Raw genomic sequence first — 115,343 nt, forward strand, 5'->3', positions numbered from 1 at the left:
CCCCAAGGGTGTGGTCGTCCACGATGACGACGACTGGGCCGAGGACCGGCGGCCCAAGACGCCCTGGGCCGACTCCGTCATCTACGAACTGCACGTCCGCGGCTTCACCAAGCTCCACCCGGGCATCCCCGAGGAGCTGCGTGGCACCTACGCCGGACTCGCGCACCCCGCGGCGATCGGCCATCTGCAGCGCCTCGGGGTGACGGCCGTGGAGCTGCTGCCGGTGCACCAGTTCGCCCACGAGGACCATCTGCTGCGACGCGGGCTGCACAACTACTGGGGCTACAACTCGATCGGCTACTTCGCCCCGCACGCCGGATACTCCGCGAGCGGCACCGCGGGCCAGCAGGTCGGCGAGTTCAAGCGGATGGTCCGCGCGATGCACGACGCCGGGATCGAGGTGATCCTCGACGTGGTCTACAACCACACCGCGGAGGCGGGCGAGCTCGGCCCGATGCTGTCGCTGCGCGGCATCGACAACCGCGGCTACTACCGCCTCCAGTCCGACGCCCGCAGATACGCGGACTACACCGGCTGCGGCAACACCCTGCACGTGGTGCAGCCGAACGTCCTGCGGCTGATCACCGACTCACTGCGCTACTGGGTCACCGAGATGGGCGTCGACGGCTTCCGCTTCGACCTGGCGGCGGCGCTCGCCCGCTCCATGCACGACGTCGACATGCTCTCCCCGTTCCTCGCGGTGATCGCCCAGGACCCGGTGCTGCGCCGGGTGAAGCTGATCGCCGAGCCGTGGGACGTCGGCAACGGCGGCTACCAGGTCGGCGCGTTCCCGCCGCTGTGGACCGAGTGGAACGACCGCTACCGGGACGCCGTCCGGGACTTCTGGCGCGGCGCCCTGCCCGACGTGCGCGACCTCGGCTACCGGCTCACCGGATCCAGCGACCTGTACGCCTGGGGCGGCCGGCGCCCGTACGCCTCGGTCAACTTCGTCACCGCGCACGACGGGTTCACCCTCCGCGACCTGGTCAGCTACGAGCACAAGCACAACGAGGCCAACGGCGAGGGCAACCGCGACGGCACCTGCGACAACCGGTCCTGGAACTGCGGCGCGGAGGGCGAGACCGACGACGCCTCGGTCAACGCGCTGCGCCGCCGCCAGCTGCGCAACCTGCTCACCACCCTGCTCCTGTCGACCGGGGTGCCGATGCTGGTCGCGGGCGACGAGATGGGCCGCACCCAGGGCGGCAGCAACAACGCCTACTGCCAGGACAACGAGGTCAGCTGGCTGGACTGGTCGCTGCTGGAGCAGCCTCAGTGGCGGGAGCTGACCGAGCTGACGGCCCGGGTGCTCGGCCTGCGCCACACTCACCCGGTGCTGCGCCGCCGCGCGTTCTTCTCCGGCCGGGCGCAGGCCCCGGACGGGCTGCGGGACCTGGCGTGGTTCACCCGGCAGGGGGGCGAGATGACGGAGGAGGACTGGTACGCACCGGCCGCGACGGTCGGGCTCTACCTCTCCGGCCGCGACATCCCGGGCCGGGACGCCCGGGGCGAGCAGGTGAGCGACGACAGCTTCCTGGCGGTGCTGCACGCCGGTGACCGCCCGGTGGACTTCCGGCTGCCGGGGCCGCCCTGGGCGCGGGAGTACGAACTGGTCCTGGACACCGCCCGGGAGGACCAGTCCACCGCGCCCGGCACGGTCCACCGGGGCGACACCGGCCTCACGGTGCCCGCGAGATCGGTGCTGCTGCTGCGGGTACGGGAGTGAGCCCGGCGCTCAGCCCAGGATCCCCCGGTCGTACGCGACGGCGACGGCGGCCGCCCGGTCCTTGGCGCCCAGCTTGGCGAAGACATGGCTGAGATGGGTCTTCACCGTGGCCTCGCTGATGAACAGCACGGCGGCGATCTCGCGGTTCGACGTGCCCCGCGCGACGAGTTCGAGCACTTCGCGCTCCCGCGCGGAGAGCGTCTCGCTGCCGGCCGCGACGGGCGTGCGCACCCGTGAGATGAGCCGGGAGGCGATGGCGGGCGACAGGACGGTACGGCCGTCGGCGGCGGCGCGCACCGCGGTGAACAGCTCCTCGCGCGGGGCGTCCTTGAGGAGGTACCCGGTCGCGCCGGCCTCGATCGCGGGCAGGGTGTCGGAGTCGGTGTCGTACGTGGTGAGGACCAGGACCCTGGAGCGGGCGCAGCGCCGGGTCAGTTCGGTGATCGCGGCGACCCCGCCGCCGCCCGGCATCCGCAGGTCCATCAGGACGACGTCCGGGTCGAGCAGGACGGCCGTCTCCACGCCCTCGACGCCGTCGGCCGCCTCACCGAGCACCTCGAACTCCGGCGCCGCCGCGAACATGCCGCGCAGCCCGTCGCGTACGACGGGGTGGTCGTCGACGACGATCAGGGTGATGACGCGCGCGGGTTCCTGGGCCATAGCCGCTTACCGTACTGTGCCGGCGCCCGGCCGGCTCAGTCGTGCCGGACGAGCGGGACCCGGGCGCAGACCGCGGTGCCGAGACCCGGTCCGGTCTCCACCTCGACCGTGCCCGCGATGCGCTCGGCGCGCGCCCGCATGCCGCCGAGCCCGAATCCGCCGGCGCCCCGGTACGGCTCCAGCGCGCCCGGGTCGAAGCCGCAGCCGTCGTCCCGCACGTCGAGGGTGATCTCGTCGCCCATGTAGGACAGGGTGACGCCGGTCCGGGAGGCGGCGGCATGGCGGCCGGCGTTGGCGAGGGCCTCCTCCGCGATCCGCAGCAGGGTGGCGCCGACCTCGTCATGCAGCGGCTCGGCCGTGCCGGTGACGGTGAACTCGGCGCGGACGCCGGTCCGTTCGGACCAGTTGGTGACCGTCTTCTCCAGGGCGGCGGGGAGGTCGTCGTGCTCCAGCGCGGCCGGCACCAGATTGTGCACCGAGCGGCGCGCCTCGCCCAGGCTGTGCCGGGCGAGCGCGGTGGCCCGGACGAGGTGTTCCCCGGCCAGCTCCGGGTCGGTGGCCGCTGCCGAGGTCACCGCCTGGAGCTGGGCGATGATGCCGGTCAGCCCCTGGGCGATGGTGTCGTGGATCTCGGCGGCCAGCCGCCCGCGCTCGTCGGCCACTCCGGCCTCGCGTGCCTGGACCAGGAGCTGGGCGTGCAGCCCGGCGTTCTCCGCCATGGCCTGTTCGAGCCGGGCGTTGGCGGACTCCAGGGCGGCGATGGTGTCGGACTGGGTACGGGACTGCTCCGCCTCCCGGTTGTTGATCTGCGCGAAGACCATGGTGAGGGTGGCGTGCAGGGCGAAGAGGATGACGAAGGCGATCCAGTTCATGAGGCTGACGGGCGGCAGGCCGCTGCCGGACTGCGAGCCCGCCATGATGACGGCGGTGGCCAGCAGCCCGGCCCGCACGCCCCGCCGGGGCAGCAGCCGGCCGGCGTCGAAGTAGCCGGCGATGACGAAGATGGCGAAGAACGGGTTGCACCAGGTCAGCGCGAAGGCGAGGAGAGTGCGGGCGACGAAGTAGCACTGCGGCCTGCGGCCCGCCGGGGTCCGTACCCGTCCCCACCAGAGCTGGAGCACGAGCGCGGCGGGCACGAGGACCCAGGTGGCGTACACGTCGCGGCGGGACATGATCAGGCCGGCGGTCACGGCCGAGACCGCGGTGGCCAGGGCGAGCAGTCCGTACGGCCCGTAGCGGAAGAACCGCTCCCACCACTGCTCGGCCGTCTCCACCCGGATCACGGCCTCCGTCCCCCGCGCGCTCATGGCCGCAGTCTCCCCGAACCCCCGGCCTGATCCAAACGAGAGGCCCCAAGTCTCCTCCGTCGCCGGCTACTCCCACCGGAACGTACGGATCGCCACCCCCGCAACCGCCACGGCCCACAGCACCATCACCCCGAGGTACGCCCAGCTGGGCCAGGCTCCGGAGGCGGCCCGGTCCAGCGCCTGGGAGGCCGCGCCGAACGGCGTGACCTGGACGATGTGGCGCAGGGTGTCCGGCATGGTCTGCACCGGCACCCAGACGCCCGCGGTGAACATCATCGGGAAGAAGACGACCGAGCCGATGGCGGCCGAGATCTTGGTGGTGCGGGAGACCGCGCAGACCAGCGCGCCCAGGGCCAGCACGCAGGCCACGGCCAGCAGCAGCGCGAGCAGGTAGCCGAAGGGCTGTCCGGGCAGCCGCACCCCGAACGCGATCCGGCCGACCACCATCACCAGCACGGCGGAGCCGAGTGCGGCGACGCCGTGCAGGACGATCTGCGCGCCGAGCAGGGCGGCGGGCCGCACCGGGGTGGTCGACATCCGGCGCAGGATGCCGCGCTCGCGGTAGCCGGTCAGTACGGGCGGCATGGCCTGGAGCCCTGCCATGATCATGGCGAGCAGCACCGCCACGGGGACGTACAGGTCGATGACGCGCCGGCCGCCGAGTCCGTCGTCGTGCTCCCGGAAGGACGGGACGAGTCCCAGGACCGTCATCAGTACGGTCGGGAAGACGAGGATCCAGAAGAGGCTGCCGGGTTCGCGCAGGAAGAGCCGGGTCTCGGACCTGAGCACCGCGAGCGGGGCGCCGGCGGGCGCGGTGCGGGGGCCGGGTGCGGGGGCGGTGTGCGAAGTGGCCATCTCAGACTGCCCGTTCCGTGAGGTGGTGGCCCTCGGCCGGGGCGGAGTGCTCGGTGAGGTCGAGGAAGGCGTCGTCCAGGGTGGCTTCGGAGACGCGCAGTTGGTGTGCGGTGATGCGGAGCCGGGCCAGCAGCGAGATCACTGCGTTGACGGTCTCGTCGGTGCCGTTGATGACGAGGCGGCCGTTGCGGCTCTCGCACGAGGCCGCGCCGGGCAGCCGGTCCAGCTCCTCGTCGTCGAGGGGCCGCGAGGGCGTGAACGCGATGACGGTGGAGCTGCCGGCCCTGGCGATCAGTCCGGAGGGGGCGTCGAGGGCGGCGATCCGGCCCCTGTCGATCACGGCGATCCGGTCGCAGAGCCGCTGGGCCTCCTCCATGAAGTGGGTGACGAGCAGGACCGTGACGCCGCTGTCCCGTATCTCCTCGATCAGCTGCCAGGTGTCGCGCCTGGCGCGCGGGTCGAGGCCGGTGGTCAGCTCGTCCAGGACCACGATCCGGGGGCTTCCGACGAGGGCGAGCGCGATGGACAGCCGCTGCTTCTGGCCGCCGGAGAGCTTGCCGAACCGGGTGGTGAGCCTGGTGTGCAGGCCGAGGCGTTCGGCCAGGGACCGCCAGTCGGCGGGGTCCGGATAGAACGCGCTGTACAGCTCCAGCGCCTCGCCCACCGTGATCCTGGGCTGGAGTTCGCTCTCCTGGAGCTGGGCGCCGAGCAGCAGCGTCACCCGCTCGTGGTCGGCGACCGGGTCGAGCCCGGCGACCCGGACCGTGCCGGAGTCGGGGACCCGCAGTCCCTCGACGCATTCGACGGTGGTGGTCTTGCCCGCGCCGTTGGGGCCGAGGATCCCGAAGATCTCCCCCTCGTCGACGGTGAAGCTCACCCCGTCCACCGCGGGGCGTCCGGCGTAGGCCTTGCGCACCCCGTCCACTTCGATGATTGCCATGCCCCCGAGCATCCCGGCCCCGGCCCGCGCGCGGCATCCGCCATCGCGCTCGAACCGGCATCAGCCGATCGGCCGATGCCGGGCTACGACCGTCGTACGCCGTCGGGCGCCCCTCCCCCGGCGCCGGGCCGCCGGACGCGGTGTGCTTTGCGTCAAGCTGCGGCCGGGGCCGAAATTGGGATGAGCGATGTCAGTGGTGAACCGTAGGCTCGCTCGTGATGCCCGAAGAACATGTAGAGCCCAAGGACCGGTCCGCCGCACGCTCCCTGATGCGGCTGTGGCCGTATGTGAGGCCGGTGCGGGCCCGGCTGTCGGCCGCGGTCCTGATCGCGGTCGTCGCCTCGTGCCTCGGGCTGGTGATCCCGCTCGTGCTGAAGTGGATGGTCGACGGTCCGGTCGCCGAGCGGGATCCGGGCGGTGTCTGGCTCGGGGCCCTGTACCTGCTGCTGCTCGGGATCGCGGAGGCGTTCCTGTTCGGTCTCCGGCGCTGGGTGGTGGCGCGTCCGCTGGCCGGTGTCGAGGCGGCCATGCGGGACGGCCTGTACCGGCATCTGCAACGCCTGCCGGTGGCCTTCCACGACCGCTGGCCGTCGGGCCAGTTGCTGTCGCGCGGGACCACGGACCTGATGCTGGTGCGGATGTTCCTGGCCTTCCCGCTGACCTATCTGGTGGTCAACTCCACCACGATCGTGGTCGGTTTCGTGATTCTGCTCGGCCAGGAGTGGACGCTGGGCCTGGTGCTGCTGATCCCCGTCGTGCCGCTGATGATCCTGTGCTCGGTCTTCGAGGCGAAGTACTCACTGGTGGCGCGCAGGGCCCAGGACCAGGTCGGGGACCTGACGACGGTGGTCGAGGAGAGCGTGCTCGGCATCCGTATCGTGAAGGGATTCGGCCGGCACCGCAGCCAGGCCCTCGCGTTCCGCGCCCTCGCGCAGCGGCTGCGGGCCACCGAGCTGGAGAAGGCGCGGCTGCTCGCGGGGATCTGGGCCTTCATCACGACGATCCCCGAACTCGCCATCGGGGCGGCGCTGGTGCTCGGCACGATCGAGGTGGCGGACGGCGGCCTTTCCGCAGGCACGCTGGTCGCCTTCCTCTCCACGGCGCTGGCGCTGCGCTGGCCGGTCGAGTCGATCGGCTTCCTGCTGGCGATCAGCCAGGAGTCGGCGTCGGCCACCGAGCGGTTCTTCGAGGTGATGGACGTGGCCGAGGAGGAGGGGGCCGCGGCGCGCGGGGCGGCGGCCCCGGGCCCGTCCGGTGACGCCGCGCCGGACGTCCTGCCGGTTGCCTCCGGGGCGGGCGGCATGGTCTTCGAGGGTGTCCGGTTCCGCTACCCGGACGCGGCCGAGGACTCCGCTCCCGTACTGGACCGGATCGATCTGCGCATCCGCCCAGGCGAGACGATGGCCCTGGTCGGGGCGACGGGCTGCGGCAAGACCACGCTCACCGCGCTCGTGCCCCGGCTGCACGACGCCACCTCGGGGCGGATCACGCTGGACGGCGAGGACATCACCGCGATGCCGCGCGAGCGGCTGCGGGAGCTGGTGTCCGTGGCGTTCGAGGAGCCGACGCTCTTCTCCGCGACTGTCGCGGAGAACGTCCTGATGGGCGCCGAGGGCGCCGGCCAGGACGAGTTGCGGCGGGCCCTGTCGGTGGCCCAGGCCGATTTCGTCCACGATCTGCCGCACGGCACGGCTACCCAGGTGGGCGAGCAGGGGCTGAGCCTCTCCGGCGGTCAGCGCCAGCGCCTCGCGCTGGCCCGCGCCGTCGTCGGCCGGCCGCGCTTCCTGGTCCTCGACGATCCGCTCTCCGCGCTGGACGTGCACACGGAGACACTGGTCGAGGCGGCGCTGCGCAGCGTGCTGCGGGAGACCACGGCGGTGGTGGTCGCCCACCGGCCGTCCACCGTGATGCTCGCGGACCGGGTGGCGCTGCTGTCGGAGGGCCGGATCAGCGCCGTCGGCACCCACCAGGAACTGCTGCGCGGCAACCCCGAGTACGCCTGGCTGATGTCCGGCGCCGGCCTGCCGGACGGCGAGGACGCGTTTCCCCCGGGCCCCGGCCCCACCGACGAGATCCTGGGCGCCTACGCCCCTGCCGAGGAGGGCAGCAGCCGATGACCAGCACCACGACGGGGCGGCCCGAGAGCGGCGGGGACGGTACGGAGGACCGGCCGGACGCCGGGCCCCCGGGCACGGCCCCCGCTCCCAGGGACTCCTTCGACCGCGACGACCTGCCCACGCCCCGTGGCGCGACGCGCGAGCTGCTCCTGTCGCTGCTGCGCCCGCACCGCGGCCGGGTCGTGGTGGCCGCACTGTTCCTGCTGGTCCAGCAGATCTCGGTGCAGGCGGGTCCGTTGCTCGTCGCGTACGCCATCGACAGCGGGGTGCCCGCGTTCCGGGACGAGGACTACGGTCCGCTGATCGCGGTGGGCCTCGGCTACGCCCTCTGCGCGGCCGGCGGCGGGGCCATGCAGTACGCGTTCATCAGGGCCTCGGCCGGGGTCAACCAGGACGCCCTGCTCGATCTGCGCGGCCGGATCTTCCGCCATGCCCAGGCGCTGAGCGTGGACTTCCACGAGCGGTACACCTCGGGCCGGCTGATCTCCCGCTCCACCACCGATGTGGAGTCGCTGCGCGAGCTGCTCAGCGAGGGGCTGCAGGAGCTGATCGGGGTCGTGCTCTCCTTCGTCTCCATCTCCCTGGTGCTGCTCTGGCTGGATCTCGCGACGGGCGCGGTCGCCGTGCTCTCGTTCGCCCCGCTGTATCTGCTCGTACGGCAGTACCAGCGCCGGGCCGGAGTCATCTTCGCCGCCCGGTCGACGGCGATCGCCGCGGTCATCGTGAAGTTCGCGGAGACGATGAACGGCATCCGCCCCGTCCAGGCGTTCCGCCGGGAGCCGGTCAACGACGCGGTGTTCCGGGAGCTGAACCACGAGCACCGGCGCACCAACGGCGACGCGATGATCGAGAACGCGCGTTACGTCGTCGGGTCCCGGCTGATCGCCAACACCGCGGTAGCCGCGATCGTGCTGTGGGGTGCGTACCGCGTGGCCTCCGGCACCCTGGCCCTGGGCGTGCTGGCCGCGGTGGTGCTGTATCTGCGGCGGCTCTACGACCCGATCGACCGGCTCAGCATGTTCCTGAACTCCTACCAGTCGGCGGCGGCCTCACTGACGAAGATCGCGGGCCTGCTGGCCCAGACCCCGACGGTCCCGGAGGCCCTGGAGCCCCGGGAGCTGCCGCCGCTCAAGGGCGAACTGCCGGGCCGCGAGGTGGTCTTCGACTCGGTGCGCTTCGCCTACCGCACGGGTGGTGAGGTGCTGCCCCGCTTCGATCTGACCGTTCCGGCCGGCCAGACCATCGCCGTGGTCGGTTCGACGGGCGCCGGCAAGTCGACGCTCGCCAAGTTGCTGGCCCGCTTCTACGACCCGACCGACGGCCGGGTGCTGCTGGACGGCACCGACCTGCGGGACCTCGCCGTGCCCGAGCTGCGGCGCGGGGTGGTGATGGTGACGCAGGAGGCGTTCCTGTTCTCGGGGACCGTCGCCGAGAACATCGCGATCGGCAGCCCGGACGCGACCCGCGCGGAGATCGAACGGGCCGCCAGGGCGATCGGCGCCCACGAGTTCATCAGCGGTCTGCCCGACGGCTACGACACCGACGTACGCAAGCGGGGCGGCCGGATCTCGGCGGGCCAGCGCCAGCTGGTCGCCTTCGCCCGCGCCCTGCTGGCGAACCCGGCGGTGCTGATCCTCGACGAGGCGACCAGCTCCCTGGACATCCCGGGCGAGCGGGCGGTGCAGCGGGCGATGGACACCGTGCTGCACGGCCGCACCGCGGTGGTGATCGCCCACCGGCTGTCCACCGTGGAGATCGCGGACCGGGTCCTGGTGATGGAGCACGGCCGCATCGTGGAGGACGGGGCACCCGCCGAACTCATCGGCGGCACGGGCCGGTTCGCGGGGCTGCACCGCGTGTGGCGGGAGAGCCTGGTCTAGGTGTATTGACCCGCAGCGTTGTTGACACGGCTGATCGGGGGCTGGCCTCCGAGGGCGGTGTGGCAGCGGTGGTGGTTGTAGGTGTGGAGGAAGTCTGCCAGGGCGGCTGTTCGCTCGTCGTTGGAGGTGTAGGGCCGCAGGTAGGCCCACTCGTCGGCGAGGGTGCGGTTGAAGCGTTCGACTTTGCCGTTGGTCTGTGGTCGGTAGGGGCGGGTGAGTTTGCCGGTCGCGCCGATGTCGCCCAAGGCCTGTTTCCAGGCCAGCCCCTTGCGGTAGGCCCAGGCGTTGTCCGTCAGCACGCGTTCGATCCGGGTGATGCCCAGGTCGGCGAAGAACGCGGCGGCCCGGGTCAGGAAGGCTGCGCAGGTCGCGACCCTCTCGTCGCCATGGATTTCCGTGTAGGCGAGGCGGGAGTGGTCGTCGACCGCGGAGTGGAGGTAGTCGAAGCCCATGTTGCTGCGGGTGGCGCGGCCGGCCTGGCGGCCCAGGACCTTGTGGCCGCCGCCGTCGGGTATCCGGCCCAGTTTCTTGACGTCGACGTGGACGAGCTCACCGGGACGCTCGCGTTCGTAGCGGCGGATCACCGAGCCGGTTGGCCGGTCCATCCAGGCGAGGCGGTTCAGTCCGTGACGGGTCAGGATCCGGTGGACGGTTGAGGCGGGAAGGCCGAGGACCGGGCCGATCCGTGCGGGTCCGAGTTTGCGGGACCGGCGCAGGTCGCAGACGCGGGCCTCGATCGCGGCCGGAGTGCGGTGCGGTGTCGTCCCTGGCCTGCTGGAGCGGTCGGCCAGGCCCGCCTCGCCCTCGGCCCGCCACCGCCGCACCCACTTATGGGCGGTCGCCCTCGAGATGCCCATCTCGGCAGCGACATGGGCGACGGGACGGCCGGACGTGACTCGTTCGACCAGCAGACGCCTCCCGAAGACCGTCAGCCGGGCATTACGGTGGGACACGAAGACCTCCGTGTGGTGTGTTCCTAGACAGCTCCACCACACCGGAGGTCTTCGCCTTTGATCAAGACCCCCGTGTCAACAACGCTCGTGATCAATACATCTAGGGCGTGTTTTGAAGGTCCCGTCTGCCCGGCGGCGTCTGGCACTCACGTATGCGGGCGATGCGCCGTGCGTGCGCCCGGCCGTCTTGGCGCACGCCCGCTTTTCCGAGGGGCTGCCGCGTGTCACCGGCCTTCTGCGTCCGCGTGCCGAGGCGCTTCCCGGGGCGGCTGCACGCCGAGCGCGTTCTCCGCGCCCTCCGCCGCAGGCTCGCCGGCCCGTCGCAGCAGCACCACGGAGACCAGCGCGGCCACCACCATCGCCGCGGCCGCGCCCGCCGCCGCCGTGTTCAGGCCGTGGGTGAAGGCCTTGAACGCGGCGGAGAGCAGCGCCTCCCGGCCGCGTGCCGGCAGCTCTCCGGCCACGGCCACCGCGCCGCCCAGGGTCTCCCGGGCCGCGTCGGGTGCGCCCGGTGCGGCGTCGGTCATGTCGCGCCCGTAGACGACCGCGCCGAGCGAGCCGAGCAGGGCCATGCCCAGCGCGCCGCCGAGTTCCTGGCCCGATTCGAGCACGGCGGCCGCGGAGCCGGCGCGCTCGGGCGGTGCGGCGCCCAGGGCGAGTTCGTTGGCCAGGGTCATCGCGGCGACCAGGCCGCCCGCGTAGACGGCCGAGCCGGCCAGCGTCACCCGGAGCGGGGAGCCGGTCTCGATCCCGGTGAGCCAGAGGAAGCCCGCCGCCGAGACGAGGAACGCGCCGCCCATGACGTATCCGCGGTCCAGGCGTTTGGCGAGGGCTCCGGCCGCCGGCGCGGCGACGAGGACGCCGGCGGACGGCACCAGGCTCCACATCGCGGCCTCGAACGGGCTCTTGCCGAGGACGGACTGCACGTACTGCGAGAAGAAGGCGGCGAAGCCGATCGTGGCGCCCATCGCCAGCAGGTTGACGAGGACCGAACCCCCGTAGGCGCGGCGGCGCAGGAGTGCCAGGTCGACCATCGGCTCGGCGAGCCGGCCCTGGCGGCGGACGAAGAGGAGGCCGAGCACGAGGCCGGCGGCGATTCCGAGGGCGGGCAGCGGCCGGTAGCCGTGCTTGGCGAGCTCCTTGATGCCGTGGATCACCGGCAGCAGGGCGGCGAGGGAGAGCACGGCGCTCAGGACGTCGAACCGCGCCCTCACCGGGCTCCGGGACTCCGGGAGCAGTACCGGCGCGAGCACCAGAAGGAGCGCCATCGCGGGCAGGTTGATCAGGAAGACCGCGCCCCACCGGAAGTGTTCGAGGAGGATTCCGCTGACGACCGGGCCGAGTGAGATCCCGGTGGCCATCACGGTCGTCCACAGCGCGACCGCCCGGGAGCGCTGGTCGCGGTCGTGGAAGAGGTTGCGGACGAGCGCGAGCGTGGACGGCATCAGGCAGGCGCCGCCCACCCCGAGCAGCGCACGGGCCGCGATGAGGGATTCGGGGGACCGCGCGAGAGCGGCGGCGAGGGACGCGGCGGCGAAGACGACCGTGCCGGCCATCAGCACCTTCCGGCGGCCGATCCGGTCACCGAGCGCGCCCATGGTGATGAGCAGGCCGGCCAGCACGAAGCCGTACATGTCCAGGATCCACAGCTGCTGGGTGGAGCCCGGCTCCAGGTCGGCGCCGATGGCGGGCAGTGCGTAGAAGAGGATGGAGACGTCCATCGAGACGAAGAGCAGCGGCAGCATCAGCACGCCGAGTGCGGTCCATTCACGGCGGCCCGCGAGGGCGGCCGGCGGTGAGGAAGTCATGCCCGGAGCACAGCAGCGGGCCCGCGTACACCACAAACAGCGCCGTAGTGCAGGACCGCCCGCCAGGGCGGGACTTGAACGGTCCGGGCAGGTCAGAACGGTGTACGTCGTCCTGGGTGCACTAGTACAGTCCGCTCCGTGCCGACCGAACCGCCCTACCTCAGGATCGCCGCCGAGCTGCGCCGGCGGATCGTCGCGGGTGAACTCGCCCCGGGCGAGCGGGTGCCCTCCACCCGCGCCGTCGTCCGGGAGTGGGGTGTCGCGATGGCGACGGCCACCAAGGCGCTGTCCGTGCTGCGCGCGGAGGGGCTGGTGCGGGCCGTGCCGGGGGTCGGCACCGTGGTCGCGGAGCGCGGACCCCGGCTCGCGGCCGGGGAGGGTCCGGCGCTGAACCGCGACCGGATCGTGCGCACGGCCGTCGAACTGGCCGATGCCGAGGGCCTGCCGTCGGTGTCGATGCGCCGGGTCGCCACCGTTCTGGCCACGTCCACGATGGCGCTGTACCGCCATGTTCCGGGCAAGGCGGAGCTGGTGCGGCTGATGTCCGAGGCGGCCTTCGGCGAACGCCCGCTCGGTCCCGTACCCCGGCATTGGCGGACCGGGCTGGAACTCGCCGCCCGCTGGCTGCGCGCGGTGTACGGGCGGCATCCGTGGATGGTCCAGGCGATGGCCTCCTTCACCCGGCCCACCGCGTCGCCGCACGCGATGAGTTACACGGAGTGGGTGCTGCGGGCCCTCAGGGGGACCGGGCTGCCTCCGCACGCCATGCTCCACACCCACCTCACCCTCTTCGCCTATGTGCAGGGGCTGGCGCTGGCGGCCGACATGGAGGCGCAGGCGCTCCAGGACACGGGACTGTCCGACGAGGAGTGGATGACGCGGAACGAGCCACAGTTCGAAGCCGTCTCGACAGGTGGTCACTTCCCCGTTCCCCACAATCTTTTCGAACACGACGCCTTCGAGCTCGACCTCGACGTCCTCTTCGAATTCGGGCTCCGCAGGACCCTGGACGGCATCGCGGTGATGATCGGTGAAACGTCCGCTTAACGAACATGACCATTACGGCAACGGACGAATTCCGGCCATCTTGTTGACGCGGTCCTGACAGGAACACCTTTCTCCTGCCACTGTTCACCCCGTTCTGCGCACTGCCTGCTCTGCCCGGACGGCTCACCCGCCGCCGGTACCCCCCTTGCAGAAGGAGTCCGCGTGAGATCCACGCCCAGCCGTCGTGCCACCGCGACCGGCGCTCTGATAGCCGCAGCAGCTCTTCTGGCCACCGGAGTCCAGACCGGTACAGCCACCGCCACACCGGCCGGCGCGAACCGCGCCGCCGCCACCGTCGCCGCGGCATCCGCGGGCGCCGACCACGGCGCGCTGCCCAAGCAGCTCTCTCCGTCCCAGCGCGCGGAGCTGATCCGCGAAGCGAACGCGAGCAAGGCGGCCACCGCCAAGGACCTCGGTCTCGGCTCGCAGGAGAAGCTCGTCGTCCGGGACGTCATCCAGGACAACGACGGCACCACGCACACCCGTTACGAGCGCACCTTCAGCGGCCTCCCGGTCCTCGGCGGCGACCTGATCGTCCAGGAGTCGAAGGCCGGCGCGACCGAGAGCGTCACCAAGGCGTCCAAGGCGACCACCGCCCAGCTGAAGGCCGTGGGCACGACCGCGCAGGTCGCCCCCGCGGCGGCCGAGAAGCAGGCGCTCGGCGCGGCCAAGGCCGACGGCTCGGACAGGACCACGGCCGAGAAGGCGCCCCGCAAGGTCGTCTGGATGGCGAGCGGCACACCGCAGCTCGCCTACGAGACCGTGGTCGGCGGCCTCCAGGACGACGGCACGCCCAACGCGCTGCACGTCGTCACGGACGCGAGCAGCGGCGCGAAGATCTACGAGTGGCAGGCCATCGAGAAGGGCACCGGCAACACCGAGTACAGCGGGCAGGTCACCCTCGGTACCGCCCCCTCGTACACGCTGACCGACACCGGTCGCGGCAGCCACAAGACGTACAACCTGAACCACGGCACCTCCGGCAAGGGCACCCTCTTCTCCGGCCCGGACGACATCTGGGGTGACGGCACCCCCCAGAACGCCGAGACCGCCGCCGCCGACGCGCACTACGGCGCGGCCGAGACGTGGGACTACTACAAGAACGTCCAAGGCCGGACGGGCATCCGGGGCGACGGCGTCGGCGCGTACTCCCGCGTCCACTACGGCAACAACTACGTCAACGCCTTCTGGGACGACAGCTGCTTCTGCATGACGTACGGCGACGGCAGCGGCAACTCCTCCCCGCTGACCGCGCTGGACGTCGCCGCGCACGAGATGACGCACGGCGTCACCTCGAACACCGCCGGTCTGGTCTACAGCGGTGAGTCCGGTGGCCTCAACGAGGCGACCAGCGACATCTTCGCCACCGCCGTGGAGTTCTACTCCAACACCGCCGCCGACCCGGGCGACTACCTCATCGGCGAGAAGATCGACATCAACGGCGACGGCACCCCGCTGCGCTACCAGGACAAGCCGAGCAGGGACGGCGCGTCCAAGGACGCCTGGTACTCCGGCATCGGGAACGTCGACGTGCACTACTCGTCGGGCCCGGCCAACCACTTCTTCTACCTTCTCTCCGAAGGCAGCGGCGCCAAGACGATCAACGGGGTCTCGTACAACTCCCCGACCTCCGACGGTCTGCCGGTCACCGGCATCGGCCGCGACAAGGCCGCGCTGATCTGGTTCAAGGCGCTCACCACCAAGTTCAGCTCCAACACGAACTACGCCTCCGCCCGCACGGGCACGCTCGCCGCGGCCGGTGAGCTGTACGGCACGACCAGCGCCGAGTACAAGTCCGTGGCCGACGCCTGGGCCGGCATCAACGTCGGCGCGCGTCCCGGCGGCGGCACCGACCCCGGTGGCACGGTCTTCGAGAACACCACCGCCACGGCCATCCCGGACGCCGGCTCGGCCGTCACCAGCGCGGTCACCGTCACCGGCCGCACCGGCAACGCCCCCAGCACCCTCAAGGTCGGCGTGGACATCACCCACACCTACCGCGGTGACCTGGTCATCGACCTCGTCGCCCCGGACGGCACCGCCTACCGGCTGAAGAACTCCTCCTCGTCCGACTCGGCGGACAACGTCCAGACCACGTACACGGTCAACGCCTCCTCGGAGGTGGCGAACGGGGTCTGGAAGCTGAAGGTCCAGGACGTCTACTCGGGTGACACGGGGAAGATCAACAGCTTCAAGCTGACCTTCTGAACCCGGCCGCACCGCGGCTGACACAGCGCGGCTGACACACCGGCATCCCGCCCGGGAGGAGTACCCACTCCTCCCGGGCGGCTCCGTGCTCAGCCGGGGTTGTTCGCGTGGGTCAGCGTCTCCCAGGCGACGAACAGGTTGTCGGTCCCGGCGGGCCTGCGCTGTTCGGTGAGCGTCTGGGTGTTGGTCATCGCGATGCCCATCCGGTTGTGCAGCGCGTTGAACCCGACCTCGGTGACCGGCCCGAGGTTGTCCTTGAGCGATCCGCCGCACAACGACGAGGGAACGGCCGCCCCCAGCTGGTACTTGGCGTGCAGCCCCAGCGCGTGACGCAGCCGGTCCGCGATCTCCGGGTAGAGGTCCTGCCCCTGGATGCGGCTGGTCTCGGCGATGTGCGAGATGGCCGAGAGGCCGTAGCCGGTGTGGGTGAGGTCGCGGCAGGTCTCCTGGGAGAGCCCGTCCATGAAGGTCGACTGGCCCTGCCAGTAGTTGATGATCTTGTCGCGCGTGTCGAGACCGCTGCCGGGCGCGGCCTTGGGCAGCGCCCCGTCCGAGGTCAGATAGATGTAGGCGGGAACACGGCCGCGGAACTTGGCCACCGCCTTGTCGTACGAGGTGCGGTCCTCCAGGAAGACCGAGATGCCGATGGCGGCCTCGGTCATGCTCAGTTCCCAGTTCCCGTTGCTGTTCGAGCCGTTGATGACCTTGGGCAGGTAGACGTTGCGCAGCATGGTGGCGAACCGGCCGGAGTTCGGCCAGCTGCTGTACGTGTACTTGATGATCTCGGCGGCACGCGGCCAGGAGGAGCCGGCCCAGCCGGTCTGCAGCGGGGCGTTGCTGTTGGTGTGGTCCTTGATCACGGCCGACCAGGCGTCCATGAGCTCGACGGCCTTGGCGGCGTAGCGGCTGTCCTGAGTGATGTACCAGGCCAGCGAGAGGGTGTACGCGGCTATCGCGTCCTCGCGCTCGTCGGTGCAGCCGTAGTTGGGGTTGGAGTACGAGCCGCACTCCACGACGGCCCTGGGCTTGGCCGTGCGGGTGAGCGAGGCGTACTTGCTCGCCATCATCTGGTCGTACGCGCCCTTCCAGGGCTGCGCGCCCGCCCGCACCTTCTCGCGTACGAAGTCCAGCTGCGGGCGGCTGACGAGTACGCCGGGGTGGGTGAAGGCGGCGGGGGCCGCGACCGCCGCCGGGGCCGGGTCGGGGGCGGCCCGGCCGGCCGGGGCGGGGGCCATGGAGAAGCCGGTGAGCAGTGCCGAGAGAGCGGTGGCGAGGCCGAGGCCGCGCCCGATGGTTCCGGTGCGCATGTGGGGGTGCCTTCCGGTGCGGGGGAGGTCCGGCAACTCGGCCCGAGAGCAACGGAGTTCATACACATGAACCCTGAGCCGAGTTGTGAACCCTGCGATGAGTGAGGAACTTAAAGGCATCGCATGAACACGTCAAGCACATGTGTTCAGAAGACGAAGGGCCCGGCACCGTGGATCGGTACCGGGCCCTTCGCGTGGGGCGGGAGAACGCGACGTCAGCGCATCAGCAGACCCGCGCCCTCACCCGTGGCCCCCGTCGGCTGCGCGACCAGGCCGAGTTCGGCCCCGTCGGCCAGCAGCCGGTGGGCGGGCAGCACCCGGACCGTGTAGCCGTAGGGGCCCGTGCGGTCGAGCGCGAGCGGGCCGTCGTACAGCCAGCGCCCCTCCAGGTCCTGGCCCCCGGCCGGCTTCAGCGGGAAGATCTGGGCGTCCGTGATGGCGTCCGCCGCGTCCACCCGGCCGGCCACCGCCTGCACCTCCACGTCGTCCGGCTCCAGCGCCCCGAGCGTGATCCGAACCCGCAGCGCCAGCGTCGAACCGAGCTCCGCCGAGCCGCCCGCCCCGGTGGGCGTCACCGCCTCGACATGGTCGACCGCCACCCGGGGCCAGGCCGCCCGGACCCGGGACTTCCAGTCGGCCAGCTCCCGGGCGGTGGTGGCGTCGAGGGCGCGCTGGGCGAGCGCGGCGGGGGCGTACAGCCGCTCCACGTACTCACGCACCATGCGCCCCGCGAGGACCTTGGGGCCCAGGGTGCCCAGGGTGCGGCGGACCATCTCGATCCAGCGGTCCGGGAGACCCTCGCCGCCGTGGTCGTAGAAGCGCGGGGCGACCCGGTCCTCGATCAGCTCGTAGAGCGCGTTGGCCTCCAGGTCGTCACGCCGGTCCTCGTCCGTGGCGGAGCCGTCGGCCGTCGGGATCGCCCAGCCGAAGTCGGGCTCGAACCATTCGTCCCACCAGCCGTCCAGGACCGACAGGTTGAGGCAGCCGTTGAGCGCCGCCTTCATCCCGCTCGTACCGCAAGCCTCCAGCGGGCGCAGCGGGTTGTTCAGCCAGACATCGCAGCCCGGGTAGAGCTTCTGGGCCATCCCCATCCCGTAGTCGGGGAGGAAGACGATGCGGTGGCGCACCCGGGGGTCGTCCGCGAACCGGACCAGCTCCTGGACCAGCCGCTTCCCGCTGTCGTCGGCCGGATGCGCCTTGCCCGCGACGACGATCTGGATCGGCCGCTCCGGGTGGAGGAGCAGCCCGCGCAGCCGGTCGCGGTCGCGCAGCATCAGCGTCAGCCGCTTGTACGAGGGCACCCGGCGGGCGAAGCCGATCGTCAGCACGTCGGGGTCCAGCACGCCGTCGATCCAGCCGAGCTCGGCGGCCTCCGCGCCCCGGGTGCGCCAGGAGGCGCGCAGCCGCTCCCGCACCTCGGTCACCAGTTGCTCGCGCAGTGTCCGGCGCACGTCCCAGAGCTGCCGGTCGGGGATCTGGGCGGCGGAGTCCCACCGGCCGGGGGCGGCGCCGGAGTCGGTGCGCAGCCGGTAGATCTCGGGGGCGACCCAGGTGGGTGCGTGGACCCCGTTGGTCACGGAGGTGATCGGCACCTCGGGGGCGTCGAACCCCGGCCAGAGCCCGGCGAACATCTCCCGGCTGACGGCCCCGTGCAGGGTGGAGACCCCGTTGGCGCGCTGGGCGAGCCGCAGGCCCATCACCGCCATGTTGAAGACGCCGGGGTCGCCGCCCCCGTACGTCTCGGCGCCCAGGTCCAGGACGCGTTCGGCGGGGACGCCGGGCAGTTCCCCGTCGTCGCCGAAGTGCCGGGCGACGAGTTCGCGGTCGAAACGGTCGATCCCGGCCGGCACCGGGGTGTGGGTGGTGAAGACGGTGCCCGCCCGTACGGACTCCACCGCGGAGGCGAAGTCCAGGCCGTCGCCGGCGAGCTCCCGGATGCGCTCCAGGCCCAGGAAGCCGGCGTGGCCCTCGTTGGTGTGGAACACCTCGGGCGCCGGGTGGCCGGTGAGCCGGCAGTAGCTGCGTACGGCGCGCACGCCGCCGATGCCCAGCAGTATTTCCTGCAGCAGCCGGTGCTCGCTGCCGCCGCCGTACAGCCGGTCGGTGACCTCGCGTTCGCCGGGGGCGTTGCCCTCCACGTCGGAGTCGAGCATGAGCAGCGGGACCCGGCCGACCTGCGCCTGCCAGATGTGGGCGCGCAGCGAGCGGCCGCCGGGCAGCGCCAGGACCACCTCGCTCGGTGCCCCGTCGGCTTCGCGCAGCAGGGTGAGCGGCAGCTCGTTGGGGTCGAGGACGGGGTAGTGCTCCTGCTGCCAGCCGTCCCTGGACAGGCTCTGGCGGAAGTAGCCGTGGCGGTAGAGGAGGCCGACGCCGACCAGGGGGACGCCCAGGTCGCTGGCGGCCTTGAGGTGGTCGCCGGCGAGGATGCCGAGCCCGCCGGAGTACTGGGGCAGGGCCGCGGTGACCCCGAACTCGGGTGAGAAGTAGGCGATGGCGGCGGGCAGCGCGACGCCCTGCGCCACCTGCTCCTGGTACCACCTGGGGCCCTGGAGGTAGTCCTGGAGGCCGGCGGACACCTCGGCCAGCCGGTGGAGGAACTCCTCGTCCCGGGCCAGTTCGGCGAGCCGGCCGGCGGAGACGGCACCGAGCAGGCGCACGGGGTCGCCGTCCGCGGTCCGGCCGGCCACCGGATCGACGGCCTGGAAGAGCTCACGGGTCTCGGTGTGCCAGGACCAGCGCAGGTTGCGGGCGAGGTCGCTGAGCGGTCGAAGGAGGTCGGGGAGGACGGGACGCACGGTGAATCGACGAATGGCCTGCACGTATTCCACCTTTACAGGGGACGTCCGGATCCGAGGGGACGCACCACGCTGTGCGCCGCTCCGTCACCCTCGACGTTAGCCGGGCGCGGCACTCGGCAACCACGGCGCACGGCCGTCCGGCGGCGTGCGACCCCGCTCGCTCCGACCGCCCCTTCCGCTCCGCGCGCCCGTGCACCGCCAGCCACGTGACATGAATCCAGGCACTTCCGTCACAGAGGTTATGGCCGATTCCTTCACCTCATGCGGCCTTGTGGGCCTTCGCCCCACAGGGAAGGCTTCCCAGTGGCGCCAGCCGTCCCCGCGTGCGCCGGCTTTCCGCAACCCCGCGCATGCGCGGCGGAGCCCGGCGCATTCGGACCGTTACAGATACGCCCGAGTAGTTAACAAACCACCGGATTGGCCCACCGGCATCCGTGGGAAGGCTTCTCCGGTACCCGGAACGAATGCGGTCGGATGACAGTTCAAGGCGATCCGGCTCGGACCACGCAGCCGGTTCATCCGCCGTTCGGCGGCAATCCGCCCACGGTTCGTATGCAATCGGTGCGGCCCGTGCGCATTCGGTCCACACCCGTGCACCACACCCGCGACCCATGCATTCGAGTGCCATTCGAGTGAACGCGGACAGGAGCGGCCATGCCCACACCCCACCAGTCGTCAACGGAGCAGCTAGAAAGGACGGAACCCCACCATCGCGGCGCGCGCGTTCAGCCCTCCGCGGCCGCAGAGCGCCCTGTCGAGTCCGAGCTCCAGTCCCCAGGTGATTTCATGATCGGTCGCATTCCCGTCCTCGACGTCCGTCCCCTCGTCGATTGCGGAAGAAGGCCCGCCAAGGCGGTCTCCGGCGAGACCTTCGAGGTCTCGGCGACCGTCTTCCGCGAGGGTCATGACGCGGTCTCGGCCAATGTCGTCCTGCTGGACCCGAACGGGCGTCCGGGCCCCTGGACGCCGATGCGCGAACTCGCCCCGGGCACCGACCGCTGGGGCGCCGACGTGACGCCCGACGCCGAGGGCCGCTGGACGTACACGGTCGAGGCCTGGAGCGATCCGGTGGCCACCTGGCGGCACACCGCCCGGATCAAGATCCCGGCGGGGATCGACACGGCGCTCGTCCTGGCGGAGGGCGCCGAGCTGTACGAGCGGGCCGCCGAGGGCGTGCCCAAGCGGGACGGCCGCGAGGCGGTGCTGGGCGCGGTCGACGCCCTGCGCGACGCGTCCCGTCCGGCCGCCGCCCGGCTGGCCGCGGCCCTCGCCCCCGAGGCGGCGGCCGCGCTGGACCGCCATCCGCTGCGTGAGCTGGTCACCGCCTCGCGCCCGCTGCCGCTCGTCGTCGAGCGCAGGCGTGCCCTGTTCGGCTCCTGGTACGAGCTGTTCCCCCGGTCCGAGGGCGCCAGGGTCGAGCCGGCGAAGGCTCCGCGCAAGAGCCGTACGGGCAAGCCGGCCCCGGCCCCGAAGCCGCCCCGGATCATCAGCGGCACCTTCCGGACCGCGGCCGAGCGGCTGCCGGCGGTCGCGGCGATGGGCTTCGACGTGGTGTACCTGCCACCGGTCCACCCCATCGGGACCACCCACCGCAAGGGCCCGAACAACTCCCTCTCCCCCGCCGCGCACGATGTCGGGGTGCCCTGGGCGATCGGTTCGGCCGAGGGCGGCCACGACGCGGTCCACCCCGATCTCGGCACCCTCGACGACTTCGACCATTTCGTGGAGACGGCCCGGAACCTGCGTATGGAGATCGCGCTGGATTTCGCCCTCCAGTGCTCGCCCGACCACCCGTGGGTCACCGAGCACCCCGAGTGGTTCCAGCACCGCGCGGACGGCTCCATCGCCTACGCGGAGAATCCGCCGAAGAAATATCAGGACATCTATCCGATCGCTTTCGACAAGGATCTGCGCGGAATTGTCGCGGAGACCGTCCGTATCCTGCGCTTCTGGATGGATCACGGCGTACGGATCTTCCGCGTCGACAATCCGCACACCAAGCCGGTGATCTTCTGGGAGAAGGTGATCGCCGACATCAACCGCACCGATCCCGATGTGATCTTCCTGGCCGAGGCATTCACCCGGCCCGCGATGATGCACGCGCTCGCCACCATCGGATTCCAGCAGTCGTACACCTACTTCACCTGGCGCAACAGCCGGCAGGAAATCACCGACTACGTGACGGAACTGTCCGGCGATTCGGCCTCCTGCATGAGGCCCAATTTCTTCGTGAACACCCCTGACATCCTCCCCGGATATCTCCAGGACGGCGGCAGGCCCGCCTTCGAGGCACGGGCGGTGCTCGCGGCGACACTCTCCCCGTCCTGGGGGGTGTACGCGGGGTACGAGCTCTGTGAGAACGCCCCGGTCCGCAGCGGCAGTGAGGAGTACCTCGACTCGGAGAAGTACGAGATCCGGCCCAGGGACTGGGAAGCCGCCGAGCGCGAGGGCCGGTCGCTGGCCCCGCTCATCACCACGCTCAACCGGATCAGGCGCCGCCACCCGGCGCTGCAGCAACTGCGTGACGTGCACTTCCACTCGTCCGACAACGACGCCCTGATCGTGTACAGCAAGCGCTCCGGTTCGAACATCGTTCTGATGGTCGTCAACCTCGACCCGCACCACACCCAGGAGGCGACCGTCTCGTTGGACATGCCGCAACTCGGCCTCGACCGGCACGAGAGCGTGCCGGTGCGCGACGAGCTCACCGGCACTTCCTATCACTGGGGCAGGACCTTCTATGTGCGCCTAGAGCCGGGCGTCACGCCCGCGCACATCGCCGTCCTGCGACCGTCCCCGCCGACCGGAGGGTCACCCACACCATGATCGTCAACGAGCCCGTCCACGACACGTTCGAGGACACCCCGGCCAAGGACCGCGATCCCGACTGGTTCAAGCGAGCCGTCTTCTACGAAGTCCTGGTCCGTTCCTTCCAGGACTCCAACGGCGACGGCATCGGAGACCTGAAGGGCATCACGTCCAAACTGGACTACCTCCAGTGGCTGGGCGTCGACTGCCTCTGGCTGCCGCCGTTCTTCAAGTCGCCTCTGCGCGACGGTGGTTACGACGTCTCCGACTACACCGCCGTGCTCCCGGAGTTCGGCGACCTCGCCGACTTCGTGGAGTTCGTCGACGCCGCGCACCAGCGCGGCATGCGCGTGATCATCGACTTCGTCATGAATCACACCAGCGACCAGCACGACTGGTTCCAGCAGTCCCGTACCGACCCCGACGGTCCGTACGGCGACTACTACGTCTGGGCCGACGACGACAAGCAGTTCCAGGACGCCCGGATCATCTTCGTCGACACCGAGACGTCCAACTGGACCTTCGACCCGGTGCGCAAGCAGTACTACTGGCACCGGTTCTTCTCGCACCAGCCCGACCTCAACTACGAGAACCCGGCGGTGCAGGAGGAGATCATCTCCGCCCTGCGCTTCTGGCTGGACCTGGGCATCGACGGCTTCCGGGTCGACGCCGTGCCCTACCTCTACCAGCGCGAGGGCACCAACTGCGAGAACCTCCCCGAGACCCACGGCTTCCTCAAGCGGGTCCGCAAGGAGATCGACGCCAACTACCCGGACACCGTGCTGCTCGCGGAGGCCAACCAGTGGCCGGAGGACGTCGTCGACTACTTCGGCGACTACCGGGCGGGCGGCGACGAGTGCCACATGGCGTTCCACTTCCCCGTGATGCCGCGGATCTTCATGGCGGTACGCCGCGAGAGCCGCTACCCGGTCTCGGAAATCCTGGCGAAGACCCCGGCGATCCCGTCCGGCTGCCAGTGGGGCATCTTCCTGCGCAACCACGACGAGCTGACGCTCGAAATGGTCACGGACGAAGAGCGCGACTACATGTACGCGGAGTACGCCAAGGATCCGCGGATGCGGGCCAACATCGGGATCAGGCGGCGCCTGGCACCCCTGCTGGACAACGACCGCAACCAGATCGAGCTGTTCACCGCCCTGCTGATGTCGCTGCCCGGCTCCCCGATCCTCTACTACGGGGACGAGATCGGGATGGGCGACAACATCTGGCTGGGTGACCGGGACGCCGTACGCACCCCGATGCAGTGGACGCCCGACCGCAACGCGGGATTCTCCTCCAGCGATCCGGGCCGGCTCTTCCTGCCCACGATCATGGACCCGGTCTACGGCTACCAGGTCACCAACGTCGAGGCGGCGATGGCCTCACCGTCCTCGCTGCTGCACTGGACGCGCCGGATGATCGAGATCCGCAAGCAGAACCCGGCCTTCGGCCTCGGCTCCTACACCGAACTGCCCTCGTCCAACCCCGCGGTACTCGCCTTCACCCGTGAGCACGGGGACGACCTCGTGCTGTGCGTGCACAACTTCTCGCGGTTCGCGCAGCCGACGGAACTCGATCTGCGGTCCTTCAACGGGCGCCATCCGGTGGAGCTGATCGGCGGGGTGCGCTTCCCCGCCGTCGGCCAGTGGCCCTACCTGCTGACTCTCGCCGGACACGGCTTCTACTGGTTCCGCCTCCGCAAGGACGCGCCGCCGAGCTGACCGGCGGTCCGCGCACAGGCTCTGGTGCGGGGCGGTTTCCACCGCTCCGCACGGGGCACTCTCCACCCATATCGAACGCTTCAGGGCCCTTCCTGGCCCTCCTGGCGTTTCGCTCCCTCCGAGTCGAGTCCGTACGGACCATCCTGACCCGACACGTCCCGCACAGCCGGACAGCCAAAGCCGCAATCCGGGACACTCTTCGCATCCTGTGGTGTGCCCGGGGAAAGGACGCGATGCCATGTCGGAGGCTGCATCCGCTCAGGTCACCCTGGCGAACAGCACAGCCCTGCTCCCGTCTCTCGGACCGCTGCTCCACGAATGGCTGCCCCGGCAGCGCTGGTTCGCGGGCAAGGGACGGCCGATCACGGCCTTCTCGCTCATCTCGGCGACCGAGATACTGCCGGTCGAGACACCCGGCTCCACCGTCGCCGACGCCGGCCCCGGACTGCTGCACCTGCTGGTCCGGGTCCATCAGCCCACCATGCCCGCCCAGCCGCCCATCGACAGCTACCAGTTGCTGCTCGGCGTGCGGCCCACCCTGCCGACCCGTCTGGCGCCGGCCCTCATCGGCCATGTGACGGAAGGTCCGCTGGCCGGTCTGACCGTCTACGACGGGCTGCACGACCCACGCCTGGCCGCCCTGCTCCTCGAACGGCTGCGCACCCCCGGCGCACTCGGCGCGCTCCGGTTCGGCCGGGGCACATCCCCGGTCCCCGCGGGCCTCGCGCCCCGGGTGCTGGACACCGAGCAGTCCAACTCCTCGCTCGTCTACGGCAACGCCTACATCCTCAAGATCTTCCGCCGGGTCTTCCCGGGCACCAACCCGGATCTGGAGCTTCCCCTCGCACTCTCCCGCGAGGGGTGCGGGCGCGTGCCTGCCCCCGTCGCCTGGTTCGAGGCGGCCGTGCCCGAACCCCTCACGCTCGGGGTGCTCCAGCCGTTCCTGAACGGCGCGCAGGACGGCTGGCAGCTCGCCCTCAGCGCACTCGCGGCCGGCCAGGACTTCGGCCCCGAGGCCCACGCGCTGGGGCGGGCCACCGCCGAGGTGCACACCGCGCTCGCCTCGGCGCTGCCCACTCCCCCGCCGCACCGCGGCGAGAGCGAGGAGCAGGCGGCCGGCATGGTGCGGCGGCTGGAGGCGGCCGCCCACGCGGTACCCGAGCTGGTGCCGTACGTCCCCGGGCTGCGCGCGGCCTTCGACGCCGTGACGGCACTGGGCCACGGGGGTCACAGCTGGGCCGCCCAGCGGGTGCACGGCGATCTCCACCTCGGCCAGACCCTGCGCGGAACAGACGGCTTCTGGTCGCTGATCGACTTCGAGGGCGAACCGGCCCGCCCGCTCCCGGAGCGCCGCAGCCCGCAGCCGCCGGTGCGCGACATCGCCGGGATGCTCCGCTCCTTCGACTACGCGGCCCGCTCGCACCGGCCGTGGAACGCCGACTGGGCGGCGCGCTGCCGCTCCGCCTACTGCGACGGCTACGCGCAGGCCTCGGGCATCGACCCCCGGGCCGAACCGGAGCTGCTGCGGGCCCACGAGACCGACAAGGCGGTGTACGAGGTGCTGTACGAGGCCCGGCACCGGCCCGACTGGCTGCCGGTCCCGATGGCCGCGATCCACCGCCTCGCCGCCGCCACCGGCTGACGCCCGCCGCCGAGCGGACCGGCCCGCACCCGGCCCCCGGCGCGGCCCCACCTCTCCCGCCCCACCCCGCCCACTCCCCCGAGGAGGCCGTCCCTGTGACCGCCCGCAAGCCGTCCCGCAAAGCGCCCGACTCCGCCCCCGCGCCGACCACCCCCGAGGCCGCGCTCACCGCGCCCGCACCGGCACCGGCACCCGCTTCCGCGCCCGCTTCCGCGCCCGCTTCCGCGTCCGCCGAGCACGCCGACGCCGTCGCGGGCCCGGCGACCGGGACCCTCGCACCGCTGGAGGCGAGCGCCCCGCCCCCGGAACCGGTCACCACGCCGATGCCGGACGCCGCTCCGGCCACCCCGGCGTCCCCCGCCCCCGTGTCCGCGCCCGCTCCCGCCAAGCGGGGGAAGCGGGCGGCGGCCCCGCCCCGGCCCCGGCGGGCCGGTGGCGGCCAGGGGGTCCGCCCGGTCCGCGCGCTGGAGGACGGCGACCGGGCCCGGCTCCTGGCGGGTGAGCACCACGCCCCGCACGACCTGCTCGGCGCGCACCAGATCCGCGGCGGGGTGACGTTCCGGGTGCTGCGGCCCTTCGCCCGGTCGGTCACCGTGCTGGCGAAGGGGCTCAGGGCCCAGCTGCACGACGACGGCGACGGCCTCTTCTCCGGCCTCCTGCCGATGCCGGCGGTCCCCGAGTACCAGCTCCTGGTCGCCTACGAGGACAACGAGATCGAGATCCAGGACCCGTACCGCTTCCTGCCCGCGCTCGGTGATCTCGATCTGCATCTGATCGGCGAGGGCCGGCACGAGGAGCTGTGGACCGCGCTGGGCGCGCAGCCGATGACGCACCAGGGCGTCACCGGTACCCGGTTCACCGTCTGGGCCCCCAACGCGCGCGGGGTCCGCGTCGCCGGTGACTTCAACTACTGGGACGGCACCGGATTCCCGATGCGCTCGCTCGGCTCGACCGGGGTGTGGGAGCTGTTCCTGCCCGCGATCGCGGAGGGCGCGCTCTACAAGTTCGACATCTGCCGCCCGGACGGCACGCACACGCTGCGCGCCGACCCGATGGCCCGCCGGGCCGAGGTCCCGCCGTCCAACGCCTCGGTCGTGACGGCCGCGCACCATGTCTGGCAGGACCAGGAGTGGATGGCGCGTCGCGGGGACGTCCCGGTGCACGAGGCGCCGCTGTCCGTCTACGAGGTGCACCTGCCGTCCTGGCGCCCCGGCCTCACCTACCGCCAGCTCGCCGACCAGCTCCCCGCGTACGTACGTGATCTGGGGTTCACCCATGTGGAGCTGATGCCGGTCTCCGAGCACCCCTTCGGCGGTTCCTGGGGCTATCAGGTGACCGGCTTCTACGCCCCGACCTCCCGGATGGGCACGCCGGACGACTTCCGCTTCCTGGTCGACGCGCTGCACCGGGCCGGGATCGGCGTCATCGTGGACTGGGTGCCGGCGCACTTCCCGCGCGACGAGTGGGCACTCGCGGAGTTCGACGGCCGGCCGCTGTACGAGCCCTCGGACCCGCAGCGCGCCGCGCATCCGGACTGGGGCACGCTCGAATTCGACTTCGGCCGCACCGAGGTGCGCAACTTCCTGGTGGCGAACGCCACTTACTGGTGCGAGGAGTTCCACATCGACGGCCTCCGGGTGGACGCCGTCGCCTCGATGCTCTACCTCGACTACTCGCGCGAGGACGGCGAGTGGTCCCCGAACGAGCACGGCGGCCGGGAGAACCTGGACGCGGTGGCCTTCCTCCAGGAGATGAACGCGACGGTCTACCGGCGCAGTCCCGGCGTCGTCACCATCGCCGAGGAGTCCACCGCCTGGGACGGCGTCACCCGCGCCACCCACCACGTGGGCCCCGGCGGTTTCGGCGGCCTCGGCTTCGGGCTGAAGTGGAACATGGGCTGGATGCACGACTCGCTGGAGTACGTGTCGAAGGAGCCGGTGCACCGCAAGTACCACCACAACGAGATGACGTTCTCGATGGTGTACGCGTACAGCGAGAACTACGTGCTGCCGATCTCGCACGACGAGGTGGTGCACGGCAAGCGGTCGCTGGTCAGCAAGATGCCCGGCGACTGGTGGCAGCAGCGCGCCACCCACCGCGCCTACCTCGGCTTCATGTGGGCCCACCCCGGCAAGAAACTCCTCTTCATGGGGCAGGAGTTCGCCCAGGGCGCGGAGTGGTCGGAGGGCCACGGCCCGGACTGGTGGCTGCTCGATCCCTCGTACGCGGCGGAGAGCGACCACCGGGGCGTACGGAGCCTGGTCAGCGACCTGAACGCGGTGTACGGGTCGACGCCCTCGCTCTGGCAGCGCGACACGGTCCCGGAGGGATTCGCCTGGGTAGCGGGGGACGCCGCCGAGGACAACGTCTTCGCGTTCGTCCGGTACGACGCCGACGGGTCGCCGCTGCTCGCCCTCTCCCACTTCTCCCCGGTGGTGCGGCACGACTACCGCATCGGGGTGCCGGACGGCCCGGCGGCGTGGGTGGAGGTCCTGAACACGGACGCGGCGCGGTACGGGGGCGGCGACGTGTGCAACGAGGAGCCGCTGAAGCCGGAGGCGGTGGCGGCGCACGGCAGGGAGACGAGTGTGACGCTGACGCTCCCGCCGCTCGCGACGGTGTGGCTGCGGCCCGCCTGACGCGGCGCCGGCGGCGGTCCCGGGCTGTTTCCCCGGGCCGCCGCCGGCATCCTCATGTCCCGGTCCCGCGTCAGTACACGGTGTCCCGCTGGTCCGGTACGACACTGCCGTCGCCTCGCCGCACCGGGCCGAAGCCTCCGCCCGGCTCGGTGTAGGCGGTGGTGGCGCAGGGGTAGGGCGTGGTCCTGCGGGGCAGCGGCTCGATGAACATGGGGTTCACGACCCAGCGGCCGTCGGCGTTGTCGTAGGCACGGCACATCACCTCGTTCTTGTTGCGGTTGAGCACGAGGTGCGCGCCCGTTGCGTCACCGACGAACGTCACGTCGGTGTCGGCGTCACCGCCGCCGAGTGTGATCCGCCGGTCCGGGGCCTGCTTGTTCCAGGCGGCCCGGCCCTTGATCCCGTAGATCTCCTGGTTGATCCAGCAACGCTTGCCGTCGATGTACGGGATGGCCTCGCCCTCGGTGACGCCCACCCCGCCGCAGCCCTCGTTCCTGGTCGTGATGCGGCCCTCGCGGTCGAGTACGGAGCGGATCGCGACGGTGTGCGCGCGGTCGATGCCGATGCCGCGCGACCAGACCTCGGTGACCGGCTCGGAACCCGCGGAGACGATCCAGACGTCGAACCCGGCCCGCTGGAGCGTACGGACGAGGTCGCGCTGCTGGTCGTAGTAACGGACGTAGGCGGGCAGCACGTGGGTGCCGACGGTGCGGGTCGCGCCGACGGGCGCCGCGAGCGCCTCCTTGCGGGCGGCCGCCGTGTACGCGCGCAGTTCGGGGACGGTGTGTCCGGCGAACAGCTGGGGCACCCACGCGTACTGCGGAACGGTTCGCCGGTGGTTCCACTCCCCCGCGAAGGCGGCCGCGCCGCTCATCGTGGTGCCGTCCTCACGGATCTGGAGGATCTCGTCGGCGCAGCCGGTGTCGGTGGAGGTGGGCAGGGGCGCTCCCACCGGGACTCCGGTGCCGCAGGCCTCGGTGAGGGCCTGGTCCGCGGTGGCGGTCAGCCACTTGCTGGTGTCCTTCCAGCGGGCGGGCCGGAGGATCTTGTCGTGCCGCAGGGACCAGCTGATGGTGGCGTCGGTGACGTCGTTCTTGGTGATGGTGTTGTCCCAGTCGAACGCCGCGACGGGGCGCGGTCCGCCGTTGCCGTGGCAGGTACCGCGCTCGTCGATCACGCGCTGCAACTGGGCACGGTTGTGGCCGTACCAGCTGAGTCGGGGGGAGAGCCTGGGGCAGCGGGCCGTCGGCGCCGAGGACGCGCGATCGGCCGGGGCGGCGGCCACGGGGCCGGCTGCGGCCAGGACCGCGAGTGCTGCGGTCACGGCCGAGGTCCACGCGAGAACTAGTCGGTTACGCATGCGAGTGGACCGTACATCAACATTTCCGCGATGTTGAGGGGGCGCGCGCCGGTCCCGGGGCGGGGGCCGGAGCGCGCCAGGGTCCTCAGACGGCCGCCCCGAGCACGTCCTCCAGCTCCTGGAGCAGCCGCCGCTTCGGCCGGGCGCCGACCATCGACTTCACGGGCTCGCCCGAGCGGAAGACCATCAGGGTCGGCATCGACAGGACCGCGTAGCGGGAGGTGATCCCGGGGTTGCGGTCGACGTCGATCTGGACGATCTTGATGCGTTCGCTCTCCTCGGCCGCGATCGCGCCGAGCACCGGGGCGAGCTGGCGGCACGGTCCGCACCAGTCGGCGGTGAATTCGACGAGGACGGGGAGCCCGGCTCCCAGCACCTCCGCGTCGAAGCTCTCGTCGGTGACCTCGGCCACGCCTTCCACCTGGATCATGTCTCGTCCTCCCAGTTCATCGCACATCGTGGTTCGGGGCCGCCGGGCAGTTCGGCGGAAGCCTCCAGCTCGGCGCGGGCCAGCTGGGCGCCCACCTCCGTGCGGACCGACTGCAGCTGGCCGATGAGCGCGTCCAGCTCGCCGAGCTTGCGCCGGTAGACGGCCAGCGAGGCCGGGCAGCTGTCGCCGGCCGGATGACCGGCGCGCAGGCAGTCGACGAAGGGCCGGGTCTCCTCCAGGTCGAACCCGAAGTCCTGGAGGGTCCGGATCTGCTGGATCAGCCGCAGGTCTCCGTCGTCGTAGGTGCGGTACCCGTTCTCCGCCCGCCGGACGGGCAGCAGTCCGCGCGACTCGTAGTAGCGCAGAGTCCGCGTCGTCGTTCCGGCCCGCTCGGCCAGCTCCCCGATTCGCATGCCTCGACGGTAATCCTTGACGTCGGCGTCAAGGCAAGGACGGCCGGGCGAGGGGCGGGGCGCGCGCGAACACACGCCGGGCCGGTACGGAGTCTCCGTACCGGCCCGGCGTGCATGGGGCTCTTCACGCGTTCTCGCGCTTTCTCACGGCTCCGGCTTACGTTCCCCCGCGCCGTCTCACGTCTTCCTACGCCTTCGCGAGCGCGGGCTGCTCCTCGCCGCCGTCCCTGGCCTCGGGGACCTGCGGCTCGGCGGCGGGGCCCTCGTCCGAGATCATCGACTCGTCGAACGGCAGCGCCCCGGACAGGACCTGGTCCACCCGCTCGCGGTCGATCTCCTTGGTCCAGGTGCCGACGAGCACCGTGGCCACGGCGTTGCCCGCGAAGTTCGTCAGGGCGCGGGCCTCGCTCATGAAGCGGTCGATGCCGACGATCAGACCGACGCCGTCCACCAGTTCGGGCCGGTGCGACTGGAGACCGCCCGCGAGGGTGGCGAGACCGGCGCCGGTGACGCCTGCGGCGCCCTTGGAGGCGATCACCATGAAGACGAGGAGCGAGATCTGCTCGCTGATGCTGAGCGGGTCGCCCGTCGCGTTGGCGATGAAGAGCGAGGACATCGTGAGGTAGATCGCGGTGCCGTCGAGGTTGAAGGAGTATCCGGTCGGCACGGTGATGCCGACGACGGGCTTGCTGACGCCCATGTGCTCCATCTTCGCGATCAGCCTCGGCAGGGCCGACTCGGACGAGGAGGTGGAGAGGATGAGCAGGAACTCCCGGCCGAGGTACTTCAGCAGGGAGAAGATGTTGAGCCCGGCGACCAGGCGCAGGATCGTGCCCAGGATCAGGAACACGAAGAGGCCGCAGGTGATGTAGAAGCCGATCATGATGACCGCGAGCGACTTCAGCGCGTCGACGCCGGTCTCACCGACCACCGCGGCCATGGCGCCGAACGCCCCGACGGGGGCCAGCCACATGATCATGGCGAGGATCCGGAAGACCAGGCGCTGGAGGTGGCCGATACCGCGCAGTACGGGCTCGCCGGCCGATCCCATGGCCTGGAGCGCGAAGCCCGCCAGCAGGGCGATGAGCAGGGTCTGCAGGACCTCGCCCGAGGTGAAGGACGACACCATGGTGTCGGGGATGATGCCGAGCAGGAAGTCCGCGGTGGACGCGCTTTCCCCGGCCTGCGCCTCACCGGCGGCGCGGGTCGCCTCGGTGATGTGGAGACCGGAACCGGGCTCCAGGATGTTACCGACGACCAGGCCGATGGCGAGTGCGACGGTCGACATCACCAGGAAGTAGCCGAGGGCGAGCCCGCCGACCGCGCCGACCTTGGCCGCCTTGCGGACGGAGCCGACCCCCAGCACGATCGTGCAGAAGATGATCGGCGAGATCATCATCTTGATGAGGTTGACGAAGCCGGTCCCGATCGGCTTGAGCTCGACGGCTGCGCCCGGGGCCACGAGGCCCACCAGGATGCCCAGCCCCACCGCCACGATCACGGCGAGATACAGATACTTCGTACGGTCCCGCTTGGCGGCGGCCACTCCCACGGGGGTCTCCTCGGCTCGTTCTTGTCCCTCCCCCGTCCCTGGGGGCCCCGGCGACTATTCCGCGCCCTGTGACGCCGGTCACCCTTACGTGCATTTCGTTCGTAGGTTTTCGGCCAGGCAGACTGTGGAGATGCGTCTCCCCCGTGCCCGTCCGCGCAGCCTGGCCGGACAGCTCTTCGCCATGCAGGTGGTGCTGGTGGCTGCCGTCGTCGCGGGGTGCGCCTTCTTCGCGTACGCCTCGGGCAGTTCGCAGGCCCGCGAGACCGCGACCCGGCAGGCGCGGGCGGTGGCCCTGTCGGTGGCCGGTTCACCCTCGGTACGGGAGGCGATCCGCACCCCGGACCCGTCGGCCGTCCTCCAGCCGTACGCGGAGCGGGTCCGCAGGGACACCGGGATCGCCTTCGTCACGATCATGGATCCGCACCGGGTCCGCTGGACGCACCCGGACACCGGCCGGATCGGTGAGACCTTCCTCGGGCACACCGCGCGGGCACTGCGCGGCGAGACGTTCTCGGAGACGTACACCGGCACGCTCGGCCCGTCCATCCGGGTCGTCACGCCGGTCCGGGACGGCGGCCGGATCGTCGGGCTGGTCAGTGCGGGCATCACGGTCGAACGGGTCTCCACGCAGGTGCGGGCGCAGCTGGGCGCGCTGGGGCTCGCGGCGGGTGCGGCGCTGGCGCTCGGCGGCATCGGCACCTACGTGATAAACGCCCGGCTGCGGCGGCACACCCACGGGATGAACGCCGCCGAGCTGAGCCGGCTGCACGACTACCACGAGGCCACACTGCACGCGGTGCGTGAGGGGCTGCTGATGCTGGACGGGCAGCGCAGGATCGCCCTGATCAACGACGCGGGCCGGGAGCTGCTGGGGCTGGCACCGGGTACGGTCGGGCGCCGGGTCGCCGAACTCGATCTGCCGGCACCGCTGACCGGGGCGCTGCTCGCCTCCGAGGAGCGGGTCGACGAGGTGCATCTGACGGCGGACCGGGTGATCGTGGTCAACACCCGTCCGGTGGTGGGCGGCGAACGGCGCGGCACGGTCATCACCCTTCGCGACCACACGGAACTCCAGGCACTCTCCGGTGAGCTGGACTCCGAGCGGGGCTTCACGCAGGCGCTGCGCTCACAGGCGCACGAGGCGGCGAACCGGCTGCACACGGTGGTGTCGCTGATCGAGCTGGACCGGGCCGACGAGGCGGTCGGCTTCGCCACGGCGGAGCTGGAACTGGCGCAGGCGCTGACCGACCGCGTCGTCGGCGCGGTGGCCGAACCGGTGCTGGCGGCCCTGCTGCTGGGCAAGGCGGCACAGGCCAACGAGCGGGGGGTGGAGCTGGTGCTGGCGGACGACAGCCTGATCGACGACGGGGTCCTGCCCGCGTCGCTGCCGCAGCGCGACCTGGTGACCGTCCTCGGCAACCTGATCGACAACGCGGTGGACGCGGCGTCCGAGGCGGCGGCCGGCCCGCAGGGCGGCGGCGCCGCCGACAGCGCCGTCCCCGCCCAGCGCACCCCGCTGCCGTCCCGCCCCGCGCACGCGCGGGTCACCGTCACGGCACTCGCCGGCGACGGCGAACTCCTGCTGCGGGTCGCCGACAGCGGGACGGGCGTCGACCCGGCCGACACCGAGGAGGTGTTCCGGCGCGGCTGGTCCACGCACGGGGCCGGCCGAGGAATCGGACTGGCGCTCGTACAGCAGGCCGCCCACCGCAACGGCGGCACGGTCACCCTGGAGCGGGGGGCGGACGGCGGCGCGGAGTTCACCGTACGGCTGCCGCTGCCCGACAACGACGGCGCGCCGAGGAGCATGGCCCCATGAACACAGAGATCCGGGTGCTGGTCGTCGAGGACGATCCGGTCGCCGCCGACGCCCATCAGCTGTACGTGGACCGGGTGCCGGGATTCACGGTGGCCTCGGTCGCGCACTCCCGCGCCGAGGCGGTGCGCGCGCTGGAGCGCACGCCGGTCGATCTGCTGCTCCTGGACCTGTACCTGCCGGACGGGCACGGTCTGCACCTGCTGCGCTCGCTGCGGGCCGCCGGGCACACCGCCGACGTGATCGCGGTGACCTCGGCCCGCGATCTGGCCGTGGTCCGGGAGGGGGTGTCGCTCGGTGTCGTCCAGTACGTGCTGAAGCCGTTCACCTTCGCCACCCTGCGCGACCGGCTCGTCCGCTACGCGGAGTTCCGGGCGGCGGCCGGTGAGGCGAGCGGCCAGGACGAGGTCGACCGCGCGCTCGCCTCGCTGCGCTCCCCGCAGCCCGCCCGGCTGCCGAAGGGCCTGAGCGGCCCGACGCTGGAGGCCGTGACGCGGGCGCTGCGCTCGGCCCCGGACGGCGTGACGGCCGCCGCCGCAGGCGTGGAGCTGGGGATCTCCCGCATCACCGCGCGCCGCTACCTGGAGCACCTGGTGACGGCCGGGCGCGCCGTGCGCAGTCCGCAGTACGGACAGATCGGGCGCCCGGAACTGCACTACCGATGGGTGGCCGAGGCCCGCTGAACGGCCTCCAGGCCTCCCCGGGAGCCCCTCGCGGACCCTAGGAGATTCCTACGAGCCGTGGCCTCGGTGGAACACACCGTAGTCAGACGGCCTGCGACCTCTTACGGTAGGGCCGTGCACCCCACCCCGCCTTTCAACGCTCCCGCCGCGCGCAGACTGCGCGAGGCCCTGGGAATGGCCCCCGGTCATGTCGCCTACGGCCTCGGCGCCCAGTACGGACTCCGGATCACCGCCGAGACCGTAGCAGCCTGGGAGCGTGGACTCGCCCTGCCGAGCGAGTACGAACTCACCGCGCTCGCGGGCGTGTTGTGGTGCTCCCCCGGCGAACTCCTGACCGCCGCCCGCACCCTGCGCGAGCACCGGGTCGCCCGGCAGCTGTCACCGGACGAGCTGGCGGGCCTGCTGGGGATGGCCGCCTCCGCGTATCTGCGGATGGAGGAGTCGGGACGGTGGCGCGGCAACGAACGCCAGTCCGCGGCGCTCACCGAGGCGCTGGGCCTGACCCCCGCCGACTTCGTGACGGCGACCGGCCGCGACGAGGAACTGGCCGAACTCCTGCGCAGCGCCGTGACGACGCGCTGGCAGGCGTACGTGAAGCCGGTCGCCAAGGTGGTACCGGTGGACCGGCGCCTGATCCAGGGCGTCCTGGAGGAGTTGCACTCCGAGTACCAGGCACTGATGGTGTCCACGCTGAGCTGGAGCAGCACCGGCACCGAACGCGAGGGCGGCACGGGCGACGCGGGCCGGGCGTTCCTGGCACAGATAGTGAGCCGGTTCTGGCAGACGACGCAGAAGTGACCGGCCGCCGCCGACGGCCCTCGGCGGTCCCGGCGCGCCACCGGCCCCGCTGACCGCGCCGGCGCCGGAACGCGGCCCCCGGTCCGCCCCGCCAGGTCGGCGGGGCGGCCGGGGCCCGGCCGAGGGGTCAGAAGACCGACTCGGCCTCGTGCATGCGCTCCAGCGGGACGTGCTTCAGCTGGGTCACCGCGTCGGCCAGCGGCACCATCTCGATGTCGTTGCCGCGCAGGGCGGTCATCCGGCCGAAGTCACCTCGGTGCGCCGCCTCCACCGCGTGCCAGCCGAAGCGGGTGGCGAGCACCCGGTCGTAGGCGGTCGGCGTGCCGCCGCGCTGGACGTGGCCGAGGATGACCGGGCGGGCCTCCTTGCCGAGCCGGGTCTCCAGCTCGACGGCGAGGCGGTTGCCGATGCCCTGGAAGCGCTCGTGGCCGAACTGGTCGATCGCGCCCTTGGCGTACGGCATCGAGCCCTCGGCCGGGTGCGCGCCCTCGGCGACGCAGATGACGGCGAACTTCTTGCCCCGGGCGAAGCGCTCCTCGACCATCTTGACCAGGTCCTCGACCTGGAACTTGCGCTCGGGCAGGCAGATGCCGTGGGCGCCGCCGGCCATGCCCGACTCCAGCGCGATCCAGCCCGCGTGGCGGCCCATCACCTCGACGACCATGACGCGCTGGTGGGACTCGGCGGTGGTCTTCAGACGGTCTATGGCCTCGGTGGCGACGCCCACCGCGGTGTCGAAGCCGAAGGTGCGGTCGGTGGCCGAGATGTCGTTGTCGATGGTCTTCGGGACGCCGACGACGGGCATTCCGGCGTCCGAGAGCATCCGGGCGGCCGTGAGGGTGCCCTCGCCGCCGATCGGGATCAGCGCGTCCATGCCGTAACGGCGGCTCAGCTCGGCACAGTTCTCGGCCGCCTCGCGCAGCCGGTCGCGCTCCAGCCGGGCGGAGCCGAGGATGGTGCCGCCCCGGGCGAGGATGCCGCTGACCGCGTTGAGGTCGAGGGGGCGGAAGTGTCCGTCGAGGAGTCCCTTGAACCCGTCCTCGAAGCCGATGACCTCGTCGCCGTGACCCACCACGGCACGGTGCACGACCGAGCGGATCACTGCGTTCAGGCCTGGGCAGTCGCCGCCTGCGGTGAGAACTCCGATACGCATCGTGCTTTGTCTCCTGCTCGCTTGGGCCTGTCCGGCGGATCAGGGCGCGACCCCGGCCATGGTCCGCCGGACAGACCCTGGGGACCTGTCCGCCGGCCACTGCAGAATCCCCCGTACCGTGAGCCACGGTGATTGTCCCACGCCGGGTACGTACCTCGCGCTCCCGGCCGCCCCGGGGCCGCGGAGAGGGGCTTTCGCCCGGCGGGCGGCCTCTCGGCCCCCGCAGGTATCGTCAAACAGGCGATATCACCCATACCTGCCAGCAAGGACGGGAGAGCACGCGTGACGCGCAGCGTGTACGTGACCGGGATCGACCGGGGAGACGGCCGCCAGGTCGTCGATCTGGGAGTCATGGAGCTCCTGACGCGCCAGGTGGACCGGGTCGGGGTGTTCCGCCCGCTGGTCCACGACGATCCCGACCGGCTGTTCGAGCTGCTGCGGGCCCGCTACCGGCTCTCGCAGGACCCGGGGACGGTCTACGGCCTGGATTACCACGAGGCGTCCGCGATCCAGGCGGAGCAGGGTACCGACGAACTGGTCTCCCGGCTCGTCGACCGCTTCCACCGGGTGGCGCAGAAGTACGAGGTGGTCCTCGTGCTCGGCACCGACTTCGCGGCCACCCAGCTCCCCGACGAGCTGGCGCTGAACGCCCGCCTCGCCAACGAGTTCGGCGCCTCGGTCATCGCGGTGGTCGGCGGCCAGGACCAGAACGCGGAGTCCGTACGGGCCGAGACGCGCAACGCGTACCGCGCGTACGCCGGGCTGGGCTGCGACGTGGTCGCGATGGTGGTGAACCGGGTCGCGTCCGAGGACCGCGAGGTCATCGCGGAGCGGCTCGCGGCCACGCTGCCGGTCCCCTGTTCGGTGCTGCCCGACGATCCGGCCCTCTCGGCGCCCACGGTCGCCCAGATCACCGCGGCGCTGGGCGGGACGGTGCTGCTCGGCGACGACGCGGGGCTGGCCAGGGACGCGCTGGACTTCGTGTTCGGCGGCGCGATGCTGCCGAACCTGCTGAACGCGCTGACGCCGGGCTGCCTGGTGGTGACGCCCGGGGACCGCGCCGATCTGGTGGTCGGCTCGCTGGCCGCGCACAGCGCCGGGACCCCGCCCATCGCGGGCCTGCTGCTGACGCTGAACGAGCGTCCCGGCGAGGAGATACTCAAGCTGGCCGCACGGCTCGCACCGGGTACCCCGGTCGTCGCGGTGGCCGACGGTTCCTTCCCCACCGCCGAGAAGCTCTTCGCCCTGGAGGGCAAGCTGAACGCGGCGACGCCGCGCAAGGCCGAGACGGCGCTGGGACTCTTCGAGCGCCATGTCGACACCGGGGCGCTCCTCGACCGGATCTCGGTCGCCCGCAGCGGCCGGGTCACGCCGATGATGTTCGAGCACGAGCTGCTGGAGCAGGCCCGCGCGGACCGGCGCCGGGTGGTGCTGCCGGAGGGCACCGAGGAACGGGTGCTGCGCGCCGCCGACGTACTGCTGCGGCGCGACGTCTGCGACCTCACCCTCCTCGGCGACCCCGGCATCGTCCGCAAGAAGGCCGCCGACCTGGGCATCGACCTGGCCGGCACCCAGCTCGTCGACCCGCAGACCTCCGAGCTGCGCCAGGCCTTCGCGGAGCGGTACGCGCAGTTGCGCGCCCACCGAGGGGTGACGGTCGAGCTCGCGCACGACGTCGTCTCGGACGTCAACTACTTCGGCACCCTGATGGTGCAGGAGGGCCTCGCGGACGGCATGGTCTCCGGTGCGGTCCACTCCACGGCGGCGACGATCCGGCCGGCCTTCGAGATCATCAAGACCAAGGGGGGCGAGCGGAGCTCGTCAGGCAGGGCGGCGGGCGCCGGGGGGACTGGGCCGGGTGCCTCGATCGTCTCCTCGGTCTTCTTCATGTGCCTCGCGGACAAGGTCCTGGTGTACGGCGACTGCGCGGTCAACCCGGACCCGGACGCGGAGCAGCTCGCCGACATCGCCGTCCAGTCGGCGGTCACCGCGGCCCGCTTCGGCGTGGAGCCCCGGATCGCGATGCTCTCGTACTCGACGGGCACCTCGGGCACGGGGGCCGACGTGGACAAGGTCCGTGAGGCGACGGAGCTGGTGCGCGCGAGCCACCCGGAGCTGATGATCGAGGGTCCCATCCAGTACGACGCGGCGGTGGAACCCAGCGTCGCCGCGACGAAGCTGCCGGGCTCCGAGGTGGCGGGCCGGGCGACGGTGCTGATCTTCCCGGACCTGAACACCGGCAACAACACCTACAAGGCCGTGCAGCGCTCGGCGGGAGCGGTGGCCGTCGGCCCGGTCATGCAGGGGCTGCGCAAGCCCGTCAACGACCTGTCCCGGGGCGCGCTGGTGCAGGACATCGTCAACACCGTGGCCATCACGGCGATCCAGGCACAGGGCGAGGAGTGACCCGCGACATGACCACCACCGAAGGTGCCGCAGCAGGTACGGGGCCGAGCCGGGTGCTCGTCCTCAACTCCGGCTCCTCCTCAGTGAAGTACCAGCTCCTGGACATGCGCGACCACTCCCGGCTCGCGTCCGGGCTGGTCGAGCGGATCGGCGAGGAGACCTCCCGGCTGGTGCACACCCCGCTGACCGGCGGCGGTGGCGAGCCCCGGGAGCGCACCGGCCGCATCGCCGACCACGAGGCGGCCCTGAAGGCGGCCGCCGATGAGCTGGCCGCCGACGGGCTCGGCCTGGACTCCCCCGAGCTGGCGGCGATCGGCCACCGGGTGGTGCACGGCGGGCTGCGGTTCACCGAGCCGACCGTGATCACCGACGAGGTGCTGAAGGAGATCGAGCGCCTCGTCCCGGTGGCGCCGCTGCACAACCCCGCGAACATCACCGGTATCCGCACCGCGCAGGCGCTGCGCCCGGACCTGCCGCAGGTGGCGGTCTTCGACACCGCGTTCCACACCACGATGCCGGAGTACGCGGCCCGGTACGCGATCGACGTGGAGACGGCCGACGCGCACCGGATCCGGCGCTACGGATTCCACGGCACCTCGCACGCCTACGTCTCGCGCAAGACGGCCGAGCTGCTGGGCCGCGCCCCGCAGGACGTCAACGTCATCGTGCTGCACCTGGGCAACGGGGCATCGGCCTCCGCCGTGGCGGGCGGCCGGTGCGTGGAGACGTCGATGGGACTGACCCCCTTGGAGGGGCTGGTGATGGGTACGCGGTCGGGGGACATCGATCCGGCCGTCACCTTCCACCTCAAGCGGGTGGCGGGGATGTCGGCGGACGAGATCGACGTCCTGCTCAACAAGAAGAGCGGTCTGGTCGGCCTCTGCGGCGACAACGACATGCGGGAGATCCGGCGCCGGGTCGACGAGGGCGACGAACGTGCCGCGCTCGCCTTCGACATCTACGTCCACCGGCTGAAGAAGTACATCGGCGCCTATTCGGCGGTCCTCGGCCGGGTGGACGCCGTGGTGTTCACGGCGGGGGTCGGCGAGAACTCCGCTCCGGTACGGGAGGCTGCCATCGCCGGTCTGGAGGAGCTCGGCCTGGTGGTGGACGCGGATCTCAACGCCGTACGGTCCGGCGCACCCCGGCTGATCTCGCCGGATTACGCACGGGTCGCGGTCGCCGTGGTGCCGACGGACGAGGAACTGGAGATCGCCGGCCAGACCTTCGCACTGATCGACAACTGAGCGCACCCGCGCCCCTTTGTATCTTCCACCAGCCGGAATATTCCGCAGCGAAACAAACCGATAGGATCCGCCTCATGCGCCGTTCCAAAATCGTCTGCACCCTCGGTCCCGCCGTCGACTCCCATGAGCAGCTCGTCGCTCTGATCGAGGCCGGCATGAGCGTGGCCCGATTCAACTTCAGTCACGGCTCCCACGCGGAGCACCAGGGTCGTTACGACCGGGTCCGCAAGGCCGCCGCCGAGACCGGCCGGGCGGTCGGCGTACTCGCCGACCTCCAGGGCCCGAAGATCCGCCTGGCGAAGTTCGCCGAGGGCCCCGTCGAACTGGTCCGGGGGGACGAGTTCGTCATCACCGCCGAGGACGTCCCCGGGGACAAGTCGATCTGCGGCACCACCTACAAGGGCCTGCCCGGCGACGTCGCCAAGGGCGACCCGATCCTGATCAACGACGGCAACGTCGAGCTGAAGGTCGTCTCCGTGGACGGCCCCCGGGTCCACACCATCGTCATCGAGGGCGGGGTGATCTCCGACCACAAGGGGATCAACCTGCCGGGTGCGGCGGTCAACGTCCCGGCCCTGTCCGAGAAGGACATCGACGACCTCCGCTTCGCCCTGAAGATGGGCTGCGACCTGGTCGCGCTCTCCTTCGTCCGGGACGCCGGTGACGTCAAGGACGTCCACAAGATCATGGACGAGGAGGGCCGCCGGGTCCCCGTCATCGCCAAGGTCGAGAAGCCGCAGGCCGTCGAGAACATGGAGGGCGTCGTCGCGGCGTTCGACGGTGTGATGGTCGCCCGCGGCGACCTCGCCGTCGAGTACCCGCTGGAGAAGGTCCCGATGGTGCAGAAGCGCCTGGTGGAGCTCTGCCGGCGCAACGCCAAGCCGGTGATCGTCGCGACCCAGATGATGGAGTCGATGATCACCAACTCCCGCCCGACCCGCGCCGAGGCGTCCGACGTCGCGAACGCGATCCTGGACGGCGCGGACGCGGTCATGCTCTCCGCGGAGTCCTCGGTCGGCGCGTACCCGATCGAGACGGTCAAGACGATGTCGAAGATCGTCGTCGCCGCCGAGGAAGAGCTGCTCTCCAAGGGCCTCCAGCCGCTGGTGCCGGGCAAGAAGCCGCGCACCCAGGGCGGTTCGGTGGCCCGCGCGGCCTGCGAGATCGCGGACTTCCTGAACGGTGCGGCCCTGGTGGCCTTCACCCAGTCCGGCGACACCGCCCGCCGCCTCTCCCGCTACCGCGCGGCCCAGCCCATCCTGGCCTTCACCACGGACGAGGCCACCCGCAGCCAGCTGGCCCTCAGCTGGGGCGTCGAGGCCCACGTCGTTCCGCACGTGGACACCACGGACGCGATGGTCGACCTGGTCGACGCGGAGCTGCTGAAGCTCGGCCGCTACAACACCGGCGACACGATGGTCATCACGGCCGGCTCGCCCCCCGGCGTCCCGGGCACGACCAACATGGTGCGCGTGCACCACGTGGGCGGCCAGGGCCGCGACTGACCCGGTCCGCACGGACAGCTGGAACGGCTGTGGGCCGCACCCTTCGGGGTGCGGCCCACAGCCGTTTCCACGGCTCACGGACGGGCTCCGGTCAGCCGGTGCCCTTGGTGAAGTAGTTCTGCAGGCCCGGCACCGTCAGCGTCCCGCCGAACTGGCCCGCCTGCGTCACCTTCACGTTGGTGAAGAAGGCGAACGGCACGTTGATCGGGGGCGGCGTCTGGGGGCTGAACGTGATCGGGATGAGGCCGAAGAGGTTGCCCTTCAGCTCCTCCGTGTACATCGTCACCGTGCCGTTGCGGATGGTGGAGGTGGAACCCTTCCGCGCCTTCACGTGACCGGTCGCGTCCGACTGCGGGCCGACCGTCATCTGGTGGAGGTCCTTGATGTCGAGCGAGGTGGCGGTGAACTTCAGCACCTTCTTCGTGCTGCCGTCGCCCTTCTGCACCTCCACGATGCCCTTGTAGTCGAGTCCGCTCAGGGTGAGCAGCGAACTCTCAAGGATCCACGGGTCGTTCGGGAGGCGGGGGATGCCCTGCTCCAGATCGGCCGCGGCAAGTGCCTTCGGGTCGGCGGTCGGGCACGGGAAGGAGGGCTTGGCGCCGTCCGGGATGTCCTCGTCCTTCTTGGGGTCGAGTCCCTTGGCGTCCTTGTCCAGCTCCTCGACCGGCTTGCCGGCCTTGCCCGCAGCCTCACGGATGGCGTCGGCGGTCTTGTCGGCCGTGTCCTTCGCCGCTTCGGTGACCTTCTCGACGGGCTTGTCGGCGGGCTTGTCCGCCGCCGTGCCGGAGGACTTGTCCGTGTCGCTCGCGGACGGCTTCGGGGACGCGGTCGTGGCACTCGGGGACGGGCTCGCCGTCTCCTTGTCCGGTCCGTCGAAGAGGTCCTTGAGCGCGTCACCGACGCCCAGCGGGTCGAGCGGGTTCTTCGACTCGGTGGGCGAAGGAGTCGCGCTCGGCGTCTCGGCCGGGGTGTCGGCGGCCTTCTTGGCCGAGTCCGTCTCCGGGTCGCCCGTGGCGCTCTCGGAAGGGGTGGCCGAGGGCTTCGGGGTGGTGGCCCCGTCGCTCTTGTCCGGGGTGGCCGTCTCGCTCGCCGTGGCGGACGGGGACGGCTTCTTCGTCTCCGACGCGGAGGGCGACGGCGACTCGCTCGGCTCGTCGGAGCGGGTCACGCACGGGCCGGGCGCGTAGGGGATGTCCGCGCTGTCGTCGGCCATCGCCAGCTTCGGGGTGAGCCCCATCCCGACGAACACCGCGGTCGGCATCGCGGCGAGCGCGAACGCCTTCTTGCCCGCGGGCATGTGGAGCTTCGTCAGCAGCGACTTCCTGGGGGCGGCGTGGCGCGGCCCTCTTCGCTCCTGGAGCCCGCTCCCGCCCGCCGTGTCCGTCTGATTGTCGTCACCCCGCACGATGCCTCCCGCCGTCGACCTCAACTGCCGTCTCGTACTTCGCCGGCTCCTGCTGGGGAACGGCCGCCCCCTGGAGCGCGCCCCCGGGATGGCCGGCGGTCTGCTCGTCCGTCGTGTACGAGAGGCCGTCCGGCGCCGCCGCTGCGGGGACTCCCCCTGCGGGCGCGGCCTCGTCCGTCACGGGCTCACCGGGAGCCCAGGACAGGGAGAGGGCACCGCCGAGCAGGGAGAACAGGAAGCCGATCAGGAAGCCGCCGATGTTGGCGACGGGGATCGAGATCAGTGCGAGCAGGATCGCCGCGACACCCGCGAACACCCGGACGATGTGGTGGAACCACATCGTCAGACCGAGCGTGATCAGCAGGATCCCGATGATCAGGGATCCCGCGCCCGCGGTGGTGGACATCGCCAGCGTCATGTTGCCGAGGTGCATGTTCGCGTACGGGAAGTACGCGATGGGTACACCGCCGAGGATGGTGAACAGACCCGCCCAGAACGGCCGGTTACCCCGCCAGGTGCGGAAGCGTCGCCGGAAGACGCGGAGGTAGTGCTCGTTCTGCCCTGTGGATTCGGGGCTCATGGAAAACAGCTCCCTGGAACCGGTACTGCTGTGAGAAGAAGAGAAGGGTGGGCGGCCGGGAGCATGTCGCGCATGCCCCCGGCCACCCGGGCGAGTGCTTAGTAGCACTCCTTGACACCCTTGTGGAGCGACAGCTTCAGGTCAGGAAGCTTGAACGTTCCCGCTGTGGTCGCCCACGCCTGCTGCTTGACCTTCGACAGCTTGGCGACCTCGGCCCGCTGCGAGAACCCGTAGGGGTTGGCCTGGGTTCCGGGCTGGATGCCCGGGTTCTTCAGCGAACCGGCGGCGACGCCGATGTCGATGTTCGTGAACTCGGCGTCCGCGCCCAGCGAAGAGACATCGAGGTACAGGTCCTTGGCGTAGACCTTTTCCTTGCCGGTGCCCGCGTGGAGCTCCAGCGTCACGCTGCCGAGACCGAACGGCAGGTCAGGGGTGACCACCGACTGGCACATGTTGGTGATAGTGGCCTCGCTGAACCCGGACACGGCGACCGGAGCGGCCATGTCCTTGCCCTTGAGGTCCTTGCCCGTCGCCACACTGCCGTACTGGACGAAGTCCTGGCCGACCAGCTGATCCGCGCTGACCTTGAACTCCTGGCCGGACACGCTGAACGAAGCGGCGAGCGCGCCCTGTGCCAGGCCGACACCCACCGCGGCGGTGGCTATGACGCTCGGCACCATGACGACAGCGAAACGCTTCCATCTCGTGCCACCGCGAACCTGGGAACTCATACTTTTCCTCCTTCTCGGACGTACATCTCCGGCCTGGCATCCTGCCCGACCTGGGATGGGAGAAGTGCTACGTCCTCGGAAAGGAGAGCGCCCGCGAACGGGGACGTGAACCGCGCCCGAATCACCGGCGATCACCCCCGAGCGACAACCACTGGCCACGCGTTCGCGCAACCTCTTCGGACAGGCCCTGCCGTTCAGCAGGAACCCCCCTGTCCGGAGCCGGCGCCACTGCCGCCGGCCCACCCGGTGGGGACCCAACAGAGCCGCCGCACCGACTGGCAGCCGGACTGGCGTTATTGGACCGAGCGTGGCCGATCGTGGTCCATTCACGGCCGTGACACAAGGGGGTTCGTTACTCACTGGTAACGGCGCGATAACCCAGTCACGACCGGGCGGCACCGACCGGCCACACAGGGTTGCCCCGGGCCCGCAGACGAATCACGGCATTGGCGGCCGAAGCCGGACAGATCTCAGCGGGTGATTTACTCGGAGTAACAGCCGTTGCTTTTATCAAGATTTGGTAAAGCGTGGGCTTCTCTTATCGCCCCGACGCGAAAACGGCCGCGGCTCCCGGAAGGAGCCGCGGCCGTGTTGTCAGATCAGAACAAGACGCGTGCGAGCGCGGTGCGCGCGGCGCCCACCCGGGGGTCGTCGGGGCCGATCACCTCGAACAGCTCCAGCAGCCGCACCCGGACCCGGTCCCGGTCGTCGCCGAAAGTCCGGCGGACCGTCTCGACGAGCCGGCCGAACGCGTCCTCGACATGACCGCCCACCAGGTCCAGGTCGGCCGCGGCGAGCTGGGCCGGCACATCGGCCGGGTTCTCGGCGGCGTCCTTGCGGACCTGCTGCGGGTCCGTCCTCTGGACCCGGGCCAGGAGTTCGGCCTGGGCGAGACCGAGCTTGGCCTCGCCGTTGGCCGGCTCGTCGGAGAGGACGTTCTTGTACGCCTGGACGGCACCGGCGAAGTCATTGGCGTCCAGCGCCTGCGCGGCCGCCTCCAGAAGGGCGTCGTACGGCCCGGCGGGCACCGGAGCGGGCTCCTGCGCGGCCGCGCCCGGAGCCGCCGCGTCCTGGTCGACCACGATGCCGGTGAGCCCGAACCGCTCCTCGCCGACCTGGATCAGCTGGTCCAGCGTCTCCCGGATCTGGGCTTCGGGAGCCGCGCCCTGGAAGAGCGGCAGCGCCTGGCCGGCGACGACGGCGAAGACCGCCGGGATGCCCTGGATCCCGAACTGCTGCATCAGCATCTGGTTGGCGTCGACATCGACCTTGGCCAGCACGAAGCGGCCGTTGTACTGCTGGGCCAGCCGCTCCAGGAGCGGTCCCAGCTGCTTGCACGGCTCGCACCACTCGGCCCAGAAGTCGATGACGACGGGGACTTCGGCGGAGCGCTGCAGTACGTCGCTCTCGAAGCCCGCCTCATCGACATCGAACACAAGGGAGGAAGCGGGTACGGCGGCGGGGCCACCCTGCCGGGCGGACTCGGCGCGGGCCTGCTCCGCCTTCACCTTGGCCTCACCGGCCGCCTTCACCGCGGCGAGGTCGACGACACCGCTCATGGACATGTTCCTAGGCTGCATACGTACATCCTCCCCCCTTGGCACACCGATCCGGAAAGCGATACGTGAACCGCGCCCGTCCGCGACCCCCGCCGGTGTGCGAGGTGTGCGGACAGACACGGCCCGAGGGCCCCTGAAAGACCCGGTTCGGCACCCGGTCCCCACCCGGTGCCTGTGGCTGTCGTTCGTCCGTGGCGCGACGCCGGCCGACCGGCATCCTTACGCTACGACCCGTAGCGTAACTGGCCACGCCCCCTGCTGAACAGGACCACCCGGTGATCTGTCTCACGGCCGACGGGGCCGGTCGGATTTAGCTACTGGCGGGTATGGTCGCGTCATGCTGAGCCACAGCCACCCCAAACCCTCACGAACGGGACGACCGCGCAATGCCGCGGCCGATGAGGCGATCCTGGAGGCGACCAGAGCCTCACTGGTCGATCTCGGCTGGTCGAAGCTGACGATGGGTGATGTGGCGACGCGGGCCGGGGTCGCCAAGACGACGCTGTACCGGCGCTGGGCGGGCAAGAACGAACTGGTCGTGGACGCGGTCGCGGTCCTCTTCGACGAGCTGGAACTCCCCGATCTGGGCAGTCTGTCCGCCGATGTGCAGGCGGTGGTGCTGCAGTTCGCCGCGCTCCTGGAGCGCCCGGAGACCCAGACCGCGCTGATGGCCGTGGTCGCGGAGTCGACCCGGGACGAGGCGCTGCGGACCCGGATCCGCGACTCGATCGTGAACCGGCAGAAGCGCCTCGTCCTCCAGGGCCGCCGACGGGCCCAGGAACGCGGCGAGTTGCCGCAGGAGCAGGACGAGGTCACGGCGGCCCTGACGGCGGACCTGATCTTCGACGTGATCGCCGGGGCCGTGGTGCACCGGGCGCTGGTGAGCGCCGAACCCGTCGATGCCGACTGGGCCCGGCGCTTCACCCTGCTGCTCCTGGCGGGGCTGGGCGCGGCCGCCGCCGGATAGCGCGGCGGGGGGGTTACTTCTGCCAGGCGCAACTGCCCAGCGTGGCCCGGCCGGCGGAGACCAGACGGTCCGCCTGCTTCGGCGCCATCAGCTTGGTGCGGTCGCTGTGGCAGACGACGGTGCGGTCGCCCTGCCCGGCCAGGTCCACCAGGATCTGGTCCCAGTGGCGGTACTGGACGTCATGGCCGGAGTCGGCGTACGTACGGACCACCGGGGTGACCGGCAGCGCCTTGCGCCAGGCCGCGAGGGCGGCGGCCGTCGGCACGGTGGTGTCCTTGTCGCCGCCGTAGAGGTAGACGGGCGCCTTCAGCTTCGACAGGTCGGGCCCGGGGCGCTGGCAGTAGAGCCGCTGCTCGTGCACCTGCGGCGCCGGATCGGACTTCTGGCCGCGCTGGTTGTACGTGCGGGCGCCCTCCTCGTACGCGGTGTCGGCGAAGCCCGGGATGGACTTGACGGCGCTGTCGTCGGGGAACGCCCACCAGGAACGCGGGTCGGCTATCGAGTCCTTGACCGCGTCGGTGAGCTGGTCGTCGCTCAGAGAGCAGTAGGCGGCCTTCTCGCCGTACGGCGGGAGCGCGGCGGCCAGGTGGAGGGCCTTGATCCGGCCCGGGGCGCGGGCGGCGAGCTCGGCGGCGTAGGGTCCGCCGCCGGAGATCGCGATCACCGAGACCTTCTTGACGCCGATCCGGTCCAGGACCTCGAGGGCGTCCTTCGCGAAGTCGGCCTTGCCGAGGGACGGGTCGTACTCCGTGTCACCGAAGCCGTTGCGCTCCACGGAGATCAGCCGGAGTCCGAACGACGCCCGGGTGGACCGGAAGAAGTCCGTCATGTGCGCGGCCCGCGCGCTGGTTCCGGTTCCGCCGATGTACAGGACCGGGGTGCCGCCCCGGCGTCCCTCGTCGATGTAGTGCGCGGTGCGGCCGCTGGAGAGCTTCGCGGCCTGCACATCCGGGCCGAGCGAGTCGAAGGCGTCCTGCACCCTCGGCTTCGGTGCCGGTGCGGCGCTGACCGCCGTCGAACCGCTGACCAGCAGCGTTCCGAGTACGGCGAGTGCGGCGCCCGCGGCCGCTGTCATTCTCCCGGACAGTCTCACTGTGTTCCTCCAGAGGGGTACGAGTATCGCGGCTGCGCCTACCCGGCCCCCTGGAGGTGACACCTGTAACTACCGACTGCCTGTCAGAACCCGGGCGGTTCCGTGTAGGTGCCCCATTCCTCGCGCAGCACCCCGCAGATCTCGCCGAGGGTCGCCTCGGCCCGGACGGCGTCGAGCATCGGGGCGATCATGTTGGAGCCGTCGCGGGCGGCGGCCAGCATCGCGTCCAGCGCGGCGCCCACCCGGGCGTCGTCGCGGCCGTCCTTGCGGCCGGCGAGCTCGATGACCTGGTCGCGCTCGACCTCGTGGCTGACCCGCAGGATCTCCAGGTCGCCGGTGACCGAGCCGTGGTGGACGTTGACGCCGACGACCCGCTTGTCGCCCTTCTCCAGCGAACGCTGGTACTGGAAGGCGGACTCGGCGATCTCGCCGGTGAACCAGCCGTCCTCGATGCCGCGCAGGATGCCCGAGGTCATCGGCCCGACGGGGTGCTGTCCGTCCGGGTGGGCGCGGGTGCCGCGCTCCTTGATCTGGTCGAAGATCTTCTCGGCGTCCGCCTCGATCCGGTCGGTGAGCTGCTCCACGTACCAGGAACCGCCCAGCGGGTCGGCCACGTTGGCGACGCCGGTCTCCTCCATCAGCACCTGCTGGGTGCGCAGGGCGATCTCGGCGGCCTGCTCGGAGGGGAGCGCGAGGGTCTCGTCCAGGGCGTTGGTGTGCAGCGAGTTGGTACCGCCGAGGACGGCGGAGAGCGCCTCGACGGCGGTGCGTACGACGTTGTTGTAGGGCTGCTGGGCGGTGAGCGAGACCCCGGCGGTCTGGGTGTGGAAGCGCAGCCACTGCGCCTTGTCGGTCTTCGCGCCGTACGTCTCCTTCATCCAGCGGGCCCAGATCCGGCGGGCCGCGCGGAACTTGGCGATCTCCTCGAAGAAGTCGAGGTGCGCGTCGAAGAAGAAGGAGAGGCCGGGTGCGAAGGTGTCGACCTCCAGGCCGCGGGAGAGGCCGAGCTCCACGTATCCGAAGCCGTCGGCCAGGGTGTACGCGAGCTCCTGCGCGGCCGTCGCCCCGGCCTCGCGGATGTGGTAGCCGGAGACGGAGAGCGGCTTGTACGCGGGGATGTCGCGGGCGCAGTGCTCCATCAGGTCACCGATGAGACGCAGATGGGGCTCGGGCTGGAAGAGCCACTCCTTCTGCGCGATGTACTCCTTGAAGATGTCCGTCTGGAGCGTGCCGTTGAGCACGGCCGGGTCGACGCCCTGGCGCTCGGCGGCGACCAGGTACATGCAGAAGACGGGCACGGCGGGGCCGCTGATCGTCATCGACGTCGTGACGTCACCGAGCGGGATGTCCTTGAAGAGGACCTCCATGTCGGCGGCGGAGTCGATGGCCACCCCGCAGTGGCCGACCTCGCCCAGCGCGCGGGGGTCGTCGGAGTCGCGGCCCATCAGCGTCGGCATGTCGAAGGCGACGCTGAGCCCGCCGCCGCCGGCGGCCAGGATCATCTTGTAGCGCTCGTTGGTCTGCTCGGCGTTGCCGAAGCCGGCGAACTGGCGGATCGTCCAGGTGCGGCCCCGGTAGCCGGTCGGGTGGAGCCCGCGGGTGAAGGGGTACTCACCGGGCCAGCCGATCCGCTCGAAGCCCTCGTACGTGTCCCCGGGCCGGGGGCCGTACGCAGGCTCGACCGGATCCCCGGAGAGCGTGGTGAAGTCCGCGTCACGCTTGCGGGCCTTGTCGTAACGGGCCTGCCAGCGTTGGCGGCCTTCCTCGATCGCGTCAGCGTCCATGCGCACAAATTTACTAGGACGTCCTAGTAAATGTCGATGGGAAACCGCCCGGCGCTTTGCGCGGGGCGGTTCGGACCAGGATTCGGGCCGGGCCGGGACCGGGCTCCGGTCAGGCCTTCGCGGGAACCGGGGCGGCGTCCGCGAGCAGCGGCTCGACGTCGCGGGCGACCTGGCGCTCGACGAAGAAGGCGGCCGTCGGGATCGTGCCGGCGATCAGCACCCAGAGCAGCTTGCCCATCGGCCACTTCGCCTTGGAGCCGAGGTCGAAGGCGAAGATCAGGTAGATGATGTAGAGCACGCCGTGGATCTGCGAGACGACGAGCGTCAGGCCCTCGCCGGTGTCGAAGCCGTACTTGAAGATCATGCAGGTGCAGAGCACCAGCAACATGACGGCGGTGACGTAAGCCATCACCCGGTACCGGGTCAGGACGCTGCGTTTCATGCCATCGAGCCTAACCGGACGTCGTGGGCGATCTTGCAGCGGGCCGGGCGCGGAACCCCGCCCTCCCCGGCCCGCTCAGATCTCCTCGAAGTCCTGTGCGGCGATCCGCAGCGGCCGCAGCAGCGCGAAGATCTCGCCGCACTCCTCGGCGTCGTACACCCCGAGCCCGAACTCCATCGCGACCAGGTCCTCGGTGGCCGCCTCGACGACCTCGCGCCCCTTGTCCGTGATCGAGGCGAGCGTGCCCCGGCCGTCGTTCGGGTTGGGGCGCTTGTCGACCAGGCCGGAGCGCACCAGCCGGTCCACGGTGTTCGTGACGGAGGTGGGGTGGACCATCAGCCGCTCACCGATCTTGGACATCGGCAGCTCACCGGCCTTGGAGAAGGTCAGCAGGACCAGCGCCTCGTACCGTGCGAAGGTCAGCCCGTACGGTTTGACCACCGCGTCGACCTCCGCGAGCAGGATCTGCTGCGCGCGCATGATCGAGGTGATCGCACCCATGGAGGGCACCGGGCCCCAGCGCTGCTGCCAGTGTTCGTCGGCGCGGGCGATGGGATCGAAGGGGAGACTGAGCGGCTTCGGCACGGCATCGACCTTACCCACTGGTCACATGCTGGTCCGCCCCGTCTCGAACTTCGGTCCGAATTCGGTGAGCGGGTGCGGTTCTGCGGACCTCCGCGACGAGCACCAGCATGCACAGGGTGCCCACGGCCCCGGCCCCGGCGACCACCTGGTGCACCGGGAAGAACTCCGCGGCCAGGCCCGCCAGCGCCATGCCCACGCCCTGCAGCGTCATCAGCCCGGCGGTGAGCAGGGTCATGGCCCGGCCGCGCAGTTCCTCCGGAACGGCCTCGACGAACCACTGGTCGAGCCCGATGATGTACGCCGAGCCCGCGCCGGCCACCACCAGCGCGGCCGCGATCACCACGAGGCCGGGGCTGATCCCGTACAGCAGGAAGGGCAGCAGCCCCACCGCCGCGGCCGGCAGCACGATCAGGGAGCGGGCGCGTGGGCTCAGGGCCGCGCCCACGTACAGTTCGGCGGCGATCTGGCCGACCGGCATGGCACACATCAGCAGCCCGAGCGCGACGGTGCCCGCACCGATCTCGTCGGCGTACGGCGCCGCCAGCGCCTCCGGGGCGACGACGAACACCGGGGGCAGCCAGAAGAGCAGCAGCAGGGCCCGGATCCGGCGGTTCCCGAGGACCAGCCGGGCCCCCGAGAGCGACTCGCCCAGCAGGGTGCCGCCGCCCCCGCCGCCGGTCCGGGCCGGACGGTCCCGGGTGCCGAGGCGCAGCAGGAGGGCCGAGCCGAGGAAGGTGGCGACGGTGATGGTGATCGCACCGCGCGGCGAGACCGCCGCCAGCAGCAGCCCGCCCACCCCGAAACCGGCCAGCAGGGCGCTCTGCGAGACGATCCGCAGCAGCGAGCGGCCCAGTACGTAGAGGTCGTCCTCACCTAGGATGTCGGCGAGCGCGGCCATCCTGGTCCCGGTGAAGACCGGCGAGACGGCGGCCACCAGGCAGCGCAGCAGGAGCAGTCCGGCGACGGGGGTGCCCGGCAGCACCATCACGGCGACGCAGGCCGCGCAGATCAGGTCGCAGGTGACCAGGACCCGGCGGGCGGGGTAGCGGTCGGCGATCCCCGCGAAGAGGGTGCCGCCGACGAGGTACGGCAGCATGCCGAGCGCGAACGTCAGGGCGCTGAGCAGCGGTGAGCCGGTGAGGTCGTAGACGAGGACGGTCAGCGCGAGCTCGCTGACCACGACGCCGAGCAGCGAGAGCAGATGCGCGGCGAAGACGGCGCGGAACTCGCGGACGGCGAAGACGGCCCGGTAGCCGCGGGAGGGCTCCGCGCCGGGTCCCGGACCCGCAGGGGCCGGCCCGGCGGGTCCGGGCACGGTTTCGGGGGCCGCGGGGGCCCGGAGCGCGGCCGGCCCGCTCGGGTCGGGGGAACCGGCGCGCTCCGGGTCGCGGGGTGTGTGGCCGCCCGCCGGCGGATCGGTGTCTCTCGGCATGGACGCAGCCTGCGGGAGCACGGCGCCGGGTCCGTAGACTTTCGGTCCCACCCGAATCTTCCCGAGGCCGCGCATGCCGTTCCATCTGCATTTCGACGAGAGCGATCTGCTGCGCTGCCGGTTCGCGCTGTCCCCGATCGGGGAGACCCAGGCGGCTGTCCGGGTACTGGCCCGGCCGGAGCGGCAGGGCTATCACCTGCCGTGGCTGCGAAGGATCCGGGACGCGGCCGCCGGGCTCGAACTCGGTCCGCTGTGGCTGCTGATGAACGAGCGCGGTCACAGCCCGGACTTCTTCTGCCCGCCGCCGCTGGGGCCGCTCGCCTCGTTCGAGGAGGAGATGGCGGGCGTGCGGGCGGTGGATCCGGCGCTGGCGCGGGAGGACATCGCGTGCGCGCTGGCCGACCGGCCCGGGGCGCTGGATTCACCCGCCGGGCGGGCGATGCTGGCCGATCCGGCACGGACCGTGCGGGAGCTGGCCGATCTGCTGGAGCTGGCCTGGCGGGCGCTGATCGAGCCGCACTGGCCCCGGCTGCGGGCGCTGCTGGAGGCGGATGTGGCCTACCACTCACGGCGGCTGGCGGCGGTCGGCTTCGAGCGGCTGCTGAGCGAGCTGAGCCCGCAGCTGAGCTGGGCGGACTCGACGCTGACCATCGCCCGCACGGCCGGCCGGCACTCCCGGGTGCTCGGCGGACAGGGCCTGGTGCTGATGCCGAGCGTGTTCGCCTGGCCGAACGTGGTCGGCGGCTTCGAGGCGCCCTGGCTGCCCGCGGTCATCTATCCGGCGCGCGGCATCGGCGGGCTCTGGACGGAGCCGGGCGACCGCACCCCGGACGTCCTCGCCCGGCTGCTCGGCCGGGCCCGCGCCGACGTCCTGTGCGCGCTCGACGAGCCGGCCGGCACCTCCGCGCTCGCGCACCGGCTCGGCCTCGCGCCGTCCTCCGTCTCGGAGCACCTGTCGGTGCTGCGGTCCGCGGGGCTGCTGACCTCGCGCAGGTACGGGCACCAGGTGCTGTACGAGCGGACGCCGCTCGGGATCGCCCTGGCAGTGCCGCACGCACCGTGACGAGCGGCGCCCGGCGGGGGCGCCGCTCCCCGGGGGTCAGCCGGCCAGGTGCCGCTCGACCGTCTCGACCTTGGCGGTCAGCCCGTCGGTCACACCGGGGCGGATGTCGGCCTTGAGCACGAGGGAGACCCGGCCGGCCCGCGCCTCGACGGCGGCGACGGCGCGCTTGACGACGTCCATGACCTCGTCCCACTCCCCCTCGACGGAGGTGAACATGGCGTCCGTGCGGTTGGGCAGCCCGGACTCGCGGACGACCCGGACGGCGTCGGCGACGTACTCGCCGACGTCCTCACCGACCCCCAGCGGGCTGACGGAAAAGGCGACGATCATGCGCTGACCGTACCTTCCCGGCGGGCGCGGGCGGCGATGACACCGTCGGCCTCGTAGCGCTTCAGCACCTTGTCGCCGTACAGGCCGCCGAACGGCAGCACGCAGAGCAGGAAGAAGAACGCGACGCGCTTGAGCGGCCACTTGGTCTTGTTCCAGACGTCGAGCAGCAGGACGACGTAGATCACGAAGAGCACGCCGTGCAGCATGCCGAGCGGCATCATCAGGAAGTCGATGTCGGAGACCCGGCTCAGCACCGAGCCGAAGATGATCAGCGCGGGGAAGGAGAGCGCCTCGGGAATCGAGATGAGGCGCAGCCGGTGCAGGGCGGTAGCGGTCTTGATGTCCACGGGGGCACCTTCGGGTGGGAGGACGGTGACAGCTTGTGAACGCAGGCACAAGCGCGACCATTGTGGCACCGGCCGCCACCCGGCCCTGTGGCGGGGGCCGTTTCGCGCCCTTCGGGCACTCCTTGTCCTCTATTCGCGGGACGGGCCGGATTTCCGGCGGCTACCGTCGAACCGTGGCAATGTTCCGACTCCAAGGCAGCAAGACGCTCGCCGTCGACCTGACCGGCGACGCCGTCAAGGCGAAGAACGGCTCGATGGTCGCGTACGACGGCCGGATGGCGTTCAAGAAGATGACCGGCGGCGGTGAGGGCCTGCGCGGCATGGTGACCCGCCGGCTGACCGGCGAGCAGATGGCCGTGATGGAGGTGAAGGGCGAGGGCACCTGCTACTTCGCGGACCGGGCGAGTGACATCAGCCTCGTCTCGCTGCGCGGCGAGAAGCTGCACGTCGAGGCGAGCAATCTGCTCTGCACCGAGGCCGGTCTGCGTACCGGCACCACCTTCACCGGGCTGCGCGGCGGCGGGACGGGCAACGGCCTGTTCACCACCACCGTCGAGGGGACGGGCCAGGCGGCGATCATGTCGGACGGCACGGCCGTGACCCTGCGGGTCTCCGCCCAGTACCCGCTCTTCGTCGACCCCGGCGCCTACATCGCCCACCAGGGCAGCCTCCAGCAGCACTTCCAGTCCGGGGTGAACTTCCGGACGCTGATGGGCGAGGGCTCGGGCGAGTCCTTCCAGATCCGCTTCGAGGGCGAGGGACTCGTCTACGTCCAGCCCAGTGAGCGGAACACGATCGGGGGCGATCTCTGATGCCGTTCCGCGAGATCAACTCGAAGATGGTCGAGGCGACGGTCGTCCCCGGCCAGAAGATGTTCAGCCAGCGCGGCGCGATGCTGGCCTACCGCGGCGAGGTGTCCTTCACGCCGAACATCCAGGGCGGTCAGGGCGGGGTGATGTCGATGATCGGCCGCCGGATGGCGAACGAGGCGACGCCCCTGATGACGGTCGAGGGCAGCGGCACCGTGATGTTCGGTCACGGCGGCCACCACATCCAGGTGATCAACCTGTCCGGGGACACCCTCTACGTGGAGGCCGACCGGCTGCTCGCCTTCGACGGCGCGCTCCAGCAGGGCACGATGTTCATGGGCTCGCAGGGCGGCGTGATGGGCATGGTGCGCGGCCAGGTGAGCGGGCAGGGCCTGTTCACGACGACGCTGAAGGGGCACGGCGCGGTGGCGGTGATGGCGCACGGCGGGGTGATCGAGCTGCCGATCACGCCGGGCCGCGACGTGCACGTGGATCCGCAGGCCTACGTCGCCCACCACGGCGACGTGCGCAACAAGCTCTCCACCGCGCTCGGCTGGCGCGAGATGGTGGGGCGCGGCTCCGGCGAGGGCTTCCAGCTGGAGCTGAGCGGCAGTGGTGCGGTGTACGTCCAGGCGTCGGAGGAGAAGCTGTGAGCTCGCCCGTGGTCTTCGACCCGATGACGCTGCCGTCGGACGACAACGTCAACGCGTACACCTTCTGTGTGGAGCTGAAGGGGAGCCAGTGGTTCCTGCAGAAGGGCAAGATGATCGCCTACTACGGGCGGATCGAGTTCAACGGCATCGGGCACGGCCGCTTCGAGGGCCTGGTCCGTACGAGCTTCCACTCGCCGCTGCACGCGAGTGACTGGGTGGTGGCCGAGGGCAGCGGGAAGATGCTGCTCGCGGACCGGGCCTTCGACGTGAACTCCTACGACCTTCAGGACGGGAACCTGACGATCCGGTCCGGGAACCTGCTGGCCTACCAGCCGACGCTGGCGCTGAAGCAGTCGATCGTGCCGGGGTTCCTGACGCTGATCGGTACGGGGAAGTTCGTCGCCGCCTCCAACGGTCCGGTGGTCTTCATGGAGCCGCCGCTGCGGGTCGACCCGCAGGCACTGGTGGGCTGGGCGGACTGCCCCTCGCCGTGCCACCACTACGACCACGGCTACATGCGGGGCGTGCTGGGCGGGCTGCGGGCGTTCACCGGGATCGGCGGCGCCTCGGGCGAGGAGCACCAGTTCGAGTTCGTCGGCGCGGGCACGGTGCTGCTCCAGTCCACCGAGGTGCTGATGGCCGAGCAGCCGACGGGAGCGGTGCCGCAGCAGGCGGGTGTTCCGGGCGGGGGTCAACCTGGGTCCAACCCCCGCACCCCGGGCCAGCTGGGGGACCTCCAACGGCGCTTCGGGTTGTGAACGGTAGTCTGCGGAGTGTGACGCCGAAGGTCAGCGCCTCACCCGCGGGACCCGGCCGGCGCGTGCCGGGCGTCACACCAACTGACTTCGTCCGGATTTCAACTTCTTAGGTAGAATCCATATATGGAGACCGAGACGGCCACCCGCTGGCTGAGCAACGCGGAGCAGTGCGCCTGGCGCACCCACCTGGATGTCAGCAGGCTGCTGATGCACCAGCTGGAGAAGGACCTCCAGCCGTTCGGCCTGACCAACAACGACTACGAGATCCTCGTCAACCTCTCGGAGTCGCCGGACCAGCGGCTGCGGATGAGTGATCTCGCCACCGCCACCCTGCAGTCCAAGAGCAGGCTCTCGCACCAGGTCACCCGCATGGAGAGCGCGGGCCTGGTCCGCCGGGAGAACTGCGAGTCCGACCGGCGCGGGCTGTACGCGGTCCTCACCGAGACCGGCGCGGAGACGATGCGCAAGGTGGCGCCCCACCACGTGGCGTCGGTGCGCAAGCACTTCATGGACCTGCTGACCCCGGAGGCGCTGGAGCAGCTGCACGCCGCCCTCGCCCCGGTCGCGGACCACCTGCGCGCCCGCCGCGTCTGACAGCGGTCCGGCAGCCCGGGGGCGGCGCTCAGCGGGGGCCCGGCAGCCACAGCTCGAACCGGGCGCCGCACTCCCCCGCCCCGGCCACGGTCAGCCGGCCCCCGTGCCGCACGGCCACGTCGCGGGCGATGGCGAGGCCCAGACCGGCCCCGCCGTCGTCGCGGGCGCGGGCGTCGTCGAGACGCACGAAGCGCTCGAAGACCCGCTCGCGCTCCGCCTCCGGCACCCCGGCCCCGTCGTCCGTGACCACGAGGACCGCGCCCCCGCGTGCCCCCCGCACCGCCACGGCCACCGAACCGACCGCGTGCCGCTCGGCGTTGTCCAGCAGATTGCCGATCACCCGGGCCAGCTGACCTCGTGAACCGGTCACCTCCGGCCCGCCCGGCTCCGGCACGGACACCGCCACCGCGATCCGGTCACCGGTGCGCTGCGAGACCTCCTCGCGCACCAGCGCGCCCAGATCCAGCCGCACGCTCCCCGGCCGCTCCCCCGCGTCCAGCCTGGCCAGCAGCAGCAGATCGGCGGCCAGCGCCTGGAGCCGCACGGTGTCGGCCACCGCACCCGGCACGTCCAGCAGCTCCGGGTGCGCGGCGCCCACCTCCAGCTGGGTGCGGAGCGAGGCGATCGGGGAGCGCAGCTCGTGCGAGGCGTCCGCGACGAACCGCCGCTGCCGGTCGACGGAGGCCTCCAGGGCGGTGAGCGTCTCGTTGGTGGTACGGGCCAGCCGCGCGACCTCGTCGCGCGAACCCGGCTCCGGCACCCGCCTGCCCAGGTCCTCGGACGCGGTGATCGCCGCCATCTCGCGCCGGATGTCCTCGACCGGGCGCAGCGCCCGCCGGGTCACCAGCCAGGTCACCCCCGCGACCACGAGCAGCACGACGGGCAGCGCTGCCAGCATCGCGGCGCGCACGCTCGCGACGGCCCGCTGCTCCGCGGCGAGCGGGGCCCCGGCGTGGACGGTCAGGGTCAGCCCGGCGGAGTTCGTCGCCTCGACGGACGCGAAGCGGTAGTCGGCGCTCTCGCCGTCGACGGTGGCGGTGCCGTTGCCGAAGTCCGGGTCCTCGGTGGAGACCTCACCGCGTCCGGGGTCGGTGCCCGCGCCGTCGTCATCGTCGTCGTCATCGCGGTCGCCGTCGTCGCCCGTGCCCGGGGCGGGCGAGGGCTGCGGGGTGACCCGGTCCGTGCCGGTGCCGGAGATCGCCTCCAGGTCCTTGGAGACGGCGACCACCCGTCCGTCCTCGTCGGTCACCTGGACCGGATGGTCCTCCTCGTCGCCCGTCTCCAGCTTGTCGTAGGGGACGTCGAGGGCCAGCTGCCCGGCGGCCTCGCGGGCCGCCACCTCGGCCTGGAGGCCCGCCTGGCCGGTGAGGTTGGCGCGCAGGACCAGCAGGGCGGCGAGCCCGGCGGCGACGAGCGCGAGGGCGACGACCACCGTGGCGCCGAGCGCCGCCCTGGCCCGTACCGATCTCACAGCGCCTCCAGCCGGTAACCGGCGCCGCGCACCGTGCGGATGGCGGCCGCGCCGAGCTTGCGGCGCAGGGTGCTCACGTACACCTCGACGATGTTCGGGTCGCCGTCGTAGGCGAAGTCCCAGACGTGCTCCAGGATCTCCGCCTTGCTCACCACCTGTCCGGCCCGCAGCGCGAGCTGTTCGAGCACGGCGAACTCCTTGGTGGTGAGCACGACCTCGTCCCCACCGAGGTGGACCCGGCGGGCGGCGGTCTCCATGCGCAGGGAGCCGACGGTGACCACCGGGGATGCGGAGCCGCCGCGCCGGCGCAGCAGTGCGCGGACCCGGGCGACCAGCACCACGTAACTGAACGGCTTGGTGAGGTAGTCGTCGGCGCCGGTGTCCAGGCCCTCCGCCTCGTCGTACTCCCCGTCCTTCGCCGTCAGCATCAGGATGGGCACCTCGTGCCCTGCGGCGCGCAGGGCGGCGCAGACCCGGTAGCCGTTCATCCCCGGCAGCATGATGTCCAGGACGACGAGGTCGTACGCGCCGTCGGAGGCCCGGTGCAGCCCTTCGAGCCCGTCGTGCACGACATCCACGGCGAATCCCTCGGCGGTGAGCCCCCGGGCCAGGGAGATCGCCAGCCGCTTCTCGTCCTCCACGATCAACAGGCGCATGCGCACAGCCTCGCAAACCGGAGCTGAAGACGGCTTCAGGTGGTTTCAGGCTGCGTTCAGCATCCCCTCGGCAGGGTGGGACCCGTCGCACAACGGACCGTCCGACCGGGGAGGACCCCTCATGAAGCGAAAGATCGTCATCGCCGCCGTCACCGCCGCGGTGCTGGCCGCCGGCGGAACCGCCACGGCCGTCGCCCTGGCGGGCGGCGGTCCCACGAGTGGCACGCCGGGCCGCGACAGCGCCCGCGTCACCGTCGGGGACGCGGCAGCGGCCGCCGTCCGGGCCGTGCCGGGCACGGTGACCGAGGCCGAACTCGACGACGAGGACGGCCGTCTCGTCTGGGAGCTCGACGTGTACGGCTCCGAGCGGACCCGGCACGACGTGACGGTGGACCCGGCCGACGGCAAGGTGCTCGCCGATCACGTCGACTCCGACGACGGCGACCGGTCCGCGCCCCGCAAGACCTCCGTGACGCTCGACGACGCGGTGCGGGCCGCGCTCGGATCGGTGCCTGGCACCGTGACCTCGGTCGAGCTGGAGGACCACGACGGCCGCACCGGCCGGGCGGTGCACTGGGAGGTCGACGTCCGGGGGAAGGACGGCGCGAAGCACGAGCTGGACGTGGACGCGAAGACGGCGAAGGTCACGGTGGACCGGCCGGACAGCGGCCACGGTGGCGACGACGGGGACGGGGACGACCACGACGACGACTGAGCAGCGGCCGCGGTCCCGCCTCAGGGGATGTAGCCGGAGACGACCGTGCCGTCGGGAAAGCCGAGGAACACGACGTCGCCGACGGCCAGCAGCTGCGGCGGGTCGTCGGGCGGGAAGGGGACGCCGGTGTATCCGGTGCTGTTCTCCGGTTCCCCGTCCGTCCGCCGGTACGTGCCCACCCCCGCGCCCGTGGCCGCGAGGACCAGGTCCCCGGCGACCGAGGGCCGACCACCCCCGTCCGCGTACCGGTCGGTGGCCCACTTCGACACGTCGCCGGCCACCGAGAAGGCGTGGAGGCTCTCGTCGTCGTTGACCACCACGGTTCCGTCGTCGGTCAGCGCCACCGGGCCGTGGACCGCGATGCCCGCGGCGATGATCCGGTGCTCCCGGGGCCGGGTCACGTCGTTCATGGCGGCGAGGCCGGGCCCCGGCGTGGCCCGGCAGACCAGCACGCGGCCCCTGAGCACCGGGTCCCGGCACGGGAAGTCGTTCTCGGACAGCCGCTCCTTCACGGTGCCCGTCGCCCCGTCGACGATCCGGGTGTCCCCCGCCACCACGACCAGCCGCCCCTCGTCGGCGACCAGGGCGGGCCGGGTCCCGTCGTAGGGCTTGTTCCACAGCTCGCGCCGGTCGCCGGTGAGCCGGCGGGCGGCCAGCCTGCCGGTGCCGGGGGCGCCGCCGCCGATGGCGTAGTAGAGGGTGTCGCCGTCCTGGACGGCGGCCGAACCGGTGTGCCCGGCCGGCAGCTTCGCGCGCCACCGCTCCTCGCCGTCCGTGAGCCGGTAACCGACCAGGGCCCGGCCGACGAACGCGTACACGGTCCCCTTGGTGAAGCCGGCGACGACAGCCGCGGCGCCCTGTGCCGCCTTCGGGATACGCCAGCGCTGCTTGCCGTCGGCCGCGTCGAGCGCGGTGAGCCCCTTCTTCCCGCCGCACAGCAGGGCCGACTCCGCGAAGCCGCAGTCGCCCGTGCCGCCCTGGACGGTGGACTTCCACGCCTTCCAGCCGGCGGGCCGGACGGACCGGTCGGTCGCGGCATTGCCGAAGTCGCCCGAGCGGCCGCTGTCGGCCCGGGGAACCAGGCGGACGCCGGCGGTGTCGGCCGCGTGGGACGGACCGGCGCCGGGACCCGAGGACCGGGCGCCGCTCCCCGGACCACCGCCCCCGGCAGGCGGGTCGGGCCAGAGCACGTAGCCCAGCAGCAGGCAGACCGTGACCGCCACGGCCGCCAGGACCACCTGGGGCGCCCGGCGCGGGGCGTCCGCCGGCGTGATGACGGCGACGGGAGGCGGGCCGGGCGGCAGCGGCGGCACGAAGGGGACGGACTCCGGATCGGCCGGAGCCGAGTCGGCGCACTCCCTGGCCGCGCGCCCGTAGTCGGCCTGCTGGTCCCGAACGCCCTGCGTCCAGGGGAACGGGAGCGAGGGGCCCCCGGGGAGCAGCAGAGCGGCCAGTTCCCCGGAACCCGGGCGCAGTTCGGGCCTCGGGTCCAGGCACCGGGCGATCACCTCGCGCAGCAGCGGGGGCACCCCGGAGAGTTCGGCGTCGCCCCGGGAGATCCGGAAGATCACCGCCGCCATGTCGGAGTCGTCGAACGGGCCGCGTCCGGCAGCCGCGAACGCCAGCACCGCGCCCAGGCAGAACACGTCGGACGCCGGCACCAGCGCGGTGGAGCCGTTGACGTGTTCGGGCGAGATGTAGCCGGGGCTGCCGACCACGACACCGGTACGGGTCAGCTGTGTGGCGTCGAAGGCCTGGGCTATGCCGAAGTCGATCACCTTGGGGCCCTCGGGGCCCAGCAGCACGTTGCCCGGCTTGAGGTCGCGGTGCAGCACCCGTACGGCGTGCATGTCCGCGAGGGCCAGGGCCAGGTCCGCGCCCATGGCCCGGACCACCGGCTCGGGCAGCGGCCCGCCCCGGATCACCGCCTCGGCCAGCGAGGGACCGGCGACGTACTCGGTGGCGAGCCAGGGCGTGCGGCCGCTCGCGTCGCCCCCGAGGAACGCGGCGGTGCGGGGACTGCGCACGGCGGCGGCCGCCTCGATCTCCCGCCGGAACCGGACCCGGAACCCGTCGTCCAGGTCGAGTTCGAGCCGTACGGTCTTCAGCGCGACGAGCGCCGCGGCGGGCATCCCGGCGGGCCGCGCCAGGTACACCTCTCCCATGCCGCCGGTGCCGAGCAGACCGAGGATCCGGTAGGGCCCGATCCGGGTCCGGGTGCCGGGGGCCGGCCGTTCGATCATGAGGCGGACGCGCCGGGCAGCGGGACGGAGAACACCTTGCCGCCGTGCTGGATGACGTAGACGGCTCCGCCGACCGGCAGGACCTCCGGCGGCAGCACCTCGTCGGACAGCACGACCCCCCACTGGAGCATGTCGTAGTCCTTGCGGGTCTCGGGCCCCGGGGCGCCCTCGATCGCGGTTGTGCGCAGCGGTCCCGGCTTCGCCGCGCCGTTCAGGGCGACGCTGTACAGGCTGGTGCTGTCCGCCCACACCAGGGTGTCCGCGACGATCACCGGGGACGAGGCGGCATTGACGGGGCTGTCGAAGGAGCGCCGGTCGAGCGGGTAGCGGGCGAGGGTCTTGCCGTCCTCCCGCCGGGCCACGACGATCTCCGGGTCGATGTCGTCCTCCTCCCAGGGAGCACCGCTGCGGACCAGGACGACCACGTGGTCGTCGACAGCGCCGAGGGCGGCCCCGCCGGTGAGTCCGTCCGGCAGCGGGATCTCACCGTCGGACTGAAGCGTGGGGATGCGGAGCCGCTGGACGGCTACGGCCTCGCCCTCGGCGGAGTACGTGTACGCGGTGCAGTAGACGTGCGGGGCGCGGATCAGTGCGTCGTAGCACCGGGAGTCCTGCCCCTCCTTCCTGCGGCCGAGTTCGGCGCCGTCCCCGGTGCGCAGGGCGCGCAGTCCGTCCTGGCCGCGCAGGTAGAGCACCCCGTCGCTGGTGGTGAGCGGCCAGAAGTCGTACTCGTCGACCTTCGCGAGGTTGTCGCCCACCAGCGGTTTGCGCCACTGTTCCTTGCCGGTGGCGAGGTCGAACGCGGCGACCTGGGCCCCTTCCGGGACGGGGCCGATGTCCGCGAAGACCAGCCCGTCGGCGACCAGCGGCGCGCTCTCGAAGCCGTGCGACGATCCGGCGCGGGTCTCCCAGCGGGGCTTGCCGGTACGGGAGTCCAGCGAGACGATCCGGTCGCCGGTGGCGAGCAGCACGGAATCGCCGTAGACGGCGGGCCGGGTCGACCCGGACGGCATGAAGACCTGCCCGGTGGGGCTGATCCGGGCGCCCACCTCGTCCGCGTCCAGCCGGGCCGAGTAGTCCCACAGTTTCTTCCCGTCGGACGGGGAGAGCGCCTCGTACGCGCCGCCCGTGGTGCGGCAGACCAACACGTCCCGGCCCGCCGCGCAGCCGAACGGGCGCCCGGTCAGCTCGCCCTGCCAGGAGTGCCACCCGGCAGGCCGGACGTCACGGCCGTACGGGACGGTGCCGGCGCCCTCCGGGCCGCCCTGGGCGTCGATGCCGGCGAGCACCTCGGCGGGCTGCTTCCGGTCCCCGCTGCCCTTGTCGCCGTCGCGCAGCGCCAGCAGTGCGCCGGTCGCTGCCCCTATGAGGACGAGCGCGGCGAGGGCCGCCAGGAGACCGCGCCGCCGCCGGGAGCGCGGCGGCGCGGCCGGCTCCGGCGCGGGCACCTGGGGCGGACGCAGCACGAAGTCTGTCGCCACCGTGTGGTGGCGGGGCGCGGCCTCCCGGCTGCCGGTGGCCGCCTCGGTGGGCGTGTATCCGGGCAGCAGCGGCCCGTCCAGCGCGCCGACCCGGGCCAGTTCCCGTTGGTACTCCGCGATCTGTGCGCCCACCGGTGCGGGCCACCCGTCGGCGGCGCCCGGGGTGAGCCGGGCGGCCAGGGCGTCGGCGGTGGGGCGGGCGGCGGGGTCGGCGCTCAGGCAGTCGTCCAGGACCGCGCGCAGCCCCTGGGGCACCTCCGCCAGGTCGGCCTCGACGTACTTGACCCGGTACAGGACCGCGGCGACGGGGCCGTCCCCGAACGGGTCGCGGCCGGTGGCGGCGAAGCAGAGCACGGAGGCGAGGCAGAACACGTCGGAGGCCGGTACGACGCGTCCGCTGCCCGCCACGTGCTCCGGCGACATGAAGGCGGGGCTGCCGACCATCCGGCTGGTGGTGGTGAGCGGGGTGCCTCCGGCGTCCCGGGCGATCCCGAAGTCGATGAGGCGCGGCCCGTCGGCGGCGAGCATCACGTTGCCGGGCTTCACATCGCGGTGGACGATGCCCGCCGCATGGACGGCCGCCAGGGCGCGGGCCAGTCCGGCGCCCAGCATCCGGACCTCGGCCTCGCCCAGCGCGCCCGCGCCCCGGACGGCGGCGGACAGGGTGGGCCCGGCGACGTACTCGGTGGCGAGCCAGGGGACCTCGGCGTCGGCGTCCCCGTCGAGCAGCGGCGCGAGGCGGGGGCCGGTGACGGAGCGGGCGACGGTGATCTCGCGGCGGAAGCGGCTGCGGAAGCCGGGGTCCTGGGCGACGTCGCGGCGGACGGTCTTGACGGCGGCCGGGCCGGACCCGTCGCCCCGGTCCCCCAGGAAGACCTCCCCCATCCCGCCCGCGCCGAGCCGGGCCCGTATCGCGTACGGGCCGATCCGTCTGGGCGAGTCCTCCCGCAGCGGACCCAGCATGTGCCGCTCCCCCCCTGGCGCGCATGACACGTGACCGGCGGCAATCGTGTCACGGACGGGGCGGGTGCGGCAGGGCGGAAAGACGTGAACGGCGCACTCCCGCCGTATGACTGACGCGTTATCAGCCCTGCGCGGCGGGATACGCCGCGTCCGCGTCCCGCCCGGCCCGGCGGCCTGACGGGTCCCGACGGCCTGACGGGCCGCTCGGCCGCCCCGCTCAGGCCTCCCCGGTCAGTCCCGCCACCAGCTCGTCCGCCGCCGTGTACGGGTCGAGCCGGCCCGCCACGATGCGCTCGGCCAGAGCGCCCAGGCGCCGGTCGCCGTGCAGGTCCCCGATGCGTTCGCGGAGCCGGGTGACCGCGATCGTCTCGACCTCGCGGGCGGCGCGGGAGGCACGGCGCCCGGCGAGCACCCCGTGCTCCTCCATCCACGCCCGGTGCTTCTCCAGCGCCTCGACGACCTCGTCGATGCCCTCGCCCCGGGCGGCGACCGTCTTCACGATCGGCGGCCGCCAGTCGCCGGGGCCCCGGGACTCCCCGAGGCCCAGCATGTGGTTGAGCTCGCGGGCGGTGGCGTCGGCGCCGTCCCGGTCCGCCTTGTTGACCACGTACACGTCGCCGATCTCCAGGATCCCGGCCTTGGCCGCCTGGATTCCGTCGCCCATACCGGGGGCGAGGAGGACGACCGAGGTGTCGGCCTGGGAGGCGATCTCCACCTCCGACTGGCCGACGCCCACGGTCTCCACCAGGATCACGTCGCAGCCCGCCGCGTCCAGCACCCGGATGGCCTGCGGGGCCGACCAGGCGAGGCCGCCCAGGTGGCCCCGGGTGGCCATGGAGCGGATGTAGACGCCCGGGTCGGAGGCGTGGTCCGACATCCGGACCCGGTCGCCGAGCAGCGCGCCGCCGGAGAACGGTGACGACGGGTCGACGGCGAGCACGGCGACCCGCTTGCCCTGCCGCCGGTACGCGGAGACGAGCGCCGAGGTGGATGTCGACTTGCCGACACCGGGCGAGCCGGTCAGGCCGACGACGTAGGCGTTGCCCGCCAGCGGCGCCAGGGCCGCCATCACCTCACGCAGCTGCGGCGACGCCCCCTCCACCAGGGAGATGAGCCGGGCCACCGCCCGCGGCCTGCCCTCGCGGGCCTGCTCCACCAGGGTGGGGACGTCCACCATCACCGCTCCGTTCACTCACTCGCTCGCTGCGTGTTGTGCGTACTGCGTACTACTTGCCCGGTACGCGGAGGATCAGCGCATCGCCCTGACCGCCGCCGCCGCACAGCGCCGCCGCTCCGGTACCGCCGCCGCGCCGCTTCAGCTCCAGCGCAAGGTGCAGCACCACCCGGGCGCCGGACATCCCGATCGGGTGGCCGAGCGCGATGGCACCGCCGTTGACGTTGACCTTCTCGGAGGTCACGCCGAGGTCCTTCATGGACTGGACGGCGACGGCCGCGAACGCCTCGTTGATCTCGATGAGGTCGAGGTCCCCGACGCCGATGCCCTCCTTCTTGAGGGCGTGCCGGATCGCGTTGGACGGCTGCGACTGGAGCGAGTTGTCCGGGCCCGCCACATTGCCGTGGGCGCCGATCTCGGCGATCCAGTCCAGGCCCAGCGACTCGGCCTTGGCCTTGCTCATGACGACGACCGCGGCGGCGCCGTCGGAGATCTGCGAGGAGGTGCCCGCGGTGATCGTGCCGTCCTTGGCGAAGGCCGGGCGCAGCTTGCCGAGCGACTCCGCGGTCGTGTCGGCGCGGATGCCCTCGTCCTTGGAGAAGAGGACCGGGTCGCCCTTGCGCTGCGGGATCTCGACCGGGGTGATCTCGGCCTCGAAGATGCCGTTCTTCTGGGCGGCGGCGGCCCGCTGGTGGGACTGGGCGCCGATCTCGTCCTGGGCCGCACGGTCCAGGCCGAGGCGGGTGTTGTGCTTCTCGGTGGACTCACCCATCGGGATGTTCTCGTAGGCGTCGGTCAGGCCGTCGTACGCCATCGAGTCGAGCATCTCGATCGCGCCGTACTTGTGGCCCTCGCGGGACTTCGGAAGCAGGTGGGGGGCGTTCGTCATGGACTCCTGGCCGCCGGCCACGACGATGTCGAACTCACCCGCCCGGATCAGCTGGTCGGCCAGCGCGATGGCGTCGAGCCCGGAGAGGCACACCTTGTTGACGGTGAGCGCCGGGACGCTCAGCGGGATGCCCGCCTTGACCGCGGCCTGCCGTGCCGGGATCTGCCCCGCCCCGGCCTGCAGCACCTGGCCCATGATCACGTACTCGACCTGCTCGCCGCCGATGCCGGCCCGCTCCAGCGCCGCCTTGATGGCGAAGCCTCCGAGGTCGGCCCCGGAGAAGCTCTTCAGTGAGCCGAGGAGACGGCCCATGGGCGTACGGGCGCCCGCGACGATCACGGAAGTCGTACCGGTCGTTCCTGACATGAGGCACAGCCCCTTGGATTGGTTGTGAACGAGGGTGGGAGGGGCCCGTACATGAGGGGCGGCGTCACAGGGCCGGGCACGCCCGTCTGCGGCGTTGTCGTCGGTCGGCATGGCTCCGCCATGCCTCCCTCCTCCGCCTTGCAGCTGCACGCACCGGGCCCTGCTCCTTCCTCCACCCCTCATGTACGGGCCCCTCCGCTTGAATGTACTGAGCGGTACCCGGCCCGTCATCCGGCGGCGGGTGTGATCGCGCGCACGTTGCGTAACCGCCCCCGGAGCGCTGCACTGTTCCCATGCTGACGCGAATCGACCACATCGGGATCGCCTGTTTCGACCTCGACGCCACCGTCGAGTTCTACCGCTCGACCTACGGGTTCGAGGTGTTCCACTCCGAGGTCAACGAGGAGCAGGGCGTACGCGAGGCCATGCTCAAGATCAACGAGACGTCGGACGGCGGCGCCTCCTACCTCCAGCTGCTGGAACCGACCCGGGAGGACTCCGCGGTCGGCAAATGGCTGGCCAAGAACGGTGAGGGCGTGCACCACATCGCGTTCGGTACGGCGGACGTGGACGCGGACGCCGCGGACATCCGCGAGAAGGGCGTCAGGGTGCTGTACGAGGAGCCCAGGACGGGTTCCATGGGGTCCCGGATCACCTTCCTGCACCCCAAGGACTGCCACGGCGTCCTGACCGAACTGGTCACGTCCAGGACAGAGCACTGAGGACAACAGCTTCTCAGGGATACCCGGCCCGGTAGAGTGGGCTGTTCCGGGCCGGGGCCGGGTCGGGGCCGCGCCGCGTCCTCAGCCGTTGATCTGTCACCATTCCCCGGGGGGACCGTTCGCCGGCGAACGGTACTCATGTGGAGTTTGCGACCAGGGTTGGGGCCTCCCCCTGCTCAGTGGGGCATCCCCTGCTCCAACGAAGTTGAGAGCTTGGGGAAAGAGTTCAGAGCTCGGGGAAGGATGGGACCGCGCAGTGCGGGGCTACGAACGCCAGGAGAGCCACCGGGCTGAAGACGACCATCTCTCGCGGTTCGAGGCCGAGATGGACCGGCTGAAGACCGACCGGGAGAAGGCCGTCCAGCACGCCGAGGACCTCGGTTACCAGGTCGAGGTCTTGCGCGCCAAGCTGCACGAGGCCCGCCGCAGTCTGGCGACCCGTCCCGCGTACGACAGCGCGGACATCGGCTACCAGGCGGAGCAGCTGCTCCGTAACGCCCAGGTCCAGGCCGAGCAGCTGCGCAGCGACGCCGAGCGCGAGCTGCGCGACGCCCGCGCGCAGACGCAGCGGATCCTCCAGGAGCACGCCGAGCACCAGGCGCGGCTCCAGGCCGAGCTGCACAACGAGGCCGTGCAGCGGCGCCAGCGGCTCGACCAGGAGCTGGCGGAGCGCCGCCAGACCGTCGAGTCCCACGTCAACGAGAACGTCGCGTGGGCCGAGCAGCTGCGGGCCAGGACCGAGTCCCAGGCCCGCCGGCTCCTCGATGAGTCACGGGCCGAGGCCGAGCAGGCGCTGACCGCCGCCCGTGCCGAGGCCGCCCGGCTGGCGGACGAGACGCGGCAGCGGCTGGGCTCCGAGGCGGAGTCCGCCAGGTCCGAGGCCGAGTCGATCCTGCTGCGGGCCCGCAAGGACGCCGAGCGGATGCTGAACGCCGCCTCCAGCCAGGCGCAGGAGGCGACCAGTCACGCCGAGCAGCTGCGTTCGTCGACGACGGCCGAGACCGAGCAGACCCGGCAGCAGACCGCCGAGCTGAACCGGACCGCCGAGCAGCGCGTGCAGGAGGCCGAGACGCAGCTGCGCGAGGCCCGGGTGGAGGCCGAGAAGGTCCTGTCCGAGGCGAAGGAGGCCGCGGTCAAGCGGCTGGCCGGCGCCGAGTCGCAGAACGAGCAGCGCACCCGTACCGCCAAGTCGGAGATCGCCCGGCTGGTCGGCGAGGCCACCAAGGACGCCGAGTCGCTGAAGGCGGAGGCCGAGCAGGCGCTCGCCGACGCCCGTGCCGAGGCGGACCGGCTCCGTTCCGAGGCCGCCGACAGCGCCCGCACCGCCGCCGCCGAGGACGCCGCGGCCCAGCTCGCCAAGGCGGCCCGCGCCGCCGAGGAGGTGCTGACCAAGGCGTCCGACGACGCGAAGTCGACCACCCGCGCCGCGGGCGAGGAGGCCGAGCGGATCCGCCGCGAGGCCGAGTCCGAGGCGGACCGGCTGCGCGGCGAGGCCACCGAGCAGGCCGACCAGCTCAAGGGCGCGGCCAAGGACGACACCAAGGAGTACCGGGCCAAGACGGTCGAGCTCCAGGAGGAGGCACGCCGGCTGCGCGGCGAGGCCGAGCAGCTGCGCTCCGAAGCGGTCGCCGAGGGTGAGCGGATCCGCGGCGAGGCCCGCCGGGAGGCCCTCCAGCAGATCGAGGAGGGCGCGAAGACCGCCGAGGAGCTCCTCGCCAAGGCGAAGGCCGACGCGGAGGAGCTGCGCGGCGCCGCCGGCACCGAGAGCGAGCGGGTCCGCACCGAGGCCACCGAGCGGGCGGCCACGCTGAAGAAGCAGGCGGACGAGGCCCTTCAGCGGGCCCACGCCGAGGCCGAGCAGCTGCGCACCGAGGCCGAGGAGCTGGTGGAGGCGACGACGTCCGCCGCCGAGCAGGCCGCGGCGGAGCTGCGCGAGGAGACCGAGCGCGCGGTCGCGGCGAGGCAGGCCGAGGCGGCCGACGAGCTGACCCGGCTGCACACCGAGGCCGAGACCAGGCTCGCCACGGCCGAGCAGACGCTGGGCGAGGCCCGCACCGACGCGGAGCGGATCCGGCGCGAGACGAACGAGGAGTCCGAGCGGCTGCGCACCGAGGCCGCCGAGCGGCTGCGCACCCTCCAGGAGCAGGCCGAGACCGAGGCCCAGCGGCTGCGCGACGAGGCCGCGTCCGACGCCTCGCGCTCCCGTGCGGAGGGCGAGTCCGTCGCCGTGCGGCTGCGGAGCGAGGCGGCCGCCGAGGCGGAGCGGCTGAAGACCGAGGCGCAGGAGAGTGCCGACCGGGTGCGGTCGGAGGCCGCGGCCGCCGCCGAGCGGGTGGGCACCGAGGCCGCCGAGGCGCTGGCCGCCGCCCAGGAGGAGGCGAACCGGCGCCGCCGCGAGGCCCAGGAGACGCTCGACGCCGCGCGCGGCGAGGCGAACCAGGAGCGCGAGCGGGCCCGCGAGCAGAGCGAGGAGCTCCTCGCCTCCGCCCGCAAGCGGGTCGAGCAGGCGCAGGCCGAGGCGCAGCGGCTGGTCGAGGAGGCGGACAGCCGGGCGACCGAGATGGTCTCCGCCGCCGAGCAGACCGCCCAGCAGGTACGGGACGCGGTCAGCGGTCTCCAGGAGCAGGCCGAGGCGGAGATCGCCGGGCTGCGCTCCACCGCCGAGCACGTCGCGGAGCGGACGAAGTCCGAGGCGCAGGAGGAGGCGGACCGGGTCCGCGCCGACGCGCACGCCGAGCGGGAGCGGGCCGGCGAGGACGCGGCCAGGATCCGTTCGGTCGCGAAGGAGGAGACCGAGGCCGCCAAGGCGATGGCCGAGCGGACGGTCTCCGACGCGATCGCGGAGTCCGAGAAGCTGCGGTCCGACACCGCGGAGTACAGCCAGCGGATGCGTACCGAGGCGTCCGACGCCCTGGCGTCCGCGGAGCAGGACGCGGCGCGCAGCCGTGCCGAGGCCCGCGAGGACGCCAACCGGATGCGGTCGGACGCGGCGGTCCAGGCCGACCGGCTGCTGGCCGAGGCGACGGCGGAGAGCGAGCGCGCCGTGGCGGAGGCGGCGCAGCAGGCGGCCCGCATCGGCGACGAGGCGGCGAGCGAGTCGGAGCGGCTGCGGGCGGAGGCGGCGGCCACCGTCGGTTCCGCGCAGGAGCACGCGGTCCGCACCCGCGAGGAGTCGGAGCGGCTGCGCAGCGATGCCGAGGCGGCGGCCGAACAGATGCGTGCCGAGGCCCGCCAGGAGGCGGACCGACTGCTCGACGAGGCCCGCGAATCGGCCTCCAAGCGCCGGGCCGACGCCGCCGAACAGGCGGACCAGCTGATCAACAAGGCCCAGGAGGAGGCGCTGCGCGCCGCCACCGAGGCCGAGGAGCAGGCCGACACGATGGTCGGGGCTGCCCGGAACGAGGCGGTCCGGATCACCTCCGACGCCACGGTCGAGGGCAACTCCCTGGTCGAGCGGGCCCGGACGGACGCGGACGAGCTGCTGGTCGGCGCGCGCCGGGACGCCACCGCCATCCGGGAGCGGGCCGAGGAGCTCAGGACCCGCCTGGAGAGCGAGATCGAGGAGCTGCACGACCGGGCCCGGCGGGAGACCTCCGAGCAGATGAAGACGGCAGGCGAGCGCGTCGACAACCTGATGAGGGCGGCGACCGAGCAGCGCGAGGAAGCTGCGGCGAAGGCCAAGGAACTGCTGTCCGACGCGAATTCGGAGGCGAGCAAGGTCCGGATCGCCGCCGTGAAGCGGGCCGAGTCGCTGCTCAAGGAGGCCGAGCAGAAGAAGGCCAGCCTGGTGCGCGAGGCCGAGAAGCTGCGCTCCGACGCCGAGGCCGAGGCCAAGCGGACGGTGGACGAGGGCCGGCGCGAACTCGACGTCCTGGTACGCCGGCGCGCGGACATCAACACGGAGATCTCCCGTGTCCAGGACGTGCTGGAGGCGTTGGAGTCTTTCGAGACCCCCGCGGCGGGCGGTAAGGGCGCCGACAGCGCCAAGGCCGGCGCGGCAGCGGGCACTCGTTCGAGTGGCAAGCCGTCCGATGGGTAGGACCTGTCCGGCGGGCTTCCGCGGTCCGGCACGGACGTTCAGCCCCCCGGGTGGCAAGGCTTGCGCGGGTTAGCCACTCAAAAGGGGTGTCATTCTCCAGATCAAACACGCATCTGCTCGATGACACGCCGTCCGGGCCCCTAGGATTCCCTCTATCACCTCACCGGTCTTACTTCGACAGGAACCCCATGAGTGACCCTTCCTCCCCCTTCGGCTTCGAGCTCGTGCGGCGTGGTTACGACCGCGGTCAGGTGGATGACCGCATTACCAAGATCGTCGCCGACCGTGATAGTGCTCTCACCCGCATCACCTCGCTGGAAAAGCGCATCGAGGAGCTGCACCTCGAAACGCAGAACGCACAGGCCCAGGTGAACGACGCGGAGCCGTCGTACGCCGGTCTCGGCGCGCGCGTGGAGAAGATTCTCCGCCTTGCCGAGGAGGAGGCGAAGGACCTGCGAGAAGAGGCCCGTCGCGCCGCCGAGCAGCACCGCGAACTCGCCGAGTCCGCGGCCCAGCAGGTCCGCAACGACGCCGAGACGTTCGCCGCGGAGCGCAAGACCAAGGCCGAGGACGACGGCGTCCGCATCGTCGAGAAGGCCAAGGGCGAGGCCACCACGCTCCGCTCGGACGCGCAGAAGGACGCCGCGCAGAAGCGCGAGGAGGCCGACGCGCTCTTCGAGGAGACCCGCGCCAAGGCCGCCCAGGCCGCCGCGGACTTCGAGACCAACCTGGCCAAGCGCCGCGACCAGTCGGAGCGCGACCTCGCGTCCCGTCAGGCCAAGGCCGAGAAGCGTCTGGCCGAGATCGAGCACCGCGCCGAGCAGCTCCGCCTGGAGGCCGAGAAGCTCCGTACGGACGCCGAGCGCCGGGCCCGTCAGACGGTGGAGACCGCGCAGCGCCAGTCCGAGGACATCGTGGCCGACGCCAACGCGAAGGCCGACCGGATCCGCAGCGAGTCCGAGCGCGAGCTGGCGGCGCTCACCAACCGCCGCGACTCGATCAACGCTCAGCTGACCAACGTCCGCGAGATGCTGGCGACGCTGACCGGCGCCGCCGTGGCCGCCGCCGGCACCCCCGCCGACGAGGAGCCCGCCTCGCGCGGCGTTCCGGCCCAGCAGACCCGCTGACGTCAGGAGCGACGCGGCAACGACCGGTGGTCCCCCGACACACCGGCCGGTCCGATTCCGACGCGCCCGGTTCCACCTTTCTGGTGGCGCCGGGCGCGCGGCCGTTCTAGCGTGAGCGCATGATCGAGCTCGATGGCCTCACCAAGCGTTTCGGCAGCAAGGTTGCCGTCGACCAGTTGTCGTGCCGGATCAAGCCGGGAATGGTGACGGGTTTTCTGGGTCCCAACGGGGCGGGCAAGTCCACCACCATGCGGATGATGCTCGATCTCGACAACCCCACCAGCGGATCGGTGCGGATCGACGGCAAGCACTACCGCGAGCTGGAAGAACCCTTGAAGTACATCGGTGCGCTGCTCGACGCCAAGTCGATGCACGGCGGTCGCAGCGCGTACAACAACCTGCTCTGTCTCGCACAGAGCAACCGCATTCCGCAGAGCCGGGTGGCGGAGGTGCTCGACACCGTCGGCCTGAGCGCGGTGGCGAAGAAGAAGTCCAAGGGCTTCTCGCTCGGAATGGGGCAGCGGCTGGGGATCGCCTCGGCGCTGCTCGGTGATCCCGAGATCCTGATGTTCGACGAACCCGTCAACGGTCTGGACCCGGAGGGCATCCACTGGATCCGGAACCTGATGAAGGCGCTCGCCGCCGAAGGCCGGACGATCTTCGTCTCCTCGCACCTGATGAGCGAGATGGCACTGACGGCGGATCATCTGATCGTGATCGGCCAGGGCAAGCTGCTGGCCGACACCTCGATGGCCGACTTCATCCACCAGAACTCCCGCAGCTACGTGCGACTGCGCTCGCCGCAGCAGGAGCGGCTGCGCGACGTGCTGCACGCGGAGGGCCTCGTCGCGGTCGAGTCGGGCAACGGCACGCTGGAGATCGACGGCGCCACCACCGAGGACCTGGGCGAGCTGGCCGCCCGGCACTCCATCGTGCTGCATGAGCTCAGTTCCCAGCGGGCCTCGCTGGAGGAGGCGTTCATGCAGATGACGGCGGACTCGGTGGAGTACCACGCGCACTCGGAACGAGGAGCCGCGCCGCCGCCGGTGGGACCGCACTGGGGCGACCAGTGGGATCAGCCGCCCGGCGCCGCCCCCGGTCCGCCCGACGGCACTCCCGGGGCCCCCGGCGGGTCCGGCACCGGAAAGGGGGCGTGACGACGATGGCATCGGTACCCGCGGTCCTGACCTCCGAATGGACCAAGATCCGTACGGTCTCCTCGACCACCTGGACGCTGATCTCCGCGTTCGTCGTCACCGTGGCGATGGGCGCCGCCCTCTGCGCGGTGATGAACTCCCAGTTCAACGACCTCTCCGACGCGGAGCGGGCCACCTTCGACCCCACCTTCATCAGCTTCTCCGGGATGATCCTCGGTCAGCTGGCGATGGTGGTCTTCGGTGTCCTGGTGGTCGGCACGGAGTACAGCTCGGGCATGATCCGCGTCTCGCTGGCGGCCGTGCCGCAGCGCACCACGTTCCTCTTCAGCAAGATGCTGGTGGCCGGGGTGCTGGCCCTGGTGGTCGGTCTGGCCACCAGCTTCGTCACGTTCTTCCTCGGCCAGGCCCTGCTGGGCGACCACGGCACGGACCTCGGCGCGGACAACGTGCTGCGGGCGGTCTTCGGCGGCGGCATCTACATGGGGCTGATCGCGGTCTTCTCCATGGCGGTGGCGACGATGCTGCGCAGCTCGATGCTGTCGCTCGGCATCCTGATGCCGTTCTTCTTCCTGGTCTCGCAGATCCTGTCGGCGGTGCCCGGTGCCAAGAAGGTGGCCCAGTACTTCCCCGACCAGGCCGGTTCCAAGATCATGCAGGTGGTGCCCGACGCGATGAACAGCGATCCGGCGCCCTACGGGCCGTGGGCCGGGCTGCTGATCATGGTGGCGTGGGTGGCGGCCGCGGTGATCGGCGGCTTCCTCGTACTGAAGAAGCGGGACGCCTGACGGCCGGTCCCGCCGGAGGCCGTGGACCCCGGTCCGTGGGCTCCGGCGGGGCGCGCCGCCGCAACGGCTTGGCCGGAACCGTAAAGGCCTGGTTATCCTCCTAACTCTTACGGGGGCCGTGCGGCCGGACGGCCTGGGCCCCGACGACAGATAAGTCGATGGGGCTGGAGCATGATCGAGGCAGTCGGCCTGACCAAGCGCTATGGCGCGAAGACGGCCGTGTACAACCTTTCCTTCCAGGTGCGGCCAGGCACCGTCACCGGATTCCTCGGTCCCAACGGGTCGGGCAAATCAACGACCATGCGCATGATGCTCGGCCTGGACCGGCCGACCGCCGGTCATGTGACGATCGGTGGCCACGCCTACCGCAGCCTGCCGAACGCGCCGCGCCAGGTGGGCGCCCTGCTGGACGCCAAGGCGGTGCACGGCGGCCGCAGCGCCCGCAACCACCTGCTCTCGCTTGCCCAGCTCGCCGGGATTCCCCCCACACGGGTCGACGAGGTGCTCGGTGTCGTCGGCCTCCAGGACGTCGCCCGCAAGCGCTCCAAGGGCTTCTCTCTCGGCATGGGGCAGCGACTGGGCATCGCGGCCGCGCTGCTGGGTGACCCTCAGGTGCTGCTCTTCGACGAACCGGTCAACGGCCTCGACCCGGAAGGCATCCTCTGGGTCCGCAACCTGATGAAGATGCTGGCCTCCGAGGGCCGTACGGTCTTCGTCTCCAGCCACCTCATGAGCGAGATGGCGCTCACCGCCGACCATCTGATCGTGATCGGCCGGGGCCAGCTGATGGCCGATATGAGCATCACGGACTTCATCTCGGCCAACTCGGCCGACTTCGCCCGGGTCAGGGTCCAGGACAACGGCTCCGAGCAGCGGGAGAAGCTCACCGCCACCCTCACCGAGGCCGGCGGCCAGGTCATGCACGAGCCGGACGGCGCACTGCGGATCACCGGGCTGAAGCTGCCCCGGATCAGCGATCTCGCCCATGACTCCGACGTACGGCTGTGGGAGCTGTCGCCCCACCAGGCCTCGCTGGAGGAGGCGTACATGCGGCTGACGCAGGGCGCCGTGGACTACCGCTCGACGGTGGACCAGCGGGCGGGGCTGCAAGCGCCGCAGCCGACGGCGGGATACGGGCAGCCGCACCCCGGGTACGCCCCGCCGCAGGCCGCCGCCCCCGACGTGCCGCAGCAGGGCTGGTACGCCCCGCCGCCGCCCGGGGACAACCCGTACGCGGCCCCGTCCGGCCCCGGCGGCCCGGCGGCCGCAGCCCCGGCCCAGCCGCCGGTGGCGCCCGCCGCCGCTCCTGCCCCTGCCCCTGCCCCTGCCCCCACCGCTCCTGCTCCCGCCCCGGCAGCGCCCGCCGCGGCTCCGGCAGACCTGACCGCGCGCGACACCAGCGAGGACCCCCGATGACAACGCCGTCCACGCCGCAGACGCCGTTCCAGCAGCAGGCGTACCAGTACCAGCAGCCGCCCGCACCGCAGCAGTACGCGGGGGCCGGCTTCTACACCTCGCCGATCCCGGTGCGCCGGGCCACCCTCGCCGATGCGCTCGCCTCCGAGTGGACCAAGATCCGTTCGGTGCGCTCGACGATGTGGACGCTCGGCGTCCAGATCGTGCTGCTGCTCGCCATCGGCCTGCTCTCGGCCATCGCCGTCGACGCCTCGGACACCGACCTGGGCTCCACCCCTGTGCTCAGCCTCGGCTTCTTCGGCGTGCTGCTCGGCTCGATCTGCGTGATCACGCTGGGAGTGATGACGATCGCCTCGGAGTACGGCACCGGGATGATCCGCACGACGATGACGGCCTGCCCCAGCCCCGGCCGGGTGCTCGCCGCGAAGGCCATCGTCTTCTTCCTGCTCACCTTCGTCCTGACCACCGTGATGACCTCGGTGGTCGCGGTGCTCCAGACGGCCATCCTGGACGCCGATACGCCCAGCGGTGCGGACTGGCTGCGCAGCACGGTCGGAGTCGGCCTCTACACCGCGACGCTGGGGCTGCTCTCGCTGGCGGCCGGCGCGCTGATCCGGCACTCGGCGGGTGCGATCACGCTCATGATCGGCGTGGTGCTGCTGCCGCTCGTCCTGGCGATCTTCATGTTCGCCGAGTCGCTCGCGAAGGTCCAGAAGTGGCTCCTGGAGTACTCGATCCCCAACCAGCTCAGCAACTTCTACGACACCTCGGTCACCGGGTCGGGGCCGTCCGGCTGGGAGCCGCTGTGGATCATTCTCGTGGTGACCGCCCTGGCCATGGGCGGCGCCTATCTCGCGATGAGCCGCCGCGACGTCTGACCGGCCACCGCCCGGTGACGTACACCGGAGGCGGAACGCCTGTTCAGTAGCGAGGCGCGTTCCTGGACCGCTGCACCCGGGTGGTGCGGCGGTCCCTCGCGTTCCAGCACGCCTTGTGCCAGTGCCTGCGGTCCTCGATGCCGCCGTACTCGGGCCAGGCCACCAGGTGCGGGACGCCGGAGGGGATCTCCTGGTCGCAGCCGGGGCACCGGTAGCGCTTGCCCGCCGCGCTCGCGCCGCTCACCGGACGGACGGACCAGTCCTCGCCCTGCCACTCCTCCGCGCGCCCGCCACCCCCGTACCGGTCCCCCACCGCTCCGGCGCTGTCGGTGGGGCTCTCGCCGCCTCGGGGGCGGTTGCGGCGCGGGGACACGTGACACCTCACGGGGCAGGCTGGGCAGTTCCCGTCCAGCGTAGGGCCATTCGGCCGGGGCATATGTACCGCACCGCGCGGCTCCGGACCCGGGGCGGGACGGGTTACCGGAAAATCGCAACAACTTCATGCCCGACCGTGCCTTTGGCACGTGTCAGACGTTGTTGCCAGCAGGGGAGAGCCGCGTCGGCCGCAAGGAGGCATTAGGCGATGCGTGTGGGAACGTTCGTACTGGCAGCCCAGTTCCCGGGGCAGGGGCCGGGGGAAGCGCTGCATCGCGCGATCCGGTCCGCCGAGGTCGCGGAGGAATCCGGACTCGACTCGGTCTGGCTGGCAGAACATCATTTCGTGCCGTACGGGGTCTGCCCGTCCGCGGTGACACTGGCCGCGCTGCTGCTCGGCCGCACCCGCAGGATCCGGGTGGGCACCGCGGTCAGCGTGCTGCCGACACAGCATCCGGTCGCGCTCGGCGAGCAGGCCGCACTGCTCCACCTCACCAGCGGCGGCCGGTTCGTCCTCGGCGTCGGCCGGGGCGGCCCCTGGATCGACCTGGAGGTGTTCGGCGGCGGCCTGGAGGCCTACGAGACGGGCTTCCCGGAGTCCCTGGGGCTGTTGCTCGACTGGCTGCGCGAACCGCGTGTGGCGGGCCGTGGGGAGCGTTACGGCTTCCCCGAGGTGGCGGTGGTGCCCCGCGCCGACGAGCTGTTCGACCCGGAGAGCGGCGAGAACCCCGGCGGCCCCGAGGTGGTCGTCGCGTGCACCTCGCCCAAGAGCGTGCGGCTCGCGGCCGAGAACGGCCTGCCGATGCTGCTCGGGATGCACTGCGGGGACGAGGAGAAGGCCGAGATGGTCGGCCTCTGGCGGACCGCCGCGCTGGCCGCGGGCCGCTCGCCGGAGAGCGTGCGGCGGGCCGGGCACGTGTCGGCCGGGGTGGCCCAGATCGCGGACCGCACCGAGGACGCCACCGAGACCCTGGTGAAGGCGATGCCCGGCTGGCTGCGCCAGGGCCTCGACGCCCATGTCACGGTCGACGGCCGGCACCGGGTGATGCGGGACCCGGTCGGCTATACGGAGATGCTGTGCGGCATTCACCCGGTGGGCCCGCCCCGGCTCGCCGCGGACCGGCTCGCGGCCACGGCTGAGCGCACGGGTATCACCCGCTTCGCGCTCCTGGTCGAGGGTTCGGGAGATCTGGTGGCCACGGAGGAGAACGTAGCGCGGCTGGGCACCGAGGTGCTGCCGCTCCTGAAATGACCGCCGGAATACGCTCTTCCGTCGTAAGAGGGGGAGCTGCCGCCCCGGACCAGTCGCACCTCCCGCGGCCCGGGACGGCAGCAGAGTCGTTCAGCAGTCCCGTAGTTCGGGCGACTGGTTGAGCAACTGGCCCCTCACCGAGGTGAACTTGGCCAGCCGGTCGTCGACCGAGGCGTCCAACGGGAACACCGCGACGCGGTGGCAGTTCTGGAATGCCAGACGCACCCCGAAGTGCCGCTGCAGCGCGCCGCGAATCGCATCACTTGCGAGTGCACGCAGCAGCTGGCCGCGTGCCTGCTCGCTGGGCGGCGGCGTCTGGTTGTCGGCGAACTCCCCGCCGTCGACCTTCAGCTGAGCCACCAGCGAGCTGATCATCTCCCACGCGAAGGGCAGGGAGGTCCGGACGCAGTCGACGAAGTCGGCTTCGTCGACCTCGCCTCGCTCGGCCTGTTCCAACAGCGCCGGTGAGACGTCGAGCGACATGGGTTCTCCTCTCGCGACCCCGACGGAGGGCCGGGGCCTTACGGGCAGGGAAGGAGGACGGCGACGCAGCGTGCACAGACGGCGACCTCCTGCATCCACGGTAAGGGCGCAGTCCGGGCCGCACCAGGAGATTGGGAACACAACCGGCCAATAACGAAGGGGTTCAAAGACGGACAAGCCAGATTCGGTCAGGTACGGGCGAGGGCGGAGTGACGGGTGGGTGAATCGCGTCGACCGCCGGTCGTCGAGTAGCGTTGCCCACCATGCGTCTCGTCATCGCCCGCTGCTCCGTGGACTACGCGGGCCGGCTCACGGCCCACCTGCCCTCCGCTCCCCGTCTGATCCTGGTGAAGGCGGACGGGAGCGTGTCGATCCACGCCGACGACAGGGCGTACAAACCGCTCAACTGGATGTCACCGCCCTGCACCCTGAAGGAGGGCGCCGACGACACCGAGGGCGTCTGGACCGTGGTGAACAAGGCGGGCGAAAAACTGATCATCACGATGGAGGAAATCCTCCACGACTCGTCCCACGAACTGGGCGTCGATCCGGGCCTGATCAAGGACGGCGTGGAAGCGCACCTGCAGGAACTGCTCGCTGACCGGATCGAGACCCTCGGCGAGGGCTACACCCTGATCCGCCGCGAGTACTTCACCGCCATCGGCCCGGTCGACATCCTGTGCCGCGACGCCGACGGCCAGACCGTGGCCGTCGAGCTCAAGCGACGTGGCGACATCGACGGCGTGGAGCAGCTGACCCGCTATCTGGAGCTGCTCAACCGCGATCCGCATCTCGCCCCGGTGAAGGGCATCTTCGCCGCCCAGGAGATCAAGCCCCAGGCCCGCGTGCTGGCGACGGACCGGGGAATCGGCTGTGTGGTCCTCGACTACAACGCGATGCGCGGCATCGAGGACGACAAACTCCGGCTGTTCTGACCCCTGGAGACCGGAACCCGCCGGACGGGCGGCATTTCAAGCCCGTCCGGCGATCGAGAACACCGCCTCGTCCCGGAGACCCGAACCCGCCGGACAGGCAGCACTTCAAGCCCGTCCGGCGATCGAGAACACCGCCTCGTCCCGGAGACCCGAACCCGCCGGACAGGCAGCACTTCAAGCCCGTCCGGCGATCGAGAACACCATCTCATCCCGAAGACCGGAACCCGCCGGACAGGCAGCATTCCAAGCCCGTCCGGCGATTGAGGACAAGGCGCCCGGCCCAGGCGCCCGCACCCCCGCTCAAGGCACCGCTCAGAGCACCGACGGGCTCCCCGACGGCTCCCCCGACTCCTCCGCACTCGCGCTCATCGCCCCCGAGGGCCCGCTCGCCGACGAGTCGGACTCACTCGGCTCGTCCGTCGCGGTGTCCGTGGGCGACGGCGACTCGCTCGCCGGCGGCGGCGTGGTCGGCGTCTCGCTCGCCGACGGCGACTCCGACTCGGACTCCGACGGCTCGGTCGGCTCGGACGACGTGTCCGTCGGGCTCGGCCTGTCGCTCGACGGCTTCCCCGGGGACGACGGGGTGGTGTCCGGCGGGGCACTCGACCCCGGGGACGAACCCCCGCCCCCGGCCGGCGCGGACCCGGTGCCCGTCGGCCCGGGTGTCGACGAGGTGGAGCCGGTCGCCGGGACGGACGGAGCCGTCCGGTCCGTCGGCTCCTCGGCCGGGACCTCGTTCTCGCTGTCGTCGCCCTCGCTCACCGACTGCTCGGTCGAGACGCCGGGGTCGTCCTGCGGATCGCTGTTCGACGTCAGACCGAGCGTCACCACCGTGCCGAGCACCCCGGCCAGCAGCACACCCGCGCCTGCGGCGACCAGGTTGCGACGCGCCCCGCCCAGCACCGCGAAGCGCCCGGCCGACCCGCTGCCGGGGCTCTTCGGAGCAGTCTGCCGGGGCAGGACGGTGGTCTCGTCCGCGTACGGCGCCCGCATGGTGACCGGTATGACGGACGTCGGGCCGGATGGCGACGCCTCGAAGCGGCTCGCCGCCGTCTCCTCGTCCGCCGGGCCCTGCCCCACCACCGCGGCGCCGGCCAGGTCGTCGACCAGAGCGAGCGCCCGGCGACCGGCCACTGCACCCGGCTTGTCGGCGAGCGCCCCACGCATGCTGATGGAGGTCTCCAGCTCGGCCCTGGCCCGGTCCGGATTGCCGGTGCAGAGGGCGAGTACGCCCAGCTCGTGGTGGAAGTAGGCCTCCTCGGCCACCTCACCGGCGATCCGCGCGGCTTCCTGGCCGATCCGCAGGGCCTTCTCCCAGGCGCTCCAGTGCAGACCCGCCGCGAAGGCGGGCGAGGCGCTGCGGGCCAGCAGCACGGCGACGCTGGTCTGTCCGGCGCCGTCCCCCGGCACCAGCTGGGTCATGGCCGCGACGATCGCGTCGGCCTCGGCGACCGCGCGTGCGGGGGTGACCGAGGGGTGACCGGCCCACCAGGCGTAGTGCTGGGCGGCCGTACGGGCCAGGCCCGTGGCCTCGTCCCCGTATCCGGCGGCCGCCAGCTGGGCGAGCACCCCGGCGGCCAGCCGGTAGCGGGAACCGGCCGGGGAGAGCAGTCCGCAGCCGGCCAGCTCTCCGAGCGCGGCATCGGCGTGGGTGTCCCCCACGAGGGCCGGCAGATGCGCCTGGTGCGGCACCTCGCCGCCCAGCGCGACCGCGAAGCGCAGGGTGTCGCGCGCGGCGCCGCTCAGCCGTGAGGCGAGCAGCGCGGCGGGGGCGGCGCCCTCCCCGAGGCTGGGCAGCGGCACATCGAGGGGCTCGGCGGGCAGCGGTGCCTCGGCGGGCCGGCTGTCGAGGTAGCCGTACTCGTCGTAGGCGGTGGGGTCGGCGCGCAGCAGGTCGCGCTGGCGCAGCAGGGCGCCCGCCTGGACGAAGCGCAGCGGGAGTCCCTCGGACTCGAACCAGAGGTCGCCCGCCCAGTTGGCCTCCTCCTCGGTGAGCGGCCGTTCGACCACCCGTTCCATCAGGACGACCGAGGCGTCGCGGTCGAGCCCGGTGAGGAAGACCTCTTCGAGGTGGGAGTCGGCGTCCGGCGCGGCGACGTCGGGCGTCGCGGCGAGCAGGAAGGCGCATTCGGGCGTCGCGTCGAACAGTTCGTCCAGCGCGGCGCCGCCGAACTCCAGGTCGTCCAGGACGACGACGGCGCCGGTGGTGCGGAGCTTCTCCAGCAGGAGCGTGCGGTCCGGGCGGTGCAGCGGTGCGTCGTGGACGGCGTCGAAGAGGCCGTGCAGCAGGTCGGTGACGGTCCGCTTGTGGCCGTTGAGCCGGACGACTCCGTCCGGTGCGAGTTGCGCGCAGTCCGCGGCGACCGCGTCCAGGAGCGCGGTTCGGCCGGATCCGGCCGGTCCGGTGAGCCGTACCGAGCGTCCGCGGGCCAGCAGGCGTACCAGCCGCTCGCGTTCGCCGTCGCGCTCCAGGAGGGGCAGCTGCGGGACGGGGGGTCCGGGCGGCACGGGGGGCGCGGCGGCGCGTTCGCGGTCGGTGCGCTCGGCGGAGGTGCGCCGGACCGGCTCGTCGGGGTGCTCGCCCGGCCGGACCGGTTCGACCTCGCTGCCGTCGACCGGGTTGACCGTGAGCAGAAGGCCGCCCGATATGAGCTGGACGATACGTGCCTGTTGCGGTGTTTGCTGACCGAAATCAGGCGTCAGCGGATCGCGTGAGGGCCGCCGGCGGCCGGCGTCCTGCGCGGAGCCTTCGCTGTCGTGGCCGTACTCTTCCGGCCCCCGGTGTGTCGGGTCCATCGCCAAAGCCCCCAAGACGCGTCGAGCGCGGTTGTCCCTCCCGGCCTCGCACGTCCAGCTGTTGCTTCCGGTCCGGTGTCAGCCAGGTGGGTCCGTCAATCGGCAGACGGCCGAACCCTAAACCTTCGCACAGTATCTACGAACATCCGGGGTGCCGTGCCGCCCGACAGATCACGGTCTCGTGAGGATTGTGCGGGATCGGCCCGGGGGTGTGGCCGGGCGTCCGCCGCCGCCGGGTTCCTCAGACGCGCGGCAGGGACTCCGCCGCGATTCCGCCCTCGATGGCCAGGATGCGGTGCAGTCTGGTGGCGACCAGAAGTCGTTGCATCTGCGGCGGCACCCCGCGGAGCACCAGCCGCCGGCCGGCCCGTCCGGCCCGTCTGTGCGCGCCCATGATGACACCGAGTCCGGTGGCATCCCATGAATCCAGCTCGGTCAGGTCCAGCACCAGATCGCCGACTCCGTCGTCGAGCGCCGAGTGCAGGACCGTACGGGCGTCCGCCGCGCTTCGGACGTCGAGGCGGCCCCCGACGACCAGCTCGGCGTGGTCGCCCCTGATGTGCATATGCGCTCCCCTTGGATGCCCCGTAGCAAGGTCCGTCTGTCTGAAACTGTCTCTGCCCCAACTGACTGCGGCAGCGACAGGGAAGTTGCCGTCTGTAAGCGAACCGATACCGAATTCACTCCGTGGAGTGAACCGGGTCCGCCGTGGATCCGAGGTGGATCCGATGCGTGGCTTGTACGGATCCGATGATCGCGGGGGGCGACCCCCTGGTCCTGCGGGCCTGATTGACGGCAAATCAGACACCGGAGGACCAGAAACGATCAGTAGGTGTAAAAACCCTGCCCGCTCTTGCGGCCGATGTCACCTGCATCGACCATCCGGCGCATCAGCTCCGGAGCGGCGAACTTCTCGTCCTGGGACTCGGTGTAGATGTTGCCGGTGGCGTGCAGCAGGATGTCGACGCCGGTCAGGTCCGCGGTGGCGAGCGGGCCCATGGCGTGGCCGAAACCGAGCTTGCAGGCGATGTCGATGTCCTCGGCCGAGGCGACGCCCGACTCGTACAGCTTGGCGGCCTCGACGACCAGCGCCGAGATCAGCCGGGTGGTGACGAAGCCGGCCACGTCGCGGTTGACCACGATGCAGGTCTTGCCGACCGACTCGGCGAACTCGCGTGCGGTGGCCAGGGTTTCGTCGCTCGTCTTGTAGCCGCGTACGAGCTCGCAGAGCTGCATCATCGGGACCGGCGAGAAGAAGTGCACACCGACGACGCGCTCCGGGCGCTCCGTCACGGCCGCGATCTTGGTGATCGGGATGGCGGAGGTGTTGGAGGCGAGCACGGTGTCGTCCCGGACGATCTTGTCGAGGGCCCGGAAGATCTCGTGCTTCACCTCCAGCTTCTCGAAGACCGCCTCGACGACGACGTCCGCGTCGGCGACCGCGTCGAGATCGGTGGTCGTGGTGATGCGGGCGAGCGCGGCCTCGGCGTCGGCGGCCGCGAGCTTGCCCTTGGAGACGAACTTGTCGTAGGAAGCGCTGATGCCGTCACGGCCCCGGTTCAGTGCCGCGTCGGTGACATCGCGCAGCACGACGTCCCAGCCCGCCTGGGCGGAGACCTGCGCGATGCCGGACCCCATGAGTCCGGCTCCGACGACGGCGAGCTTCCTGGCCACGTTGACACCCCTGCTTCCATACGGTTCCTGTTCCATGCTCTCCGGCGGAGGTTAGTCCCCGTGAGGGGCGCTGGGGCGGCGAAGAGATGCGCGTCACGTCTCAAATGACGGACATCACACCGGGATGCGTCATTCGGCGGTGCGCCGGGCGTAGTTGAGCACCTTTTCGCCCAGCAGGTCCTCGATGTCGTCGAGCAGGACGAGGGCGTCCCTGGACACCTCGGCGGCCGGGCGGCCCGCCACCATCTCGCGTCCGATGTACGCCATGAGCGTGCTGTGCACCCAGGAGAGCTGACCGGCCACCAGGACCGGGGTCCGGTCCCCGGGCTCCGCGCCGCACTCCTCCAGGAGCGTCGTCTCCAGATGCAGCAGGGCCTCCTGCTGCACGTGCCAGAGGCGGGCCTTGAGGCTGTCGGCGCCCTCGATGACCCGCATGAAGCGTTCGTACCCCTCCATCAGGCCGACGGTGGGCGAGACGCTCTCCACCTGGATGCGCAGTTCGCGCAGGACGGCGTCGGCGGCGGACTCGCCCCGGTCCCGGCCTCGGACGTACCGCGAGAGGCGGTCGACGATGCCCCGGCTGCGGTCCAGGAAGAGGTCCTCCTTGGCCGGGAAGTAGTTGTAGACCGTGTTCACCGAGACGTCGGCGGCGCGGGCGACCTCCGCGATGGTGACCTCGTCGAAGCCCCGGTCGAGGAAGAGACCGGTGGCCACGTCCGAGAGGTGCTGTCTGGTCCGGCGCTTCTTGCGCTCCCTGAGTCCCTCAGCCATGCCCCCACCCTATGACCTCTCTGGGGTTCATGAATTTTTGGTGTCATTGCAATTTTTCATTTGACTCTGTTTTTGTAGTCGCTATGCCAATCATCAGTACGGCCGGGCTCGCCCGGACCTTCGACACCAAGGCCGGTCCGGTGCGGGCCGTGCGCTCCGTCGACCTGACGGTCGCGGCCGGCGAGATCGTCGGCCTGCTCGGCCCCAACGGAGCGGGCAAGACAACGACCCTGCGCATGCTCACCACGCTGCTCGCCCCGACCGGCGGCGCCGCCACCGTCGCCGGCCACGACCTGGTCGCGGACCCGGCGGGCGTACGGGAGAACTGCGGGTACGTCGCCCAGTCCGGCGGCGTCGACCCGCACATCACGGTGCGGGAGGAGCTGGTCACCCAGGGCCGGATGTACCGGCTCGGCAAGGCCGGGGCGACCGCCCGCGCCGATGAGCTGGCCGGGGAGCTGGGCCTGGCGGAGCTGCTCGACCGCAGGACGGCCTCGCTCTCCGGGGGCCAGCGCCGACGGCTCGACATCGCGATGGGGCTCACCCACCGCCCGCCGCTGCTCTTCCTCGACGAGCCGACGACCGGCCTCGACCCGGGCAGCCGCACCGACCTGTGGAACCTGGTGCGGCGGCTGCGCGACGAGCACGGCACCACCGTCGTGCTCACCACCCACTACCTCGACGAGGCGGACGCCCTCGCCGACCGGCTGGTCGTGATCGACGGCGGCCTGGTGGCGGCCCAGGGCACGCCGGCCGAACTGAAGACCCGGTACGCGGACTCCCCCGACGCCTCGCTCCAGGAGGCCTTCCTCGCGATCACCGGCCGCGCCCCGGCCGCCGACACCGCACCCGTCGCCGTTTGAGAACCGACAGTCCAGGAACCGAAGTCCAGGACCGAAATCGAGGAACCGAACCCGATGCTTCTCCACGACACCGCGCTCGTCTTCGGGCGGTACGCCCGCCAGACCCTTCGCTCGAAGTTCCAGATCCTCTTCGGCATCCTCATGCCACTGCTCTACCTGCTCTTCTTCGGCCCGCTGCTGACCGGGCTGCCGCTCGGCCGGTCCGGTGACTCCTGGCAGATCCTGGTCCCCGGCCTGCTGCTCCAGCTCGGCCTGTTCGGCGCCTCGTTCGCCGGCTTCGCCATCATCATCGACAAGTCGACCGGAGTCGTGGAACGGATGCGCGTCACCCCGGTCAGCCGGATGGCGCTGCTGCTGGGCCGGGTCCTGCGGGACGCCCTGCTGTTCATGTTCCAGGCGGTGCTGCTGGTGCTCGCCGCCGTGGCGATGGGGCTGCGCGCACCGCTGCCCGGCGTACTGATCGGCTTCGCGTTCGTCGGCCTGCTGACGGTCTCGCTGGCCTCGCTCTCGTACGCCCTGGCGATGAAGGTGGCCACGCCGCAGGAGTTCGGCCCGGTGATCAACTCGCTCACCATGCCGGCCATGCTGCTCTCCGGCCTGATGCTGCCGATGACGCTGGGGCCGGCGTGGCTGGACGTGCTCTCCCACCTCACGCCGTTCCGCTATCTCGTGGACGCGGTACGGGACGCGTACACCGGCTCGTACGCCACCGCGCACATGCTCTACGGGGTACTGGTCGCCCTCGGCTTCGCCGCCATCGCCGTGACAACGGGCACACGTGTGTTCCGCAGGACCGGTGCGTAACTACGCTGACCGCATGGTCAACCTGACACGCATCTACACCCGCACCGGCGACCGGGGCACCACCGCCCTCGGAGACATGAGCCGGACCGCCAAGACCGATCTGCGGATCTCCGCGTACGCCGACGCCAACGAGGCCAACGCGGTCATCGGCACGGCGATCGCACTCGGGCAGCTGACCGACGACATCGTGAAGGTCCTCGTCCGCGTGCAGAACGACCTGTTCGACGTGGGCGCCGACCTCTCGACACCGGTCGTCGAGGAACCGGAGTACCCGCCGCTGCGGGTGGAGCAGTTCTACATCGACAAGCTGGAGGCGGACTGCGACCACTTCCTGGAGCAGGTGGAGAAGCTCCGCAGCTTCATCCTGCCGGGCGGCACCCCGGGAGCGGCCCTGCTCCACCAGGCCTGCACGGTGGTCCGGCGCGCGGAACGGTCCACCTGGGCGGCGTTCGAGGTGCACGGCGAGGCGATGAACGCCCTGACGGCGACGTATCTCAACCGGCTCTCCGACCTGCTGTTCATCCTCGCCCGGGTGGCGAACAAGGAGGTCGGGGACGTGCTGTGGGTGCCGGGCGGCGAGCGGTAGGCCCAAGCCCCTCCGGTATCCCCGGAGCCCGTCCGGCCGCGCGGTAGAGCGCCTCAGCCGGGCGGGCCCTGCACCTTCTCCGGGGCGCGCTCCGGGTCCCGTTTCGGGAACAGCGTGTAGCTCAGCGCGATCAGCAGGTTGATCCCGATCACGAACAGCATCGTCTGCTGCCAGGACCGCAGCGACACCACGTCCCCGTCGCCTCCCACGTACCAGACCGCCGCCTGGAGCAGCGCCAGCGCCGTCACCGCGGCCACCGTCCACCGCCCGGCCACCCGCCACTCGTGCACCGCCCGCGCCTTCCCGTACTTCGGCGGCTTCACCGGCGGCGGTCCGCCCGCGAAGCGGTGGGCGACCCGGGCGTCGACCCATCGGATCGTGGAGTGGCCGAGGCCCACCGTGAAGCCGATGTACACGGCGGCGAGGCCGTGCTTCCAGTCCGGCTCGGCGCCGTTCTTCAGGTCGACGGCGGTCACCACCAGCAGGATCACCTCCAGCAGCGGTTCGCACAGCAGCACCGCGCCACCGAGCCGCGGCTTCCTCGCCACGTAGCGCAGGGCGAGTCCCGCGGCCAGCAGTACCCAGAAGGCGATCTCGCAGAGGACGATCAGTGTGACGATCACGGTCCGGCTCCTTGTCTCTTGCCTCCAGCGTCCCCGCCCCGGCGGGCCAGGTCGTCGCCCGGAGTGACGAACCGCCGCTGCATACTTCGATGTACTCGCGGCTCACTCCCCGTACCGACGTCCCGGCACCGCCCGCCGTGTTGGATGGAAGGGTGCTCATCCACCTCCGCCCCCACCGCGACGACCTCCTCATCGCGGTCACCGGTCTGCTCGGCGGAGTGGTGCTGTGGCTGCTCGGCCTGCACATGCAGAACGGCCGGCCGCTGGACGCGTCCGGCAGCGAGCTGGTCCCGCTCGCCGTGATGTCGTCGCTGGCGCTGCTGCGCCGGACCGCACCGCAGACCGCCCTGGTCATCGGCACTCTCGCGCTGGTCCTGGACCAGTTCACGCCGGGGAACCTGGCGACCGTGCTGCTGTACACCGACGTCATGTACGCCGCCGTGCTGTACGGCACCCCGGCGGCCGCCCGCCGCATCCCGGTGACCACGCTCCTGATCACCGTCGCCGTCACGATCGGGTTCCTGGCCTGGTTCCGCACCGCCGAGGCGCTGCTCATCGGCATCGTCACCGGACTGGTCTCGTTCGTGCCCGCCCTGACCGGGGTCAGCGTGCGCAACCACCGCGAGGCCGCCGAGACCGAACGGCTGCGCGCCGATCAGACGGCTCTGCTGGCCGAGATGGACCGGGTGCAGGCGGTGACCGCCGAACGGGCCCGGATGGCGCGCGAACTGCACGACCTGGTCGCCAACCACCTCTCCGCGATCGCCATCCACTCCACCGCCGCGCTCTCCATCGACGAGCCGGAGACCTCCCGGAACGCCCTGGGGGTCATCCGGGAGAACAGCGTCGACGGTCTGGCCGAAATGCGCCGTCTGATCGGGCTGCTGCGCACCGGCGCGGCGGATCCCGGCCCCCTCACCTCGCCCACGCTCGGCTCACTGGACGCCCTGGTCGAGCAGCACCGGACGAACGCCGCGTCCAGCGGGCTGACCTGCGTGCTGGAGGATTCGCGCACCGGACCCGGCCCGCTGCCCGCGCCGGTCGAACTGGCCGCGTACCGCATCGTGCAGGAGTCCCTCACCAACGCGCTCAAGCACGCCGGGCCCGGTCCGGTCACGGTCCGCCTCGGGCAGCCGGGGCAGCGGCTGACGGTGGAGGTCACCAGCGCGCTCGGCAGCCGGCCCGGTCCGCGCGCACCCGGTTCGGGGGCCGGGCTGGTCGGGATGCGGGAGCGGGTGGCGCTGCTCGGCGGGGAGTTCGAGGCGGGGCCGGTATCCGCCGGGAGCGGACCGAAGATCTGGCGTGTACGGGCCGAACTGCCCGTCGGGGAAGGAAGCGTGAGGACATGACGATCCGGGTTCTGGTGGCCGAGGACCAGTCGGCGGTGCGTGCGGGGCTGGTGCTCATCCTGGGCAGCGCACCGGACATCGAGGTCGTCGGGGAGGCCGGTGACGGGGAGGCGGCGGTGCGGCTGGCCCGTGAACTGCGCCCCGACCTGGTGCTGATGGACATCCAGATGCCCAGGCTGGACGGGGTGTCGGCGACGCGGCAGGTGGTGTCGGAGGGCCTGGCGGACGTGCTGGTGCTGACCACCTTCGATCTGGACAGTTACGTGTTCGGCGCGCTGCGGGCCGGGGCGTCGGGCTTCCTGCTGAAGGACACCGAGGCGCGCGGGCTGCTCGAAGCGGTGCGCACGGTGGCGCGCGGCGAGGGGCTGATCGCCCCGGCGGTGACGCGCCGGCTGATCGCGGAGTTCGCCGGTTCCACCACCGCGCCGCCGAGGGCCGCCGACCGGGCGGTGCTGGACTCCCTCACCCGGCGCGAGCGCGAGGTGCTGGGGTGTCTCGGTGAGGGGTTGTCGAACGCCGAGGTCGCGGTGCGCCTTTCGATGGCGGAGGCGACGGTGAAGACGCACGTCAGCAGGTTGCTGGGGAAGCTGGAGCTGCGCAGCCGGGTCCAGGCGGCGGTACTGGCGCAGGAGTTGGGCATCTGACGTTTACTTCGGCCCGATTCCGATCTTTGGTCTGGACCTCTTGACGATTGGTCCAGACCTTCCTAATCTCACCGGACACACTGCGGTGAGTACGCCATGACAAGGCGCGCTCAGGGCGGCGCAGGGTTTGCAGTCCACGGACCACCCCCGTTTGTCTGGACCTCACCCCAGGAGCACCGTTGAGCACTGAGACCCCCCGCCGGACCCGATTCAGACTCGGGGCCGGGAAAGCCACCAGATCACGAGCCGTCGCGGGCCTCACCGCACTGCTCCTCCCGCTCGCCGCGATGGTCGGCATGGCCTCCCCGGCCGAAGCCGCGACCTCGGCGACCGCCACCTATGTGAAGAAGTCCGACTGGGGCAGCGGCTTCGAGGGCCAGTGGACGGTGAAGAACACCGGCACCACCGCCCTCAGCTCCTGGACCATCGAGTGGGACTTCCCCGCCGGCACCGGTGTCGGCTCCGCCTGGGACGCCACCGTCACCAGCTCCGGGAACCACTGGACCGCCAAGAACCTCGGCTGGAACGGCTCGGTCGCTCCGGGCGCCAGCGTCTCCTTCGGCTTCAACGGCACCGGCTCCGGTTCCGGCGCCGCCAGCGGCTGCAAGCTGAACGGCGCCTCCTGCGACGGCGGCAGCGTCCCCGGCGACAACGCCCCCTCCGCCCCCGGCACCCCCACCGCGAGCGGCGTCACCAACACCTCCGCGAAGCTGAGCTGGAGCGCGGCCACCGACGACCACGGCATCAAGAACTACGACGTCCTGCGGGACGGCGCGGTCGTCGCCACGGTCACCGGCACCACGTACACCAACACCGGCCTCACCGCGGGCACCGACTACTCGTACACCGTGCAGGCCCGCGACACCGCCGACCAGACCGGTCCGGCCAGCGGCGCGGTCAAGGTGCACACGACCGGAGGCGGCGGCACCGACCCCGGCACCGGCTCCAAGGTCAACCTCGGCTACTTCGCGGAGTGGGGCGTCTACGGGCGCAACTACCACGTGAAGAACCTGGACACCTCCGGCTCGGCCGCGAAGATCACCCACATCAACTACGCCTTCGGCAACGTGACCGGCGGCAAATGCACCATCGGTGACTCCTACGCCGACTACGACAAGGCGTACACCGCCGACCAGTCGGTCGACGGCGTCGCCGACACCTGGGACCAGCCCCTGCGCGGCAGCTTCAACCAGCTGCGCAAGCTCAAGGCGAAGTACCCGAACATCAAGGTCCTCTGGTCGTTCGGCGGATGGACCTGGTCCGGCGGCTTCGGCCAGGCGGCCCAGAACCCGGCCGCCTTCGCCCAGTCCTGCTACGACCTGGTGGAGGACCCCCGCTGGGCCGATGTCTTCGACGGCATCGACATCGACTGGGAGTACCCCAACGCCTGCGGTCTGACCTGTGACACCAGCGGCCCGGCCGCGCTGAAGTCGCTCACCTCCGCGCTGCGGACCAAGTTCGGCAGCAACAACCTGGTGACCGCCGCCATCACGGCCGACGGCTCCGACGGCGGCAAGATCGACGTCGCCGACTACGCGGGCGCCGCACAGTCGCTGAACTGGTACAACGTGATGACGTACGACTTCTTCGGCGCCTGGGACGCGAAGGGCCCGACGGCTCCGCACTCCCCGCTCACCCCGTACACCGGCATCCCGAAGGCCGGCTTCAGCTCCTCCGAGGCCATCGCCAAGCTGAAGGCCCAGGGCGTCCCCGCCTCCAAGCTGCTGCTCGGCATCGGCTTCTACGGCCGGGGCTGGACCGGTGTCACCCAGGACGCGCCCGGCGGCACCGCCACCGGCGCCGCGCCCGGCACCTACGAGGCGGGCATCGAGGACTACAAGGTCCTCAAGAACAGCTGCCCCACCACCGGCACCGTCGCGGGCACCGCCTACGCGCACTGCGGCACCAACTGGTGGAGCTACGACACCCCGGCCACCATCACGTCCAAGATGGCCTGGGCGAAGAACCAGGGCCTGGGAGGCGCGTTCTTCTGGGAGTTCAGCGGCGACACCAGCAACGGTGAACTCGTGAGCGCGATGAACAGCGGTCTGAAGTAGTAGTCCCCACCGCCGCACCACTCATCGCGTAACCCCCGAAAAGCACCGGGGAGACAGGTCCGCCCCCTGTCTCCCCGGTTTTCGTATGGGTGGCTCCTGAGCCACGTGCACCCGCCCCCGGAATTCGTCCGGGAGGTGCCCCTTTCCGGCGGGCCTGCCGGTCTACGCCACGTTGACCCGCTGGCCGGGAGGCGCCGCCTCCAGCCAGGCGAGGAAACCGGTCAGCGCGTCCTCGCTCATCGCCAGCTCCAGGCGGGTCTCCCGGTGGAGACAGCCGAGCACGATGGCGTCGGAGAGCAGCGCGAGCTCCTCCTCGCCCTCCGGCATCCGGCGGGCGACCACCTCGATGGCGGACCGCTCCAGCACCCGGCGCGGACGCGGGGAGTAGCTGAAGACCCGGAACCAGTTCACCTTGTCGCCGCTGTACCGGGCGACGCCGTACACCCAGCCCTTGCCCGAGAGATCCGGCTCCACCGGCACATTCCAGCGCAGGCTGCAGTCGAAGGTCCCGCCGGAGCGCTGAATCAGCCGCCGGCGCAGACCGAAGACGAAGAGACCAACCGCGACCAGTGCGACGACCAGCCCGCCCACCCACAGCGCGAGGAACATCTCCACCGACCTCCTCGCGTCATCGAGTAAACGGATACCGCCCGAACTTCAACTGCACCTGCATCGCCTCAGCCGCGACACGGTCTGGAGAGGTCTCCAGCTCGGGCCGCGGCTGAGGGTAAAGACATTTCGCGGGGCGGTTAGGGCGCCGCCACCGCACGCAGTCGCACATCGGCGCGACGCTCGGCGGCGCCGTCCGTGTCCGACTTCGCACGTTCCAGCGCACGCTCCGCGCGCTCGACATCGATCTCGTCCGCCAGCTCGGCGATCTCCGCCAGCAGCGAGAGCTTGTTGTCCGCGAACGAGATGAAACCGCCGTGCACCGCGGCGATGACAGTGGAGCCATCGCTCGTACGGATCGTCACCGGGCCCGATTCCAGCACACCCAGAAGCGGCTGGTGACCGGGCATGACGCCGATGTCGCCGGACGTGGTGCGCGCGACGACCAGGGTGGCCTCGCCGGACCAGACACTACGGTCCGCCGCGACCAGCTCGACGTGCAGCTCAGCAGCCAAGGGTGGCTCCTCGGGTCACCACCCGGCGGTCATGCCGGGTGTTGGGTCAATTCTACGGGGCGTGGTGAGGGGGACGGGACGCACCCGCCCCCCTCGGTGAGCCGGAGGCTCAGGAGACGCCGAGCTCCTTGGCGTTGGCCTTGAGGTCCTCAATGCCACCGCACATGAAGAACGCCTGCTCGGGGAAGTGGTCGTACTCACCGTCGGCGATCGAGTTGAACGCGGCGATCGACTCGTCGAGCGGAACGTCCGAACCGTCCACGCCGGTGAACTGCTTGGCGACGTGGGTGTTCTGCGACAGGAAGCGCTCGATGCGACGGGCGCGGAAGACGGTGAGCTTGTCCTCCTCGCCGAGCTCGTCCATTCCGAGAATGGCGATGATGTCCTGGAGGTCCTTGTACTTCTGAAGGATTCCCTTGACCCGCATGGCGGTGTCGTAGTGGTCCTTCGCGATGTAGCGCGGGTCCAGGATCCGGGACGTGGAGTCCAGCGGGTCCACGGCCGGGTAGATGCCCTTCTCGGAGATCGGACGGGAGAGAACCGTCGTCGCGTCGAGGTGGGCGAAGGTGGTGGCCGGAGCCGGGTCGGTCAGGTCGTCCGCGGGGACGTAGATCGCCTGCATCGAGGTGATCGAGTGACCGCGGGTCGAGGTGATGCGCTCCTGGAGGAGACCCATCTCGTCGGCCAGGTTCGGCTGGTAACCCACCGCGGACGGCATACGGCCGAGCAGGGTGGACACCTCGGAGCCGGCCTGGGTGTACCGGAAGATGTTGTCGATGAAGAAGAGCACGTCCTGCTTCATCACATCGCGGAAGTACTCCGCCATGGTCAGACCGGCGAGGGCGACGCGCAGACGCGTGCCCGGCGGCTCGTCCATCTGTCCGAAGACAAGCGCCGTCTTGTCGATGACGCCGGACTCGGCCATCTCCTCGATGAGGTCGTTGCCCTCACGGGTACGCTCACCGACGCCCGCGAACACCGACACACCGTCGTGGTTGTTGGCGACGCGGTAGATCATTTCCTGGATCAGCACGGTCTTGCCGACACCGGCACCACCGAACAGACCGATCTTTCCACCCTTGACGTACGGGGTGAGAAGGTCGATGACCTTGACGCCGGTCTCGAACATCTCGGTCTTGGACTCGAGCTGGTCGAAGGCCGGGGCCTTGCGGTGGATCGGCCAGCGCTCGGTGACCTCGGCCTCGGCCTCGGGCTTGTTCAGGATCTCACCAAGGGTGTTGAACACCTTGCCCTTGGTCATCTCGCCGACCGGCACCGTGATGCCGGCGCCCGTGTCGGTCACCGGGGCCTGGCGGACCAGACCGTCGGTGGGCTGCATCGAGATGGCGCGGATCACACCGTCGCCGAGGTGCTGGGCGACCTCGAGCGTCAGCTTCTTGATCTTGCCGTCCTCGGCCGGGTCGGCCACCTCGACGGTCAGCGCGTTGTAGATCTCCGGCATCGCGTCGACGGGGAACTCCACGTCGACGACCGGGCCGATGACCCGGGCGACGCGGCCCGTGGCAACGGCCGTCTCAACTGTGGTCGTCATTACTTGTCACTCCCCGCGGTCGCGTCGGCCAGCGCACTGGCACCACCGACGATCTCGCTGATTTCCTGGGTGATTTCGGCCTGGCGGGCCGCGTTGGCAAGCCGGGAGAGGCTCTTGACGAGCTCCCCGGCGTTGTCGGTGGCCGACTTCATCGCGCGGCGGCGGGCAGCGTGCTCGGAAGCAGCGGCCTGCAGCAGCGCGTTGTAGATCCGGCTCTCGACGTACCGCGGGAGCAGGGCGTCCAGGACGTCCTCCGCCGACGGCTCGAAGTCGAACAGCGGCAGGATCTCTCCCTGGCCGTCCGTGTCCTTCGTGAGGTCGAGGCTGAGCGGCAGCATCCGGTTGTCCACCGGGTTCTGCGTCATCATCGAGACGAACTCGGTGAAGACGATGTGCAGCTCGTCCACACCGCCCTCGGCGGTCTCCTTGGTGACCGCCTCGATCATCGGGGCGGCCGCCCGCTTCGCATCCGCGTACGTCGGGCTGTCGGTGAAGCCGGTCCACGACTCCGCGATCTTGCGCTCGCGGAAGTTGTAGTAGGCGACACCCTTGCGGCCGATCACGTACGTGTCGACCTCCTTGCCCTCACCGCGCAGCCGCTCGGTCAGCTGCTCCGCGGCCTTGATGGCGTTGGAGGAGTAACCGCCGGCCAGACCGCGGTCGCTCGTGACGAGCAGGATCGCGGCCCGTGCCGGAGTCTCGGCCTCGGTGGTCAGCGGGTGCTTGGTGGTGGATCCGGTCGCCACCGCGGTGACCGCACGGTTCAGCTCGGTGGCATACGGCATCGAGGCCGCCACCTTGCGCTGCGCCTTGACGATGCGCGAGGCGGCGATCATCTCCATCGCCTTGGTGATCTTCTTCGTGGCGGTGACGGAGCGGATGCGGCGCTTGTAAACGCGAAGCTGAGCGCCCATCGATCAGCCCTCGCCCAGAAGCTTGCCGTCCGAGGTCTCGAACTGCTGCTTGAAGGCGGCGACCGCGTCGGCGATCGACTGCAGCGTGTCGTCGGACATCTTGCCGCCCTCGACGATGCTGGTCAGGAGCTCCTTGCGCTCGCGGCGCAGGTACTCCAGCAGCTCGCTCTCGAAGCGACGGATGTCCTCGACCGGGACGTCGTCCATCTTGCCCGTGGTGCCGGCCCAGACCGAGACGACCTGCTCCTCGACCGGGATCGGGGCGTACTGCGGCTGCTTCAGCAGCTCGACCATGCGCTTACCGCGCTCCAGCGAGGCCTTCGAGGCCGCGTCCAGGTCGGAACCGAAGGCGGCGAACGCCTCCAGCTCGCGGTACTGGGCGAGGTCCACGCGGAGCCGGCCGGAGACCTGCTTCATGGCCTTGTGCTGGGCGGAGCCACCGACACGCGAGACCGAGATACCGACGTTCAGAGCCGGACGCTGGCCGGCGTTGAACAGGTCGGACTCCAGGAAGCACTGGCCGTCGGTGATGGAGATGACGTTGGTCGGAATGAACGCCGACACGTCGTTCGCCTTGGTCTCGACGATCGGGAGGCCCGTCATCGAACCGGCACCCATGTCGTCGGAGAGCTTGGCGCAGCGCTCCAGCAGACGCGAGTGGAGGTAGAAGACGTCGCCCGGGTAGGCCTCGCGGCCCGGCGGACGGCGCAGCAGAAGCGATACGGCGCGGTACGCGTCGGCCTGCTTCGAAAGGTCGTCGAAGATGATCAGGACGTGCTTGCCCGCGTACATCCAGTGCTGGCCGATGGCCGAACCGGTGTACGGCGCCAGGTACTTGAAGCCGGCCGGGTCGGACGCCGGGGCGGCGACGATGGTCGTGTACTCCAGCGCGCCGGCCTCTTCGAGGGCACCGCGCACGGAGGCGATGGTGGAGCCCTTCTGACCGATGGCGACGTAGATGCAGCGCACCTGCTTGTTCACGTCGCCCGAACGCCAGTTGTCACGCTGGTTGATGATCGTGTCGACGGCCAGCGCGGTCTTACCCGTCTGACGGTCGCCGATGATCAGCTGACGCTGGCCGCGGCCGATCGGCACCATGGCGTCGACGGCCTTGTAGCCGGTCTGCATCGGCTCGTGCACCGACTTACGGACCATGACGCCAGGGGCCTGCAGCTCGAGGGCGCGGCGGCCGTCGGTCGCGATCTCGCCGAGACCGTCGATCGGGTTGCCGAGCGGGTCGACGACGCGGCCGAGGTATCCCTCGCCGACGCCGACGGAGAGCACCTCACCGGTGCGCTGCACCGGCTGGCCCTCCTCGATCCCGCTGAACTCGCCGAGGACGATCGCACCGATCTCGCGCTCCTCGAGGTTGAGGGCGAGACCGAGGGTGCCGTCCTCGAACTTCAGCAGCTCGTTCGCCATGGCGGAGGGCAGGCCCTCCACCTTCGCGATGCCGTCGCCGGCAACGCTGACCGTACCGACCTCCTCGCGCGAGGCCGCGTCCGGCTTGTACGACTGGACAAAGTTCTCCAGCGCATCCCGGATCTCCTCCGGCCGGATCGTGAGCTCCGCCATCTGGGTTCCCTGCTCTCCTTGTTGGGCCCGAAGTTTCTTAAGGGGGTCTGGGGGCCGACCCCCAGGAATCTTCTGCAATTTCTGCACGGCCCAACCGGGCCGCTGGTCTTGCTCTGTCTCTGTTACTGCGCCGGGCTGGGTCAGCCGGCCATCCGTCGGGTCGCCTCGTCGAGACGCTCCGCGATGGTGCCGTTGACGACCTCGTCACCGACTCGCACTGTGACTCCGCCGAGGACCTCGGGGTCCACGTCGAGATTCAGGTGCATCTGGCGGCCGTAGATCTTCGCCAGAGCGGCGCCGAGCCGCTGCTTCTGCCGGTCGCTCAGCGGCACTGCCGAGGTGACGATCGCGACCATGCGGTCACGGCGCTCCGCGGCGAGCTTGGAGAGGGAGTCGAGTCCCTCCTCCAGGCTACGTCCCCGGGGCTGTGTGACAAGCCGCACGATGACGCGCTCGGTGGTGGGCCGCGCCTTTCCGCCGAGCAGGCTGCGCAGCAGCTCGCCCTTGGCGGCGGTGGTCGCGGTCCGGCTGGTGAGCGCGGCGCGCAGTGCGGGGTCGGAGGCGACGATCCGGCCGAACCGGAACAGCTCGTCCTCGACGTCGTCGAGGTCTCCGCTCCGCTGGGCGGCGGTGAGGTCTGCGGTGTTCGCCAGTTCCTCGACCGAGTCGACCAGGTCGCGCGACTGCGACCAGCGCGAGCGGACCATGCCGGAGATCAGGTCGACGGCTTCGCCGCCGACCTGGCCGCCCAGCAGACGCCCGGCCAGCTCGGCCCTGGCCTCGCCGGCCTGGGCCGGGTCGGTCAGTACCCGGCGCAGCGACACCTCGCGGTGCAGCAGCGCCGTGACGCCGGCCAGGTCCTCGGCGAGCTTCGACGCGTCGACCGACGTGCTGTCGGTCAGTGCGTCGAGACGCTCACGTGCGGCGGCCAGTGCCTCGCGGCTCGCGCCGTTCATCGGACGGCCTCGGCCTTCGCCTCGAGCTCGTCGAGGAAACGGTCGACGGTGCCGCTCTGCCGGGCGTGGTCCTCAAGGGACTCCCCGACGAGCTTGCCGGCCAGGTCGGTGGCGAGCTTGCCCACGTCCTGGCGCAGCGCGGACGCCGCGGCCTTGCGGTCGGCCTCGATCTGGGCGTGGCCCGCAGCGACGATCTCCTCGCGCTGCCGCTGGCCTTCCGCCCGCATCTCCTGCAGGATCACGGCGCCCTGCTCCTGCGCCTCCTGGCGCATACGAGCGGCTTCGTGGCGGGCCTCGGCGAGCTGAGCCTTGTACTGCTCAAGCACGCTCTGGGCCTCGGTCTGGGCCGCATCGGCCTTTTCGATACCGCCTTCGATGGCCTCGCGACGCTCTTCCAGAACCTTGTTGATGTTCGGGAGGAGCTTCTTCGCGAGGAAGCCGAAGACGATGACAAAGGCGATGAAGCCAATGACGAGCTCAGGAATCGGCGGGATGAGCGGGTTTTCCGCTTCCTCCGCCGCGAGCTGAACCAGAGGGTTCACGTCAGTGCCTTCCGTCGAATGGGCTGTTCGCGACCGGTCAGGAGGTCGGGTAGACGAACGGCATGACCAGACCGATCAGGGCGAGCGCCTCACAGAAGGCGAAGCCGAGGATCTGGTTGGCGCGGATGAGACCGGCAGCCTCGGGCTGACGGGCGAGCGCCTGGGTGCCGTTACCGAAGATGATGCCGACGCCGACGCCGGGGCCGATCGCGGCGAGGCCGTAACCGATGGAGCCGAGGTTGCCCTTGATTTCGACGCTGGTGGCGGCGAGGGTCTGGAGAGCAGACATGCCGGTTCTTCCTTCTCTTTCTTGGTCCGGTGGGGGTTGGCCACCGGGTGCTTCAGGAGGTGGGTGCTCAGTGGCCCTTGGCGAGAGCGCCCTGGATGTAGCTGCAGGTCAGCAGGACGAACACATAGGCCTGGACAGCTTGGATAAAGAGCTCGAACGCGGTCATCACGATGACCATGACGAACGAGACACCCGCGTAGGCGATGCCGATGCCGTTGAGCAGGTACCAGCTGGCGATCGTGAAGAGCAGCAGCAGGGTATGGCCCGCGAACATGTTGGCGAAGAGCCGGACAGCGTGCGTGAACGGCCTGACCAGCAGGTTCGAGAACAGCTCGATGGTCATCGAGAGCGGCAGGACGGCGCCGAGGCTCTTGTCGTAGCCCGTGAAGTTCTTGAAGGCACCGACGAATCCGTGCTTCTTGAACGTCAGGCTGACCCACAGGACATACACGACCGCGGCCAGCGCGGCCGGGTACGCGATGATCGCCGTCACAGGGAACTGGGCGACCGGAATGATGGACCAGAGGTTCATCATCCAGACGAAGAAGAACAGCGAGACGACGAGCGGGACGTACTTGTCGCCCTCGCGCTTGCCGATCGTCTCGTAGACGACGCCTCGGCGTACGAAGTCGTAGCCGGCCTCGGCCACCATCTGCAGCTTGCCCGGAACGAGCTTCGGCTTGGCGAAGGCAGCCCAGAAGAAGCCGACGATGATGATCGAGCCGAGCAGCGCCAGCAGCATCGTCTTGTTGAAGTACAAGTTGCTGTCCCCGTCGCCCCAGAGGGACTCGAACAGGAACGAGTGCAGACCGGGAGCCGGGAAACCACAACCGTTGTTCTGGAAGATGTGGCAATCGGTCTCGAAGGCGAGCACCTGTGTCGGGTCAGCACTCACCGCGGGCTCCTTCAGCGTGGCGCATAGGTACGGCAACCTCGTTGTGTCGGCGCGGCGCGCAGCCGCGGTTCGGCACTGGACTGGTGTTTCGGATGTGTGAGCGGCAGTCAGGCATTGAGCCTCGCGATCGAGCAGGCGTCAGCTCACATGCCCGCGCCCGCGGTGCCGCAGTTGGAACCGGACGATAGCAGGGTCCTGAACTTACCCTTATCCCGCCCCTACCCTTCACGACCGGTGCCCAGTGTTCTTGGGCTTCTCACCCTTGTCGGACTCGGGCTCGACGTAAAGGATCTTGGCCTTCATGTGCGCACGCGCCTGTGCGCCGATCCACACGAGAGTCGTCGCGACCAGAGTGATCGCGAAGGCCTTCGGGTTGAACATCGTGGTGTTCTTGAATACGGCGACAAAGATGAACAGCAGGAGCAGCTGAGCCGTGTACAGCATCAGCCCCATCGCCTGGAACAGGTGGGGCATGGACTTGGCGGTCCGTTGCAGGACCACGAGCCCGATGCCCATGAAGAGAATGACCACGATCGTCGCAACGATCGCGCCCAGGGCTCCCTTGCCACCGGCGACGCCAGCGCTGATCGCGGCGGCAACAGCGCCGGCGACAACGGTGGGTACGGCGGTCTGGAGGAGAGTCCGGACGTCGTTGGACGGCATGGCGGCAGCTCCGCTTGCTGGGGGTCGGCAGTGTGTCGTCAATGGACGAGCGTAGGCCCGGTCCGAGTCGATGCCTCGGGGCCAAGGGACCGCGCTACTCAGGTCCTTCGGCTCTGTCACCGGGTTCGTGAACGGTATCACAAACTATTTGATGAGGTCTTTACCAAGAAAGTGTGGTTGCTGTCACACGTGAGTGTGAACAAGCGCGTGTGAGCGCGACGACACAACCACTTGTCTGGTATTGCCCGTTGATGCCCGAATCACCGATGAGAGGAATCGGCCTTGCGCCGGTCCGAAAATCGCGAACGGGGGCCAATGGCGGTCGCTCCGTTGACGCCGGAGACTCCTGCGGCGATCGGGGCCCGGGGCGCCTGCTCGGCCCCCTCCCGTCCCATCTGATCGTCCAGCGGCCGCTGTTGCCCCTCCGGCCCGTCCGCGGGCTCCTGCGGCCCCTCGGCCCGGCGGCGCCGCCTCCGGTACCGCGGCGGCACGATGCGCTGCGCCCACAGCGGGGCACGCGGGGTGAAGCGGGGCATCAGGAGCAGGATCAGGCCCAGCGCGCTCAGCCCCACGATCACCAGGACGATCCACATCGACGCCGAGTGCACGGAGTAGCCGACCGCGCCGAACGCGATCAGGGCCGACCAGAAGTACATGATCAGCACCGACCGGCTGTGCGAGTGGCCGATCTCCAGCAGCCGGTGGTGCAGGTGACCCCGGTCGGCGGCGAACGGCGACTGGCCGTTCCAGGTGCGCCGCACGATCGCCAGCACCAGGTCGGCCGCCGGGATCGCGATGATGGTCAGCGGCAGCAGCAGCGGGATGAAGACCGGCAGCATCGCGTGGGTCGCCTGCCGCTCACTGCCCTCGAAGATCTTCATGGTGTCCGGGTCGACCTGCCCGGTCACCGAGATCGCGCCGGCGGCCAGCACCAGGCCGATCAGCATCGAACCGGAGTCCCCCATGAAGATCCGGGCCGGGTGCATGTTGTGCGGCAGGAAGCCGAGGCACATGCCCATCAGGATCGCCGTGAAGAGCGTCGCCGGGGCGGCCGCCTCGATCATGTGTCCGTACCAGAGCCGGTAGGTGTAGAGGAAGAACGCGGCCGACGCGATGAGGACCATGCCGGCGGCCAGACCGTCGAGCCCGTCGACGAAGTTCACCGCGTTGATCGTGATGACGACCAGGGCCACCGTGAGCAGCGTGCCCTGCCACTGGGTGAGGGCGACGGTGCCGACGCCGGGGATCGGCAGCCACAGGATCGTCAGACCCTGCAGGACCATGACCGCGGCCGCGATCATCTGGCCGCCCAGCTTGATCAGCGCGTCGATCTCGAACTTGTCGTCCAGGACACCGATCAGCCAGATCAGCGCCGCCCCGGAGAGCAGCGCGCGCGGTTCGCTGGAGAGGTCGAAGACGCTGTCGAGGTTGGCCAGGTGATCGGCGACGATCAGCCCGGCGCACAGCCCGCCGAACATGGCGATACCGCCGAGCCTCGGTGTCGGTTCACGGTGGACGTCGCGCGCCCGGATCGCGGGCATCGCCCCGACCGCGATGGCGAACTTACGCACCGGGCCGGTGAGCAGGTAGGTCACCGCTGCCGTGACACAGAGCGTCAGCAAGTAATCACGCACGGGCTGCCCCACAACTATCGCCGGCCATCTCAGCCCACACCTTAACTAGGTCGGCCTCATGGTTGAGGACACGTATGTACCCGCGATGGTTGCACGAGCCACCCTCATTCGGGACATAGAGCCCAAGTCACACCGGGTACGGCGGAAATTTCGCCGACAGTTCCCGGACCTCCCCCAGAACGTCACCGTCCTCGCGTACCGCCGCGCCGAACAGCGCCGCGAGCCGGGCCATGGCGGCCTCGTCCATGCCCTGCGTGGTGACGGCCGCGGTGCCGAGCCTGATGCCCCGGGCGTCTCCGTACGGAAGCGCGCAGGTGTCCAGCACCAGGCCGGCGGCGGCCAGCCGGGCGCGGGCGGTGGGGCCGTCCACACCGAGCGGGGCGGGGTCCGCGACGATCAGGTGGGTGTCGGTGCCGCCGGTGGTGACGTCGAAGCCCTCGGCGGCCAGACCGGCCGCGAGGACGCGGGCGTGGGAGACCACACGATGGGCGTACGCGGCGAAGGCCGGCGTACCCGCCTCGTGGAAGGCGACGGCCTTGGCGGCGACCGTGTGCATCTGGGCGCCGCCCTGGGTGAAGGGGAAGACCGCCCGGTCGATCCGCTCGGCCAGCTCCGCGCCGCACAGGATCATGCCGCCGCGCGGACCGCGCAGCACCTTGTGCGTGGTGGCGCAGACGACGTCCGCGTACGGGACGGGACTGGGGGCCGCTCCCCCGGCGATCAGCCCCATCGGGTGCGCGGCGTCGGCGATTAGGTAGGCGCCGACCTCGTCGGCGATCTCGCGGAACCGCTGGTGGTCCGGGTGGCGCGGATAGGAGATGGAGCCGCTGACGATCGCCTTGGGGCGGTGGGTGCGGGCCAGGGCGCGGACCTGGTCGTAGTCGATCAGCCCGCTTCCCGCGTCGACCCCGTAGCCGACGAACTCGAACCAGCGGCCGGAGAAGTTGGCCGGTGAGCCGTGCGTGAGGTGTCCCCCGTACGGGAGCCCCATCGCGAGCACCGTGTCGCCGGGCCGCAGCAGCGCCGCGTACGCGGCGAGGACGGCGGAGGAGCCCGAGTGCGGCTGGACGTTGGCGTGCTCGGCACCGAAGAGGGAGGTGGCGCGGCGGACGGCGATGCGTTCGGCGGCGTCCGCCTGTTCGCAGCCGCCGTGGTGGCGCCTGCCGGGGTATCCCTCGGCGTACTTGTTGGCGAGCGGCGAGCCCAGGGCGGCCAGGACCGCGGGCGAGGTGAAGTTCTCGGCGGCGGTCAGCTGGAGCGTGCCGGACTGCCGGCCCAGCTCCCCCAGCAGCACGTCGGCGATCTCCGGGTCCTCCCGGAGCAGGGCGCCGAAGTCCTGCGGGAGGGTGGCCGGTGGTGCGGCGGAAGCGGCGGGCGGCATCGGGGCCTCCGGGCCTGGGAGGAGTGCGCTGACGTCAGCTCCAATGTAGGCCCGCGACGGGCCCGCTGCCCGCTGCCGCGCCCCGCGGTGCACCCGTCCGGAGGGCCGGCGGACCCCGCGCCGGTCAGCGCGGAGTCGATACGCCGGTCAGCGCGGTGACGACCGGCTCCAGGGCCTGGTTGATCTCGTCGCCGATGGACCGGAAGAACGTGATCGGCGCACCGTACGGGTCGTACACCTCATCGGCCTCGGCGGTCGGGGCCAGCAGCCAGCCGCGCAGCGCGGCGGCGGCGCGCACCAGCGCGCGGGCACGCTCGACGACGCCCTCGTCCTCGGCGTCGGGCAGCGTCGCGTGGTCTATCGCCCGGACCAGCCGGGTGAACTCCTTGAGGGTGAAGGTCCGCAGGCCCGCCGAGTGCCCCATCGAGATGACCTGGGCCCGGTGGTCGCGGGTCGCTGTGAGCACCAGGTCGGCACGGATCACGTGTTCGTCCAGCAGTTCACGGCCGACGAAGCCGGTGGCGTCCGCGCCGAAGTCCGCGAGGACCACCTCGGCGTTGGCCTCCATCGGGGCGCCCTCGTGCCCCCAGGTGCCGGCGCTCTCCACGATCAGGCCGCCCTGGAGCGGGTCGCCCAGGCGGTCCACGAGGGCATGGCGGGTCAGCCGCTCGGTGATCGGTGAGCGGCAGACGTTGCCGGTGCTGACGTGGAGGATGCGGAAAGTGTCGGTCTGCCCCGCTATGCCACGCCCCTCAGGGGCGGTCAATTGGCCACCTCGAGGTCGGGTACCACCTTGCGCAGCTCCTCCGCGGAGAGCGCGCCGGCGCGCAGCAGGACCGGGACCTTGCCGGTGACGTCGACGATCGAGGACGGGACGATGCCCGGCGTCGGACCGCCGTCGAGGTAGACGGAGACGGAGTCGCCCAGCATCTCCTGGGCGGCGTCGCAGTCCTCGGGCGAGGGGTGTCCGGTGAGGTTGGCGCTGGAGACGGCCATCGGGCCGACCTCGGTGAGCAGCTCGATGGCGACCGGGTGCAGCGGCATCCGGATGGCGACGGTGCCCCGGGTGTCCCCGAGGTCCCACTGGAGGGAGGGCTGGTGCTTGGCGACGAGCGTGAGGGCGCCGGGCCAGAACGCGTCGACGAGCTCCCAGGCCTGCTCGGAGAAGTCCGTGACCAGGCCGTGCAGGGTGTTCGGGGAACCGATCAGGACGGGCGTGGGCATGTTGCGGCCTCGGCCCTTGGCGTCCAGCAGGTCCGCGACGGCCTCGGAACCGAAGGCGTCCGCACCGATCCCGTACACCGTGTCGGTGGGCAGCACGACCAGTTCGCCGCGGCGGACGGCGGACGCGGCCTCACGCAGACCCGTCGTACGGTCGGTCGCGTCGTTGCAGTCGTATCGCCGTGCCATCAGCCGGCCTCCTCAAGCATGTACGGGTAGGGCTGGTACGGGTCGTGCGGGTGGTGTGCGCCGGTCACGGCATGGCCTTGCGGGCCGTGGCGAAACGGGGGCGGTTGTTCAGGTCGGGGTGATCGGCCGCGTCGGCCCAGCCCCGCTCCTCGGTGAAGATCCACGGCACCTGGCCGCCCTGGGTGTCGGCGTGCTCGATGACGACGAGGCCGCCGGGGCGCAGCAGCCGGTGGGCGGTGCGCTCGATGCCGCGGATGGTGTCGAGGCCGTCCTCGCCGGAGAACAGCGCCATCTGCGGGTCGTGGTCGCGGGCCTCGGGGGCCACGTACTCCCATTCGGTGAGCGGGATGTACGGCGGGTTGGAGATGACCAGGTCGACCTGTCCGTCGAGCTCGGGAAGGGCCGTCAGAGCGTCTCCGCGGTGCACGGTGACCCTGGAGTCCTCGGCGTTCTTCCTGGTCCATTTGAGGGCGTCCTCGGACAGCTCCACGGCGTGCACGCGCGAGCGCGGCACCTCCTGGGCCATGGCGAGGGCGATGGCGCCCGATCCCGTGCACAGGTCGACGATCAGCGGCTCGACCACGTCCATCGCGCGGACGGCGTCTATCGCCCAGCCGACGACCGATTCGGTCTCCGGCCGAGGCACGAAGACCCCCGGCCCCACCTGGAGCTCCAGGTAGCGGAAGAAGGCGCGTCCGGTGATGTGCTGGAGCGGTTCGCGGGCCTCGCGACGGGCGATGGTCTCCCAGTAGCGGGCGTCGAAGTCGGCGTCCGGCACGTTGTGCAGCTCGCCCCGCTTGACGCCGTGCACGAACGCGGCGAGTTCCTCCGCGTCGAATCTCGGCGAAGGCACACCGGCGTCGGCCAGCCGCTGGGTGGCCTGGGCCACCTCGGCGAGCAGCAGGTTCATCGCGGTTCTCCGTACAGGTTCACGAGCGGTGCGGGTGGTGGAGCTTACGCGGCGGCGAGCTTGGCGGCGGAGTCGGCGTCGACACACGCCTGGATCACGGCGCTCAGCTCACCGTCGAGCACCTGGTCCAAGTTGTACGCCTTGAAGCCGACGCGGTGGTCCGAGATGCGGTTTTCCGGGAAGTTGTAGGTACGGATCTTCTCGGAGCGGTCGACCGTGCGGACCTGGCTGCGCCGTACGTCGGAGGCTTCCTGCTCGGCGGCCTCCTGGGCGGCGGCGAGGAGCCGCGAGCGCAGGATGCGCATGGCCTGCTCCTTGTTCTGGAGCTGGCTCTTCTCGTTCTGGCAGGAGGCAACGACGCCGGTGGGCAGGTGCGTGATGCGGACGGCGGAGTCCGTGGTGTTGACGGACTGGCCGCCGGGGCCCGAGGAGCGGTAGACGTCGATCCGCAGGTCGTTGGCGTGGATCTCGACGTCGACCTCCTCCGCCTCGGGTGTGACCAGCACACCGGCGGCGGAGGTGTGGATGCGGCCCTGGGACTCGGTGGAGGGCACGCGCTGCACGCGGTGCACGCCGCCCTCGTACTTCATCCGGGCCCAGACGCCCTGGCCGGGTTCGGTGGCTCCGTTGCCGCCCTTGGTCTTGACCGCGACCTGGACGTCCTTGTAGCCGCCGAGCTCGGACTCGGTGGAGTCGATGATCTCGGTCTTCCAGCCGACCCGCTCGGCGTAGCGCAGGTACATGCGCAGGAGGTCACCGGCGAACAGGGCGGACTCGTCGCCGCCCGCGCCCGCCTTGATCTCCAGGAGCACGTCCTTGTCGTCACTGGGGTCACGGGGTACGAGCAGGAGGCGGAGCTTCTCGGTGAGCTCCTCGCGCTCCTTCTCCAGGTCCTTGACCTCGGCGGCGAAGTCGGGGTCGTCGGCGGCGAACTCGCGGGCCGTCTCGATGTCCTCGCCGGTCTGCTTCCAGGAGCGGTACGTGGCGACGATCGGGGTCAGCTCGGCGTAGCGCTTGTTGAGCTTGCGCGCGTTGGCCTGGTCGGCGTGGACCGCCGGGTCCGCGAGCTTCTTCTCGAGATCGGACTGTTCGCCGATCAGTTCCTCGACCGCCTCGAACATCTTCGGGCTCCTGGTTTCTTCGCTTTTCTTCGCTGGACGTGCCTGCCTGGCGGGACGCGGGGGTGCCGTGTCCCGGCCGGAAAAAACGCCGGCCCCGACGCCCCCGGGAAGAGGGCGCCGAGAACCGGCGCAGTTGGCTCGCTACTTGCTGGCGGAGCCGGCAGCCTTGCCGAAGCGGGCCTCGAAGCGGGCCACACGGCCACCGGTGTCGAGGATCTTCTGCTTGCCCGTGTAGAACGGGTGGCACTCGGAGCAGACGTCGGCACGGATGGCGCCGCTGTCCAGGGTCGAGCGGGTGGTGAACGAGGCGCCACAGGTGCAGCTGACCTGGGTCTCGAAGTACTGGGGGTGGATCTCGCGCTTCAAGGGTGTCTCCTAGTTTCGGGAGGGCGCCGGGTCGTACGCGCGGATTGCGTGTCCGTGAACCGGGGCCGACGTACCAGTCTGCCAGGACCGGCCGTATCTCCCAAAACCGGGGTCTGCCCGGAACTATTCCCGGGTGCTCCGGGTCATCCCACGATGTCGCCCGCGTCACCCTTGTCGCCCGCCGACTTCTCGGTGGCGGACGCGGGGATCGGCAGGTCGTGCCGGAGCGCCGTCCACACCTGCTGTCCGGCCTTCTCCTGCGGTATGACGCGGTTCGGGTCGGCCGGGTCGTACTCGACCGGCATCGTCACCATGTGGACGTCGCTCGCACCGAGCCCCTTGAGCCCGTTGGCGAAGCCGGTGAGCTTGGTGACCGAGCCCAGGTCGGAGTCGGTCGTGATGGCCTTGGTCGCCGTGTCGGCGAGGCCGTACAGCTTGGTGCCGTTGAGGACGCCGACGCTCTTCGCCTGCACCATCAGCGCCTTGATGAAGGCCTGCTGGAGCTGGATGCGGCCGAGGTCGCTGCCGTCGCCGACGCTGTGGCGGGTACGGACCAGGCCGAGCGACTCCTCGCCGTTCAGGGTGTGGGTGCCCGGCTGGAGGTCCAGATGGCTCTTGGGATCGTTGATCGCCTTCTTGGTGGTGATCTCGACCCCGCCGAGCTTGTCGATCAGCTTCTTGAAGCCGGTGAAGTCGACCTCGAGGTAGTGGTCCATCCGGATCCCGGACATCGACTCGACGGTCTTGACCGCGCAGGCCGGTCCGCCGACCTCGTACGCCGTGTTGAACATCGCGCGCTGCTCGCCCGCGACGTCCGCGCCGCTCTCGTCGCTTGTGCACTCGGGCCGGGTCACGAGGGTGTCGCGGGGGATGGAGACGACGCTGGCGCTCTTGTGGCCCTTGTTGACGTGCAGGACCATCGCGGTGTCCGAGCGGGCGCCCCCCTGATCGGCGCCGTACTGCTTGTTCGCGCCGGAGCGGGAGTCGGAGCCCAGGACGAGGATGTCCTCGGAGCCGTTGTCGACGTTCTGCGGGCGGTTCTTGCCGAGCGCGTTGTTGATGTCGACGGCCTTGAGATTGCCGTCGAGCTGGAAGTAGGCGTAGCCGAGTCCTCCACCGCCCACGACGACCAGGCCGGCCAGACTCCACGCGGCTATGACGGTCGCCCTGCGACGGCGGGACGGCTTCCTCCGGCGTTTGCCGGTGGCCCGTATTCGGCTGTTGCTCCCGCTCTGCTCGGTCATCCGTCTCCTCGATCCCTCGGCTGCTCCCGGCTACCCCCTGCTGCGGTGTACGGGTCCTTGCGCCGCTCCGTCGCTTGCTGGATACGACGCCACGGCGACAAGAAGGGTTGCACAGGACGGCGGGGCCACCGGGTGTCCGCGAGACGGTCCGGCGGCGGCCGGAAACAGCCCGTTATCCGGCGTTCACCTGCGGTTTCTTGCCGGATACAGGCAATGCGGGGAGCGTGCGGGAGCCACCGGCCGTGTGGCGAAGGTCTCGGACCGGTCACGGCGTACGGCACAGGGCCGCCCCCGGCACCGAAGTGGCGGGGGCGGCCCTGTGTACGGCTGCGGGCGGCTACGACTAGTCGTTGTTGCCCGGGGCCGGCGTCGTCTTCTGGATCTGGAGCAGGAACTCCGCGTTGGACTGGGTCTTCTTCATCCGGTCCAGGAGGAGCTCGATCGCCTGCTGCTGGTCCAGCGCGTGGAGCACCCGGCGCAGCTTCCAGACAATCGCCAACTCGTCGCTGCCGAGCAGGATTTCTTCCTTACGGGTGCTGGACGCGTCGACGTCCACCGCCGGGAAGATGCGCTTGTCGGAGAGCTTGCGGTCGAGCTTGAGCTCCATGTTGCCGGTGCCCTTGAACTCCTCGAAGATCACCTCGTCCATGCGCGAGCCGGTCTCGACGAGCGCGGTGGCCAGGATGGTCAGCGAGCCGCCGTCCTCGATGTTGCGCGCCGCACCGAAGAACCGCTTCGGCGGGTACAGCGCGGTCGAGTCGACACCACCGGACAGGATGCGGCCGGAGGCCGGGGCGGCGAGGTTGTACGCGCGTCCCAGACGGGTGATCGAGTCCAGCAGGACGACCACGTCGTGACCCAGCTCGACGAGGCGCTTGGCGCGCTCGATGGCCAGCTCGGCGACAGTGGTGTGGTCCTCGGCGGGACGGTCGAAGGTCGAGGAGATGACCTCGCCCTTCACCGACCGCTGCATGTCGGTGACCTCTTCCGGACGCTCGTCGACCAGGACGACCATCAGGTGGCACTCGGGGCTGTTGACCGTGATCGCGTTGGCGATCGCCTGGAGGATCATGGTCTTACCGGTCTTCGGCGGGGCCACGATCAGGCCTCGCTGGCCCTTGCCGATGGGGGCGACCAGGTCGACGATGCGCGTCGTCAGGACGTTGGAGTCGGTCTCCAGGCGGAGCCGGTCCTGCGGGTACAGCGGCGTCAGCTTCTGGAACTCCGGGCGGCCGCGGCCGGTTTCGGGCGCCATGCCGTTGACGGTGTCGAGGCGGACCAGCGCGTTGAACTTCTCGCGGCGCTCGCCGTCCTTGGGCTGACGCACCGCACCGGTGACGTGGTCACCCTTGCGCAGGCCGTTCTTGCGGACCTGGGCGAGCGACACGTACACGTCGTTCGGGCCCGGCAGGTAGCCGGAGGTCCGGATGAACGCGTAGTTGTCGAGGATGTCCAGGATGCCCGCGACGGGGATCAGGACGTCGTCGTCGGTGACCGGCGGTGCGTCGCTGGCGAAGTCGTCACGGCCACGACGGCCGCGGCGGTCGCGGTAACGGCCGCGCCGGCCACGACGGCCGCCCTCGTCGTCGAAGTCGTCCTGCGGTCCGCCGCCACCCTGCTGGCCCTGGCCCTGGTTCTGGCCCTGGCCCTGGTTCTGCCCCTGCCCCTGGCCCTGGCGCTGACGCTGGCCGCCCTGGCCACCGCCCTGCTCGTCGCCGCCCTTGCCCCGGCGGTCGCGCTGCCGCTCGCGACGGTCACCACGGTCGCCCCGGTCACCACGCTCGCCGCGCTGACCGCGCTCACCACGCTCGCCCCGGCGGCCCTCGGCGTTGTCCGCCGCGGCCTCGGCCTTGGACTCGGAGCGGTCCTCGGCCGGCGTCTCGCGCTTCGGCTCGTCCTGCGTACGCTCCTTGGCCTGCGCCTTGGGCTCCGCCTTGGTCTCCGGGCTGCCCGCGGAAGCGGTCGCGCGGCGCCGGCGGCGCTCACCCGCGGGCTGCTCGTCGCTGGCCGGCTGACCGGGGATGTCGATCTGCTGCTGCGCGGCGGCCTTGTCGGCGGCAGCGGCGGCCGGCGCCTCGTCCTCGGCGCCGGTGCGCGCCTTGGAGGTGGCCCGGCGCTTCGGCTTGGTCCCGGCCTCATCGGCGGGGGCCGCGGCGGCGGCCTTGGCCTTGGGCGCGGAGGAGGAGCCGGCCTGGGTCTCCTTGATGACCTCGATCAGCTGGCTCTTGCGCATCCGCGCAGTGCCCTTGATACCGAGGCCGGACGCGACCTGCTGCAGCTCGGCCAGGACCATGCCGTCAAGGCCGGTGCCGGAGCGGCGGCGCCGTGCGGTGGTGCCAGTGGCAGCACCTTCGGCGGGCGCGGCACTGTCGACGTTCTTGTCGGCAGTCACGCCCATCAGATCGGTGGTGTCGCTCACGAAGGGTCCTTCCCTGGAGCGGACGTCGGCCTTCTGGCTCGGCGACCGGTTGTGCTGTCCGACTGCGGTCTCTGGTTGTGCGGACCGTGCCGGGGCGGTGGTCCGCCGGGTAGGTACGGCGGAGAGATGAACGTGTGCATGGGCCCGGCGCGAGCATCCCCCTGCTCGGCCCACTCCTGGACGAGCGAGAGGGTGTCGTGCCGGTTCCGGAGCGTGCTCGAAACTGCTCAGGCAGGCTGCTCAGGCAGTTGGGGAGGCTCCCGGAAGAAATGGTGGTCCCGGAAAGGGACACGAAGCAACGCGCCACATAGACGTCGATTGCAGACTTGAGGTTAACACTACCGGCTCCAACAAACATTCCCCCTCTCACGCACCGGCAATCACTTCGCGGCTACGGGGCGAGCGGCAGCACACTCGCGCCCGGGGCGTCGAGAGTCAGCCGGTTGGCCGCCCATCCCTCGCCCGCCAGCCGTGCGACCTTGTCGGCCGCACCGTCCTCGGCCAGTGCCAGCACGGTCGGCCCGGCACCGGAGATGACCGCGGGGACGCCGTCCGCACGCAGTCGGTTGACGAGTTCCACGCTCTGCGGCATCGCCGGGGAGCGGTATTCCTGGTGCAGGCGGTCCTCGGTGGCGGTGAGCAGGAGCTCGGGGCGCCTGGTCAGGGCCTCGACGAGCAGGGCCGCACGGCCCGCGTTGAAGGCGGCGTCGACGTGCGGGACGGTGCGCGGCAGCAGTCCGCGGGCGGTCTCGGTGAGCACCGGGTTGCCGGGGACGAAAACCACCGGAACGATGGAATCCGCAGGGTCCATTCTAATGGCGCGGGCAGATCCGCCGTCCATCCAGGCGAGCGTGAACCCACCGAGAAGACAGGCCGCGACATTGTCCGGGTGACCCTCGATCTCGGTGGCGAGCTCCAGCAGGGCGGCGTCGTCGAGCCGGGCGTCACCCCCGGTCGTGACGGCACGGGCGGCGACGATGCCGGCGCAGATGGCGGCGGAGGAGGAACCGAGGCCCCGGCCGTGCGGGATGCGGTTGGCGCAGACGATCTCCAGGCCGCGGGGCTGTCCGCCGAGCAGGTCGAAGGCGGTGCGCAGGGACCGTACGAGCAGGTGGCTCTCGTCGCGGGGCAGCGTCTCCGCGCCCTCACCGGCGATGTCGATGTGCAGCCCGGCGTCGGCGACGCGGACGACGACGTCGTCATAGAGCCCCAGCGACAGGCCCAGGGCGTCGAAGCCCGGACCCAGATTGGCGCTGGTGGCGGGGACGCGCACCCGTACGGCGGCGGCTCGGAAGGCGGGACCGGCCATCGCTCTGACGACTCTCCTTGTGAGGCGGCGGGGAATTCGAGGAGCTGCGGATTATGGGATTCCGGGGATTCTTCATGGGGGAACCACAGCGGCCCGTACACCCCGGCATATACGGCGGGGCTGATTGGGTACAGCTTATCGAAGGAAGGTTCTGTGGCGACATAGGGCGCACAGGAGGCGCACGATGCGTGTCGCACCCCTCCGGTGCGCTCTCCGTCCCGGGAAGGGCGGCTGAGCTGTCTTCCTGACGGCCCGTCGTCACGGTCGCGTCCCGGGGGCCGTGCCCCCGGGACGCGACCGCGCGGTGCGTACTACGCGAGGCCCAGCTTCTCCGCGGCGGCGGCCGCGTCGACCGGGACCGTGACGGGCTGGGGGGCGCCGGCGACGGCCCAGTCCGGGTCCTTGAGGCCGTTGCCGGTGACCGTGCAGACGATCCGCTGGCCCCGGTCGACCTTGCCCTCTTCGGCGGCCTTGAGCAGACCGGCGACCGACGCGGCCGACGCGGGCTCCACGAAGACGCCCTCCTGGGAGGCCAACAGCCGGTAGGCGGACAGGATCTGCCGGTCCGTCACCTCGTCGATGAAGCCGCCCGACTCGTCCCGCGCGTTGAGCGCGAACTGCCAGGAGGCCGGGTTGCCGATCCGGATGGCGGTGGCGATGGTCGACGGGTCCTTGACGATCTCGCCGCGCACGATGGGCGCGGAGCCGGAGGCCTGGAAGCCCCACATCCGCGGCTTGTGCGTGGACAGGCCGTCCCCGGCGTACTCGGTGTAGCCCTTCCAGTACGCGGTGATGTTGCCCGCGTTGCCGACCGGGAGGACATGGATGTCCGGGGCGTCGCCGAGCGCGTCGACGATCTCGAAGGCGGCGGTCTTCTGGCCCTCGATACGGACCGGGTTGACCGAATTGACCAGCGCGACCGGGTAGTTGTCCGAGAGCGAGCGGGCCAGCGTGAGGCAGTCGTCGAAGTTGCCGTCGACCTGGAGGATCTTGGCGCCGTGCACGAGCGCCTGGCCCATCTTGCCGAGCGCGATCTTGCCCTGCGGTACGAGGACGGCGCAGACCATGCCCGCGCGGACCGCGTACGCGGCGGCGGAGGCGGAGGTGTTGCCGGTGGAGGCGCAGATGACGGCCTGCGCACCCTCCTCCTTGGCCCGGGTGATGGCCATCGTCATGCCGCGGTCCTTGAAGGACCCGGTGGGGTTGGCGCCCTCGACCTTGAGGTGCACCTCGCAGCCCGTGCGCTCGGAGAGGACCTGAGCCGGTACGAGCGGCGTGCCGCCCTCACGGAGCGTGACGACCGGCGTCGTGCTCGTGACCGGGAGACGGTCCCGGTACTCCTCGATGATGCCGCGCCACTGGTGGGTGCCCTTGGTGGTCATGGGTCCTTACTCCCCTTCAACACGCATGATGCTGGCGACACCGCGCACGGTGTCGAGCTTGCGCAGCGCCTCGACGGTCCCGGAGAGGGCGGCGTCGGGCGCGCGGTGGGTGACGACGACGAGCGAAGCCTCGCCGCTCTTGTCCTGTCGGCCTTTCTGGCGGACCGTATCGATGGATACGCCCTGTTCGGCGAAGACCGTCGCGACCTGGGCGAGCACGCCAGGCTTGTCGGCCACGTCGAGACTGATGTGGTACCGCGTGACGACCTCGCCCATGGCGCTGACCGGCAGACGCGTGTACGCGGACTCACCGGGGCCGGGGGCCTCGTTGAGCTTGTTGCGGCAGACCGCGACGAGGTCGCCGAGGACCGCGGAGGCGGTCGGCGCGCCCCCGGCGCCGGGGCCGTAGAACATCAGCTGCCCGGCGGCCTCGGCCTCGACGAACACCGCGTTGTACGCCTCGCGGACGGAGGCCAGCGGGTGGCTGAGCGGGATCATCGCGGGGTGCACGCGGGCCGTGACCGACTGCCCGTCGGCGGCCCGCTCGCAGATGGCGAGGAGCTTGACGGTGCAGCCCATGCGGCGGGCGGAGGCGATGTCGGCGGCGGTGACCTCGGTGATGCCCTCGCGGTGCACGTCACCGATCTTCACCCGGGTGTGGAAGGCGATTCCGGCGAGGATCGCGGCCTTCGCGGCGGCGTCGAAACCCTCGACGTCGGCCGTCGGGTCGGCCTCCGCGTATCCGAGCGCGGTGGCCTCGTCGAGCGCCTCGGAGTAACCGGCGCCGCTGGTGTCCATCTTGTCGAGGATGAAGTTCGTGGTGCCGTTGACGATGCCGAGGACCCGGTTGACCTTGTCGCCGGCGAGGGACTCGCGCAGCGGCCGCACCAGCGGGATGGCGCCTGCGACGGCGGCCTCGTAGTAGAGGTCCCGGCCGTGCTGCTCGGCGGCGGCGTGCAGGGCGGCGCCGTCCTCGGCGAGCAGCGCCTTGTTGGCCGAGACGACGCTCGCGCCGTGCTCGAAGGCGGTCGTGATGAGCGTGCGGGCGGGCTCGATGCCACCGATGACCTCGATGACGACGTCGATGTCGCCCCGTTTGACCAGGGCCGTCGCGTCGGTGGTGATCAGTGCGGGGTCGATGCCCTCGCGCACCTTGGAGGGCCGGCGCACGGCGACACCGGCGAGCTCCACCGGCGCGCCGATGCGCGCGGCGAGGTCGTCGGCGTGCGTCGTCATGATGCGCGCCACCTCTGAGCCGACCACTCCACAGCCCAGCAGCGCCACCTTCAGCGGACGCGTACGCATCATCCGACCTCGTTTCCTTTACATCTGATGTATGGACCAGTCTCACTCACCGGACGGGCGTTCCCGCCACCCGTCCGGATCCTGAGATGTTTACGTGGGACCGGGGTGCCCCGGGAAATACGGCATCAGCCGACATCCAGACGCAGA

At 71.1% G+C, this 115,343-nt stretch carries 97 protein-coding genes (2 of these 97 running past the window's edge); 37 read left to right on the forward strand and 60 right to left on the reverse strand.

What is annotated here, in order from left to right; all coding sequences use genetic code 11:
* Positions 1-1,726 carry the 3' portion of a glycogen debranching protein GlgX gene (glgX, locus tag EDD93_RS01535; RefSeq protein WP_398902678.1) on the forward strand. It extends 551 nt beyond the left edge of the window, so only the last 1,726 of its 2,277 coding nucleotides appear in the window; the start codon falls outside the window, past its left edge; the stop codon is at positions 1,724-1,726.
* A 9-nt stretch (positions 1,727-1,735) separates the two neighbouring features.
* Here glgX and EDD93_RS01540 read toward each other — a convergent pair whose 3' ends face one another.
* The 4 genes from EDD93_RS01540 to EDD93_RS01555 all read right to left on the reverse strand — a co-directional run bounded on the left by EDD93_RS01540 (position 1,736) and on the right by EDD93_RS01555 (position 5,488).
* Complete coding sequence (locus EDD93_RS01540) at positions 1,736-2,386, reverse strand: response regulator transcription factor (protein ID WP_123523444.1); 651 nt, start codon at positions 2,384-2,386, stop codon at positions 1,736-1,738.
* Positions 2,387-2,421: 35 nt separating this feature from the next.
* Positions 2,422-3,693 carry a sensor histidine kinase gene (locus tag EDD93_RS01545; protein ID WP_123523445.1) on the reverse strand — a complete coding sequence of 424 codons (1,272 nt, stop codon included), beginning with the start codon at positions 3,691-3,693 and terminating at the stop codon, positions 2,422-2,424.
* 66 nt (positions 3,694-3,759) lie between these two features.
* Positions 3,760-4,548, reverse strand: a complete 789-nt coding sequence (locus EDD93_RS01550) for an ABC transporter permease (protein WP_123523446.1) — start codon at positions 4,546-4,548, stop codon at positions 3,760-3,762.
* Position 4,549: 1 nt separating this feature from the next.
* A complete protein-coding gene (locus EDD93_RS01555; RefSeq protein ID WP_123527533.1) occupies positions 4,550-5,488 on the reverse strand; it encodes an ABC transporter ATP-binding protein in 939 nt (312 codons plus the stop codon).
* A gap of 218 nt (positions 5,489-5,706) precedes the next feature.
* Here EDD93_RS01555 and EDD93_RS01560 point away from each other — a divergent pair, with 218 nt between their 5' ends.
* Both EDD93_RS01560 and EDD93_RS01565 read left to right on the forward strand, forming a co-directional pair.
* Positions 5,707-7,605: an ABC transporter ATP-binding protein gene (locus tag EDD93_RS01560; RefSeq protein WP_123523447.1), complete on the forward strand. Its 1,899-nt coding sequence runs from the start codon at positions 5,707-5,709 to the stop codon at positions 7,603-7,605.
* Complete coding sequence (locus EDD93_RS01565) at positions 7,602-9,485, forward strand: ABC transporter ATP-binding protein (RefSeq protein ID WP_123523448.1); 1,884 nt, start codon at positions 7,602-7,604, stop codon at positions 9,483-9,485. The genes EDD93_RS01560 and EDD93_RS01565 overlap by 4 nt, the downstream gene beginning before the upstream one ends.
* Here the strand turns inward: EDD93_RS01565 and EDD93_RS01570 are convergent.
* Entirely contained in the window at positions 9,482-10,438 is a 957-nt protein-coding gene (locus EDD93_RS01570; protein ID WP_123523424.1) for an IS481 family transposase, read from the reverse strand. The two genes, EDD93_RS01565 and EDD93_RS01570, sit on opposite strands and share 4 nt — an antisense overlap.
* A 224-nt stretch (positions 10,439-10,662) precedes the next feature.
* Complete coding sequence (locus EDD93_RS01575) at positions 10,663-12,246, reverse strand: MFS transporter (RefSeq protein WP_123523449.1); 1,584 nt, start codon at positions 12,244-12,246, stop codon at positions 10,663-10,665.
* A gap of 138 nt (positions 12,247-12,384) precedes the next feature.
* Here EDD93_RS01575 and EDD93_RS01580 point away from each other — a divergent pair, with 138 nt between their 5' ends.
* Entirely contained in the window at positions 12,385-13,293 is a 909-nt protein-coding gene (locus EDD93_RS01580) for a TetR/AcrR family transcriptional regulator C-terminal domain-containing protein (protein ID WP_123523450.1), read from the forward strand.
* A gap of 162 nt (positions 13,294-13,455) precedes the next feature.
* Complete coding sequence (locus tag EDD93_RS01585) at positions 13,456-15,501, forward strand: M4 family metallopeptidase (protein ID WP_123523451.1); 2,046 nt, start codon at positions 13,456-13,458, stop codon at positions 15,499-15,501.
* 89 nt (positions 15,502-15,590) lie between these two features.
* Here the strand turns inward: EDD93_RS01585 and EDD93_RS01590 are convergent, their stop codons facing one another.
* Both EDD93_RS01590 and glgP read right to left on the reverse strand, forming a co-directional pair.
* Positions 15,591-16,808, reverse strand: a complete 1,218-nt coding sequence (locus EDD93_RS01590) for an alginate lyase family protein (RefSeq protein ID WP_123523452.1) — start codon at positions 16,806-16,808, stop codon at positions 15,591-15,593.
* Between the two features lie 215 nt (positions 16,809-17,023).
* Entirely contained in the window at positions 17,024-19,627 is a 2,604-nt protein-coding gene (glgP, locus tag EDD93_RS01595) for an alpha-glucan family phosphorylase (protein ID WP_185092186.1), read from the reverse strand.
* 765 nt (positions 19,628-20,392) lie between these two features.
* On the opposite strand from glgP, the gene EDD93_RS01600 reads away from it, so the two are divergent.
* The 4 genes from EDD93_RS01600 (at position 20,393) to glgB (ending at position 28,416) form a co-directional block, all read left to right on the forward strand.
* On the forward strand, positions 20,393-22,432 hold the full coding sequence (locus EDD93_RS01600) for an alpha-1,4-glucan--maltose-1-phosphate maltosyltransferase (RefSeq protein ID WP_123523454.1): 2,040 nt from the start codon (positions 20,393-20,395) through the stop codon (positions 22,430-22,432).
* Positions 22,429-24,135, forward strand: coding sequence for a maltose alpha-D-glucosyltransferase (gene treS, locus EDD93_RS01605; RefSeq protein ID WP_024489388.1), 1,707 nt, complete (start codon positions 22,429-22,431; stop codon positions 24,133-24,135). Before EDD93_RS01600 ends, treS begins: the two co-directional genes overlap by 4 nt.
* 238 nt (positions 24,136-24,373) lie before the next feature.
* The gene (locus EDD93_RS01610; RefSeq protein WP_123523455.1) at positions 24,374-25,777 is read left to right on the forward strand and encodes a maltokinase N-terminal cap-like domain-containing protein; all 1,404 of its coding nucleotides are present in this window, start codon (positions 24,374-24,376) and stop codon (positions 25,775-25,777) included.
* A gap of 95 nt (positions 25,778-25,872) precedes the next feature.
* Entirely contained in the window at positions 25,873-28,416 is a 2,544-nt protein-coding gene (gene glgB / locus EDD93_RS01615) for a 1,4-alpha-glucan branching enzyme (RefSeq protein ID WP_123523456.1), read from the forward strand.
* 70 nt (positions 28,417-28,486) lie between these two features.
* On the opposite strand, the gene EDD93_RS01620 is transcribed toward glgB, so the two are convergent.
* The 4 genes from EDD93_RS01620 to EDD93_RS01635 form a co-directional block, all read right to left on the reverse strand.
* On the reverse strand, positions 28,487-29,776 hold the full coding sequence (locus EDD93_RS01620) for a haloacid dehalogenase-like hydrolase (protein ID WP_185092187.1): 1,290 nt from the start codon (positions 29,774-29,776) through the stop codon (positions 28,487-28,489).
* Positions 29,777-29,861: 85 nt separating this feature from the next.
* A complete protein-coding gene (gene trxA / locus EDD93_RS01625) occupies positions 29,862-30,206 on the reverse strand; it encodes a thioredoxin (protein WP_123523458.1) in 345 nt (114 codons plus the stop codon).
* Positions 30,203-30,619, reverse strand: a complete 417-nt coding sequence (locus EDD93_RS01630; RefSeq protein ID WP_123523459.1) for a MerR family transcriptional regulator — start codon at positions 30,617-30,619, stop codon at positions 30,203-30,205. Before EDD93_RS01630 ends, trxA begins: the two co-directional genes overlap by 4 nt.
* Before the next feature lie 187 nt (positions 30,620-30,806).
* Positions 30,807-32,171 carry a cation:dicarboxylate symporter family transporter gene (locus EDD93_RS01635; protein WP_123523460.1) on the reverse strand — a complete coding sequence of 455 codons (1,365 nt, stop codon included), beginning with the start codon at positions 32,169-32,171 and terminating at the stop codon, positions 30,807-30,809.
* A 130-nt stretch (positions 32,172-32,301) separates the two neighbouring features.
* Between EDD93_RS01635 and EDD93_RS01640 the strand changes: the two genes are divergently transcribed.
* The 3 genes from EDD93_RS01640 to EDD93_RS01650 all read left to right on the forward strand — a co-directional run bounded on the left by EDD93_RS01640 (position 32,302) and on the right by EDD93_RS01650 (position 35,468).
* Positions 32,302-33,990 carry an ATP-binding protein gene (locus tag EDD93_RS01640; RefSeq protein WP_123523461.1) on the forward strand — a complete coding sequence of 563 codons (1,689 nt, stop codon included), beginning with the start codon at positions 32,302-32,304 and terminating at the stop codon, positions 33,988-33,990.
* A complete protein-coding gene (locus EDD93_RS01645; protein WP_123523462.1) occupies positions 33,987-34,670 on the forward strand; it encodes a response regulator in 684 nt (227 codons plus the stop codon). The genes EDD93_RS01640 and EDD93_RS01645 overlap by 4 nt, the downstream gene beginning before the upstream one ends.
* A gap of 174 nt (positions 34,671-34,844) precedes the next feature.
* On the forward strand, positions 34,845-35,468 hold the full coding sequence (locus EDD93_RS01650) for a helix-turn-helix domain-containing protein (RefSeq protein WP_123523463.1): 624 nt from the start codon (positions 34,845-34,847) through the stop codon (positions 35,466-35,468).
* Positions 35,469-35,595: 127 nt separating this feature from the next.
* Here EDD93_RS01650 and EDD93_RS01655 read toward each other — a convergent pair whose 3' ends face one another.
* The gene (locus EDD93_RS01655) at positions 35,596-36,621 is read right to left on the reverse strand and encodes an ATP-dependent 6-phosphofructokinase (RefSeq protein WP_123523464.1); all 1,026 of its coding nucleotides are present in this window, start codon (positions 36,619-36,621) and stop codon (positions 35,596-35,598) included.
* A gap of 282 nt (positions 36,622-36,903) precedes the next feature.
* Between EDD93_RS01655 and pta the strand changes: the two genes are divergently transcribed.
* The 3 genes from pta (at position 36,904) to pyk (ending at position 41,779) form a co-directional block, all read left to right on the forward strand.
* On the forward strand, positions 36,904-39,027 hold the full coding sequence (pta, locus tag EDD93_RS01660) for a phosphate acetyltransferase (protein WP_123523465.1): 2,124 nt from the start codon (positions 36,904-36,906) through the stop codon (positions 39,025-39,027).
* An 8-nt stretch (positions 39,028-39,035) separates the two neighbouring features.
* Positions 39,036-40,274 (forward strand): acetate kinase, encoded by a 1,239-nt coding sequence (locus EDD93_RS01665; RefSeq protein ID WP_123523466.1) that lies wholly within the window; start codon positions 39,036-39,038, stop codon positions 40,272-40,274.
* 74 nt (positions 40,275-40,348) lie between these two features.
* A complete protein-coding gene (gene pyk, locus EDD93_RS01670) occupies positions 40,349-41,779 on the forward strand; it encodes a pyruvate kinase (protein ID WP_123523467.1) in 1,431 nt (476 codons plus the stop codon).
* 91 nt (positions 41,780-41,870) lie between these two features.
* Here pyk and EDD93_RS01675 read toward each other — a convergent pair whose 3' ends face one another.
* The 4 genes from EDD93_RS01675 to EDD93_RS01695 form a co-directional block, all read right to left on the reverse strand.
* A complete protein-coding gene (locus EDD93_RS01675; protein ID WP_123523468.1) occupies positions 41,871-43,184 on the reverse strand; it encodes a hypothetical protein in 1,314 nt (437 codons plus the stop codon).
* On the reverse strand, positions 43,174-43,764 hold the full coding sequence (locus tag EDD93_RS01680) for a DUF6114 domain-containing protein (protein ID WP_123523469.1): 591 nt from the start codon (positions 43,762-43,764) through the stop codon (positions 43,174-43,176). The genes EDD93_RS01675 and EDD93_RS01680 overlap by 11 nt, the downstream gene beginning before the upstream one ends.
* A gap of 98 nt (positions 43,765-43,862) precedes the next feature.
* Positions 43,863-44,495, reverse strand: coding sequence for a DUF6230 family protein (locus EDD93_RS01685; protein ID WP_123523470.1), 633 nt, complete (start codon positions 44,493-44,495; stop codon positions 43,863-43,865).
* Between the two features lie 599 nt (positions 44,496-45,094).
* Positions 45,095-46,075, reverse strand: a complete 981-nt coding sequence (locus tag EDD93_RS01695) for a tetratricopeptide repeat protein (protein ID WP_185092188.1) — start codon at positions 46,073-46,075, stop codon at positions 45,095-45,097.
* Positions 46,076-46,391: 316 nt separating this feature from the next.
* Here EDD93_RS01695 and EDD93_RS01700 point away from each other — a divergent pair, with 316 nt between their 5' ends.
* Positions 46,392-47,021: a TetR/AcrR family transcriptional regulator gene (locus tag EDD93_RS01700; protein ID WP_123523472.1), complete on the forward strand. Its 630-nt coding sequence runs from the start codon at positions 46,392-46,394 to the stop codon at positions 47,019-47,021.
* Positions 47,022-47,034: 13 nt separating this feature from the next.
* Here EDD93_RS01700 and EDD93_RS01705 read toward each other — a convergent pair whose 3' ends face one another.
* From EDD93_RS01705 to EDD93_RS01725, 5 genes are all read right to left on the reverse strand, one after another.
* Positions 47,035-48,096, reverse strand: coding sequence for an alpha/beta fold hydrolase (locus EDD93_RS01705; RefSeq protein ID WP_123523473.1), 1,062 nt, complete (start codon positions 48,094-48,096; stop codon positions 47,035-47,037).
* 101 nt (positions 48,097-48,197) lie between these two features.
* On the reverse strand, positions 48,198-49,898 hold the full coding sequence (locus EDD93_RS01710) for a methylmalonyl-CoA mutase (RefSeq protein ID WP_123523474.1): 1,701 nt from the start codon (positions 49,896-49,898) through the stop codon (positions 48,198-48,200).
* Between the two features lie 109 nt (positions 49,899-50,007).
* Positions 50,008-50,340, reverse strand: a complete 333-nt coding sequence (locus EDD93_RS01715) for a DUF3817 domain-containing protein (RefSeq protein WP_123523475.1) — start codon at positions 50,338-50,340, stop codon at positions 50,008-50,010.
* Positions 50,341-50,415: 75 nt separating this feature from the next.
* Positions 50,416-50,925 carry a MarR family winged helix-turn-helix transcriptional regulator gene (locus EDD93_RS01720; RefSeq protein WP_073737055.1) on the reverse strand — a complete coding sequence of 170 codons (510 nt, stop codon included), beginning with the start codon at positions 50,923-50,925 and terminating at the stop codon, positions 50,416-50,418.
* 10 nt (positions 50,926-50,935) lie between these two features.
* Complete coding sequence (locus tag EDD93_RS01725; RefSeq protein WP_123527534.1) at positions 50,936-52,357, reverse strand: MFS transporter; 1,422 nt, start codon at positions 52,355-52,357, stop codon at positions 50,936-50,938.
* 73 nt (positions 52,358-52,430) lie between these two features.
* Between EDD93_RS01725 and EDD93_RS01730 the strand changes: the two genes are divergently transcribed.
* Positions 52,431-53,420, forward strand: a complete 990-nt coding sequence (locus EDD93_RS01730) for a DUF5937 family protein (RefSeq protein ID WP_123523476.1) — start codon at positions 52,431-52,433, stop codon at positions 53,418-53,420.
* Positions 53,421-53,456: 36 nt separating this feature from the next.
* On the opposite strand, the gene EDD93_RS01735 is transcribed toward EDD93_RS01730, so the two are convergent.
* On the reverse strand, positions 53,457-53,750 hold the full coding sequence (locus EDD93_RS01735) for an MTH1187 family thiamine-binding protein (protein ID WP_123523477.1): 294 nt from the start codon (positions 53,748-53,750) through the stop codon (positions 53,457-53,459).
* Entirely contained in the window at positions 53,747-54,097 is a 351-nt protein-coding gene (locus tag EDD93_RS01740) for a DUF3817 domain-containing protein (protein WP_123523478.1), read from the reverse strand. Before EDD93_RS01740 ends, EDD93_RS01735 begins: the two co-directional genes overlap by 4 nt.
* 179 nt (positions 54,098-54,276) lie before the next feature.
* Between EDD93_RS01740 and EDD93_RS01745 the strand changes: the two genes are divergently transcribed.
* The 4 genes from EDD93_RS01745 to EDD93_RS01760 all read left to right on the forward strand — a co-directional run bounded on the left by EDD93_RS01745 (position 54,277) and on the right by EDD93_RS01760 (position 56,911).
* Positions 54,277-54,909, forward strand: a complete 633-nt coding sequence (locus EDD93_RS01745; RefSeq protein WP_123523479.1) for an AIM24 family protein — start codon at positions 54,277-54,279, stop codon at positions 54,907-54,909.
* The gene (locus EDD93_RS01750) at positions 54,909-55,559 is read left to right on the forward strand and encodes an AIM24 family protein (RefSeq protein ID WP_024494216.1); all 651 of its coding nucleotides are present in this window, start codon (positions 54,909-54,911) and stop codon (positions 55,557-55,559) included. The genes EDD93_RS01745 and EDD93_RS01750 overlap by 1 nt, the downstream gene beginning before the upstream one ends.
* A complete protein-coding gene (locus EDD93_RS01755) occupies positions 55,556-56,317 on the forward strand; it encodes an AIM24 family protein (RefSeq protein WP_123523480.1) in 762 nt (253 codons plus the stop codon). Before EDD93_RS01750 ends, EDD93_RS01755 begins: the two co-directional genes overlap by 4 nt.
* A gap of 123 nt (positions 56,318-56,440) precedes the next feature.
* Positions 56,441-56,911: a MarR family winged helix-turn-helix transcriptional regulator gene (locus EDD93_RS01760; protein ID WP_123523481.1), complete on the forward strand. Its 471-nt coding sequence runs from the start codon at positions 56,441-56,443 to the stop codon at positions 56,909-56,911.
* A 28-nt stretch (positions 56,912-56,939) separates the two neighbouring features.
* Here the strand turns inward: EDD93_RS01760 and EDD93_RS01765 are convergent, their stop codons facing one another.
* Both EDD93_RS01765 and EDD93_RS01770 read right to left on the reverse strand, forming a co-directional pair.
* Complete coding sequence (locus EDD93_RS01765) at positions 56,940-58,382, reverse strand: cell wall metabolism sensor histidine kinase WalK (protein ID WP_123523482.1); 1,443 nt, start codon at positions 58,380-58,382, stop codon at positions 56,940-56,942.
* Complete coding sequence (locus EDD93_RS01770; RefSeq protein ID WP_123523483.1) at positions 58,379-59,038, reverse strand: response regulator transcription factor; 660 nt, start codon at positions 59,036-59,038, stop codon at positions 58,379-58,381. The genes EDD93_RS01765 and EDD93_RS01770 overlap by 4 nt, the downstream gene beginning before the upstream one ends.
* A 121-nt stretch (positions 59,039-59,159) precedes the next feature.
* Here EDD93_RS01770 and EDD93_RS01775 point away from each other — a divergent pair, with 121 nt between their 5' ends.
* The gene (locus EDD93_RS01775; RefSeq protein WP_123523484.1) at positions 59,160-59,753 is read left to right on the forward strand and encodes a PepSY domain-containing protein; all 594 of its coding nucleotides are present in this window, start codon (positions 59,160-59,162) and stop codon (positions 59,751-59,753) included.
* 20 nt (positions 59,754-59,773) lie between these two features.
* Here the strand turns inward: EDD93_RS01775 and EDD93_RS01780 are convergent, their stop codons facing one another.
* The 4 genes from EDD93_RS01780 to EDD93_RS01795 all read right to left on the reverse strand — a co-directional run bounded on the left by EDD93_RS01780 (position 59,774) and on the right by EDD93_RS01795 (position 66,869).
* The gene (locus EDD93_RS01780) at positions 59,774-61,996 is read right to left on the reverse strand and encodes a protein kinase domain-containing protein (protein WP_123523485.1); all 2,223 of its coding nucleotides are present in this window, start codon (positions 61,994-61,996) and stop codon (positions 59,774-59,776) included.
* Positions 61,993-64,440 (reverse strand): protein kinase domain-containing protein, encoded by a 2,448-nt coding sequence (locus EDD93_RS01785; protein WP_123523486.1) that lies wholly within the window; start codon positions 64,438-64,440, stop codon positions 61,993-61,995. Before EDD93_RS01785 ends, EDD93_RS01780 begins: the two co-directional genes overlap by 4 nt.
* Positions 64,441-64,657: 217 nt before the next feature.
* Complete coding sequence (gene meaB, locus EDD93_RS01790) at positions 64,658-65,617, reverse strand: methylmalonyl Co-A mutase-associated GTPase MeaB (protein WP_185092189.1); 960 nt, start codon at positions 65,615-65,617, stop codon at positions 64,658-64,660.
* Positions 65,618-65,666: 49 nt separating this feature from the next.
* Positions 65,667-66,869 carry an acetyl-CoA C-acetyltransferase gene (locus EDD93_RS01795; protein ID WP_123523487.1) on the reverse strand — a complete coding sequence of 401 codons (1,203 nt, stop codon included), beginning with the start codon at positions 66,867-66,869 and terminating at the stop codon, positions 65,667-65,669.
* A gap of 293 nt (positions 66,870-67,162) precedes the next feature.
* Here EDD93_RS01795 and mce point away from each other — a divergent pair, with 293 nt between their 5' ends.
* From mce to EDD93_RS01835, 7 genes are all read left to right on the forward strand, one after another.
* Positions 67,163-67,591, forward strand: coding sequence for a methylmalonyl-CoA epimerase (gene mce, locus EDD93_RS01805; RefSeq protein WP_123523489.1), 429 nt, complete (start codon positions 67,163-67,165; stop codon positions 67,589-67,591).
* A gap of 256 nt (positions 67,592-67,847) precedes the next feature.
* Complete coding sequence (scy, locus tag EDD93_RS01810) at positions 67,848-71,630, forward strand: polarized growth protein Scy (protein ID WP_123523490.1); 3,783 nt, start codon at positions 67,848-67,850, stop codon at positions 71,628-71,630.
* Between the two features lie 188 nt (positions 71,631-71,818).
* Positions 71,819-72,757, forward strand: a complete 939-nt coding sequence (locus EDD93_RS01815; protein ID WP_123523491.1) for a cellulose-binding protein — start codon at positions 71,819-71,821, stop codon at positions 72,755-72,757.
* A gap of 119 nt (positions 72,758-72,876) precedes the next feature.
* Positions 72,877-73,914 carry an ATP-binding cassette domain-containing protein gene (locus EDD93_RS01820; RefSeq protein WP_123523492.1) on the forward strand — a complete coding sequence of 346 codons (1,038 nt, stop codon included), beginning with the start codon at positions 72,877-72,879 and terminating at the stop codon, positions 73,912-73,914.
* 5 nt (positions 73,915-73,919) lie between these two features.
* Positions 73,920-74,699: an ABC transporter permease subunit gene (locus tag EDD93_RS01825; protein ID WP_123527536.1), complete on the forward strand. Its 780-nt coding sequence runs from the start codon at positions 73,920-73,922 to the stop codon at positions 74,697-74,699.
* 171 nt (positions 74,700-74,870) lie between these two features.
* The gene (locus EDD93_RS01830) at positions 74,871-76,115 is read left to right on the forward strand and encodes an ATP-binding cassette domain-containing protein (RefSeq protein WP_123523493.1); all 1,245 of its coding nucleotides are present in this window, start codon (positions 74,871-74,873) and stop codon (positions 76,113-76,115) included.
* Positions 76,112-76,993 (forward strand): ABC transporter permease, encoded by an 882-nt coding sequence (locus EDD93_RS01835; RefSeq protein WP_123523494.1) that lies wholly within the window; start codon positions 76,112-76,114, stop codon positions 76,991-76,993. The genes EDD93_RS01830 and EDD93_RS01835 overlap by 4 nt, the downstream gene beginning before the upstream one ends.
* 43 nt (positions 76,994-77,036) lie before the next feature.
* On the opposite strand, the gene EDD93_RS01840 is transcribed toward EDD93_RS01835, so the two are convergent.
* On the reverse strand, positions 77,037-77,366 hold the full coding sequence (locus EDD93_RS01840; protein ID WP_123523495.1) for an ATP/GTP-binding protein: 330 nt from the start codon (positions 77,364-77,366) through the stop codon (positions 77,037-77,039).
* A 210-nt stretch (positions 77,367-77,576) separates the two neighbouring features.
* On the opposite strand from EDD93_RS01840, the gene EDD93_RS01845 reads away from it, so the two are divergent.
* Positions 77,577-78,620: an LLM class flavin-dependent oxidoreductase gene (locus EDD93_RS01845; protein ID WP_123523496.1), complete on the forward strand. Its 1,044-nt coding sequence runs from the start codon at positions 77,577-77,579 to the stop codon at positions 78,618-78,620.
* A gap of 90 nt (positions 78,621-78,710) precedes the next feature.
* On the opposite strand, the gene EDD93_RS01850 is transcribed toward EDD93_RS01845, so the two are convergent.
* A complete protein-coding gene (locus tag EDD93_RS01850) occupies positions 78,711-79,103 on the reverse strand; it encodes an SCO5389 family protein (RefSeq protein ID WP_024490852.1) in 393 nt (130 codons plus the stop codon).
* A gap of 263 nt (positions 79,104-79,366) precedes the next feature.
* Here EDD93_RS01850 and nucS point away from each other — a divergent pair, with 263 nt between their 5' ends.
* Complete coding sequence (nucS, locus tag EDD93_RS01855; protein WP_123523497.1) at positions 79,367-80,038, forward strand: endonuclease NucS; 672 nt, start codon at positions 79,367-79,369, stop codon at positions 80,036-80,038.
* Between the two features lie 312 nt (positions 80,039-80,350).
* Here nucS and EDD93_RS01865 read toward each other — a convergent pair whose 3' ends face one another.
* The 4 genes from EDD93_RS01865 to EDD93_RS01880 form a co-directional block, all read right to left on the reverse strand.
* The gene (locus EDD93_RS01865; RefSeq protein WP_123523498.1) at positions 80,351-82,834 is read right to left on the reverse strand and encodes an ATP-binding protein; all 2,484 of its coding nucleotides are present in this window, start codon (positions 82,832-82,834) and stop codon (positions 80,351-80,353) included.
* 241 nt (positions 82,835-83,075) lie between these two features.
* Entirely contained in the window at positions 83,076-83,399 is a 324-nt protein-coding gene (locus EDD93_RS01870) for an STAS domain-containing protein (protein WP_018102617.1), read from the reverse strand.
* Between the two features lie 260 nt (positions 83,400-83,659).
* On the reverse strand, positions 83,660-84,508 hold the full coding sequence (locus EDD93_RS01875) for a 3-hydroxyacyl-CoA dehydrogenase family protein (RefSeq protein ID WP_123523499.1): 849 nt from the start codon (positions 84,506-84,508) through the stop codon (positions 83,660-83,662).
* A 129-nt stretch (positions 84,509-84,637) separates the two neighbouring features.
* Complete coding sequence (locus tag EDD93_RS01880; protein WP_123523500.1) at positions 84,638-85,279, reverse strand: TetR/AcrR family transcriptional regulator; 642 nt, start codon at positions 85,277-85,279, stop codon at positions 84,638-84,640.
* A gap of 83 nt (positions 85,280-85,362) precedes the next feature.
* Between EDD93_RS01880 and EDD93_RS01885 the strand changes: the two genes are divergently transcribed.
* The 3 genes from EDD93_RS01885 to EDD93_RS01895 are packed head-to-tail and all read left to right on the forward strand — an operon-like array spanning position 85,363 to position 87,532.
* Complete coding sequence (locus tag EDD93_RS01885) at positions 85,363-86,142, forward strand: ABC transporter ATP-binding protein (RefSeq protein WP_123523501.1); 780 nt, start codon at positions 85,363-85,365, stop codon at positions 86,140-86,142.
* Positions 86,143-86,196: 54 nt separating this feature from the next.
* A complete protein-coding gene (locus EDD93_RS01890) occupies positions 86,197-86,946 on the forward strand; it encodes an ABC transporter permease (RefSeq protein WP_123523502.1) in 750 nt (249 codons plus the stop codon).
* A gap of 13 nt (positions 86,947-86,959) precedes the next feature.
* A complete protein-coding gene (locus EDD93_RS01895; protein WP_123523503.1) occupies positions 86,960-87,532 on the forward strand; it encodes a cob(I)yrinic acid a,c-diamide adenosyltransferase in 573 nt (190 codons plus the stop codon).
* A 53-nt stretch (positions 87,533-87,585) separates the two neighbouring features.
* Here EDD93_RS01895 and EDD93_RS01900 read toward each other — a convergent pair whose 3' ends face one another.
* Positions 87,586-88,155 (reverse strand): hypothetical protein, encoded by a 570-nt coding sequence (locus tag EDD93_RS01900; protein WP_123523504.1) that lies wholly within the window; start codon positions 88,153-88,155, stop codon positions 87,586-87,588.
* A 152-nt stretch (positions 88,156-88,307) separates the two neighbouring features.
* Here EDD93_RS01900 and EDD93_RS01905 point away from each other — a divergent pair, with 152 nt between their 5' ends.
* From EDD93_RS01905 to EDD93_RS01915, 3 genes are all read left to right on the forward strand, one after another.
* Complete coding sequence (locus EDD93_RS01905; protein ID WP_260255589.1) at positions 88,308-89,504, forward strand: sensor histidine kinase; 1,197 nt, start codon at positions 88,308-88,310, stop codon at positions 89,502-89,504.
* Positions 89,501-90,148, forward strand: coding sequence for a response regulator transcription factor (locus EDD93_RS01910; protein ID WP_123523506.1), 648 nt, complete (start codon positions 89,501-89,503; stop codon positions 90,146-90,148). Before EDD93_RS01905 ends, EDD93_RS01910 begins: the two co-directional genes overlap by 4 nt.
* Before the next feature lie 179 nt (positions 90,149-90,327).
* Positions 90,328-92,205 carry a glycoside hydrolase family 18 chitinase gene (locus EDD93_RS01915; protein WP_123523507.1) on the forward strand — a complete coding sequence of 626 codons (1,878 nt, stop codon included), beginning with the start codon at positions 90,328-90,330 and terminating at the stop codon, positions 92,203-92,205.
* Between the two features lie 162 nt (positions 92,206-92,367).
* On the opposite strand, the gene EDD93_RS01920 is transcribed toward EDD93_RS01915, so the two are convergent.
* The 23 genes from EDD93_RS01920 to lysA all read right to left on the reverse strand — a co-directional run.
* Entirely contained in the window at positions 92,368-92,814 is a 447-nt protein-coding gene (locus EDD93_RS01920) for a DUF2550 domain-containing protein (protein ID WP_037777657.1), read from the reverse strand.
* A 140-nt stretch (positions 92,815-92,954) separates the two neighbouring features.
* Positions 92,955-93,329 carry a F0F1 ATP synthase subunit epsilon gene (locus tag EDD93_RS01925; RefSeq protein ID WP_123523508.1) on the reverse strand — a complete coding sequence of 125 codons (375 nt, stop codon included), beginning with the start codon at positions 93,327-93,329 and terminating at the stop codon, positions 92,955-92,957.
* Positions 93,330-93,438: 109 nt separating this feature from the next.
* Complete coding sequence (gene atpD, locus EDD93_RS01930) at positions 93,439-94,881, reverse strand: F0F1 ATP synthase subunit beta (protein WP_123523509.1); 1,443 nt, start codon at positions 94,879-94,881, stop codon at positions 93,439-93,441.
* Positions 94,881-95,795: a F0F1 ATP synthase subunit gamma gene (locus EDD93_RS01935; RefSeq protein ID WP_123523510.1), complete on the reverse strand. Its 915-nt coding sequence runs from the start codon at positions 95,793-95,795 to the stop codon at positions 94,881-94,883. The genes atpD and EDD93_RS01935 overlap by 1 nt, the downstream gene beginning before the upstream one ends.
* 3 nt (positions 95,796-95,798) lie before the next feature.
* Positions 95,799-97,370, reverse strand: a complete 1,572-nt coding sequence (gene atpA / locus EDD93_RS01940; protein WP_123523511.1) for a F0F1 ATP synthase subunit alpha — start codon at positions 97,368-97,370, stop codon at positions 95,799-95,801.
* Between the two features lie 140 nt (positions 97,371-97,510).
* Positions 97,511-98,326 (reverse strand): F0F1 ATP synthase subunit delta, encoded by an 816-nt coding sequence (locus tag EDD93_RS01945; protein WP_123523512.1) that lies wholly within the window; start codon positions 98,324-98,326, stop codon positions 97,511-97,513.
* Positions 98,323-98,868 (reverse strand): F0F1 ATP synthase subunit B, encoded by a 546-nt coding sequence (locus tag EDD93_RS01950; RefSeq protein ID WP_123523513.1) that lies wholly within the window; start codon positions 98,866-98,868, stop codon positions 98,323-98,325. Before EDD93_RS01950 ends, EDD93_RS01945 begins: the two co-directional genes overlap by 4 nt.
* A 37-nt stretch (positions 98,869-98,905) precedes the next feature.
* Positions 98,906-99,157 carry an ATP synthase subunit C gene (locus EDD93_RS01955; protein ID WP_037689279.1) on the reverse strand — a complete coding sequence of 84 codons (252 nt, stop codon included), beginning with the start codon at positions 99,155-99,157 and terminating at the stop codon, positions 98,906-98,908.
* 67 nt (positions 99,158-99,224) lie between these two features.
* Positions 99,225-100,052: a F0F1 ATP synthase subunit A gene (gene atpB, locus EDD93_RS01960; protein ID WP_123523514.1), complete on the reverse strand. Its 828-nt coding sequence runs from the start codon at positions 100,050-100,052 to the stop codon at positions 99,225-99,227.
* 225 nt (positions 100,053-100,277) lie between these two features.
* Positions 100,278-100,715 carry a hypothetical protein gene (locus EDD93_RS01965; RefSeq protein WP_123523515.1) on the reverse strand — a complete coding sequence of 146 codons (438 nt, stop codon included), beginning with the start codon at positions 100,713-100,715 and terminating at the stop codon, positions 100,278-100,280.
* A gap of 260 nt (positions 100,716-100,975) precedes the next feature.
* Positions 100,976-102,361, reverse strand: coding sequence for an MraY family glycosyltransferase (locus EDD93_RS01970; RefSeq protein WP_123523516.1), 1,386 nt, complete (start codon positions 102,359-102,361; stop codon positions 100,976-100,978).
* A gap of 115 nt (positions 102,362-102,476) precedes the next feature.
* Positions 102,477-103,730, reverse strand: coding sequence for a serine hydroxymethyltransferase (glyA, locus tag EDD93_RS01975; protein WP_123523517.1), 1,254 nt, complete (start codon positions 103,728-103,730; stop codon positions 102,477-102,479).
* Between the two features lie 124 nt (positions 103,731-103,854).
* Positions 103,855-104,496, reverse strand: coding sequence for a protein-tyrosine-phosphatase (locus EDD93_RS01980; RefSeq protein ID WP_123523518.1), 642 nt, complete (start codon positions 104,494-104,496; stop codon positions 103,855-103,857).
* Complete coding sequence (locus EDD93_RS01985) at positions 104,493-105,140, reverse strand: L-threonylcarbamoyladenylate synthase (protein ID WP_024490827.1); 648 nt, start codon at positions 105,138-105,140, stop codon at positions 104,493-104,495. The genes EDD93_RS01980 and EDD93_RS01985 overlap by 4 nt, the downstream gene beginning before the upstream one ends.
* 64 nt (positions 105,141-105,204) lie before the next feature.
* On the reverse strand, positions 105,205-106,050 hold the full coding sequence (gene prmC / locus EDD93_RS01990) for a peptide chain release factor N(5)-glutamine methyltransferase (RefSeq protein WP_123461669.1): 846 nt from the start codon (positions 106,048-106,050) through the stop codon (positions 105,205-105,207).
* A 44-nt stretch (positions 106,051-106,094) separates the two neighbouring features.
* Positions 106,095-107,171: a peptide chain release factor 1 gene (gene prfA, locus EDD93_RS01995; RefSeq protein ID WP_123523519.1), complete on the reverse strand. Its 1,077-nt coding sequence runs from the start codon at positions 107,169-107,171 to the stop codon at positions 106,095-106,097.
* A gap of 141 nt (positions 107,172-107,312) precedes the next feature.
* Positions 107,313-107,537 carry a 50S ribosomal protein L31 gene (gene rpmE, locus EDD93_RS02000; protein ID WP_024490824.1) on the reverse strand — a complete coding sequence of 75 codons (225 nt, stop codon included), beginning with the start codon at positions 107,535-107,537 and terminating at the stop codon, positions 107,313-107,315.
* A gap of 143 nt (positions 107,538-107,680) precedes the next feature.
* On the reverse strand, positions 107,681-108,781 hold the full coding sequence (locus EDD93_RS02005; protein ID WP_123523520.1) for an LCP family protein: 1,101 nt from the start codon (positions 108,779-108,781) through the stop codon (positions 107,681-107,683).
* Between the two features lie 343 nt (positions 108,782-109,124).
* A complete protein-coding gene (rho, locus tag EDD93_RS02010; protein ID WP_123523521.1) occupies positions 109,125-111,200 on the reverse strand; it encodes a transcription termination factor Rho in 2,076 nt (691 codons plus the stop codon).
* 391 nt (positions 111,201-111,591) lie between these two features.
* On the reverse strand, positions 111,592-112,509 hold the full coding sequence (thrB, locus tag EDD93_RS02015; protein ID WP_123523522.1) for a homoserine kinase: 918 nt from the start codon (positions 112,507-112,509) through the stop codon (positions 111,592-111,594).
* A gap of 311 nt (positions 112,510-112,820) precedes the next feature.
* The gene (thrC, locus tag EDD93_RS02020; protein ID WP_123523523.1) at positions 112,821-113,891 is read right to left on the reverse strand and encodes a threonine synthase; all 1,071 of its coding nucleotides are present in this window, start codon (positions 113,889-113,891) and stop codon (positions 112,821-112,823) included.
* Between the two features lie 6 nt (positions 113,892-113,897).
* Positions 113,898-115,199, reverse strand: coding sequence for a homoserine dehydrogenase (locus EDD93_RS02025; protein ID WP_185092190.1), 1,302 nt, complete (start codon positions 115,197-115,199; stop codon positions 113,898-113,900).
* Positions 115,200-115,321: 122 nt separating this feature from the next.
* Positions 115,322-115,343, reverse strand: the final stretch of a protein-coding gene (lysA, locus tag EDD93_RS02030; RefSeq protein ID WP_123523524.1) for a diaminopimelate decarboxylase. Its footprint extends 1,370 nt past the window's final position; only the last 22 of its 1,392 coding nucleotides appear in the window; its start codon lies beyond the right edge, outside the window; it ends in the stop codon at positions 115,322-115,324.

The sequence above is a fragment of the Streptomyces sp. 840.1 genome (genome assembly GCF_003751445.1).
In the GTDB taxonomy this organism is placed as follows: Bacteria; Actinomycetota; Actinomycetes; order Streptomycetales; family Streptomycetaceae; genus Streptomyces.

What these genes read in the sequence shown, in the direction of transcription:
- EDD93_RS01735 (WP_123523477.1), bottom strand. Translation starts at nt 53,750, where the DNA reads ATGATCGTCGCCTTTTCCGTCAGCCCGCTGGGGGTCGGTGAGGACGTC.
- EDD93_RS01645 (WP_123523462.1), top strand. Translation starts at nt 33,987, where the DNA reads ATGAACACAGAGATCCGGGTGCTGGTCGTCGAGGACGATCCGGTCGCC.
- EDD93_RS01725 (WP_123527534.1), bottom strand. Translation starts at nt 52,357, where the DNA reads ATGCCGAGAGACACCGATCCGCCGGCGGGCGGCCACACACCCCGCGAC.
- EDD93_RS01815 (WP_123523491.1), top strand. Translation starts at nt 71,819, where the DNA reads ATGAGTGACCCTTCCTCCCCCTTCGGCTTCGAGCTCGTGCGGCGTGGT.
- EDD93_RS01865 (WP_123523498.1), bottom strand. Translation starts at nt 82,834, where the DNA reads ATGGACCCGACACACCGGGGGCCGGAAGAGTACGGCCACGACAGCGAA.
- EDD93_RS01870 (WP_018102617.1), bottom strand. Translation starts at nt 83,399, where the DNA reads ATGCACATCAGGGGCGACCACGCCGAGCTGGTCGTCGGGGGCCGCCTC.
- EDD93_RS01830 (WP_123523493.1), top strand. Translation starts at nt 74,871, where the DNA reads ATGATCGAGGCAGTCGGCCTGACCAAGCGCTATGGCGCGAAGACGGCC.
- EDD93_RS01985 (WP_024490827.1), bottom strand. Translation starts at nt 105,140, where the DNA reads ATGGCACGGCGATACGACTGCAACGACGCGACCGACCGTACGACGGGT.
- EDD93_RS02005 (WP_123523520.1), bottom strand. Translation starts at nt 108,781, where the DNA reads ATGACCGAGCAGAGCGGGAGCAACAGCCGAATACGGGCCACCGGCAAA.
- EDD93_RS01845 (WP_123523496.1), top strand. Translation starts at nt 77,577, where the DNA reads ATGCGTGTGGGAACGTTCGTACTGGCAGCCCAGTTCCCGGGGCAGGGG.
- EDD93_RS01780 (WP_123523485.1), bottom strand. Translation starts at nt 61,996, where the DNA reads ATGATCGAACGGCCGGCCCCCGGCACCCGGACCCGGATCGGGCCCTAC.
- EDD93_RS01610 (WP_123523455.1), top strand. Translation starts at nt 24,374, where the DNA reads ATGTCGGAGGCTGCATCCGCTCAGGTCACCCTGGCGAACAGCACAGCC.
- trxA (WP_123523458.1), bottom strand. Translation starts at nt 30,206, where the DNA reads ATGATCCAGGTGGAAGGCGTGGCCGAGGTCACCGACGAGAGCTTCGAC.
- EDD93_RS01835 (WP_123523494.1), top strand. Translation starts at nt 76,112, where the DNA reads ATGACAACGCCGTCCACGCCGCAGACGCCGTTCCAGCAGCAGGCGTAC.
- EDD93_RS01695 (WP_185092188.1), bottom strand. Translation starts at nt 46,075, where the DNA reads ATGCAGCCTAGGAACATGTCCATGAGCGGTGTCGTCGACCTCGCCGCG.
- EDD93_RS01770 (WP_123523483.1), bottom strand. Translation starts at nt 59,038, where the DNA reads ATGCGCCTGTTGATCGTGGAGGACGAGAAGCGGCTGGCGATCTCCCTG.
- EDD93_RS01880 (WP_123523500.1), bottom strand. Translation starts at nt 85,279, where the DNA reads ATGGCTGAGGGACTCAGGGAGCGCAAGAAGCGCCGGACCAGACAGCAC.
- EDD93_RS01545 (WP_123523445.1), bottom strand. Translation starts at nt 3,693, where the DNA reads ATGAGCGCGCGGGGGACGGAGGCCGTGATCCGGGTGGAGACGGCCGAG.
- EDD93_RS01650 (WP_123523463.1), top strand. Translation starts at nt 34,845, where the DNA reads ATGGCCCCCGGTCATGTCGCCTACGGCCTCGGCGCCCAGTACGGACTC.
- EDD93_RS01825 (WP_123527536.1), top strand. Translation starts at nt 73,920, where the DNA reads ATGGCATCGGTACCCGCGGTCCTGACCTCCGAATGGACCAAGATCCGT.
- EDD93_RS01600 (WP_123523454.1), top strand. Translation starts at nt 20,393, where the DNA reads ATGATCGGTCGCATTCCCGTCCTCGACGTCCGTCCCCTCGTCGATTGC.
- EDD93_RS01565 (WP_123523448.1), top strand. Translation starts at nt 7,602, where the DNA reads ATGACCAGCACCACGACGGGGCGGCCCGAGAGCGGCGGGGACGGTACG.
- EDD93_RS01575 (WP_123523449.1), bottom strand. Translation starts at nt 12,246, where the DNA reads ATGACTTCCTCACCGCCGGCCGCCCTCGCGGGCCGCCGTGAATGGACC.
- EDD93_RS01630 (WP_123523459.1), bottom strand. Translation starts at nt 30,619, where the DNA reads ATGCGAATCGGGGAGCTGGCCGAGCGGGCCGGAACGACGACGCGGACT.
- EDD93_RS01820 (WP_123523492.1), top strand. Translation starts at nt 72,877, where the DNA reads ATGATCGAGCTCGATGGCCTCACCAAGCGTTTCGGCAGCAAGGTTGCC.
- EDD93_RS01665 (WP_123523466.1), top strand. Translation starts at nt 39,036, where the DNA reads ATGACCACCACCGAAGGTGCCGCAGCAGGTACGGGGCCGAGCCGGGTG.
- EDD93_RS01685 (WP_123523470.1), bottom strand. Translation starts at nt 44,495, where the DNA reads ATGAGTTCCCAGGTTCGCGGTGGCACGAGATGGAAGCGTTTCGCTGTC.
- glyA (WP_123523517.1), bottom strand. Translation starts at nt 103,730, where the DNA reads ATGCCGCCCGCCGCTTCCGCCGCACCACCGGCCACCCTCCCGCAGGAC.
- EDD93_RS01785 (WP_123523486.1), bottom strand. Translation starts at nt 64,440, where the DNA reads ATGCTGGGTCCGCTGCGGGAGGACTCGCCCAGACGGATCGGCCCGTAC.
- EDD93_RS01710 (WP_123523474.1), bottom strand. Translation starts at nt 49,898, where the DNA reads ATGGACGCTGACGCGATCGAGGAAGGCCGCCAACGCTGGCAGGCCCGT.
- EDD93_RS01945 (WP_123523512.1), bottom strand. Translation starts at nt 98,326, where the DNA reads ATGAACGGCGCGAGCCGCGAGGCACTGGCCGCCGCACGTGAGCGTCTC.
- mce (WP_123523489.1), top strand. Translation starts at nt 67,163, where the DNA reads ATGCTGACGCGAATCGACCACATCGGGATCGCCTGTTTCGACCTCGAC.
- EDD93_RS01700 (WP_123523472.1), top strand. Translation starts at nt 46,392, where the DNA reads ATGCTGAGCCACAGCCACCCCAAACCCTCACGAACGGGACGACCGCGC.
- EDD93_RS01795 (WP_123523487.1), bottom strand. Translation starts at nt 66,869, where the DNA reads ATGTCAGGAACGACCGGTACGACTTCCGTGATCGTCGCGGGCGCCCGT.
- thrC (WP_123523523.1), bottom strand. Translation starts at nt 113,891, where the DNA reads ATGACCACCAAGGGCACCCACCAGTGGCGCGGCATCATCGAGGAGTAC.
- EDD93_RS01935 (WP_123523510.1), bottom strand. Translation starts at nt 95,795, where the DNA reads ATGGGCGCTCAGCTTCGCGTTTACAAGCGCCGCATCCGCTCCGTCACC.
- EDD93_RS01775 (WP_123523484.1), top strand. Translation starts at nt 59,160, where the DNA reads ATGAAGCGAAAGATCGTCATCGCCGCCGTCACCGCCGCGGTGCTGGCC.
- atpD (WP_123523509.1), bottom strand. Translation starts at nt 94,881, where the DNA reads ATGACGACCACAGTTGAGACGGCCGTTGCCACGGGCCGCGTCGCCCGG.
- meaB (WP_185092189.1), bottom strand. Translation starts at nt 65,617, where the DNA reads ATGGTGGACGTCCCCACCCTGGTGGAGCAGGCCCGCGAGGGCAGGCCG.
- EDD93_RS01730 (WP_123523476.1), top strand. Translation starts at nt 52,431, where the DNA reads ATGCCGTTCCATCTGCATTTCGACGAGAGCGATCTGCTGCGCTGCCGG.
- EDD93_RS01560 (WP_123523447.1), top strand. Translation starts at nt 5,707, where the DNA reads ATGCCCGAAGAACATGTAGAGCCCAAGGACCGGTCCGCCGCACGCTCC.
- EDD93_RS01745 (WP_123523479.1), top strand. Translation starts at nt 54,277, where the DNA reads ATGTTCCGACTCCAAGGCAGCAAGACGCTCGCCGTCGACCTGACCGGC.
- EDD93_RS01885 (WP_123523501.1), top strand. Translation starts at nt 85,363, where the DNA reads ATGCCAATCATCAGTACGGCCGGGCTCGCCCGGACCTTCGACACCAAG.
- EDD93_RS01540 (WP_123523444.1), bottom strand. Translation starts at nt 2,386, where the DNA reads ATGGCCCAGGAACCCGCGCGCGTCATCACCCTGATCGTCGTCGACGAC.
- EDD93_RS01920 (WP_037777657.1), bottom strand. Translation starts at nt 92,814, where the DNA reads ATGTTCCTCGCGCTGTGGGTGGGCGGGCTGGTCGTCGCACTGGTCGCG.
- EDD93_RS01590 (WP_123523452.1), bottom strand. Translation starts at nt 16,808, where the DNA reads ATGCGCACCGGAACCATCGGGCGCGGCCTCGGCCTCGCCACCGCTCTC.
- EDD93_RS02025 (WP_185092190.1), bottom strand. Translation starts at nt 115,199, where the DNA reads ATGATGCGTACGCGTCCGCTGAAGGTGGCGCTGCTGGGCTGTGGAGTG.
- EDD93_RS01555 (WP_123527533.1), bottom strand. Translation starts at nt 5,488, where the DNA reads ATGGCAATCATCGAAGTGGACGGGGTGCGCAAGGCCTACGCCGGACGC.
- EDD93_RS01655 (WP_123523464.1), bottom strand. Translation starts at nt 36,621, where the DNA reads ATGCGTATCGGAGTTCTCACCGCAGGCGGCGACTGCCCAGGCCTGAAC.
- prfA (WP_123523519.1), bottom strand. Translation starts at nt 107,171, where the DNA reads ATGTTCGAGGCGGTCGAGGAACTGATCGGCGAACAGTCCGATCTCGAG.
- EDD93_RS01750 (WP_024494216.1), top strand. Translation starts at nt 54,909, where the DNA reads ATGCCGTTCCGCGAGATCAACTCGAAGATGGTCGAGGCGACGGTCGTC.
- atpA (WP_123523511.1), bottom strand. Translation starts at nt 97,370, where the DNA reads ATGGCGGAGCTCACGATCCGGCCGGAGGAGATCCGGGATGCGCTGGAG.
- EDD93_RS01955 (WP_037689279.1), bottom strand. Translation starts at nt 99,157, where the DNA reads ATGTCTGCTCTCCAGACCCTCGCCGCCACCAGCGTCGAAATCAAGGGC.
- EDD93_RS01910 (WP_123523506.1), top strand. Translation starts at nt 89,501, where the DNA reads ATGACGATCCGGGTTCTGGTGGCCGAGGACCAGTCGGCGGTGCGTGCG.
- nucS (WP_123523497.1), top strand. Translation starts at nt 79,367, where the DNA reads ATGCGTCTCGTCATCGCCCGCTGCTCCGTGGACTACGCGGGCCGGCTC.
- treS (WP_024489388.1), top strand. Translation starts at nt 22,429, where the DNA reads ATGATCGTCAACGAGCCCGTCCACGACACGTTCGAGGACACCCCGGCC.
- EDD93_RS01640 (WP_123523461.1), top strand. Translation starts at nt 32,302, where the DNA reads ATGCGTCTCCCCCGTGCCCGTCCGCGCAGCCTGGCCGGACAGCTCTTC.
- EDD93_RS01550 (WP_123523446.1), bottom strand. Translation starts at nt 4,548, where the DNA reads ATGGCCACTTCGCACACCGCCCCCGCACCCGGCCCCCGCACCGCGCCC.
- pyk (WP_123523467.1), top strand. Translation starts at nt 40,349, where the DNA reads ATGCGCCGTTCCAAAATCGTCTGCACCCTCGGTCCCGCCGTCGACTCC.
- EDD93_RS01895 (WP_123523503.1), top strand. Translation starts at nt 86,960, where the DNA reads ATGGTCAACCTGACACGCATCTACACCCGCACCGGCGACCGGGGCACC.
- EDD93_RS01715 (WP_123523475.1), bottom strand. Translation starts at nt 50,340, where the DNA reads ATGAAACGCAGCGTCCTGACCCGGTACCGGGTGATGGCTTACGTCACC.
- EDD93_RS01705 (WP_123523473.1), bottom strand. Translation starts at nt 48,096, where the DNA reads ATGACAGCGGCCGCGGGCGCCGCACTCGCCGTACTCGGAACGCTGCTG.
- EDD93_RS01620 (WP_185092187.1), bottom strand. Translation starts at nt 29,776, where the DNA reads ATGCGTAACCGACTAGTTCTCGCGTGGACCTCGGCCGTGACCGCAGCA.
- thrB (WP_123523522.1), bottom strand. Translation starts at nt 112,509, where the DNA reads ATGGCCGGTCCCGCCTTCCGAGCCGCCGCCGTACGGGTGCGCGTCCCC.
- EDD93_RS01760 (WP_123523481.1), top strand. Translation starts at nt 56,441, where the DNA reads ATGGAGACCGAGACGGCCACCCGCTGGCTGAGCAACGCGGAGCAGTGC.
- EDD93_RS01890 (WP_123523502.1), top strand. Translation starts at nt 86,197, where the DNA reads ATGCTTCTCCACGACACCGCGCTCGTCTTCGGGCGGTACGCCCGCCAG.
- EDD93_RS01850 (WP_024490852.1), bottom strand. Translation starts at nt 79,103, where the DNA reads ATGTCGCTCGACGTCTCACCGGCGCTGTTGGAACAGGCCGAGCGAGGC.
- EDD93_RS01965 (WP_123523515.1), bottom strand. Translation starts at nt 100,715, where the DNA reads ATGCCGTCCAACGACGTCCGGACTCTCCTCCAGACCGCCGTACCCACC.
- prmC (WP_123461669.1), bottom strand. Translation starts at nt 106,050, where the DNA reads ATGAACCTGCTGCTCGCCGAGGTGGCCCAGGCCACCCAGCGGCTGGCC.
- EDD93_RS01680 (WP_123523469.1), bottom strand. Translation starts at nt 43,764, where the DNA reads ATGAGCCCCGAATCCACAGGGCAGAACGAGCACTACCTCCGCGTCTTC.